78 protein-coding genes, 1 tRNA gene and 2 pseudogenes (2 of these 81 only partly in view) are annotated in these 115,343 nt (G+C 70.6%); 27 read left to right on the top strand and 54 right to left on the bottom strand.

The genetic code is table 11. The features are described from left to right. From PZE19_RS18490 to PZE19_RS18455, 8 genes are all read right to left on the bottom strand, one after another. Positions 1-1,665 carry the 5' portion of a WD40 repeat domain-containing protein gene (locus tag PZE19_RS18490; RefSeq protein WP_277862110.1) on the bottom strand. It extends 2,733 nt beyond the left edge of the window, so only the first 1,665 of its 4,398 coding nucleotides appear in the window; its start codon is at positions 1,663-1,665; the stop codon falls past the left edge of the window. Beyond that, positions 1,662-4,112: a bifunctional serine/threonine-protein kinase/formylglycine-generating enzyme family protein gene (locus PZE19_RS18485; protein WP_277862109.1), complete on the bottom strand. Its 2,451-nt coding sequence runs from the start codon at positions 4,110-4,112 to the stop codon at positions 1,662-1,664. Before PZE19_RS18485 ends, PZE19_RS18490 begins: the two co-directional genes overlap by 4 nt. Before the next feature lie 32 nt (positions 4,113-4,144). Beyond that, positions 4,145-8,032 (bottom strand): hypothetical protein, encoded by a 3,888-nt coding sequence (locus tag PZE19_RS18480; RefSeq protein WP_277862108.1) that lies wholly within the window; start codon positions 8,030-8,032, stop codon positions 4,145-4,147. 231 nt (positions 8,033-8,263) lie between these two features. After that, a complete protein-coding gene (locus PZE19_RS18475) occupies positions 8,264-9,307 on the bottom strand; it encodes a hypothetical protein (protein ID WP_277862107.1) in 1,044 nt (347 codons plus the stop codon). A 272-nt stretch (positions 9,308-9,579) separates the two neighbouring features. After that, complete coding sequence (gene tssA / locus PZE19_RS18470) at positions 9,580-11,484, bottom strand: type VI secretion system protein TssA (RefSeq protein WP_277862106.1); 1,905 nt, start codon at positions 11,482-11,484, stop codon at positions 9,580-9,582. A 114-nt stretch (positions 11,485-11,598) separates the two neighbouring features. Then, positions 11,599-12,054 carry a hypothetical protein gene (locus PZE19_RS18465; protein WP_277862105.1) on the bottom strand — a complete coding sequence of 152 codons (456 nt, stop codon included), beginning with the start codon at positions 12,052-12,054 and terminating at the stop codon, positions 11,599-11,601. 94 nt (positions 12,055-12,148) lie between these two features. Next, positions 12,149-13,003: an ABC transporter ATP-binding protein gene (locus PZE19_RS18460; RefSeq protein ID WP_277862104.1), complete on the bottom strand. Its 855-nt coding sequence runs from the start codon at positions 13,001-13,003 to the stop codon at positions 12,149-12,151. 128 nt (positions 13,004-13,131) lie between these two features. Further along, positions 13,132-14,262 (bottom strand): Gfo/Idh/MocA family protein, encoded by a 1,131-nt coding sequence (locus PZE19_RS18455; protein WP_277862103.1) that lies wholly within the window; start codon positions 14,260-14,262, stop codon positions 13,132-13,134. Between the two features lie 121 nt (positions 14,263-14,383). Here PZE19_RS18455 and PZE19_RS18450 point away from each other — a divergent pair, with 121 nt between their 5' ends. The 7 genes and pseudogenes from PZE19_RS18450 (at position 14,384) to PZE19_RS18420 (ending at position 21,997) form a co-directional block, all read left to right on the top strand. Then, positions 14,384-15,505 carry a Gfo/Idh/MocA family protein gene (locus PZE19_RS18450; protein WP_277862102.1) on the top strand — a complete coding sequence of 374 codons (1,122 nt, stop codon included), beginning with the start codon at positions 14,384-14,386 and terminating at the stop codon, positions 15,503-15,505. Between the two features lie 468 nt (positions 15,506-15,973). Next, the gene (locus PZE19_RS18445) at positions 15,974-16,384 is read left to right on the top strand and encodes a hypothetical protein (RefSeq protein ID WP_277862101.1); all 411 of its coding nucleotides are present in this window, start codon (positions 15,974-15,976) and stop codon (positions 16,382-16,384) included. A 109-nt stretch (positions 16,385-16,493) separates the two neighbouring features. After that, a pseudogene (locus PZE19_RS18440) lies at positions 16,494-16,889 on the top strand (IS5 family transposase); the annotation flags it as partial. After that, the gene (locus PZE19_RS18435; protein ID WP_368411304.1) at positions 16,889-17,317 is read left to right on the top strand and encodes a transposase; all 429 of its coding nucleotides are present in this window, start codon (positions 16,889-16,891) and stop codon (positions 17,315-17,317) included. The pseudogene PZE19_RS18440 and the gene PZE19_RS18435, both read left to right, overlap by 1 nt. Positions 17,318-17,333: 16 nt before the next feature. After that, positions 17,334-18,758 (top strand): sensor histidine kinase, encoded by a 1,425-nt coding sequence (locus PZE19_RS18430; protein ID WP_277862099.1) that lies wholly within the window; start codon positions 17,334-17,336, stop codon positions 18,756-18,758. Next, the gene (locus PZE19_RS18425) at positions 18,733-20,151 is read left to right on the top strand and encodes a sigma-54-dependent transcriptional regulator (RefSeq protein ID WP_277862098.1); all 1,419 of its coding nucleotides are present in this window, start codon (positions 18,733-18,735) and stop codon (positions 20,149-20,151) included. The genes PZE19_RS18430 and PZE19_RS18425 overlap by 26 nt, the downstream gene beginning before the upstream one ends. Positions 20,152-20,176: 25 nt before the next feature. Continuing rightward, a complete protein-coding gene (locus PZE19_RS18420; RefSeq protein ID WP_277862097.1) occupies positions 20,177-21,997 on the top strand; it encodes a hypothetical protein in 1,821 nt (606 codons plus the stop codon). 77 nt (positions 21,998-22,074) lie between these two features. On the opposite strand, the gene PZE19_RS18415 is transcribed toward PZE19_RS18420, so the two are convergent. The 6 genes from PZE19_RS18415 to PZE19_RS18390 all read right to left on the bottom strand — a co-directional run bounded on the left by PZE19_RS18415 (position 22,075) and on the right by PZE19_RS18390 (position 30,560). After that, positions 22,075-22,461 carry a nuclear transport factor 2 family protein gene (locus tag PZE19_RS18415; protein ID WP_277862096.1) on the bottom strand — a complete coding sequence of 129 codons (387 nt, stop codon included), beginning with the start codon at positions 22,459-22,461 and terminating at the stop codon, positions 22,075-22,077. A gap of 337 nt (positions 22,462-22,798) precedes the next feature. Then, the gene (locus tag PZE19_RS18410) at positions 22,799-25,657 is read right to left on the bottom strand and encodes a protein kinase domain-containing protein (RefSeq protein WP_277862095.1); all 2,859 of its coding nucleotides are present in this window, start codon (positions 25,655-25,657) and stop codon (positions 22,799-22,801) included. 94 nt (positions 25,658-25,751) lie between these two features. Then, positions 25,752-26,576 (bottom strand): dimethylarginine dimethylaminohydrolase family protein, encoded by an 825-nt coding sequence (locus PZE19_RS18405; RefSeq protein ID WP_303652770.1) that lies wholly within the window; start codon positions 26,574-26,576, stop codon positions 25,752-25,754. Between the two features lie 50 nt (positions 26,577-26,626). Further along, positions 26,627-27,907, bottom strand: coding sequence for an ornithine cyclodeaminase, nickel-pincer nucleotide-dependent (locus tag PZE19_RS18400; protein ID WP_277862093.1), 1,281 nt, complete (start codon positions 27,905-27,907; stop codon positions 26,627-26,629). Between the two features lie 24 nt (positions 27,908-27,931). After that, a complete protein-coding gene (locus PZE19_RS18395; RefSeq protein WP_277862092.1) occupies positions 27,932-29,107 on the bottom strand; it encodes a cystathionine gamma-synthase in 1,176 nt (391 codons plus the stop codon). A 103-nt stretch (positions 29,108-29,210) separates the two neighbouring features. After that, positions 29,211-30,560 (bottom strand): cystathionine beta-synthase, encoded by a 1,350-nt coding sequence (locus PZE19_RS18390; protein WP_277862091.1) that lies wholly within the window; start codon positions 30,558-30,560, stop codon positions 29,211-29,213. A gap of 203 nt (positions 30,561-30,763) precedes the next feature. Here PZE19_RS18390 and PZE19_RS18385 point away from each other — a divergent pair, with 203 nt between their 5' ends. From PZE19_RS18385 to PZE19_RS18375, 3 genes are all read left to right on the top strand, one after another. After that, positions 30,764-31,324 carry a hypothetical protein gene (locus tag PZE19_RS18385; protein WP_277862090.1) on the top strand — a complete coding sequence of 187 codons (561 nt, stop codon included), beginning with the start codon at positions 30,764-30,766 and terminating at the stop codon, positions 31,322-31,324. Between the two features lie 100 nt (positions 31,325-31,424). After that, the gene (locus PZE19_RS18380; RefSeq protein ID WP_277862089.1) at positions 31,425-31,985 is read left to right on the top strand and encodes a Uma2 family endonuclease; all 561 of its coding nucleotides are present in this window, start codon (positions 31,425-31,427) and stop codon (positions 31,983-31,985) included. An 89-nt stretch (positions 31,986-32,074) separates the two neighbouring features. After that, on the top strand, positions 32,075-32,395 hold the full coding sequence (locus tag PZE19_RS18375; RefSeq protein WP_277862088.1) for a hypothetical protein: 321 nt from the start codon (positions 32,075-32,077) through the stop codon (positions 32,393-32,395). A gap of 166 nt (positions 32,396-32,561) precedes the next feature. Here PZE19_RS18375 and PZE19_RS18370 read toward each other — a convergent pair whose 3' ends face one another. Next, positions 32,562-33,578, bottom strand: a complete 1,017-nt coding sequence (locus tag PZE19_RS18370) for a DUF1573 domain-containing protein (protein WP_277862087.1) — start codon at positions 33,576-33,578, stop codon at positions 32,562-32,564. Between the two features lie 261 nt (positions 33,579-33,839). Between PZE19_RS18370 and PZE19_RS18365 the strand changes: the two genes are divergently transcribed. Beyond that, entirely contained in the window at positions 33,840-34,952 is a 1,113-nt protein-coding gene (locus PZE19_RS18365; RefSeq protein WP_277862086.1) for an aromatic ring-hydroxylating oxygenase subunit alpha, read from the top strand. A gap of 9 nt (positions 34,953-34,961) precedes the next feature. Here the strand turns inward: PZE19_RS18365 and PZE19_RS18360 are convergent, their stop codons facing one another. The 7 genes from PZE19_RS18360 to PZE19_RS18330 form a co-directional block, all read right to left on the bottom strand. Beyond that, on the bottom strand, positions 34,962-35,183 hold the full coding sequence (locus PZE19_RS18360) for a ferredoxin (RefSeq protein ID WP_277862085.1): 222 nt from the start codon (positions 35,181-35,183) through the stop codon (positions 34,962-34,964). Positions 35,184-35,225: 42 nt separating this feature from the next. Beyond that, the gene (locus PZE19_RS18355) at positions 35,226-36,167 is read right to left on the bottom strand and encodes a hypothetical protein (protein WP_277862084.1); all 942 of its coding nucleotides are present in this window, start codon (positions 36,165-36,167) and stop codon (positions 35,226-35,228) included. A gap of 20 nt (positions 36,168-36,187) precedes the next feature. Further along, complete coding sequence (gene ilvC / locus PZE19_RS18350; RefSeq protein WP_277862083.1) at positions 36,188-37,192, bottom strand: ketol-acid reductoisomerase; 1,005 nt, start codon at positions 37,190-37,192, stop codon at positions 36,188-36,190. A 117-nt stretch (positions 37,193-37,309) separates the two neighbouring features. Beyond that, complete coding sequence (ilvN, locus tag PZE19_RS18345; RefSeq protein ID WP_277862082.1) at positions 37,310-37,933, bottom strand: acetolactate synthase small subunit; 624 nt, start codon at positions 37,931-37,933, stop codon at positions 37,310-37,312. A gap of 413 nt (positions 37,934-38,346) precedes the next feature. Next, positions 38,347-39,891: a DUF4340 domain-containing protein gene (locus tag PZE19_RS18340; RefSeq protein WP_277862081.1), complete on the bottom strand. Its 1,545-nt coding sequence runs from the start codon at positions 39,889-39,891 to the stop codon at positions 38,347-38,349. A gap of 64 nt (positions 39,892-39,955) precedes the next feature. Next, positions 39,956-42,718: a Gldg family protein gene (locus tag PZE19_RS18335; RefSeq protein WP_277862080.1), complete on the bottom strand. Its 2,763-nt coding sequence runs from the start codon at positions 42,716-42,718 to the stop codon at positions 39,956-39,958. Between the two features lie 115 nt (positions 42,719-42,833). Next, a complete protein-coding gene (locus tag PZE19_RS18330) occupies positions 42,834-43,562 on the bottom strand; it encodes an ABC transporter ATP-binding protein (RefSeq protein WP_277862079.1) in 729 nt (242 codons plus the stop codon). Positions 43,563-43,971: 409 nt separating this feature from the next. Here PZE19_RS18330 and PZE19_RS18325 point away from each other — a divergent pair, with 409 nt between their 5' ends. The 3 genes from PZE19_RS18325 to PZE19_RS18315 all read left to right on the top strand — a co-directional run bounded on the left by PZE19_RS18325 (position 43,972) and on the right by PZE19_RS18315 (position 48,971). Continuing rightward, positions 43,972-45,753 (top strand): tetratricopeptide repeat protein, encoded by a 1,782-nt coding sequence (locus tag PZE19_RS18325; RefSeq protein ID WP_277862078.1) that lies wholly within the window; start codon positions 43,972-43,974, stop codon positions 45,751-45,753. A 236-nt stretch (positions 45,754-45,989) separates the two neighbouring features. Beyond that, a complete protein-coding gene (locus PZE19_RS18320) occupies positions 45,990-47,651 on the top strand; it encodes a DUF1549 domain-containing protein (RefSeq protein WP_277862077.1) in 1,662 nt (553 codons plus the stop codon). 33 nt (positions 47,652-47,684) lie between these two features. After that, entirely contained in the window at positions 47,685-48,971 is a 1,287-nt protein-coding gene (locus tag PZE19_RS18315) for a DUF1501 domain-containing protein (RefSeq protein WP_277862076.1), read from the top strand. A 9-nt stretch (positions 48,972-48,980) separates the two neighbouring features. On the opposite strand, the gene PZE19_RS18310 is transcribed toward PZE19_RS18315, so the two are convergent. The 5 genes from PZE19_RS18310 to PZE19_RS18290 all read right to left on the bottom strand — a co-directional run bounded on the left by PZE19_RS18310 (position 48,981) and on the right by PZE19_RS18290 (position 64,706). Beyond that, positions 48,981-56,129, bottom strand: a complete 7,149-nt coding sequence (locus tag PZE19_RS18310; RefSeq protein WP_277862075.1) for a hypothetical protein — start codon at positions 56,127-56,129, stop codon at positions 48,981-48,983. Between the two features lie 5 nt (positions 56,130-56,134). Further along, positions 56,135-59,404 carry a hypothetical protein gene (locus PZE19_RS18305; RefSeq protein ID WP_277862074.1) on the bottom strand — a complete coding sequence of 1,090 codons (3,270 nt, stop codon included), beginning with the start codon at positions 59,402-59,404 and terminating at the stop codon, positions 56,135-56,137. Between the two features lie 406 nt (positions 59,405-59,810). Continuing rightward, complete coding sequence (locus tag PZE19_RS18300) at positions 59,811-61,730, bottom strand: hypothetical protein (RefSeq protein WP_277862073.1); 1,920 nt, start codon at positions 61,728-61,730, stop codon at positions 59,811-59,813. A gap of 185 nt (positions 61,731-61,915) precedes the next feature. Then, positions 61,916-62,239 carry a hypothetical protein gene (locus tag PZE19_RS18295; protein ID WP_277862072.1) on the bottom strand — a complete coding sequence of 108 codons (324 nt, stop codon included), beginning with the start codon at positions 62,237-62,239 and terminating at the stop codon, positions 61,916-61,918. A gap of 247 nt (positions 62,240-62,486) precedes the next feature. After that, a complete protein-coding gene (locus PZE19_RS18290; RefSeq protein WP_277862071.1) occupies positions 62,487-64,706 on the bottom strand; it encodes a glycosyltransferase family 39 protein in 2,220 nt (739 codons plus the stop codon). A 152-nt stretch (positions 64,707-64,858) separates the two neighbouring features. Between PZE19_RS18290 and PZE19_RS18285 the strand changes: the two genes are divergently transcribed. Next, positions 64,859-65,479, top strand: a complete 621-nt coding sequence (locus tag PZE19_RS18285) for a D-sedoheptulose-7-phosphate isomerase (protein ID WP_277862070.1) — start codon at positions 64,859-64,861, stop codon at positions 65,477-65,479. Positions 65,480-65,484: 5 nt separating this feature from the next. Further along, a complete protein-coding gene (locus PZE19_RS18280) occupies positions 65,485-66,480 on the top strand; it encodes an ROK family protein (protein ID WP_277862069.1) in 996 nt (331 codons plus the stop codon). An 18-nt stretch (positions 66,481-66,498) separates the two neighbouring features. Here the strand turns inward: PZE19_RS18280 and PZE19_RS18275 are convergent, their stop codons facing one another. From PZE19_RS18275 to PZE19_RS18260, 4 genes are all read right to left on the bottom strand, one after another. Then, positions 66,499-66,906: a response regulator gene (locus PZE19_RS18275; protein WP_277862068.1), complete on the bottom strand. Its 408-nt coding sequence runs from the start codon at positions 66,904-66,906 to the stop codon at positions 66,499-66,501. A 412-nt stretch (positions 66,907-67,318) separates the two neighbouring features. Further along, positions 67,319-69,220 carry a TolC family protein gene (locus tag PZE19_RS18270; RefSeq protein WP_277862067.1) on the bottom strand — a complete coding sequence of 634 codons (1,902 nt, stop codon included), beginning with the start codon at positions 69,218-69,220 and terminating at the stop codon, positions 67,319-67,321. A gap of 466 nt (positions 69,221-69,686) precedes the next feature. Next, complete coding sequence (locus tag PZE19_RS18265; protein ID WP_277862066.1) at positions 69,687-72,848, bottom strand: efflux RND transporter permease subunit; 3,162 nt, start codon at positions 72,846-72,848, stop codon at positions 69,687-69,689. Positions 72,849-72,922: 74 nt separating this feature from the next. Continuing rightward, positions 72,923-74,191 (bottom strand): efflux RND transporter periplasmic adaptor subunit, encoded by a 1,269-nt coding sequence (locus tag PZE19_RS18260; RefSeq protein WP_277862065.1) that lies wholly within the window; start codon positions 74,189-74,191, stop codon positions 72,923-72,925. A gap of 1,212 nt (positions 74,192-75,403) precedes the next feature. Between PZE19_RS18260 and PZE19_RS18255 the strand changes: the two genes are divergently transcribed. Beyond that, positions 75,404-75,595, top strand: coding sequence for a hypothetical protein (locus tag PZE19_RS18255; protein ID WP_277862064.1), 192 nt, complete (start codon positions 75,404-75,406; stop codon positions 75,593-75,595). 143 nt (positions 75,596-75,738) lie between these two features. Here PZE19_RS18255 and PZE19_RS18250 read toward each other — a convergent pair whose 3' ends face one another. The 3 genes from PZE19_RS18250 to tadA all read right to left on the bottom strand — a co-directional run bounded on the left by PZE19_RS18250 (position 75,739) and on the right by tadA (position 77,723). Further along, complete coding sequence (locus PZE19_RS18250; protein WP_277862063.1) at positions 75,739-76,557, bottom strand: FkbM family methyltransferase; 819 nt, start codon at positions 76,555-76,557, stop codon at positions 75,739-75,741. Positions 76,558-77,123: 566 nt separating this feature from the next. Further along, positions 77,124-77,211: transfer RNA gene (locus tag PZE19_RS18245), tRNA-Ser, on the bottom strand. Between the two features lie 14 nt (positions 77,212-77,225). Further along, complete coding sequence (gene tadA / locus PZE19_RS18240; protein ID WP_277862062.1) at positions 77,226-77,723, bottom strand: tRNA adenosine(34) deaminase TadA; 498 nt, start codon at positions 77,721-77,723, stop codon at positions 77,226-77,228. A 107-nt stretch (positions 77,724-77,830) separates the two neighbouring features. Between tadA and PZE19_RS18235 the strand changes: the two genes are divergently transcribed. Further along, the gene (locus tag PZE19_RS18235) at positions 77,831-78,343 is read left to right on the top strand and encodes an opioid growth factor receptor-related protein (protein ID WP_277862061.1); all 513 of its coding nucleotides are present in this window, start codon (positions 77,831-77,833) and stop codon (positions 78,341-78,343) included. A 16-nt stretch (positions 78,344-78,359) separates the two neighbouring features. Here PZE19_RS18235 and PZE19_RS18230 read toward each other — a convergent pair whose 3' ends face one another. Then, complete coding sequence (locus PZE19_RS18230) at positions 78,360-79,025, bottom strand: MIP/aquaporin family protein (protein ID WP_277862060.1); 666 nt, start codon at positions 79,023-79,025, stop codon at positions 78,360-78,362. A gap of 439 nt (positions 79,026-79,464) precedes the next feature. On the opposite strand from PZE19_RS18230, the gene PZE19_RS18225 reads away from it, so the two are divergent. From PZE19_RS18225 to PZE19_RS18210, 4 genes are all read left to right on the top strand, one after another. Beyond that, entirely contained in the window at positions 79,465-79,833 is a 369-nt protein-coding gene (locus tag PZE19_RS18225; protein ID WP_277862059.1) for a DUF2946 family protein, read from the top strand. A gap of 233 nt (positions 79,834-80,066) precedes the next feature. Next, a complete protein-coding gene (locus tag PZE19_RS18220) occupies positions 80,067-81,047 on the top strand; it encodes a DUF1559 family PulG-like putative transporter (protein ID WP_277862058.1) in 981 nt (326 codons plus the stop codon). A gap of 17 nt (positions 81,048-81,064) precedes the next feature. Continuing rightward, positions 81,065-81,502, top strand: coding sequence for a hypothetical protein (locus PZE19_RS18215; protein WP_277862057.1), 438 nt, complete (start codon positions 81,065-81,067; stop codon positions 81,500-81,502). Between the two features lie 19 nt (positions 81,503-81,521). After that, positions 81,522-83,579, top strand: coding sequence for an alpha-galactosidase (locus PZE19_RS18210; protein WP_277862056.1), 2,058 nt, complete (start codon positions 81,522-81,524; stop codon positions 83,577-83,579). Positions 83,580-83,872: 293 nt separating this feature from the next. Here the strand turns inward: PZE19_RS18210 and hslU are convergent, their stop codons facing one another. The 9 genes and pseudogenes from hslU to PZE19_RS18165 form a co-directional block, all read right to left on the bottom strand. Further along, positions 83,873-85,261 (bottom strand): ATP-dependent protease ATPase subunit HslU, encoded by a 1,389-nt coding sequence (gene hslU / locus PZE19_RS18205; protein WP_277862055.1) that lies wholly within the window; start codon positions 85,259-85,261, stop codon positions 83,873-83,875. Continuing rightward, positions 85,243-85,791, bottom strand: a complete 549-nt coding sequence (gene hslV, locus PZE19_RS18200) for an ATP-dependent protease subunit HslV (protein WP_277862054.1) — start codon at positions 85,789-85,791, stop codon at positions 85,243-85,245. The genes hslU and hslV overlap by 19 nt, the downstream gene beginning before the upstream one ends. Positions 85,792-85,938: 147 nt before the next feature. Continuing rightward, positions 85,939-86,352, bottom strand: a pseudogene (locus tag PZE19_RS18195) (transposase); the annotation flags it as partial. A 34-nt stretch (positions 86,353-86,386) separates the two neighbouring features. Next, the gene (locus tag PZE19_RS18190) at positions 86,387-87,082 is read right to left on the bottom strand and encodes an ISAs1 family transposase (RefSeq protein ID WP_277862053.1); all 696 of its coding nucleotides are present in this window, start codon (positions 87,080-87,082) and stop codon (positions 86,387-86,389) included. A gap of 423 nt (positions 87,083-87,505) precedes the next feature. Next, entirely contained in the window at positions 87,506-87,775 is a 270-nt protein-coding gene (locus PZE19_RS18185) for a hypothetical protein (protein ID WP_277862052.1), read from the bottom strand. A 119-nt stretch (positions 87,776-87,894) separates the two neighbouring features. Next, positions 87,895-88,293: a response regulator gene (locus tag PZE19_RS18180; RefSeq protein WP_277862051.1), complete on the bottom strand. Its 399-nt coding sequence runs from the start codon at positions 88,291-88,293 to the stop codon at positions 87,895-87,897. A gap of 381 nt (positions 88,294-88,674) precedes the next feature. Then, on the bottom strand, positions 88,675-89,334 hold the full coding sequence (locus tag PZE19_RS18175; RefSeq protein WP_277862050.1) for a response regulator: 660 nt from the start codon (positions 89,332-89,334) through the stop codon (positions 88,675-88,677). 14 nt (positions 89,335-89,348) lie between these two features. After that, entirely contained in the window at positions 89,349-92,366 is a 3,018-nt protein-coding gene (locus PZE19_RS18170; RefSeq protein ID WP_277862049.1) for a PAS domain S-box protein, read from the bottom strand. Between the two features lie 345 nt (positions 92,367-92,711). Beyond that, positions 92,712-94,430, bottom strand: a complete 1,719-nt coding sequence (locus tag PZE19_RS18165) for an ArnT family glycosyltransferase (RefSeq protein ID WP_277862048.1) — start codon at positions 94,428-94,430, stop codon at positions 92,712-92,714. 703 nt (positions 94,431-95,133) lie between these two features. On the opposite strand from PZE19_RS18165, the gene PZE19_RS18160 reads away from it, so the two are divergent. Further along, a complete protein-coding gene (locus PZE19_RS18160) occupies positions 95,134-95,376 on the top strand; it encodes a hypothetical protein (protein ID WP_277862047.1) in 243 nt (80 codons plus the stop codon). A gap of 272 nt (positions 95,377-95,648) precedes the next feature. On the opposite strand, the gene PZE19_RS18155 is transcribed toward PZE19_RS18160, so the two are convergent. The 3 genes from PZE19_RS18155 to PZE19_RS18145 are packed head-to-tail and all read right to left on the bottom strand — an operon-like array spanning position 95,649 to position 100,892. Then, positions 95,649-98,813: an efflux RND transporter permease subunit gene (locus tag PZE19_RS18155; protein ID WP_277862046.1), complete on the bottom strand. Its 3,165-nt coding sequence runs from the start codon at positions 98,811-98,813 to the stop codon at positions 95,649-95,651. Between the two features lie 58 nt (positions 98,814-98,871). Continuing rightward, positions 98,872-100,269 carry an efflux RND transporter periplasmic adaptor subunit gene (locus PZE19_RS18150; RefSeq protein WP_277862045.1) on the bottom strand — a complete coding sequence of 466 codons (1,398 nt, stop codon included), beginning with the start codon at positions 100,267-100,269 and terminating at the stop codon, positions 98,872-98,874. Further along, the gene (locus PZE19_RS18145; RefSeq protein WP_277862044.1) at positions 100,266-100,892 is read right to left on the bottom strand and encodes a TetR/AcrR family transcriptional regulator; all 627 of its coding nucleotides are present in this window, start codon (positions 100,890-100,892) and stop codon (positions 100,266-100,268) included. The genes PZE19_RS18150 and PZE19_RS18145 overlap by 4 nt, the downstream gene beginning before the upstream one ends. Before the next feature lie 215 nt (positions 100,893-101,107). Here PZE19_RS18145 and PZE19_RS18140 point away from each other — a divergent pair, with 215 nt between their 5' ends. The 3 genes from PZE19_RS18140 (at position 101,108) to PZE19_RS18130 (ending at position 105,504) form a co-directional block, all read left to right on the top strand. Further along, on the top strand, positions 101,108-101,557 hold the full coding sequence (locus PZE19_RS18140; RefSeq protein ID WP_277862043.1) for a protein tyrosine phosphatase family protein: 450 nt from the start codon (positions 101,108-101,110) through the stop codon (positions 101,555-101,557). Between the two features lie 102 nt (positions 101,558-101,659). Next, on the top strand, positions 101,660-104,431 hold the full coding sequence (locus tag PZE19_RS18135) for a tetratricopeptide repeat protein (RefSeq protein ID WP_277862042.1): 2,772 nt from the start codon (positions 101,660-101,662) through the stop codon (positions 104,429-104,431). A gap of 17 nt (positions 104,432-104,448) precedes the next feature. Then, positions 104,449-105,504: a tetratricopeptide repeat protein gene (locus tag PZE19_RS18130; RefSeq protein ID WP_277862041.1), complete on the top strand. Its 1,056-nt coding sequence runs from the start codon at positions 104,449-104,451 to the stop codon at positions 105,502-105,504. A gap of 6 nt (positions 105,505-105,510) precedes the next feature. On the opposite strand, the gene PZE19_RS18125 is transcribed toward PZE19_RS18130, so the two are convergent. Further along, positions 105,511-105,750 carry a hypothetical protein gene (locus PZE19_RS18125; protein WP_277862040.1) on the bottom strand — a complete coding sequence of 80 codons (240 nt, stop codon included), beginning with the start codon at positions 105,748-105,750 and terminating at the stop codon, positions 105,511-105,513. Between the two features lie 92 nt (positions 105,751-105,842). Beyond that, positions 105,843-107,201, bottom strand: a complete 1,359-nt coding sequence (locus tag PZE19_RS18120; RefSeq protein WP_277862039.1) for a Gfo/Idh/MocA family protein — start codon at positions 107,199-107,201, stop codon at positions 105,843-105,845. A 272-nt stretch (positions 107,202-107,473) separates the two neighbouring features. On the opposite strand from PZE19_RS18120, the gene PZE19_RS18115 reads away from it, so the two are divergent. Beyond that, the gene (locus PZE19_RS18115; protein WP_277862038.1) at positions 107,474-108,637 is read left to right on the top strand and encodes an efflux RND transporter periplasmic adaptor subunit; all 1,164 of its coding nucleotides are present in this window, start codon (positions 107,474-107,476) and stop codon (positions 108,635-108,637) included. A gap of 125 nt (positions 108,638-108,762) precedes the next feature. Here the strand turns inward: PZE19_RS18115 and PZE19_RS18110 are convergent, their stop codons facing one another. The 5 genes from PZE19_RS18110 to pheS form a co-directional block, all read right to left on the bottom strand. Further along, positions 108,763-110,373 carry a GTPase family protein gene (locus tag PZE19_RS18110; protein ID WP_277862037.1) on the bottom strand — a complete coding sequence of 537 codons (1,611 nt, stop codon included), beginning with the start codon at positions 110,371-110,373 and terminating at the stop codon, positions 108,763-108,765. Positions 110,374-110,663: 290 nt separating this feature from the next. Next, a complete protein-coding gene (gene pheT / locus PZE19_RS18105; RefSeq protein ID WP_277862036.1) occupies positions 110,664-112,685 on the bottom strand; it encodes a phenylalanine--tRNA ligase subunit beta in 2,022 nt (673 codons plus the stop codon). A gap of 4 nt (positions 112,686-112,689) precedes the next feature. Further along, complete coding sequence (locus tag PZE19_RS18100) at positions 112,690-114,261, bottom strand: APC family permease (protein WP_277862035.1); 1,572 nt, start codon at positions 114,259-114,261, stop codon at positions 112,690-112,692. Between the two features lie 11 nt (positions 114,262-114,272). Further along, the gene (locus PZE19_RS18095) at positions 114,273-114,509 is read right to left on the bottom strand and encodes a hypothetical protein (protein ID WP_277862034.1); all 237 of its coding nucleotides are present in this window, start codon (positions 114,507-114,509) and stop codon (positions 114,273-114,275) included. 70 nt (positions 114,510-114,579) lie between these two features. Continuing rightward, positions 114,580-115,343, bottom strand: the 3' portion of a protein-coding gene (pheS, locus tag PZE19_RS18090; RefSeq protein WP_277862033.1) for a phenylalanine--tRNA ligase subunit alpha. 244 nt of this gene lie beyond the right edge of the window; 764 of the gene's 1,008 nt are visible here — the last part of the coding sequence; its start codon lies off the right edge, out of view — the gene reads right to left on this strand; the stop codon is at positions 114,580-114,582.

Here is a 115,343-nt window from a genome sequence, read left to right as displayed (position 1 = left end):
ACAAGGCTGGATGGCGGTCACCGCGCCATCGAGCTTCGCCCGCGAACGGGTCGCGCCGCCCGGAAGCGCGATCTCGCTCACCGTGCCGTCCTCCCGGCCGAGGTAGGCGATGGCGCCGTCGTCGGCGAGGGCGAGGGCCGTCGGCCGCGGCGATGCGGCCGGCAGCGAGGCGATCAGCTTTCCCGAGGCGTCGAACGCCTGGATCCGCTCGACGCCGTTGCGGTCGGGGACGACGAGGGCGAAGGCGACGGATCCCGGGCGGGCGGCGACGGCCAGCAGCCGCGCCTTCGACTCGGCGACGGCGACCGCCAGCCGCATCCGCCGGCGGGCGAGGTCCCAGACGAGGCAGCCGCCCTTGTTGTCGATCGAGACCAGCCGACGCGAGCCGCGCTCGGCGTCGGCGGGGGTGGGCAGGAAGGCCGTACGTTCGACGGGGCCGCGGTGCAGGGCCGCGCGGCCGGTGGTGACGACCTCCTCGTCGATCAGGTCGTAGGCGAAGACCTCGCCCTTTCCGCCGCCGGCCGCGAGCATCCGGCCGTCGGGGCTCTGGGCCAGGCTCCAGACGCCGTTGAGGGCGTGCGGCAACACCCGGCCGAGACGGGCGTCGGCGACGTCCCAGATCCGGACGGTCGAGTCGAGGCCGGCGGTGAAGAGGCGGCCGCCGTCGCCGCTGAACGCGACGGCCGTCACGCGGTCGGCGTGGCCGCGCTGGAGGATCGGCTCCGCCTTGGGGCGGGGAGGGCGGACGTCCGACGGCCAGAGGCTGAGGTCGGGGCGGAACCCGCCCGAGGCCCGGAACCGCTGGGCCGCCAGCTCGGGCCTGCGCCGCAGCCGGTCGAGGCAGGCGGCCAGGCCGGCGGGGTCGGTCCGGGTCCCCAGCGATTCCAGGAGGCCCTTGGTCAGGAAGCCGCCGCCATCGCGAGGGTCCTGGCCCGACGGCTTGTCGCCGGCCGCGAGCCAGGCCGTCACGCCGGGCCAGCGCACGATGCCGCGCAGCATCCGCTCGCCGGGCTCGAACCGCGCGGGGTTGCCGAGCGGCCGCGGGGACTGGACCCGGCCGGCGGGCGAGGTGTCGAGCAGGCCGACGATCGAGTAGTCGCCCGTCGCCGCCAGGCCCTCGATCGCGTCGCCCAGCCGCCAGCCGGTGGCCTCGACGTCGACGCCGCGCGCGTCCATCGGCAGCAGCAGGTCGCGGTCGGATCGGGTCGCGTGGTCGCCCGCCCGCGCGGGCAGGCCCACGGCCTGGCCGGCGAAGAAGATCAGGATCGTGTCGCCGGGCCGGGCCTTGCCGGCGAGCCACTCGCGGACGCCCCGGTCCAGCTCGGCCCTGGTGGCGGGCCGGCGTTCGGGACGACGCGCCGGCTCGGCGAAGCCCAGGTCCTCGGCCTCGTGGTCGCTGAGCAGCAGGACGTGGTCGGCGGGCCATCCCGCCGCGTCGATCAGCCATCGTCCCAGCGCCGCGGCGTCGGCCGCCGCGCCACGGCAGCGCGGGAAGACGGTCGAGTCTTCGTAGCGCTCGATGCCGACGAGCATCGCCCAGAGCTGGGGCTTGCGAGGCGGCGGATCGGGCGCCTGGGCCCGCGCCGCGGCGACAGCGAGCCATCCGATCAGGAGGGCGAGGATCTTCGTCCGCCGCGCCGGGAGGCGATCCCTGGGCGTCGTCATTTCGCACGTCCTTCGTCGCCCGGCGAAGTCTTCGTCGCGGCGTCGGGCTCCAGCTTCTCGGCGATCACGACTTCGAGGACGAGCCGGACGCCCACGTCGGCGAACTTCTCGCGGTTCTTCGCCCGGTAGGCCTGGCCCGAGGAATCCGAGCGGTAACTCACGCGAGCCGTCTCCGGGAGCGTGGCGTACGAGCCGCCCCGGATGGCGAAATGGGGGTCTTCCGTCGCGCTCGCCGGGTTGACGACCGGGTCGATGGCGGCCGGCTTGTCGAGGTAGCCCGCCCAGACGTCGCGACACCATTCTCGGACGTTGCCGGTCATGTCGAAGACCCCTTCCAGAGTCCGGTCCTCGCTCCACGAGCGGACGGGTTGCAGCCGCTGCGTCAGGCCGCCGATGTTCGCGTATTCCATCGGGTTGGCGGCGTCGTCGGCCCAGACGAAGGGGTCGCGGCGGCCTCGCGAGCGGGCGGCGAACTCCCACTGGGCCTCGGTCGGCAGCCGGGCGCCGAGGCTGCGGGCGAACTCCTCGGCGACCGAGCGGGGCAGCTCGACGGCCGGGTGGTCCTCCGCCCCTTCGATCTTGGGGTACCCCACCTCGCCCGTCGCCGTGACGTACCGGTCGAGCTCGCCCTCGCGTCCCCGGCCCGCGCGCCTGCGGTAATCCTCGAACTGCGCGATCGTCGTCTCGGTCTCCTGGAGGTAGTACGTCGACAGCGCGACTTTGTGAAACGGTTTGTTGTCCTCGTTCTGGAGCTTGGGATCCTTCTCGCCCATCAGGAAGTCGCCCCCCTCGATCAGCCGGAAGGCGATCGGCGCGTGGCCGTTCGCGACCTTGACGGCCCGAGGCAGCCCCAGCGCGCCCTCGTCCCCCTTCGACGGGTCGGGGGCGGCGCCCTCGGGGAGGTAGACGCGGCCCTGGAGCGCCAGCCGTCGGATGTCGCGGCCCTCGCCGATCGTCACGGCCTTCGGCCAGCGGAGGCGGGCGTCAAGCTCGACGACGCCGACGTCCGGGTCGGGCGTATAGGGTCGACCGACGTACTCCTCTTTCAGGAACCGGACCACCTCGGGCGAGACGCCGGTGGCGGTCGGCGTTGGGGGCGGGGCCTGCGATTCCGCCTTCGAACCGTCGCCCCCGCCGCCGGGCCGGCCCCAGACCATGAGGGCGATCGGGATCGCGGCGGCGATCGCCAGCGGGATCGCCGCCAGGCGGGTCAGGCGGAACGGCCGGGCCTGCGGCCTCGAGGCCGAGGGCTCGATCGTGCCGTGGGGGTGGGGTGTGAGCAGCGGCAGGGGGGCCCGTCGGGGCGTGATCGCCGCGGCGTCGGCGGCCGTCTCCTCGTCGACGAGCCCGCGCTCGCCGACGGCCGCGCGGAGCGCGTTGTACAGCTCGGCGGCCGAGTCCGGCCGCAGGTCGGGGGACTTCTCCAGGCAGCGGAGCACCAGCTCCTCGACGGCCGGCGGGATCGCCGCGTCGGGGGCGACCTCGCGGAGCGGCCGGGGGGGCGTCTTGGCGTGCTGGTAGAGGACCTGGGTCCAGTTGCCCTTGAACGGCAGCTCGCCGGTGAGCATCTCGTAGAGCATGACGCCGAGCGAGTAGACGTCGCTGCGATGGTCGATCGCCGTCCGCGTGTTCTCGACGACGTCGACGCCGTTCTGCTCGGGGCTCGAATAGGCGGGGGTGCCCAGCACTCCCTGGGTGTTCATCGTCACCGCCTGCGCCGCGTCGCCGACGGCTTGGATGATCTTGGCGATGCCGAAGTCGAGCACCTTCACGCCTTGCGCGCCCGTCTCGGGGTCGGTCACGACCATGACGTTCTCGGGCTTGAGGTCGCGGTGGACGATCCCCCGGTTGTGCGCGAGGCTGAGGACGTCGCACATCCCCCGCATGACCCAGAGGATGAACGGCAGCCGGCCGGGCTCGCCGCGGTGGATCAGGCGTCGCAGGCCGTCGCCCTGGACGTACTCCATCTCGATGTAGGCGGTGTCGCCGACGATGCCCGTGTCGTGGACGGCCACGGCGCAGGGGTGCTTGAGCTTGGCGAGGATCCGCGCCTCCAGCTCGAACCGGGCGCGGGCGCGGGGGTCGCCGGCGATCCCTTCGCTGATGACCTTGAGGGCCCGGGGCTCGTCGAGGCCCAGGTGGTGGACGAGCCAGACGCTCCCCATCCCCCCTTCGCCCAGCATCCGGACGACCCGATACTTGTTCAGGAGGATCGAGCCCGGCCCGATGACCGGCGGGATGCCGACGACCCCGGTCGACTCGGCCGTGGGGCCGGCCTGCGGCGAGCGGAGGTCGGGCGTGCCGCGCTGGGTCGTGCCGCCGGGAGGGGCCGCGACCGACTCCTCGGCGGGAGGGGCCGGGGGCGGGGCGTCGCCGTCCGGATCGGGCGAGCCGAAGATCGCGACGGTCCGGTTCTTGGTCGGCTCTTCCTCGTCGCCTCGATGCATCGCTCTCCCCCTCGGCGGTCGGATCGGCCCGGTCAGGGGCCGCGGAATTCCTCGGGCTTGATCTGGTCGTTTTCGATCTCGGCCGACCAGGTGAAGGTGGTCGCGCCCGGGGTCCGCGAGTGGGTCATCCGGAACGACTGGCCGGGCAGGATCGCCGCCTTCGGGCCAAGGGACCGCTTGACGCCCTGGATCGTCGCGCTCACCTCGCCGCCGCGGATCGGCTCGCGCACCGGGTCGTCCGGGCTGCGGACGAACTTGACGATGAAGCACTCCTGGTACACGCCCTCGCTCGAATCGAAGCCGATCGACGGCAGGAAGGTCATATAGCTCTTGACGTCGATCTGGCGGAAATGGACCGACAGGGTCCTCGCCGAGTCCTTCTTCTCGCCGATCCGCCAGGCCACCCGCAGGTCCCGGGGCTTGTCCATGGGGACCTGGGCCGACGTGACCTCGCCGACGACGCTGCCGACCGCGCCGGCGGGCAGGGGGAGCGACTTCTCGGCCTCGTCGATCGGGATCTCGGGCTCTCCGCCTCCGGGTGCGACGAGCGTCCGCTTGTAATAGAGGGTCAGGTCGCGGAACGTGACGTTCTTGAAGTTCAGGCGGTAGGTCGCCGACTTGCCCCGGTGCATGTAGCCCGAGCCGGGGTGGACCTTGAACTGGTCCTCGACGAGCGCCGCGAGCTTCTCGCCGTAGGTCGCCTTGAGGGCCTCGGGGTCGAAGGCGACCTGCAGCGTCACCGGCTCGGCGTAGGCCTGGGGGACGACCTCGATCGGGGCCGACGCCCTGGGGTCGACCCGGCCGCGGTAGAAGGCCATCGCCCTCAGCTCGTAGGTCTCGGCGTTGCTCGCCGGGTCGAGCTGGCGGATCGCGAAGGTCTCGAGCTTCCCGGCGGCGGCGAGGCTCACGTCGCGGAGCGCGCCGGGGGGCGAGGCCGCCGGCGCGGCGCCCACGCTGAGCCCGTTCGGCGGGGCGGCGAGGCCGACGAACGCCCGGCCCGGCGGGATCCGGTCGACGTCGTCGTCGTCGCCGGGCCGGGCCAGCCCCAGCCGGATCTCGGCCTTGCCGTCGCCGCCGATCTTGAGCGGGGCGCCGGCCGGGGGCTCGGTCTTCAGCGCCAGCGAGTCTCCCGCCGCGAACGGGTCGCGCGGCTCTTGGACGTCGAGCACCCTGGCCCGGGCGATCACCTCTTGCACGGGCGCGGGGGCGTTCGCGACATAATCCAGGTGCAGGCGCTCGGCCTGGAAGGCCAGGGTTCGGAGCCGCGTCAGGCGGTCCCAGGCTTCGACGAGGCCGTCCTCGCGCGCGGCGTCGGCCTGGGCCTCGGCACGGCCGAGCAGACGGACCGCGCGGTCGTCGACCTGGAGGAGGGCCCGGAGGTCCTCGGGCGTCCGGGTTTCGCCCCCGAAGCGCGCCGATCGGCGGAGCGTCGCCGTCACGCGGAAGCGGTTCGCGGCCTCCTCGTAGCGGCGGAACGCGGCCGCGGCGGCGTCGACCACCTCAGGAGAGCCCGGGGCGTCCTTGGCGGCGGCCCAGGCCTGGTCGACGAACGTGCCGTCGGCGTCGGCGGCCGACGCCCCCCCGGCGATCGCGCGGAGGCGTTCGTCGAGCGCCGCCAGACCGCCGGCGAGCGCCCAGAATCCGGGGTCGGCCGGCCGCGTCGCCGCGAGGTCGAGCGTGGCGTGGTCGGGATCGATCCGGACCGGTTCGGCGTGCCGCACGACGGCTTCGAGCAACGGGCGGCGCGACTCGGCGGGGATCCACGGCGTCCCCAGCGCGGCGTCCATCGCGACCCAGTCGCGGGCGTCGGCGCGGGCGGCGGCGAGCAGTTGCTTCTCCAGCGACTCCAGCGCCGCCTCCGCCTGGTTCGTCGCCTCGTGGAGGGATTCGACGCGGGCCTGCATCGCCTGGCCGAAGTCGCCTTCCGTCGGGACCGGCTGGTCGAGCGCGCGGACGAGGGTCTCGGCGTGTTCCAGCGCCAGGATCACCTCCGGGGGCAGGGGATGCTCGTCGAGGGACCGGGCGTCCGGCCGGCGAGCCCGCGCGCGGACGGCCCACTCCGCGATGTCGGGCAGCTCGGCCGCGATCCGCTCCCAGGTCGTCCGCACCTCGTGGAAGGCCCGGATCGTCCGGATTGCGGGGTCGTAGTGGGCCCGGGCGAAGGTCGGGATCGCTTCCAGCATGACCTTGCCGGCCTCGCCCGTCGTCTGGTCGGGGGCGAAAATCTGGTCCTGGAGCCGCCGGCGCTCGTCGTCGCCCTTCGCGATCTCGGGAAGGATCCAGCCCAGCCCGCGACGATCGACGGCCAGGGCTTCCTCGGCGCGGGCGCGGACCTCGACGAGGCGATGGAGGATCGCGGACCGGCGATCGTCCTTGAAGTAATCCGGGACCTTGAATTCCTGAATGTAGCGCAGCCCCCAGGCCGGGAGCTGGAGTTCCAGGTAACGGTCCGGGAAGCCGCTCGGCAGGGCGTCGGCCAGGACCCGGGGGGGCTCGGGGCGGCCGGGAGCCGCGGGCTTGGCAGCCGCTTCGGGCCTGTCCTTCGTCTCGGCCGGGGGTGGCGCGGCGGCCGGCGGCGAGGTCGCCCGGAGCGTCGGGTCGGCGGGGCCGGAGCCGGTCAGGAAGGTCAGGGCCTCGGTCAGGGCCCGCTTTCCTACTTCATCGCCCGCCACGGGCCGGAACAGGATGCCCTTCGCGGCCTCGTCGGTCCTCTTGAGGGCGGCGACCACGTCTTCGCGCCGCTGGGTCGCCGCCCGCAGCTCTTCGCGAGCGGCGTCGAGCGAGGCGGGGTCGGACCATGCCGAACGCAGGCGGCGCTCGGCACGGAGCAGGGCCGCCTGGTAAGACCGGATCGCGGCCGGATGCGATCGATAGGGGCGAGGAACCTGCGCGACGAGCGCGTCGTGCTTCCTCCACTCGTCCACGACCTCTTTCATCAGGGCGACCCGGGGCTCGACGGCCGGCGGCTCGGGCTTCGCGGCCGCCGCGTCCTTGTTCTCGGTGGGGGCGGACTCTTTCGAAGGCCCGGGGGCGGGCCTGGGCGTCGCCTGGTCCTTGGCCGGGGGGGCCGGGGGTTTGGTCGCGAAGGCCAGGGCGACGGGGCGGCGGGACTCGCCGATCCGCAGCAGCATGGGGGTCTGGACGGAATCGCGGTACTCGCGAGCCCAGCGGGCGACGTGATGGTGGACGTAGCGGTGCAGGCCCTCGACCGTGACCCGCCCGGGGATCTCGGTCGCGTCCCAGCCGCGGGCGTCGCCGGCCAGCCCCTCGCGCAGGAAATGGGCGAAGACGGACCTCCCCAGCGCGTCGGACCCCCAGCTTTTCTGCGCCGGGGCGGCCGAGGTCAACACGAAGACGGCGTGGTCGCCCGGCTTGATCCCCTCGACGATCGCCGCGAGTCCCTGATAGGGGACGTTCCCGAAGACTCCCAGGTCGCGGTCGCTGTCGACCTGGGCCAGGTCGAGCGCCAGCACCACGTCGCACTTCGCCGACCGGACGACCCCCTCGATGAGGTCTCGCAGGCTCCGCGGCTCGAATCCGGCGCCCCCGAAGCGGGTGCCGCCGATGGCGTCGAGCATCGGGGCCGAGACGTAGATGAGGACCGGCCCGCCGGGCCGCGAGCAGGCGGCCCGCGTGGCGTCGAGGAGGCTTTCGGGGCTGGCCGCGCCGGCGACCTCGGGACCGCCCCCGCCGACGACCGCGCGCGCGTCGGCCGCCAGGAACGGGACCTCGGCCGACGTCAGGCGCGCCGGGCGGAAATACCCGGCCTCGACGCGAAGGCCCTGGGCGTGCCGGTGGATGAGCCAGAGCGCAAGCCAGGCCAGGAGCACCAGCGCCGCGGTCAGCACCGCGGCTTCCAGGATCGCCAGGGACTGGCGCGGCTTCGAGAGCTTGAGGCCGTGCCCCGTCGCGGTCGCCATGGCGTTGTGGCCCCTTCCGACCTCGGCTTCGAAATGGAGGACCGCTCGCGGGCGAGCGGTTTCTTCCGTAAACATACCGACGCCACGGCGTTCGGCTCAACGAAAAAAGCCGGGCGACGCGCCGGCGGCGGCGATCCAACCGGGATCGGCCGCCATGGCGCGCGACGACGCCCCGGGGGACGGGCCCGGGGCGTCGCGGATTCTTGCAATCTTCGGCCGGGTCGGCCGCGGTCAGCGAGGGCTCGCCGACCAGTCCTTCGGCCGCGGGATCTTGACCGGGGCCGGGATCTTGACCGGGGCCGGGGCCGCGACGGGTTCGGGGGCGGGAATCGAGGCCGAGGTCCGGGCCACGGCCGAGTCCACCGGTGCGTCGGGGGCGGGGAGCAGGTTCAGCGAGGTGGTCGGCGGGGACGTCGGCGACGGAGTGGGCGGCGTCGGGGGCGGCGTCACCTCGGGATTGACCGCGGGGGGGACCGCGTCGAGCTTGGGCTCGTCGGCCTTCGGCGCGTCGTCGACCTTGATGTCGATGTTCGGGCCTTCCGGCTGGTTCACCTTGATCTCGGTGTTGGGCTTCGGGGCCGGGGCGGGCTCGGGCTTGTCGGGGATGATCTTCACGTACTGCGGGCAGGTCTGGTTGTTGGCGATCTCCTCGACCTGGCGGAAGGTCATCACGCCGTTGAAGAAGACCAGGCCGTAGAGCGGGCCGGGCATCGACGAGCCGGCGGGCGGCGGCGGGCAGCCCGGCGGCAGGCTCGCGGCGGCCTGGGCGCGGGGGTCGACGCCGATCGCGTCGCCGCCGGCGATCGGGCTTAGGCCGATGTAGCGCCAGCCCTTGAGGACCTTCTTGGTCCCGTTCATGTCGAAGACCGACTCGTAATAGCCGATCGGGACGTTGGTCGCCGACACGACGTACTCGGGGATCTTCATCGGGTCGGGCGCGGGGGCGGCGGGCGCGGCGGCGGGGTCGGCCGGCTCGGGCGGCGGGGCCGGGCCGCCGACGGCGACCAGGTTCCAGCCGTCCTTGAGCTGGATCTGCGGGGCCTTCTTGCCGCGCGGCTGGATGGCGTATTCCTCGGAGAAGTCGGGCAGATATTCGAGCTTGATCTTCACCATGCGGCCGGTGGCGTCGGCCGGGGTGACGAGCAAGTAAGGCTTGGGCCGCCAGTAACGGATGCCCGGGTCGCCGGCGACCGGATACTTGATCACCGAGACGCCGGTGCACCCGACGCACAGGCCGAGGGCGAGACAGGCGAAAACCGACCGGGGGGTCATCATGACCGACTCCTTAAAACGCATCCATGCTTGCGGCGTGCGGCCTCCTGAGCGCCGAACTTCCTGGGCGCTTGGCCCCGGGCCCGTGGCTCGCTCGGAGCGAGACGAATCTTCGATTCCGCCGGCCGATTTCGGGGAGCGTCCCGGTTTCGGCCGACGATCCAGCGGACGAGTGCGTCCGCGACGCCGGTATTATCGGCCGGGCAAGAGATAGGGGTTCTTTGAATCCTCGGAATTCTTCCGAATTTCCGCGTCGCCCGTCTTGACGCTGGGATTCACATGTTTTCCAACCGAATCGCCAGGCCGATGTCGAGCTGGCAGAGGCGATGATGGATGATGGCCGCCCGGGCCTCGTCGCGGCCCCGCAGGCAGCGATAGAGCGACGAGAAGACGCGGGCGCAGAGGCCGGCACCCTCCCACTGGTCGAGCTTCTGGTCGTCGATGCGGGCGGCCAGGTTTTCCAGGATCGGCAGCGCCAGCGCGTCGCGGTTCAGGGCGAGGCACAATTCCGCCTGCTGGAGGGCGCGCAGGAACCGCTCGCGGCCGCTCTCGGCCTGCCGCGAGGCCCTGGCCATGACGGCGAGCGCCTCGGCGACCTCGCCGTTGCGCAGGTGATCCTGGGCGACGTCCCAGGCGTCGACCGCCGCGGCCGGCCGCGAGGCCGACGCGCCGTCGTCCTCCGCCGCGGGCTCGACGTAGGCCGGGCCGATGCGCGAGAGGTCGACGACGGGCTCCGACGCCGGCTCGCCGATCAGGCCGGTTTCGGTCAGCCAGGAGCGGGTGGCCGGCGAGGCGCAGGGCGTGCCGTCGCGAAGAGGGGCCTCGACCCATCCCTCGTGGTCCTTCAGGCATGCTTTCAAGAGCGACTTGCAGGCGCGCAGGGGGTCTTCCAGGCCCAGCCCGGCCAGCGCCGTGGATGCATAAGTGTGGAGGTCCAACCAACCGCGGCCTTCGGGACGCCCGAGCGCCTGCTCGGCCTCGTCGAGCATGGCCTTCCAGGAATCCTCGTCGCCTTCGCGCGAGGCCAGGAAGAGCTTCTCGCGGACCTCGCTGGAGGGCGGGGGGAGCCGCGACGGATCGAGGCCGTCGGGCTGGTAGAGGCCGCCCAGGGCCAGGGCGCGGACGACCAGATAGGGGGTCGGGTCGGCGGGGTCCTGGCCGCGGAGGAAGTGGGCGGCCTCGGCGATCTGGTCGCGGGCGTCCTCGGGCGTGGACGGCGCGCCGGCCGCTCGCCGTCGGGCCGGCCTGCGGGAGGGCTTCGGCGCCTCGACCTCGGACTCCGACTCGGACCAGCCGTACTGCGAGACCTCGGCGTCGTGCGATTCGGAGTCGCCCCAGCCGTCGTCGACCGCTTCCGGCTCGGTCTCGGGTTCGGGCGGCGGGCGGTCGTCGGGCTTCCTGGCGAGAATCTGACGGGCGAGCTTCTTACACCCCAGGAGCGCGGTCTCCAGCTTGCTGAGCCGGGGCCGATTCGGCCCCTTCCACCGGCCGGCGATGCCCTGGTTGATCTGCTCGACGACGGCGAGGCATTCCTCGCAGGTTGCGAGATACGTCTCGTAGAACGACCGCTCGGTCGCGTGCACGGCCTCCTCGAAACGCTCGCCCGTCAGGCGGCCTTCGAGGGCGTCGGCGCGGTGTTCTTCGTTCTCGAACTTGCTGTTGGCCAGGATCTCGGTCTTGCGCGAGGCCTCGTAGTCCAGGAACGTATACGTGTAGTCGGGCGCGCTGGGGACGTAGGTCACGGGCACGCCGCGCACCAAGAGGGGCAGGACGCGATCGTGGTCGATGAACTCGTAGACCCCCTCGCGCAGCTCCAGGTCGCCGCGCTCGGGGTGGAGTTCGTCCCAGTAGCGCTCCTGGAGGGCCAGGACCAGCCGCAGGCCGTCGCGGACGCCGACGAGGCCGTGCTGGTGGGAGCACGCCTCGGCGACCCAAGCGGCGATTTGAAGGTCCTTCGACCGCTCGCGGAGCAGGCGGGAGCCCAGGCTCAGGATCGCGCGCCAGTCCGAGGTCTTCTTATCGCGGGACCAGACGCCGTCGGCCCCGGCGTCCTCGTCGGCGCGGCGGGCTTCTTCCAGATCGGCGTACTCGTCCTCCCAGCGGAGGTACTCGCCGACGGCGTCGCTCTCGGAGATCGGCTCGACCAGCTCGTCGACGTCCAGCACGGCGGGTTCGCTCATGGTCGGTCCCCGATCGCGACGGTTCCGCGGGCGTCATCGCCCCCGGCGACGCCATCGAAGTGTATCGCGGCCGGGGGCGAACTCAAGACGCCGACGCGCGGGGGTCCGCCGTCGTCAGATCCCCCCGCCGGCCTGCGGGATGGCGTAGACCGGGGCCGCGACCGCCTGGCCCGAGGCCGAGGGCCCGTACACCGGCGCGGGGGCGACGCAGTTCCCCTGCGGCATCGGGCAGAAGCCCTGCGGGAAGGCGCAGTTCCCCGAGGGGAACGGGCAGTAGCCCTGGGGGTAATAGCAGGCGCAGGGGGCCGGGCCCTGGGCCGAGGCCTGCGGCGAGCCCAGCAAGGGCGGCGACAGTACGGGCGTCGGCGGCGGCAGGGGCGTGATCGCGATCGGCTGGGGCGTGAAGGGCGCGCCCTGATAGAGGACGGTCGGCGCCTGCTGGGGGACGCCGTAGACCGCCTGGGGCGAGGGCTTCGTCGGCGAGAAACCCTGGGCGCGGGCCGACGCGGCCAGGGCCAGGCCGGCGACGGCGAGGCAGGCGATTCGGAACGTCCGGCGGGGGAAGGACATGGACGCCTCCGGTGAGTGCGCGAGCGAGAAAGGGGGACACGTCGGTCGGGTAATTATAACCCATCCTTTCCGGCGAGGCGTCCCGTTCGCGGCGTCAGGCCCGCGCGCCGCCCGAGAGGAGCGACGCCCAGGCCCCGGGGCTGACGCGCGAGTAGTAGCGGCCGTCGGCGCGGACGACTTCGAGCGGGCACTGGTAGACGTCGGAGAGGAGGTCCGACCGCAGCACCGACTCGGGATCGCCCTGGGCGGCGACCCGGCCGTCCTGGAGCACCATCACGTGCGAGACGGCCGGCGGCAGCTCCTCCAGGTGGTGGGTGATGAGCACGACGGTCGGCGGGTCGGCCTCCTGGTGGAGCGACTGGATGGTGGCGAGGACCTGCTCGCGCGCCAGCAGGTCGAGGCCCGAGGTGGGCTCGTCGAGCAGCAGCAGCCGGGGCTTGCGCACCATCGCGCGGGCCATCAGGCAGCGGATCCGCTCGCCGCTGCTCAGGCTCATGTAGGGCGTCCGCAGCGCCGCGTGGAGGCCGACGGTCTCCAGCAGGCGTTCGGCCTCGGCGCGGTCGTGGGGGGTCGTCTCGCGGTAGAGGCCGACGGTCCCGAACGCGCCGGTGGTCGCGACTTCGAGGGCCGTCATCTCGGGGTCCGGCTCGGCCAGCCCCGTCGGCTGGACCAGGCGGAGCGACTCGCGGAGGTCGTGGAGGTTGACCGAGCCGAAGGCCTCGCCCAGGACCGACACCTCGCCGACGGTCGGCCAGAGGTAGCCCGAGATCACCCGCGTCAGCGTGCTCTTGCCGCTTCCGTTGGGTCCCAGCACCGCGACGCACGCGCCCGAGGGGACGGACCAGTCCACGTCCTTGAGGATCCAGCGCCCCTGGCGGTAGACGCCGACGTTCTGCGTACGGATGGCGAGGGAGTCGGGGCGGGAAGGCCGGGCGTCGGCTTGATCCATGGGGGCGGACTCGATGCGCTGGGGCGGGCCGGCTTGCGTCGTCGCCGGGAAAACGAACCCGCGCGCCGGGGGGCCGGCGCGCGGGCTTCTTGGACATTATAGAGGATCGAGCGGCCTGCGGGTTCGGGTCAGAACGTCGGGATGACGATCCGGTCGCCCCCCTTGACGGCCGACTCGTGGGCGCAGAGGCCGACCATGGTCCAGTTGGCCGAGGTCTCGGCGTCGGGCAGGGCGGGGCGGTCGCCCTTCACGGCGCTCAGGAAAGCATGGACCAGGTGGGGGTGCGAGCCGCCGTGCCCGCCGCCTTGCAGGAACGAGAGGTGGTCGGCGTCCTGGATCGCGGCCGGCTGGGTGAAGCGGCGGATCCCCTCGGGGAGCAGGTGGGCGTAGTCGGGCACCTTCACGCGCTTGGGAATCTCGGGCTCGGTGAGCGGGGCGCTTGCGGTGCTCTTGGTGTGGATGACCGGGTCCTCGCCCTCGACCTGCTGCCACTCGAACGACTTGCGGCTGCCGGTGGCGTCGAAGCTCTCGCGGTACTGGCGGGCCGTGTCGAAGAGGCTGCGGGTCACCTCGGCGACGACGTCGCTGTCCTTGATCTTGAACGTGGCGGTCTCGATCGCGTATGGGCTGTTGTACTTGGAGATCAGGTCCTCGGCGATGCGGCCCGAGCCGTGGCAGACGACGCTCTCGGCGTGCTTGCCGAGGAGGGCCAGGCAGGGGCTGACGCAGTGGGTGGCGTACCACATCGGCGGCAGGCCGGGCCAGTACTCGGGCCAGCCTTCCATGTCCTGCTGGTGGCTGCCGCGGAGGAACTGCAGGCGGCCCAGCTCGCCCTTCTCGTACAGCTCGTGCACGAAGAGGTATTCGCGGCTGTAGACCACGGTCTCCATCATCATGTAGACCTTGCCGCTGGACCGCTGGGCGTCGACGACCTTCTTGCAGTCCTCGACGCTGGTCGCCATCGGCACCGTGCAGGCGACGTGCTTGCCGGCCTCGAGCGCCTCGATCGACATCCAGGCGTGGTCGGGGATCGGCGAGTTGATGTGGACGGCGTCGATCTCGGGGTCCTTGAGCAGCTCGCGATAGTCGCTGTAGCGGCCCTTGATCCCGTACTTCTCGCCGACCTCCTCCAGGCCCTTCGGGTCGCGACGGCAGACGGCGGACATCTCGGCGCCGGGGTAGTTCTGATAGATCGGGATGAACTCGGCCCCGAAGCCGAGGCCGATGATCGCCACGCGGATGGGCTTGTCGCTCGCCATCGTCGATGATCCCCTGATTGTCGTCGCCTTCGACCCTGTCGCGAATGGACTCCGTGCGGAGTAACGTGCAGGATAGTGGGGCCCGAAGTCGAAGGCAAGCGCACCGCGAGGATTGATCGCCATGGCCGAGTTCTCCCCTTCCAACCCCGTCCGCGTGGGCTTCATCGGCGTCGGCGCCGTGACCGCGTACCACCACCTGCCGGGCCTCCGCCTCGACCCCAGGGCCAAGCTGACGGCGATCTGCGACGCCGACCCGACGCTGCTGGCGAAGCGTCAGGCCGAGTGGGGGATCGAGCACGCGACGACCGACGCGATCGCTCTCTGCAACGACGACTCGATCGACGCGGTCGTGATCGCCACCCCCAACGACACCCACCGGCCGATCGCCGTCGCCGCCGCCGAGGCCGGCAAGCACGTCATGGCCGAGAAGCCCCTGGGCCTGAACGCGGCCGAGGTCGGCGACATGTACGAGGCCGCGCGCGACGCCAGCGTCGTCCACATGACGGCCTTCACCTATCGCTTCGCGCCGGCCATGCGGTACATCCGCAGCCTGGTCAAGTCGGGCGGCCTCGGCGAGCCCCGCCACTTCCGCTCCCAGCGCTTCCTCGACTGGCCCGAGACGAGCTGGGGATGGCGGCAGTACAAGGACCGCGCCGGCGCCGGCGACCTGTTCGACATGACCATCCACCGCATCGACTTCGCCATCGACCTCATGGGCCCGATCGCGCGGGTCTGCGGCGCCGTGGCCCGCTTCGCCCCCCGCGACAAGACGGCCGACGGCCAGCCCTGCAAGCCCTCCGAGGTCGACGACTGGTCGTCGCTGATCGGCGAATTCCAGTCGGGCGCGACGGGCGTCTGGGAGGGGACCACCCTGGCCAAGGGCTACCACCGCGACGGCTTCGGCCACGAGTGGGCCGAGATCAACGGCTCGGAGGGCTCGGCCGTCTACCGCCTCCACGAGCCCAACGTCGTCCTGCTCGGCAAGCGCGGCCACGACCTGGCCCCCGTCGCCGTCCCGGCCGAGTTCCTCAAGCCCGCCGGCAGCCCCCGCGACGTCGCCGAAGGCGCGCCCGCCACCGTCTTCCGCTACGACCTGATCTGGGAGTTCATCTCGGCGATCGTCGAGGACCGCCCCGCCGTCCCGAGCTTCCACGACGGCCTCAACGCCCAGATCGTCGCCGACTCCGTCCTCGACTCCCATCGCCGCCGCGCCTGGGTCGACACCCCCATCGCGCCCCTCTAAGTTTCTCGACGGCGTCCATAAAATTCTAAATCGAGCAAAGGCATTACGCTCGAATATTTCGTAGGATCGTTATATTCTCGAAGCAACGCGTGCGACTTTAAAAAACCGCAATACGACGGAGTCAGACACGCAATGCAAGACGACGCAGGCCAACCTCAAGTTCAAGATTCGTTTCCATTACTTCAGTTCATCGAACTTTGGCAAAGCCTGGCGAACGAGCTTCTCGACGCTCGCACGAAAGCTCAAACGATACATCGAACCACTAGGGCCTGTTGACTGCCCGGGGGTTGATCCGGTAAAGGTTTAAGACGGGCCGCGTCCCAGGAGCGGCGTCGCCGGACCCGTCGTCGCTCCCGGCGACCGCCGTCGCGGGGAGGGGGACGAGGTCCTGCGGTCGTGGGTGCAGCGTAAAGCCTTCGTCGCTCGGGCTGTCAGGTCGGGGAGAAGGACGGGCGTATGGTGCCGCGAATGTTCTCGACCGCCGAGTGGCTCGCCACGCTGATGCGCCGGTGGGACCGCCAGGGATACACGCCGAACGTCGCGTTGACCGAGAATGGTGGGGTACCGCCCATCCGCCTTGAGGAGGCGGAACGGACGATAGCGCTCGTCCAGACGGCCGACGGCCGCCAGCTCGTCCTGACCAGCGATCGGATCGTCGAGGGCGATCGGACCGTCCTGAGGTACGGCGAGGTGAGCCGTTGTCATTGGATCACCGATCACGCCGACCCGTGGGAAGCCGCACGGCTAAAGCGAACGCATTGGCACCGATTGATCCTTGACCTGAGCGACGGTCGGAAAGTGGCGTTGGATCAGTTGGGGCAGGCGGTTTTCCCCTTGCTCCGGTTCTTCCAATCGATCAGCCGAGTTTCGGCCAAGTGAACTTTCCGACGGCCGTCCATTCAGGTTTCTAGGGCCTGTTGACTGTCCGGAGGCTGTTACGGTAAAGGTTTAAGGCGGATCACGACCCAGGAGGGGGGCCGACGCCGCCATGCGATACTTGATCACCGACGAGACTTGGTCCGTCTTCGGCCCTATGGTCGAGAAGTGCCGCTCGAAGCTGGGCCCCGAGCCGGAGCTGCCCGACCGCATGTTCTTCGAGGCGGTCCTCTACTGGGCGAGGACCGGCATCCCCTGGCGCGACCTGCCGGCCGAGTTCGGGGCGTGGGACGCCGTCTACAACCGCTTGCGCCGCTGGATCCACTCGGGCCGGCTCAAGAGGCTGTTCGAGCTGATGTCCGAGCGGGCCGAGTGCGAGGACGCCCGCCGGCTGATGATCGACTCGACGGTCGTGCGGGCCCATCAGCACGCCGCCGGGGCCGGGCGGAAAAAGGGGGCGGCGAAGCGCAGGCCCTCGGGCGGTCGCGCGGCGGCTTCACGACGAAGGTGATCGCCGTCGCCTGCGACGAGGACGGCGTCGTCGCCCTGGACGTGGCCGAGGGCCAGAGGAACGACGCCCCTTTGGCGAAAGGCGTGCTGATCGAGGCCCGCGACGCGGTCGGCGAGGTCGCCGAGGTGCTCGGCGACAAGGGGTTCGATTCCGACGCCGTCCGCGACGTCGTCCTGGACGACCTCGACGCCCTGCCGGTGATCCCGAACCGGAGCAACCGGAAGGAGCCCTGGCCGTGGGACGACGAGATGCGGGAGGTCTACAAGCAGCGGAACCGCGTCGAACGCGCGTTCGCGAAAGCGAAGCAGTTCCGCCGCTTCGCCACGAGATATGAGAAGCTGAAGGACGTCTACCTCGGCGTGGCCCGCCTCGTCTTCGGCTTCATCCACGTCCGGAGGCTCGCTCAATCCGTCAACACGCCGTAGTCGGCCGCGACGCATCATGAACGGTTCCATCCGTCGCCAGATCCTGATCCCGATCGTCGCCATCCAGACGGCGACGATCGCGGCGATCACGGCGGCGGGGGTGGGGCTGGCGGCCTCGCGGAACGAGCGGCAGAGCGTGGCGCGGCTGGCGACGGTGATCGACGTGCTGGAGCGGTCGACGTTCCCGCTCACGTCGCAGGTCCTGGAGCGGATGCACGGGCTCTCGGAGGCCCATTTCGTCGTCAAGGACGCGGCCGGTCGGACGTTCTCGGCGAGCGACGAGGGGCTCGCCGCGCAGGCGCCCGACGCCCGCGCCGTGCCCGATTTCCGCCCGCCCGACTTCGCGTCGTGGCGGCAGTGGCCGACGTTGAAGGTCGACGGCCGGACGTACTACGCGGCCAAGATCCCCGCGCCCGCGTCGAGCGCCGGGGGCGGGGCGACGCTGCTGGTGCTCTACCCCGAATCGAGCTGGCGGGCCGCCCTGTGGGACGTCGCCGCCGCGCCCGTCGGCCTGGGGCTGGCGGCGATCGCCCTCTCGGCGCAGGCCGCGCGGTGGTTCGCCGACCGGATCGGCCGGCGCGTCCACCGGCTGCGCGGCCAGGTCGCGCGGATCGCCGACGGCGACTTCGCCGAGATCGAGCCCGGCGAGGGCCGCGACGAGATCGCCGACCTGATCCAGTCGGTCAACCAGATGAGCCGGCAGCTCCGGGACATGCGCCGGGCCGCCGCGCAGGCCGAGCGCACCCAGCTCCTCGCCCAGCTCGCGGCCGGCTTCGCGCACCAGCTGCGCAACACCCTCACCGGAGCCCGGCTGGGCGTCCAGCTCCACGCGAAGCGCTGCGGGGCGACCGGGAACGACACCAGCCTGGGCGTGGCCGTGCGTCAGCTCGAACTCGCCGAGGAGCAGGTCCGCGGCCTGCTCACCTTAGGCCGGCTGGAGCAGCGCCCGCACGGCCCCTGCGACGTGGCGGGCCTGGTCCGGGACGTCGCCAGCCTGCTGGAGCCGACGAGCCGGCACGCCCGGGTCGCGCTCGAGGTCGACGCGCCCGACCGGCCGGCCGTGGCCGACGTCGACGAATCGAGCCTCCGCGCCGCGGTGCTGAACCTGGGCTGGAACGCGCTCGATGCGGCCGGCGCCGGGGGCCGGGTGCGCTTCCAGTTGATCGCGGCGGCGGATACGATGGTGATCGAGGTCGCCGACGACGGGCCGGGGCCCCCCGCCGACCTCGCGGCGGCGATCTTCGACCCGTTCGTGACGGGCAAGCCGGAGGGCGTCGGCCTGGGCCTGGCCCTGGCGCGACGAGTCGCCGAGGCGCACCGCGGGACGCTGGGCTGGCGTCGCGACGAGGGCTGGACCCGGTTCCGGCTGACCCTGCCGCGAGAGGCCCCGGACACGCCGCAGGCGGGGAGCGTCGATGAGTCGGGTCCTGATCGTGGATGACGAGGCCAGCATCTGCTGGGCCTTCGGCGAATACCTGGGCGACCTCGGCCACGACGTCGCCGTCGCGTCGACGGCCGAGGAGGGGCTCGACGCCGCCCGCCGCGGCCCGTTCGACGCCGTCGTGCTCGACGTCCGGCTGCCGGGCATGGACGGGCTCTCGGCCATGGGGGCCTTCCGCGACCGCCTGGGCGCGGCGCCGATCATCATCGTCACGGCCTTCGGCAGCCTCGACACGGCCGTCCGCGCGATGGAGGCCGGGGCCTTCGACTACCTCGTCAAGCCGTTCGACCTGGACCAGGCCGGCGCGGTCGTCCAGCGGGCGCTCGAGTCGGGGGCCGGGGTCCGCGAGGAGCCCCGTCCCCGGGGGACCGGCGCGGGGCCGCACATGCGGCTGGTCGGCTCGTCGCCGCCGATGCAGGCGCTCTTCAAGCAGATCGCCCTGGTGGCCGCCACCGACGTCCCGGTCCTCATCACCGGCGAGAGCGGCACGGGCAAGGAGCTGGTGGCCCGCGCGATCCACGAGAACAGCCCGCGACGGCCCCGGACGTTCCTGCCCGTCTGCCTCGCCGCCCTCAGCCCGGGGCTCGTCGAGGGCGAGCTGTTCGGCCACATGCGGGGCTCGTTCACCGGCGCGAGCCAGGACCGCAAGGGGCTGCTGGAGCTGGCCGCCGGGGGGACGGTTTTGCTCGACGAGATCGGCGACGTGCCGCTGGGCATGCAGGTCAAACTGCTGCGGGCCATCGAGCACCGCGAGGTCACGCCCGTGGGCGACGCCCGGCCCCGGCCGATCGACGTCCGGTTCCTGGCCGCCACCAACCGCCCGCTGCCGAAGCTGATGGCCGAGGGCCAGTTCCGCGAGGACCTCTTCTTCCGCCTCAGCGTCTTCCCGATCCACATCCCGCCCCTGCGCGATCGGCTGGAGGACGTCCCCGACCTGGCCCGGCACTTCCTGGCCCAGGTCGACCCGAGGCAGGGGGGGGAGGTCGCGCTCCGCGACGACACGCTCGCCGAGCTGCGGCGGCGGCCCTGGTCGGGGAACGTCCGCGAGCTGCGCAACGCCATCGAACGCGCCGCCATCATCGCCCGCGGCGGGCCGATCCTGCCCGAGCACCTGCCGCCCGAAGTCGCGGGCCACGGCCCCGAAGCCGGGCCCGGCGGCGAGGGCCTGGACGCGATGCTCGCGCGCTGGACCGAGACGCTGTTGAAAACCCTGCCCGACCCCGACGCCGAGGGGGCCGACTCGCTCTACGACCGCTTCCTGGCCCAGGTCGAGCCCCCCATGCTCCGCACCGTCCTGCGGCGGGAGTCGGGCAACAAGGCCCTCGCCGCCCAGCGGATCGGCATCCATCGCTCGACGCTCCGCCAGAAGCTCCGCAAGTACGGCCTGGAATGACACGACCCCGCCCGCCGAGGCCGGAATGGATACGCACCTCCCCGCGTCCGACGACCCCGCCGCCCCCGCGACGCGACGCTCGCTGCGATCGTACGCCCTCCTGACGATCGCCCTCGCCGCGACGGTCTTGATCGGCATCGTGACGACCTTCTTCGTCGTCGACCACACGCCGATCTGGGTCTACTGGGCGATCGGCCTGGGCTTCCTCTGGGTCGTCGACTTCGCCTATGCGATCGCGCTCGTCTCCTCCCTCGCGGCGCTCCCGCTCGTGATCCTCGGCCTGAAACGATCGCCCAGGCGGCGAGCCTGGATGCGCCTCGGCCTGCTCGCCGGCTCGGTGCTGATCGGGGCGGTCGTGCTGGAGGGGGCCTCGGTGCTGATCCTCGCGCGGCAGGGGCGGACTTCGGTGATGCCGGCGGGCGGGACGGAATCGAGCCGGGGCGAGCGGCTGATCCGCGGCAGGATCCCCGACGCCGTCGAGGAGGTCGAGCTGCCGACGACCTTCCCCGACCAGGAGGATCGCGTGAGCATCGCCGTCGTCGGCGAATCGAGCGCGGCGGGCGTGCCGTACGACCGCTGGCTGTCGATCGGCAAGGTAGTCGCCTGGGGCCTCGGGCAGGCGATCCCCGGGCGGAAGTTCCAGCCTGAGGTGCTGGCGCAGTCGGGCGAGACGCTGGAGCTCCAGCACCAGAACCTGGCGAGCCTGAAGCATCGGCCCGACGTCCTGATCGTCTATTGCGGCCACAACGAGTTCTCGGCGCGGATCCCGCACAAGCGAGACCTTGCTTATTACGCCGACGCCGACGAGCCCGGCCCCGTCGCGGCCCTGGCGACGAACGCCCTGGCCTGGTCGTCGTTCCACGCTCTGGTGCGCCGGAACATCGAGAAATGCCGGATCGCCATCCCGCCGCCGGCGAACGGCCATCGGGCCCTCGTCGACGTCCCGGCCTACACGGACGACGAATACGAGAGGCTTTTGGCGGACTTCCGCCGCCGGCTCGAAGCCGTCGCCGCCTACGCCGAGAAGCTGGGCGTGATCCTGGTGCTGATCGCGCCGCCGGGCAACGACTCCGCAAGCGACCCCAACCGGTCGTACCTGCCCCCCGAGACGCCCCGGGCCGAACGCCAGGCGATCGAGCGGGCCTACCTGGCCGCGAAGGCGCTCGAAGCAACCGATCCGTCGGCGGCCATCCAGGGATACCGCGAAGTGCTCAAGCGCGCCCCCGGGTTCGCCGCGGCCCACTGGCGGCTCGCCCGCCTGCTGGCGACGCGCGGCGACGCGGCCGAGGCCTATGAGCACGCCGTCGTGGCGCGCGACCACGACGGCTATCCCCAGCGCATTCTGACGGCCTTCCAGGAGGCCTATCGCGAGACGGCCCGTCGTCACGCCGGCATCTTCATCGACGGCCAGAGCTACTTCCACGCCGTCAGCCCCGACGGCCTGCTCGACGACCGCCTCTTCCACGACGCGATGCACCCGTCCTACCGCGGCCAGCTCGCCCTGGCCCAGGCCGTCCTGCGCGGCCTGCACGCGCGAAGAGCCTTCGGCTGGCCGGCCGACGCGCCCGAGCCGGTCATCGACCCGGCCGCGTGCGCGCAGCACTTCGGGATCGACCCGGGCGTCTGGCGCTACCTCTGCCTCTGGGGCATGATGTCGTACGAGATCACCGGCCCCGCCTCCTACGACCCGACCCTCCGCCGCCTCAAATACGAGGCCTTCGCCCGCGCCGCCGACGCCATCCAGGCCGGGACCGCCCCCGAGGCCGTCGGCCTCGCCAATATCGGCCGCCTGGAGCCGATCCCGATCGTCCCCTACGGCGGACCCGCCACGTCGGCCCGTCCCTGAATTTCTATCCCCCGATCCTGGGGTATGGTCTGGGTGTCGTCGACGAATGATGCAGGCGATGGCTGCGCGGGGGTCGACTAGAACATGGTGTTGTCGTTGGCCGCCTGCTCGGGCACCGTCTGGAGCACATCCCAGTGTTCGACGATCTTCCCGTCCTCGTCCAACCGGAAGATGTCGATGCCGGCCCAGTCCGGGCCGCCCGGCCAGACTTGATGGCAGTGCAGAATGACGTAGGGCCCCTCGGCGACGACCCGTACGAACCGTACGTGCTTGCCGGGGTATTCACGCGCCATCCGGGTGAAGTACGCGATGAAGGCGTCTTTGCCGTCGGCCACCATGGGGTTGTGCTGCGTGTAGGTCGCCCCGACGTACCGCTCGACGGCCTCGAACGGCCGGCACTGGTTGAACATCAGGTCGTAGAATTCCAGGACGCGCCGCTTGTTCTCGTCGAGCCGGTCGGTCATCGGGACGTCCTCTCTTCGACAAGGTGCAACTCCGCCGTCGAGGCGAACGACCTCCCGGATCCGCCCCAAGATGCGGAGGGGCCGAGGTTCTCCACGTCCATCGTCGGCCACACCCGATGGCCTTCTCGGGTGGCGCTGCGCAGTGGGGGCGACGCTCGCAGACCTCCCGAGGGGGGACACGGAGATGAGTTCGCTTTGCGTTTTTTTTTCGACCAACGAAGCCGATTTTATTTTCGCCTAAGTGATTTATAAATAGTAACTTTAGCAAAAATCGGCGCAGTCGGTCGCCCACGAAGGAAGCCGAAGCGAAGCCGGGAGATCGGCTCCGTCCGCGCGGCTAGATCGGGACGACGACCGTGTCGACGATGCGGTCGTGGGGGCCCCGGCCGGGGAAGAGGAGGGCGACGCCGACGTAGGCGGCCAGGAGCAGCAGGCCGGCCATCCAGAGCGCCCAGGCGGTGACCATGTACTCCGGCGTGTAGCGCTGGAGCCATCGCGAGCCGACGAACAGGGTCGCGGGGACGACCCAGACCAGCAGGGAGCGCAGGCCGCAGGCGAACCGGCAGGCGATGCGGCCGTCGTCGCCGACCAGGGTCAGGCCCGCGAGCGTGTAGCCGAATCCGCCCCGCGCCAGGACGGCCCAGACGACCCAGGCGAGCGGGATCCCGGCCAGGATCGGCAGGTCGAAGGGGATCACGTCGGGCCCCAGCTCCGGGCAGCTCAGGCCGACGAGGAAGAGCATCCCGGGCGACAGCAGGAAGCCCTGGATCAGGAGCTGGAGGGCGCGGCGGCCCGCGCCGACCTCGGTGGGCCGTTCCGCCGCGGCGGCCAGGTCGGAGCGCAGGTGGGCGAGGTGGGCGTACGGGGAGCGATGCCCCGAGAGGCGGTCGAGCAGGACCCCCGCCCGTTCGGGGACGGCCCCGCGGATCCGGCCCGAAGGCTCGTCGCGCTGGGCCCAGGCGGTCAGCGACAGGCGGCGGTGGGGGCGATCCCCCTCCAGGGCGAGCCGCGCCACGTCGCGGAGGAAGGCGAAGGCCCGCGTCTCCTCGCCGGCGCCGGGGCCGGTTTCGGGCGACGGCTCGGCCTCGTCGGGGCGGCCCCAGGCCAGGGGGTCGACGAGCTGGACGCGTTCGTCGTCCTGGATCCAGACGTCGTCGACGTCCAGCCGCGCCGGGAACGTGCCGTCGACGCGGGCGGCCTCCAGCTCCTCGGCGAGGTCGGTCAGGATCGGCAGGACGTCGCGCCACGGCAGCCCGCCCGTCTCCACGAGCCCGCGGAGGCGGCGGCCGGTGGGGGCGATGAAGGCGTCCCAGCGGGCGTCGGGCTGGTCGCCGCCGCCGATCCAACGGGGCCGGGTCAGGCGGCTGAGCGATCGCCGCGCGTCGTCGGGGGGGACGGCGCCGGGGTCGCGGAGGAAGAGCCAGGCCTGGCGGTCGAGCGACTCGTCGCGGCCCGCGAGGACCTCGCAGCCCTCGGCCGACGACACGGCCCCCTGGATCCGGTACGGCCCGACCTGGGCCGTCGGGTGGCCCTCGTCGGCCGCGATCGAACGAGTCTGCACCCCCGACGCCAGCCCGCGCCGGCCTCGCAGGCGGCGGTGCCGTCGGGCTCGGACGACCTGGATCACGCGCGTCCCGCTGATCCACTCGTGCACGCCGCGGAAGCCGGAATGCTGACGCATGGGCGCGATCAGGATCAGGAACCCGACCAGGTTCATCGCGGCGAGCAGGACGGCCTGGACCTTGTGGTTCGCGCGCGGGTCGGGGGGATACAGCGCGTCGTAGACCTCGGTCCCCAGCCCGAACAGCAGGACGAACGCCAGCGACCGGGCGAGCGCGCGGGGCAGCCCCGGGGGCTCGCCGTCGCCCGCCTTCGCGACCCGCAGGCCGACGATCCACTTGCCCACCGACGCCCCGAACAGGCCCTCCAGGATCGCGAAGTAGGCGATCCAGACGCCGGCGTCGATCAACTCGATGACCCGCCCATGCCGCTCGTTGAACGCCAGGGTCTCCAGCACCCGGCCGCGGTGCTGGAGGAAGCTGGCCGCGAAGGCCGCCCAGACCGCGATGTAGAACAGGGCCAGGTCCAGGACGTAGGCCCCGATCCGCAGGCCGATCGAGCCGATGTCGACCCGCTCGGGGACGAACGGCAGGAGCGCCTCGTGGAACTCGCGGAGGTCCCGCCAGCGCCGCGAGCGATCGCGTTCGAGGCCCCGGTGGATGACGACCTCGAGCGTCCGCGAGACCCGGGGGGCGAACGTCCGCAGCGGCGGCGCCGGCTCCGAGACGATCCGCGCCAGAGCCTCGGCCGCGTCCTCGGCCTGGACCGGGGCCCGGCCGGTCAGCAGGAAGTACAGGGTCGCCGCGATCGAGTAGACGTCCGTCCGCTCGTCGAGCGGCTCGCGCTTGATCTGCTCGGGCGAGGCGTAGAGCGGCGTCCCCAGGAAGGCCCCGGTCCGCGTCAGGTCGGCCCCCCCTTCCAGCGACTTCGACAGCCCGAAGTCGCCGATCTTGACACGGCCGTCCTCATCCAGGAAGCAGTTGGACGGCTTCACGTCGCGGTGGATCATCCCCAGCTTGTGGAACTCGGCCAGGCCCTCCATGACGTCCAGGATCTTGAGGATCGCCTCGGCCGCCTCCAGCGGGCCGCCGTCGTCGACGAGCGACTGGAGCGTGGTGCCCGGCATCAGCTCCATGGCGAGGTACGGGCGGCCCTGGTCCTCGTCGACGGCCCGCACGAAGACGCACCTGGGATGCGTCACGGCGCTCGCCGACCGGCCCTCCTGGCGGAACCGCTGGAGGGCCTCTTCCGACGAGAGGTTGCGGGGGGCGATCAGCTTGAGGGCGACGTGCAGCCCCTGCCGCTCCTCGACGGCCTCGAAGACGGTCCCCATGCCGCCCGAGCCCAGCCTGCGGATCAGCCGGTAGCCGGCCACCCGCTCGGGGAAGGGGCCGTCGGCGGCGTCGGCCGGCCGCCGCGTCGTGGGGTCGTAGTCGGTGGTCTCGTCGCCTGGGACGATCGTCCGCGTCGGCCCGGAGTCGGTGTCGGCGACCGAATCGGGGCCGAGCGGGGCCCCGCAGTAGCCGCAGAACCGCGGCGGCTCGCCCGAGAAGACGAGCACGCGCAGGCAGTTCGAGCAGGCGGCCCGCCCCTCGGCCTGTCCGGGCTTCTCCAGGGTGGGTTCGCGCTCCGACATGCTGGGCCTTCATCGGGTTGCGTGCGGACGGGGCAAGGGGCGGTCCGCCCGCGCGGGTCGTCTCATGCCATGGTCGCGACGGCCCGGACGGTCGTCAAGGGGACGCGGCCGATCCGGCCGCCTTCCACGCGGCGGCCTCCTCGCCGTCGACCCGCAGGGTCAGGCACTTGGCGCTGCCGCCGGACTTGATGAACTCGGAGAGTTCGAGCGTCCGCGTCGCGTAGCCCAGCCGTTGCAGGTCCGCCGCGAGGGCCGGGGCGCCCTGGTTGAGCACCACCGTCCGGCCGACCACGACGGCGTTGCAGCTGAAGCTCTGCGCCTCCTCGGCCCGGACCTCGATCAGCGTCGGGATCCGGCCCCGGATCACGGCGCGGCCGTAGTCGTCGAAGGCCCCGGGATAGTACACGGCGACGCCGGCTTCGAGCGGGCAGAAGCAGGTGTCGAGGTGGTAGTAGCGAGGGTCGACCAGCTCCATCGGCAGGACCTCGACGCCCAGCCGCTCGCCGACCCAGTGGTGGCTGCGGACGTCGCTGCGGAAGCGGTAGCCGGCGAACAGGGTCTCGCCGCAGAAGAGGGCGTCGCCCGCCCCCTCGAAGTTCATCCCCTCGGGCGGCGTGAGGACCTCGAAGCCCCGGGCCCTTCCCCAGGCCTCGAAGTGCGGCGTCTCCCCCTGGCGGACGCCGAAGCGGAACCGCGAGGCGATGAACGTGTCGCGATAGACCAGGCCGGCGTTGGCCGTGAAGACCAGGTCGGGCAGCCCTTTCTCCGGGGTCATCAGGTCGATCGCGACCCCGAGGTCTTCGAGCGTACGCTCCAGCGCCCGCCACTGGCCGGCGGCGCGTTCGGGGTCGCTCCCCTGCTGGATGCTCATCCAGGGGTTGATCTCGTATTCGATCCCGAAGTGGTCGGGGGGGCACATCAGGATCCGCGGATTCCCGGCGGTCGACACGGCGTAGCCCTCTCGGTGGATCAGGCGCCGGGGCCGGTCTCGGCCCCTCCGGCGGTCAGCTCGGCGGCGAGCGAACGGAGGAAGGGCTCGACGTCGGTGACGATCCCGATCGTCTGGAACGAGCCCCGGTCGGCCAGCTTGGTCACGGTGGCCGGGTTGATGTCGACGCAGACGACCTTCACCCAGGCCGGCAGCAGGTTGCCCGTCGCGATCGAGTGCAGGGCCGTCGCGATGCAGAGCGCGAACCCCACGTCGCGGACCGAGGCCCGCATCCGGTCCTGGGCGACCAGCACGTCGGTCACCACGTCCGGCAGGGGCCCGTCGTCGCGGATCGAGCCCGCGAGCACGAAGTCGACGCCCTGCTTCACGCACTCGTACATGATGCCCGAGGTCACGACGCCCTGGTCGACGGCGGCGCGGATCCCCCCCAGGCGGCGGATCGCGTTGATCGCCCGCAGGTGGTGCTCGTGGCCGTGCTCGATGGCCTCGCCTTTCGCGATCGAGACGCCCAGGCTGGTGCCGTAGAGCGACTGTTCGATGTCGTGCGTCGCCAGCGCGTTGCCGGCGAAGAGGGTCTGGATCCAGCCCTCGCGGATCAGCCGGGCGACGTGCGGGGCCGAGCCGGTGTGGACGATCGCCGGGCCGCCCACGAGCAGCACCTTCTTGCCGTCGGCGCGGGTGGCCCGGATGCTGTCCGCCACGCCCTGCAGGCTGACCGCCTTGGGCTTCTCGCTCGACACGTTGGAGCTCATGAAGCCGAAGAGCGAGGTCTCGCGGGACCGCTCCTCGGGCAGGACCCGGACGCCCGCATGGCCGACGACGATCGGCATGCCCAGCTCGACGTGGACCATCGGGATGCAGCGGGCCCGGCCGGCGGCGGCGTCGAGCGCGACGCCGCAGTCCATCTCCTGGTCCTCGACGTCGATCCAGCGGCCCTTCACCCGCACCTGGGTGCGCTGGTTGGTCGTGCTGTAGAAGTTCTCGGGGAAGGCCGCGGCGACGTCGGCCGGGACGGTCCGGACGTCCTCGGGGTGCACGGGCGAGGCGCCGTGCTCGACGAGGTCGCCGATGATCTCGGCGACGGCCTCGGGCGTGTCGGCCCGGATGCCGATCCGCGCGTAGCTGGGGTCGGACCGCTGCACGCCGATGCGGCACTCGCGGATCTCGAACGTCCCCCCCATCTGGAGGATCCGGTCGAGGATCTTGGGGAGCAGCAGCGAGTCGACGATGTGGCCGCGGACCTCGATCTCCTCGCCGGAACCGGCGGCCCTGGCCTCGGACGACTTCTCACGGCTCGCCATCGCGTCGCCTCCGTTCGGATCGGTTCATTCGGCCAGCCGGCCCAGGGCCTGCTCCAGGTCGGCCCTCAGGTCGCGCACGTCCTCGATGCCGACGCTCAGCCGCACCAGGCCGTCGTCGACCCCCCGCGCGGCGCGGACGTCGGCGGGGATGCTGGCGTGGGTCATGGTCGCCGGGTGCGAGATCAACGACTCGACGCCCCCCAGGCTCTCGGCCAGGCTGAACAGCCGGGTGGACGTCAGGAACCGCCGGGCCGCCGGGCCGCCGCCGCGCAGCCGAACGCTGATCATGCCGCCGTAGCCGTTCATCTGCCGGCCCGCCAGCGCGTGGCCGCGGTGGCTGAACAGTCCGGGGTAGTAGACCCGCTCGATCTCCTCGCGGCGCGACTCCAGCCACGACGCCAGCTCGATGGCGTTGGCGTTGTGCCGCTCCATGCGGATCGCCAGCGTCTTCACGCCCCGGAGCGTCAGCCAGGCGTCGAACGGGCCCGGCACGCCGCCCGCGGCGTTCTGGTAGAACTTGATCGGCTCGATCAGCGCCAGCGGCCCCATCACGGCCCCGCCGACGACGTCGGAATGGCCGCCGATGTACTTGGTCGTGCTGTGCACCACCAGGTCGGCCCCGAACCGGATCGGCTGCTGCACGAACGGCGAGGCGAACGTGTTGTCCACGGCCAGGATCGCCCCGGCGTCGTGGGCCGCCCGCGCGATCCCCTCGATGTCCAGGATCTGGAGCAGGGGGTTGGTGGGGGTCTCGATCCAGACCAGCTTCGTCTTCGCGTTCGTCAGGGCCGCGAACGTCTCGGGCTCGGGATCCTCGGTGTAGCGGGCGACGATCCCCATGGGCCGGAAGACCCGCTCCAGCAGCCGGTAGGTCCCGCCGTAGAGGTCGGCCGAGGCCACGACCTCGTCGCCCGGCCGCAGGGTCGAGAGCACGGCCGTCGACGCCGCCAGGCCCGAGGCGAACGCCAGCGCCTGCTCGGCCCCTTCGAGCGAGGCCAGGCAGGTCTCGAGCGCCGCGCGGGTCGGGTTGCCGCTGCGCGAATATTCGTAGCCCTTGTGCGTGCCCGGCGCCTCCTGCGTGTACGTCGAGGTGGCGTAGATCGGCACGACGGTCGCCCCGGTCGCGGGGTCGGCGTCCTGGCCGGCGTGGATCGCCCGGGTGGCGAAGCCCAGCGGCTCGGGGGTCGGATCCTGGCTCATGAGTCGAAGTCGTCCCGCGTCGAGAGGAGGATGATCGCAGAAGATAACCGTGTTCGGTTCCTGACGGCCTTCTCCCCCCGGGAGAAGGGGAATCCTCGAAGAATCAAAGCTTGCCGTCGCGGTTCCAGTACTGGACCAGGTCGATCCGGGTCACGATGTCGACCACGGCGCCGTCGGCCGTGGCGAGGACGCCGGGGCTGCCGGAGAGGAGGAGGCGGTAGGCCTCGTCGAGGTTCGTCCGGACGTCGAGTTGGGGCAAGGGGCGGGCCATGACCTCGCCGACCTTGATCCGCGCCGGGTCGCGGCGGTCGTGGAGGATCCGGGCGACGGTCACCTCCTGGATGCTGCCCACGGCCACGCCGCGATCGACGACGGGGAGCTGCGAGATGCCCGAGTCCTGCATCGCGTCGACGGCCTCGCGGACGGACGTCTCGGGGGTCAGGGTGGCCAGCGAGCGGGGGCCGCGGTGGCGGAGCAGGTCGCCGATGGAGTCGCGCGGGGCGTCCTCCCAGCTCAGGCCGGCGTCGTGCAGCCACTGGTCGTCGAAGAACTTGCTCAGGTAGTTGCGGCCGGTGTCGGGGCAGAGGACGACCACCAGGTCGTCGGCCGTGAGCCGGCGGGCGTACCGCAGCGCGGCGGCGACGGCCGTGCCGCTGGAGCCGCCGACGAGCATGCCCTCCTTGCGGGCCAGCTCGCGGGCGACGTGGAAGGCCTCGGCGTCGCCGACCCTGACCCACTCGTCGACGACGTGGCTGTTGAGCGTCTTGGGGACGAAGTCCTCGCCGATCCCCTCGACCTTCCAGGGCTTGGGCGAGTCGCCCGAGAGGACCGAGCCCTCGGGATCGGCCCCGACGATCCGGACGTCCGGGTTCTTCTCCTTGAGGTACTTGCCGACCCCCGACAGCGTGCCGCCCGTGCCGGCCCCGGCGACGAACACGGTGACGCGGCCCTCGGCCTGCTCCCAGATCTCGGGCCCGGTCATGCGGTAGTGGACGTCGGGGTTGGCCAGGTTGGCGAACTGGTTGGGCCGCCAGGCGTCGGGGATCTCGCGCGCCAGGCGGTCGGCGACGCCGTTGTAGCTCTCGGGCGAGTCGGGGGGGACGGACGTCGGCGTGACGACGATCTCGGCCCCATACGCGGCCAGCAGGCGGATCTTCTCGGCGCTCATCTTGTCGGGCAGGACGAAGATGCAGCGATAGCCCTTGACCGCGCCCGCCATCGCCAGGCCGACGCCGGTGTTGCCCGCGGTCGCCTCGATGATCGTCCCGCCGGGCCGCAGGTTGCCGCGCCGCTCGGCCTCCTCGATCATCGCCAGGCCGACGCGGTCCTTGATGCTGCCGCCCGGGTTGAGCGATTCCAGTTTCACGGCGATCGTGGGCAGGAGCCCCTCGTTCAGCCGGCGGAGAGGGATCAGCGGCGTCTTCCCGACGTGGTCCAGGATACTTCCCTGCACGATCGACCCCCCTCGTCCTGCCCGATCCGAGTCGAAGTCCGTCCCGACCTCATTCTAGCAAGTCGGGCCAAATGGGGGAGCCCGAGACTCGTCCGCCGACTCCCTTGCCCGTCGCGCCCTCGCGTGCGATGCCGCGCCCGGTCCGCGGGGCCTCAAGGCTCGGTCGTCGTGGCCCTCGCACGTCTTCAACGCGGGATGCGATCGTGAACGAGCTTCAACGACTGCTCGCGCGCGGGGTCGTCCGGCGGGCCGACGGGGCCTGGACCCTGCACTACGCCACGTCCAGCATCCTGAGCTGGTGCGTGGTCGTCGCGATCCCCCTGGCGCTTGCGCCGGCGTGCTGGATGCTCGCCCGACGGGTCGCCTCTCGGAGGACGGCCGCGACGCAACTGGCCGAACCGCTGAGGAACGCCGCGGCGGGCCTCGCCGTGTTCGGCCTCGTGATCGCCGCCGTGCCCATGCCCGGCATCGTCCGCCACGAGGTCCGGATCACCGACGACCGCCTGACCCAGACGTACGGCCTCTGGTACAGGCCGGGCCTCAAGGAGTTCCCGTTCCAGGACATGGCCGGCCTCGTCTGGACGACCCGGCGCAGCGACAGGACCACCGGCTCTCGCTGGCAGATCCACCACCACGACGGTTCCGTGGAACGCTTCAACCCCAGCGACCTCATCACCGGCAACGCCGAGGCGGTCGTCGCCGAGCCGAGGGCCCGCGGGGTGCGCGTCGTCGCCGACTTCTCGCCCGAGGATGAGGAAGAATAAGGGGGCGGCCGGCGGACGTCGCCCGACAGGTGGACAAATGGTATACTCAAGGCGGCCGGCGAACGGCTCGCGACGGCTCCAGTCCCGCGGAGGAGAGTCCATGGCTTCCGTGACCCGGACGTCCGCAACGATCGACGACCTTCGTCGCGAGAAGGGCAAGGCGGAGCTGATCGCCGGCAGGATCGTGCAACTCATGCCCACGGGTCGAAAGCCGAGCAGGGTCGCCTTCCGAATCGCGCGCGGCCTCGACGATTTCGCCCAGGCCGCGGGGCAAGGCGAAGCGTTCGCTGACAACACCGGTTACGCCGTGCCGGAACTCGGCTCGGGACGAAGATCGTTCGCCCCCGCCGCCTCGTATCACCAGGGCCCCCTCGTCGGCGATGACATGCGTTTCGTCGACGGCCCGCCGACCTTCGCGGTGGAAGTCCGGAGCGAAAACGACTACGGCGAGGCCGCCGAGGAGGCGATGGCGGCCAAGCGGGCCGACTACTTGGAGGCCGGGACCTTGGTCGTCTGGGACGTGGATCTGCTCGCGGCCGGCGTCCGGAAGCACCGGTCGGATTCGCCCGACCAGCCTGAAGTCTTCTCCGCCGGCCAGGAGGCCGATGCCGAGCCCGCCGTCCCCGGCTGGCGCATGGCGGTGGACCGGATCTTCGCCTGAGTCTGCCCCGTTGAGGACGCGGTCCTGACGCGGGGAATCCGATAATATTACAGCATCCTGTTCCAGCGGTCCGGCGGGGGAGCTTGGCCATGAATATCGGACCCGCCGGCGATTGCCCGGAGCCGATTCGGCTAGCCTTCCTGGACTTGCTGACCTGGACGCTCATCCAGATCCGGAACGAGCCCGCCGACGCCGCCCTCTGCCGCGCACCCGCCGACCACTCCCACAACGTCCCCGCGCTACTCTCCGCCTACCGCCCGCGTCTGCTTCGGTACTACTGGGAAGTCGAGCGTCCTTGCTTCCTGGAAGCCTTGCGGGCGATCGATCGAAACGTCCCAAACGCTTTCGACCAGCTTTGGAAGGTCGTCGAGAGCGAATATCATCAGCTTGACCAACCACCGAGCCCTTGACGACAACTGCGGCAGACGCGGGATCCTGGCGCGTCCTGAGTGGATGACAACTCGACTGTCCTCGTCAGGGCCCACGGCTCATGTCGGAGTTCGGCCGGTCTGGCCGAAAGCCCGACCGGTGGCCCATGTGGCAGGCCACCGGTCTTCCTGTCACGCCGACCCTCAGTCAGGGGGCGACGTGGAGCGTCGCCGTCAGGTCGAGCGGGGGCTCGCCGGGGATGTCGGTCGAGACGCGGAAGATGCGGCGGAGGTCGCCGCGGGTCGTCCCTTCCTCGGGCTTGTAGGCGACGGTCAGGATGTGCATGGCCTTCTTCGCGCCGTCGGGGGGGACGATCGAGAAGCCGTCGCCGGCCCCCTCGACGCCGGTGATGGCGAAAGGCTGGGAGGCCCGGATGATGAACTTGCCCTGCTTGCCCTCGGCCGAGGCGACCTCGCCCAGGGTCAGCAGCGAGGGCGACGCCGAGAGGTCGCCGCGGACCCAGCCGCTCACCATGACGGGGATGCTGCGGGTCTCGCGGTCGTTGCTCAGCAGCCGGATCTCGTCGCGGATCGGGCCGGCGGGGGCGTCGGGCTTGATGCCGACTTCCAGGCGGTAGGACACCGCGCCCGTCGCGTCGCGCTTGGTCTCGACGAGCTGGGCGGTGATGGCCCGGCTGGCGGAGATCATCCGCTCGAATTTCCAGTTCGCGCCGTTGATCCGGTCGATGGTCAGCGTCTGGGTCGCGGCCTGGCCCTTCACGACGGTGCCGAAGTCGATCGCACCGGGGTTCAGGACGATGTCGGCGAGGATGTGCGAGGTGACGTGCAACCGCACCTCGGCCTCGCGGCCGCTCGCCGTGACCAGGGTCGCGAAGAGGATCGTGGCCTTCTCGCCCAGGAAGTTGCGGGTGTCCATCTGGGCCTCGACGACCGCCGACTCGCCCGGGTTGACCGTCGAGGCGCTCGCCTTGCCGCTGGTGCAGCCGCACGACGGCCGGAGGTTCAGGATCGTGACCGGCTCCGCCAGCTTGTTCACCAGGACGAATTCGTGCTTCACCTTGGCCCCGCGGGGGACCGGGCCGAAGTGGTGCGACCGCTCGGCGAAGAGGGCGTCCGCCCAGTTCGCCGCCCGGGCGGACGTCGTCCCGACCAGCCCCGCCGCCATGCCCACCGCCAGAACCGCGATCATCCTGCGCCGAGTCATCATCGCCTCCTGCGATCCCAACCCCTGGCACCCTGGAAGGCCCTCGCAACCCGGCCTTCCCCACGCCCTGATGTATCGGCGCAGGCCCGCCCGGCGGTCCATCGTGCGGCGTGTCGCCGTCGCACCATTTGCTCCCCACTTCCGCCCTGTATCGGATGAACCGGTTGTAGGGGGTCCTCCGGGAGTCTTACGATGGGAGCCCGCCGCCGTAAAGAGCGACCGGCCGGGGTTCGCCCGCCGGCGGCGAAGGACCAGCCGACCATGAGCGCCCACGAGAAGCCCCGCGCCCCGCTGCCTGCCGAGGCGATGAGCCTCCCCGCGCGGTACTACCTCGACGAGGACCACTACGCGCGCGAGCTGGAGCGGCTGTTCCTGGCCCGCTGGTTCTACATCGGCCGGGCCGATGAAGTCCCGAATCGGGGCGACTACGTCCTCCGCGAGGCGGCCGACGAGAGCCTGATCGTGACCCGCGGCGACGACGGCCGGGTCCGGGCCTTCTTCAACGTCTGCCGGCACCGCGGCACCCGACTCTGCGAGCAGCCCTCCGGCACGTTCACCGGCGCGATCCGATGTCCCTACCACGCCTGGGCCTACGACCTGTCCGGCCGACTCCTGGGCGCTCCGTCGATGGACCAATCGCCGCACTTTCGCGCCGAGGACTACCCCCTCGTCGAGGCCCGCGCCGACGTCTGGGACGGCCACCTCTTCCTGAACTTCGCCGCCGCTCCGCCGCCGCTCGGCGATCAGCTCGGGGCCCTGGTCGCGAAGTTCCGGCCCTGGAAGATGGAGGAGCTGCGACTCGCCCACCGGATCGTCTACGACGTGGCGGCGAACTGGAAGCTCGTCATCCAGAACTATTCCGAGTGCCTGCACTGCCCGGGCGTCCACCCGGCGCTCCAGCGGCTCTCGCACTTCCTGAGCGGCGAGAACTCGGCACCGACCGACGCCTACCTCGGCGGGAGCATGGATTTGCGCGACGGGGTCGAGACCCTGTCGCGAGACGGACGCCTGGTCGGCGCGTGCGTCCCCGGGCTCGCGGGCGACGACCTGCGGCGCGTGCATTATTACGCTGTTCTGCCGAACCTGCTGCTCAGCCTGCACCCGGACTACATGATGACCCACCGGCTCCGGCCCCAGGGCGTGGGGCGGACGGAGATCGTCTGCGAGTGGCATTTCCGGCCCGAAGCGGCGGACGCCCCGGAGTTCGACCCCCAGGGCGCCGTCGAGTTCTGGGACCTGACCAATCGCCAGGATTGGCACGTCTGCGAGCAGATGCAGCTCGGCCTGGCCTCGCGGGCCTACCGCCCGGGGCCGTACTCGCCCCGCGAGGACCTGCTCTTCGCCTTCGATCGGCTGGTCCGCGGGGCGGAGTGAGCGCGGAGGTCAGTCGTCCTCGCGGATGGCCTCGACGGGGCAGGCTTCGGCCGCTTCGCGGTAGAGTTCCAGCTCGGCGTCGTCGGCGGGGGGGCGGACGACGACGCTGCGGCCCTCGTCCTCGTTGCGGGCGAAGAGGCCGGGGGCGGTCTCGTGGCAGAGGTCGCAGTCGATGCAGTTCTCGTCCACGTAGAACGGGCCGGGGGCGTTGACGGGGGCGTTCGAAGGCATGGCGTTGAACCGTCCGTGAAAGGGCGGCCCTCCCTGCGTCCCTCAGGATGGGTGGTCTTCCAGGGCCGGATCGAGGGCGACGTCGCTCTCGCGCTCGGCCCGCGCCTCCCAGTAGAAGAGGAAGAGCAGTATCGAGTAGAAGACGGCGAAGACGTCGAGCAGGCAGTCGCACAGCGCCCGAGTGAGGGGGCCGTCCAGCAGCCCCGCCCGGTCGGCGGTCTCGCCCACGAGCACCGAGACGACCCCGATGATCGCCAGCGCCGCCGCCCCGGCCCCCACGATGCGCCACGCCCTGCCAGATACCAGATCGGCGCTCCGCCGTCGAGAATCCAATATCGCAGTGTGTTCGAGGACGATCACCTCGTCAACCAGGCAGTAGCGCACCGCCAGCACGATCCCGGGGATGAGCAGCACCAGGCGGATGATCGGCGGCAGGTCCCGCAGCAAGATCCCGAGGCTGCCGGCGAGGAAGATGGACAGGCCGGCCAAAAGCCGGGCGGCGAAGACCCGCCCCCAGGCGTCGATCCCGGCGCGGGCCGCCTCCAGGAAGGTCGACGGCCGGCCGGCCATCCGGTCGGCCATGATGGTGAGCACGGCGGCCGCGTAGATGGGGCCGAAGAAGAGGTCGACCACCCCCTTGAGCATCAGGTTCGCGAGGGGGTCGGTGGGGCCGCCCTGGCGCGCGGCGATCAGCTCGACCGCCGCGTTGGACGGCAGCTTGATCATCAGCACCAGGGCCGCGATCAGCGGCAGGTTCTCGAAGAAGAGCCGCAACGACGCCGCCAGCTTCCCCGCCCCGGTCCGGGGGACGGCGATCGGCGCGAGCCGACGCCCCGCCGACTCGGCCGGGGGCGCGTCCGGATCCGCGAATTCGGCGGGGGGGCCGACGCGGGCGTCGCAGTAGGGGCACGCGCCCGCGGTCGATTCCAGTCGCTCCCGGGTCAAGAGGGCCCGGCACGACGGGCACTCCCAGTATCGCGGCATTGCGAGGGGGTCCCGGGGGCTCAGACGGTCTTGGCCTTGATCCAGGGCATGAGCGCCCGCAGCCGCTTGCCCACGACCTCGACCGGATGCTCGCGCTCCAGCTTCTTGCGGGCGTTGAAGTAGGGGCGGTTGGCCTTGTTCTCGAGGATCCACTCGCGGGCGAACTGGCCCGAGCGGATCTCCTTGAGCGCCCGCCGCATCGCCGCGCGGGTCTCCTCGGTGATGATCTGCTCGCCGCGGATGTAGTCGCCGTATTCGGCCGTGTTCGAGATGCTGTACCGCATGTAGTCGAGGCCGCCCTGATAGATCAGGTCGACGATCAGCTTCAGCTCGTGGACGCACTCGAAGTAGGCGCTCTCCTCCTGGTAGCCGGCCTCGACGAGCGTCTCGTAGCCCATCTTGAGCAGGGCGCTGAGGCCGCCGCAGAGGACGACCTGCTCGCCGAACAGGTCGGTCTCGGTCTCCTCGGCGAACGTCGTCTGGAGGACGCCGGCGCGGGCGCCGCCGATCCCCTTGGCGTAGGCCAGCGCGAGGGCCTTGCCCTGGGGCGAGCAGTCGTCGGCCGTGGCGATGAGGCAGGGGACGCCGCCGCCGCGGACGTACTCGCTGCGGACCAGGTGGCCGGGGCCCTTGGGGGCCACCAGGGCGCTGTCGACCCCCTTCGGCGGGACGACCTGGCCGAAGTGGATGTTGAAGCCGTGCGAGCAGAGGAGCAGGTCGCCGGGCTTGAGGTTGGGCTTCACGTCCTTGTTGTAGACGTCGGCCTGGACCTCGTCGGGGAGGAGCATGTTGACCAGGTCGCCCGCCTCGGCCGCCTCGGCCGCCGAGACCGGCTTGAAGCCGTGATCCACCGCCAGGTCGAAGTTGGCCGAACCCGGCCGCTGGCCGACGACCACGGTGCAGCCCGAGTCGCGCAGGTTCTGGGCGTGCGCGTGCCCCTGGCTGCCGTAGCCGATGATCGCCACCGTCTTCCCCTTCAGCAGGGAGAGGTCGGCGTCCTGTTCGTAGTACATCTGGGCGGGCATCGCGGTCTCCTCGGAGGCGTCGTCGGTCGCAGGTGAGGGGGAGGGAAAAAAACCCGGCGCCGGGCGTCCGGCGGCCGGGGTCGTCGCGGGAATCGCGTTCGGGGGGCCGGTCCGGGCTCAGAGTTCCGAGTGGCCGTGGACCATGGGGGCGGCGTCCTCGACGGGCGTGGCCGCGGGCTCGTCGGCGTCGTCGAACCGGGGGACGCCCCGGACCAGGGCGATCCGGCCGGTGCGGGCCAGCTCGAGGATCCCGTACTCGCGGACGGCCTCGATGAAGGCCTCGACCTTGCGCTCCTGGCCGGAGATCTCGATCATCACCGCCTCGGTGGTGACGTCGACGATCCGGCCCCGGAAGATCCCGACCAGCGACTGGATCTCCATCCGGTTCGCCGCGGTCGCGCGGATCTTGATCAGCATCAGGTCGCGCTCGACGTAGTCCTCGCGCGAGATGTCGTGCACCTTGACCACCGTCACGATCTTCTCAAGCTGCTTGCGGACCTGTTCGAGGTAGCGCTCGTCGCCCTTGACGACCACGGTGATCCGCGAGAGCAGCGGGTCCTCGGTCTCGCCCACCGCGAGGCTGTCGATGTTGTAGCCCCGCGAGGCGAACATGCCCGAGACGTGGGCCAGGACGCCCGGCCGGTTCTGGACCAGGGCGGACAGGACGTGGCGGTTGCCTCGCGTCTGGGACGGCTCCTTGCCTGACGATTTCGAAGTGTCGGAGCCGGATTCGTTTGCCATCGCCGCTTCCCCAAAACCGGCGGCGCGACCGCCGGTCCGCGTCGTCCGGACCTCCGGCGACGCTTTCCATGTGTGCAGGTTTCGATACGTCAGGGCTCGCGTGCCAGTGTACCATAGTCGCCCGTCGCCGACACGGAGCCCGAAATCAGAGCCCCCCGGCCGCCGCGAGGTTCGGCGTCGGGGGGGCGTCGATCCGAACGATCAGGGCCTCCGCCACCATAAGGGACCGCCGTCGCAGCGACTCCTCCTCCCCCCGGGAGAAGGCGGCCCGGAGGGCCGGATGAGGGTCGAGGCGCTTCGCAAAAGCCCGCGGATGACGGCGTCGACACCCCATCCGAACCCCGACGACCCTCATCCGCCGCTTCGCGGCGCCTTCTCCCGGGGGGAGAAGGGCGCGCGTCGGCGGCGTGCGTTCACTCGGGGGGCAGCCCGGCGCCGCCGGGGAAGCCGGGCGGGAGGCCGCGGCCGCCGGCGCCGCCGGGGAAGCCCGGCGGCAGGCCGCCGGCCGGGCCTTCGGGCTTGGGCTTGGGGTCGACGACCAGGGCGGCGCGGTCGAGGTTGATCGATCGGAAGCTGGCGCCCGGGGTGACGTAGTACCAGGCGGCGAACCGGTCGGTCAGCTCCTGGGCCCGCTTCTTGCCGTCGGCCAGCTTCTTCTCGTAATCGGCCTTCTCGCGCTCGGCCTTCTCCGCATCGGCCTTGGCCTGGGCGGGGTCGGGGGCGATCACCTGGTCGGGCAGCTCGCCCACGGCGGGGACGGACTTGTCGTCGTCCTTGGGGGGCGGGATCAAGGAGGGGTCGAAGGCGACCGTCACCATGAGGTAGCGGTTGTCGGCGGCGCCTTCGGGCTTCTTCTCGTCCTTCTTAGCGGCCGGATCGGTCGAGGCTTCCTTCTTCGCGGCGTCGTCGGGGAGGCCGGCGGTCAGCTCGTCGCCCACGCCGACGGCGACCTCGCCGAACCGCAGGGTGTAGACCACGCCGTCGTCGGTGAAGACCCGGACGTCCCCCTGGTTGGAGAGGAGCTGGTTGTCGCGGGTCATGTAGAAGCCCTTGCTCTGGAGCGACGCGACGGTCGACGCCGAGAGCGTGATGGCCTTGTCGTCGGCCTTCTTGAGGTCGCGGGTCAGGCCGGGGGGCTTGGTGCGGACGCCGACGATCTTGAGGTCGGCCAGGGCCGTCGTCAGGGCCCGGAGCTTCTCGTCGTCGAGCTGCTTCTTCTCGGGCAGGCCGCCGACGAGCGTCCAGGGGTCGGCCGAGCCCTTGCGCTCGACGTCGAGGACCTCGCCCTTCTGGTAGCCCTGCTCGAGGTTGACCTTGTAGCCGTCGAACTCGACCTTGCGGATCTTGGCGGCCTCGAGCTTGAGCAGGTTGGTCTCGATCCAGTCGGCGAACCGGGTGGAGGGCTCGGCCTTGAGGCTGACGCCGTAGATCCGCTTCTGGCCCGGGACGCGGACGTAGTACTGGCCCGAGCGGTCCTTGATCGGCTCGCCGATGATGAAGTCGGCGAGCGGCTTCTCGGAGGCGTCGCGGAGGGTGATCCGCTTGCCCCGGCCCTTGAGGGCGCTGGGCTTGGCGTCGAGCGGGTCGATGACCCCCATCGCCTCCTGGTCGTCGGGCGAGTCGGAGCGGATCGTGTCCTTGGTCAGGTCCATGAGCGCGGCGGCCGTCTTCGAGAGGCGGTCGCGGGCGTCGGCCGGGTAGTCGTAGTGGGACGGCACGACCCACTTGTTGTTCTTGAACTTGACCTGGAACCGCGAGGCGGTGGCCGTCGAGGGGTCGAATTCGACGACCTCCAAATCGGTGCAGGCCAGGGGGTCCTTGAAGTCGGGGAAGAACGCCTGGCCCTGGTCGTTGAACGCCTCGCTCCGCACCGTGCGGTCGCGGGTGGCGACCATCGCCAGGCTGACCAGCGCCAGCGCGACGGCGGCGAAGATCCCCGTTTTCGAAGTCTCGGTCATCGTCGGTCCTCTCGGGTCGGCTGCGTGTCTTCGTGGAGTCTCGTGGTGGGGCCCGTCGCCGGCGTCAGGCCAGCCGCTTGGGGCTGGCGCCGAGGTTCTCGCGGCGGACGCGGCCCAGGAGGACGAGCAGGCCCAGGATCATCGGCGGCAGCGGGGGGACGCCGGCGGCCAGGTAGCGGACCCGGTTCTCGATGGCGCGGGTCTTGCGTTCGGACTCGGCCCGCCCCTCGCGGATGCTGTTGAGCTTCTCGTCCTCGATCTTCTGCTTCTCGACGTCGAGCCGGCGCTGGGCGACCTCTTGCAGGTTGGCCAGCATGATCTCCTTGGTGCGCTCGTCGAGGTCGGTGCGGGAGCGGACCTGGTCGACCTGCTTGTCGAACGCCTTCTGGGCGTCGTCGAGCTTGCCCTTGGCGGCGTCCTCGGCGACCTTGGTCTGCTTCTGGAGGTCGTCCAGGAAGCTGCTGGTCTGGTTCTCGACGGCCGTCAGCGTGCGGTGCTGGGGCCGCTTCTTCCGCAGGGCCACGAACGACTCGTCGCCGGCCAGGACGTCGACGCAGTTGAGGACGAACGTGACGTTGTCGAAGTCGAGGTTCTCGATCTTGCGGCGGCGGATCTCGAAGAACTGCTCGGAGACCATGTCGAGGTCGGCGATGGCGATGACGTTGATCGTCGCCGGCTTCTCCTCGGCCTTCTTGGCCGCGTCCTTCTCCGCCTCGGGCTTCGCCGCGACGACCGCCGCGCCCTTGATCCGGGCGGCCAGGGTGTACGCGGTGCCGGAGGCGAGGTGGCGGCGGCGGGGGTTGATGCCGCTGGCCCCCATGAAGCCCTGCTGGACGGCCTCGGACCAGGCGATGACGCCCCCCTTGGCGCTCGACCGCAGGAGCGGCGTGAACTCGGGCCCCGCGCCGCCGTTCTTGGCCCGCAGCAGGCCGGGGAAGAGGGCGACGATCTCCTGGAGGCCGGAGGTCGCGGCCTGGTCGGGGTTGAACGCGTCGGCCTCGCCGCTGCCGCGGCCGATGAACACGACCTCGGGCGGCATGTCGGCGAGCTGCGGGTGCGGGTTGTAGCTGTTCCAGACGATCTCGGTCGTCGGCCAGTCGAGGTTGATCAGGTCGAGCAGGGGCGTCAGGTTCCCCTTCGGCTCCGGCGGCGCGCCGCCGCCGAACGGCCCTCCCGGGGGCGCCTTGGGGACCTCGGGGGCGATCTGGGGGTTGTCGACCGGGAACGGGTCCATCAGCAGGAGCGTCGCGCCCCCGCCCTTGACGAACGCGGTCAGGTTGTCGATCTGGGGCTGGGTGAGCGACGACGGCTGCGCCACCAGCAACACGCCCAGGTCGGCCGCGATCGGGGCGTCGGGCGAGACCGAGCTGACCTCGTACTGCTTCTTCAGCTCGGTGACGATCGACCACTCGGGCGTCTGGCCGAAGCTGCGCTGGTCGAAGCCGCCCATGACCTTGGCGTCGGTCGAGAGGATGCCGACCTTCTTGCGGTTGCTCCGCGAGACGACCTGGATCGAACGCGTCAGTTCGTACTCGACCGGCAGGCCGCGGTCGAAGAAGGGGATGACGACCTCTTCGAGGCCCGACGTGAACGCGACCCCCATGAAGATCTCGGAGGAGCTTTGCTTGGCCTGGTCGGCCGAGAAGACCCGCTTGGGCTCGATGCCGAACCGCTTCTCGGCGTCGCGGGCGGCCGTCGAATAGACCTCGGTCGGGATCAGGTTGAGCTGGATTTTGCCGCGGCTGCGGGCCTGGAACTCCTTGAGCAGGCCCAGCAGGTCGGTCCTCGTCTCGACGTACTCGCGGGGGACGTCCGGGCTGTAGAAGGCCTGGATCAGGACCGGTCGGTCGTCGGCGATCTTCGAGACCAGCTCCAGCGACTCGGGCGAGAGCGTGTGCAGGCGCTCGGTGCTGGCGTCGGCCCGGTAGCCCAGCAGGTCGACCAGGATGTTGCCGCTGAAGAGGGCCACAAGGACCGCCAGGAAGCGGACGGCCGCGTGCAGGCCCAGGCCCTTGCTGGCCTCGCCCCCCGCCCAGTGGCGGCGGCCCAGCAGCAGCATGTTCAGGTAGATCATCGCCGCGGTCAGCGAGACGAAGTAGAAGAGGCCCGAGAGCGGGATCACGCCCGCGCCGAAGTCGCGGAACTGGGCCGGCACCGACCAGCCTTCGAGCTGCCGCCGGAGGTTCCCGCCCGTCGGCGAGCCCAGCGACCCGATGAACAGGGGCGCGGCGCAGAAGAGGGCGCCCAGGATGAACGCCACGGTGACGTTCGACGACAGCAGCGACGCCACCATCCCCACCGCGATCAGCATCGCCCCCATCAGCCAGTAGCCGAGGTAGGTCGAGAACATCACCCCCAGGTCGGGCTTGCCCAGGTACGACAGCACCAGCAGGTGGCTCGTCGAGAAGAGCAGGGCGACCGTGTAGATCCCCAGGGCCGCGAAGTACTTGCCCAAAACGACGTCCAGGTCGTGGGCCGGCAGGGTGAACAGCAGCTCGTCGGTCCCCTGCCGGCGCTCGTCGGCCCAGAGGCTCATGGTGATGGCCGGGACGAAGAACAGCAGCAGGTACGGCATGTACTTGTTGAGCTGGTCGAGGTTCGCCAGGTTGTTCGTGAAGAACTCGTCCTGCCAGAAGGCGACGGTCGAGCTGATGAGCACGAACAGCGTGATGAACACGTAGCCGGCCGGGTTGCTGAAGTAGCTCTGGAAGTTGCGCTGGAAGACGGCCCAGATCACGTGGGGCCGGAACGGGCGGATCGCGGACCGGCCCGGTCGGGCGACGGCGGGCGCGGGCTGCTTGCCGGGTTCGGTTTGGAGCGTGGCCACCGCGGGTACCTCTAAGTGGGGCGTCGAACGGTCGAAACGGGCGCGGGGGTCGGGGCGTCGGCGACGTCCTGCCGGGCCCCCCGGGCCCTCCCTTGGGATGATTCAGGCGACGGCGTCAGACGGGCTGCGCGGTCAGCTTGTAGAACGCGTCCTCGAGCGAGCCGTTGCGCTTGGCGAGCTCGGCCGGCGCGCCGTCGAAGACGATCTTGCCGTCGTGGATGAACAGGACGCGGCCGGCGATCGGCTCGACCTCCTGGAGGATGTGGGTCGAGACCAGCACGGTCTTGGTCTTGCCCAGCTCGCGGATGAGCGCCCGGACGCCGCGGATCTGGTTGGGGTCGAGGCCGCTCGTGGGCTCGTCGAGGATCAGGACCTCGGGGTCGTGGAGGATCGCCTGGGCCATCGACACGCGCTGGCGGTAGCCCTTCGAGAGCTTGCCGATCGGCTTGTGGGCGACCGCGGCGAGCGCGCACTGGTCGACGACCGCGTCGAGCCGCCCTCGCAGCCGGGCGGCCGAGAGGCCCCGGGCCGAGCCGAAGAACCGGAGCAGGCCCAGGGGGGTCATATCGGGGTAGAGGGGGCCGTTCTCGGGCAAGTAGCCGAGGCGTTCGGCCGCGGCCAGGCGGTCGGTCTGGACGTCGATCCCGGCGATCCGGGCTTCGCCGTGGGTGGGGGCGGTGAAGCCCGTCAGCAGCCGCATCGTGGTCGTCTTGCCCGCGCCGTTGGGGCCGAGGAAGGCGACGACCTGGCCCTTGGGGATCGAGAACGACACGTCGCGCACCGCCAGGAACGACCCAAACTGCTTGCAAAGCCCATCGGCTTCGATCATGACCGGCGTAGACATGCCGATGCGTTCCTCCCAGGCCCTGGAATTCAGCTTCATCTTCATCACGGCCGGCCCGCGCGGACGCGGGTCCCGCGGACACGGGGGCGGCCGGCGGTCGAATGAGGGAACCGCCCGCCCGCCCCGCACGATCCTCATGCGCGGATGGATCGCGTAGACGCCCGACGTCCAGCATCGTTACGCGGAACCGGCGGAAGAGGTTCATTATGCGCGGGGCGAAGTCCCGACGCAACGGCGTGAAATTCGCCTTCCGGCCCGGACCGCCCCCGGGCCGGCCCGGTTGCCAGGGCCGACCGGCTCGCGGATACTGGCCGGTCGGGGCCGTGGGGGCCGGGCGACCGGCCCCGGTCCGCCGACCTGCCCGAGGCCCCGCATCCGTCCCGCCCCCGACCCGGTATCGAAGCGGCCCATGAACGACCTGGAACGCGCCCCGAGGCCGAACGAGCCCGGCGGCCGGCTGCGGCCGACCTTGATCTTGATGGTCGCGTCGGCGACGGCGTTGTTCCTGCTTTTCCTCGCGTGGGAATTCGGGCCGCCTCGGCTCACCGCTTTTTGGGCCAGCGTCGGCCGGTCGAAGCGGCGCGCGGCGACGGCCGTGTTCCTCAACGGCGTGCTTGCCGGCTACGTCCTCGTCTGGATCGCCCTGCTCGCGGGCGTCCTCGCCCTTCTCGGCTGGATCGTGGCGGCCCGGCCGTCGATCCGGGGCGCCGCCCGCCGCTGGACGCCCCGGCTGCTCCTGCTCGGCCTCTCCACGACGCTGGGACTCGCCGGACTCGAAGCGACCTCGGCGTTGTGGGCGGCCTGGCTCCATCGCAGCCCGACCGCCTCGGCCCCCGCGCTCGCCGTGCCGCCGCGCGCGATTTCGGCGGCCGACTCCGCGTCCCAGGCCGACGTAAGTCCCGTCCGGATCTTGGTGATCGGCGAATCGAGCGCCCGGGGGGAGCCTTACAACCCCTGGCTCTCGGTCGGCCAGATCGTTGGCTGGCAGCTCGAATCGGTGCTGCCGGGGCGCCGCGTAGAGGTGGAAGTCTGGGCGACGGGCGGCGCCACGCTCGAATCGGCGCACCAGCAGCTCGCCGGCCTGACGTACCGGCCTGACCTGCTGATCCTCTTCTCGGGACACAACGAGTTCCAGGCCCGCTACGCCTGGTCGCGCAACCCGCCGTATTACCTGGACGAGTTCGCCGCCCGGCCGGAACGCGACCTGGTGGAACGGCTGCTCCGGAGGTCCCCCTTCTGCGGCCTGGTGCTGGAGACGCTGGACCGCCAGCGCGTCGACCTGGTCCCCGAGGCCGTCGTCACCCGCCAGCTCGTCGATCGGCCGACCTGCACCGCCGACGAGGCTGACTCGCTCCTCGCCGACTTCGAGCGACGGCTGGAGGCCATCGCCTCGTACGCCGAAACCCTGGGCACTCAGGCCGTCTTCGTCGTCCCGGCCTCGAACGACGGCGGCTTCGAGCCCAGCCGGTCGTTCCTCCCCGTCGAGACGCCTCGCGAGGCGCGCGAGGCCTTCGCCGGGCGATTCGGTCGCATCCGCGACCGGGAGACGGCCGACCCGGCCGCGGCCGCCGCCGGCTACCGCGAGCTGATCCGCGAGCAGCCCGGCTTCGCCGAGTCGCACTTCCGTCTGGCCCGTCTGCTGGAGCGCGAAGGCCGTTTCGCCGAAGCCCGCGACCACTTCGTCGCCGCCCGGGAGGCCGACGGGACGCCCCTGCGGTGCCCTCAGGCCTTCCGCATGGCTTACCACGACACGGCCGAACGGCACCCGGGGCTCATCCTGCTGGACGGCCCCCGGATCCTCGAAGCGGCCAGCGCCCATGGGATCCTCGACGACCGCCTCTTCCACGACGCCCAGCATCCGACCTTTCGCGGGTACCTGGCGCTGGCGCAGGGTCTCCTGGAGATGCTGAGGGATCGCCGGGCTCTCGGCTGGCCCGAAGCGGTCCCGACGCCGACGCTCGACCCCGACGCCGCGGCCCGCCACTTCCGTCTCGACGCCGCCCGCTGGGCCGAGGTCTGCCGCCGGTCGGCATTGTTCTACCAGGTGACCGCTTTCATCCGTTTCGACCCTTCTGAGAGGCTGGAGCACCAGCGCCGATACCTGGCCGCCGAGGCGGCCGTCAAGGACGGACGGGCCCCCGAGGAGGCCGGCGTGAGCGGCCTGGGAGTCCATCCGGATCGCACGCCCTGATCCGGGCGGGCCGCGCGGCCGCAGGAACGGACGGAGCGGAGGCCACAATGCATCCATTGACCCAACGTCGGCTCCCCGAATAAAGTCGATGGAGGTCACGTCCCGAATTTGAAGTCGTAACGTAGGAATTGAACGAGACGCCGGGCCGACGCCGGGTCCTCGCATCCGTTCAACCCCGTCCTCGCCTCGCTTTCACCGTCGCATCCAGCCCGGCCTGGTCTCAGGGAGTGCCTTTCATGCCCCAGCGTGATGGAAGGGTCGACGCCCCAGCCATTCGTGCCCCCTGGCGCTCGATCGTCGCGGCCGCGGGCCTCGTGGCCGTCCTGGTCGTCGCGGCGCGCGGCCGCGCGGGCGACGAGCCGGCGGAGAAGTCGCTCGGCGCGAACAAGGCGGCCCCGGCGGCGAACGCCCTCGACCCCCTGCTGCGGCAGGCCTGGAAGGACGCCGGCCTCAAGCCGGCGACGGTCGCCGGCGACGCCGAGTTCCTCCGGCGCGCCTATCTCGACATCCTGGGCCGGATCCCGACCGTCGCCGAGGCCCGCGAGTTTCTGAACGCCAAGGCCGCCGACAAGCGGGCCCGGCTGGTGGACCTGCTCCTGGAGCACGTCGACTACCCCAAGAACTTCGCGACCGAGTGGACGAACCTCCTGATCGGCCGCGGCCGGCAGGAGCGGAACGTCGACCGCGCCGCGCTGACGGCGTGGCTCCGCAAGCAGTTTTCCGCCGACCGGCCCTGGAATGAGGTCGTCTACGACCTGGTGACGGCGAGCGGCTCGAACAAGGAGAACGGCGCGGTCAACTACACGCTCGCCCACCTGGAGACCGAGGCCGTGCCGCTGACCTCGCGCACGACCCGGCTCTTCCTGGGCCAGCAGCTGCAGTGCGTCCAATGCCACGACCATCCCCAGAACGACTGGAAGCAGGCCGACTTCTGGGGGATCAACGCCTTCTTCCGCGGCCTCAAGACTGAGGAGAAGCGGATGGCCGGCGCCGACGGCCTGGAGAAGGTCGACCACGTCGAGCTGACGGACGTCCCGACCGAGGCCTTCGCCCGCTTCGACCGCCGCAACGGCATGATGGGCGTCGCCTTCCCGAAGTTCATCGACGGCCGCAAGGTCGACAAGCCCGGGAAGGCCGTCCGCCGCGTCGAGCTGGCCAAGCTGATCACCGACCCCGAAGGCGACATGCTCCCCCGGGCGATGGTCAACCGGACCTGGGCGCATTTCATGGGCAAGGGTTTCGTCAACCCGGTCGACGACATCGGCCCCCACAACACGCCCGTGCTGCCCGAGGTCTTCGACAAGCTGACCGAGGAGTTCCGCGAGGGGGGCTGCGACGTCAAGCAGCTCATCCGCTGGATCACCTCGTCGGCCGCGTACCAGGCGTCGAGCGTCCGGCCCGGCAAGGCGAAGGCCGAGGACGACCAGTTCAGCGTCATGATGCTCCGGCCGATGTCTCCCGAGCAGCTCTTCGACTCGCTGTTGACGGCGACGGCCGCCCACCGCACCGGGGGCGGGCGCAACGACGACAAGCGCGAGGGCTGGATGCGTCAATTCCTCTTCACGTTCGGCAACGACGAGGGGGACGAGGCGACGAGCTTCCAGGGGACCATTCCCCAGTCGCTCATGATGATGAACGGCGAGCTGATGCGTGACGCCCTCTCCGGCAAGCCGGGCAGCTTTTTGTCCGACGCCGTCGAGCAGGCCGGCCGCCAGCACCGGTCGCCGGCCGGGTTCATGGTCGACCAGCTCTACATGGCCGCGCTGAGCCGGCACCCGTCGAACGCCGAGTCGACGCCGGCCGTCGCCTACCTGGAGTCGTCCCCCGACGCGATGTCGTTCCTCCAGGACCTCTTCTGGGCGCTCCTCAATTCCAACGAGTTCATCCTCATCCACTGATCCGACGCGGACGTCCCGAAGGAGCCCTCGCTCATGACGCCTTCGATCATCACCCCCCGAGGGATGCACCGTCGCCACTTCCTGGGGCACCTGGCCGCCACCACCCTGGGCATCCCGGCGGCCCAGTTCTTCGCGAACCTGCGGGCCAACGCGGCCGTGGCCAGGAAGAATCAGCGGAGCTGCATCGTCCTCTGGATGTCCGGCGGCCCCAGCCACCTCGACATCTGGGACCTCAAGCCCGACAGCGAGAAGAACGGCGGCCCGTTCAAGCCGATCGCGACCTCGGCGCCCGGGGTCTCGATCAGCGAGCACATGCCGAAGACCGCTAAGCAGATGCACCACCTGAACGTGCTCCGCTCGCTCGACTCCAAGGAGGGGAACCACGAGCGCGGGACGTATCTGATGCACACGGGATACGTCCCCAACCCGACCGTCGTCCACCCCGGCTGGGGCTCGACGGCGGCGTTCGAGATCGGCAGCCGGATGGAGGACTTCGACCTCCCGCACTGCGTCTCGATCAACACGCCGGGCCAGGGGGCCGGGTTCCTGGGGATGTCGTACACCCCGTTCATGGTCCAGAACCCCAACGCGCCGATCGCCAACCTCGCGCCCCCGGCGGACGTCGACGACCTGCGGCTGGACCGCCGGCTGCAGTTGCTCGGCCGAGTCGAGACGAATTTCATCAAGCAGCGCGGCGCGGCGCCGGCCGTCGACCACCAGGCCGTCTATCGCAAGACGATCAAGATGATGAACTCGAAGTACAAGGACATCTTCAAGCTCGACTCCGAGTCGCCCGAGGTGCGCGAGGCCTACGGCAAGCACTCGTTCGGCTCGGGCTGCCTGCTGGCCCGGCGGCTCGTCGAGCAGGGGGTGACCTACGTCGAGGTGGCGATGGGCGGCTGGGACACCCACGCCGACAACTTCGACGCTCTCTCCACCCGCCTGCTCCCCGAGCTGGACCAGGGGATGGCCGCCCTGACCGCCGACCTGGCGAGCCGCGGCCTGCTCGACACGACGATGATCGTCTGGATGGGCGAGTTCGGCCGGACGCCGCGCATCAACCAGAACGCCGGCCGCGACCACTGGCCGCGGAGTTGGTCGGTGGTGATGGGGGGCGGCGGCATGAAGTCGGGCCAGGTGGTCGGCTCGACCGACAAGGACGGGGTCGACGTCTCCGACCGGCCGATCGGCGTCATGGACATGATCGCCACGATGACCAAGACCATGGGCATCGGGATCGACACCCAATACACGACCCCGCGGGGCCGGCCGATGAAGGTGGTCGACGGCGGCAAGCCGATCGCCGAACTGGTGGGCTGAGCCCCGACCTCACCAGGACGCCGAAGCCCCCTCGCGCGGGGCCGGCGCCCGGGTGAGCCAGCCCCCGAGCACCGCGAGCGAGCAGGCGATCAGGGCCAGCGGCCCGCCCGCGACGGCGGCCAGCGACAGGCTGGCGGCGGCGATCAAGCTCTGGGCCCCCGCCTGCCGCGCCGAGGTCAGCCCGGCGAGCCCCAGACCGACCAGCAGGGCCAGGAGCAGCAGCGAGCGGGCGCGGCTCTCGCTGACGCCCACGTACTCGGCGGCCCGATCGGCCTCGACCGCCAGCCGCGCCGGCGCGTCGGCCAGGCCCGGAGAGGTCCCGGCGAAGAAGGCGGGGCGGCCGAGTCGGCGCACCCGTTCGCGGTCGGTCTGCTGGGGGACGGCCGCCCCCGCCTCGACGCCGGTCGGGCGTTCGAGCCCCAGGTAGTCGCGGGCCGCGGCGATCGGCTCCTCCAGCCCCGTGGAGCGCAGGGCCTCGACCATCTGGAGGCGCGACGCCTTGACGACCTCCAGGTCCCGCGCCGCGCGATCCCGGCGGGCCCGGTCGGCGCTCCGGGACGCGGCCAGGAGGGCGTGCTCGGCCTCGCGCAGGGCCGACTCGTGGTCGATCAGAAGCGCGACGAGCCGCGCGCGGTCGCGGCCCGACCCGCGATCCATCTCGGCGATCAGGTCGAAGACGCGCTGGGCGACGCGGTCGGCCCGGTCGAGCTGGATCCGCTCGGCCCCGACCGCCTCCAGCCCGCCGATCGACGGCTTGACCGCCATGTCGGTCGGGACGTACACGCTGACGAGCGCGGAAGTCCGGCCGTCGCCGGCGCGGGGGAGGTCGATCGCCCGGGCCGACGCCGCCTTCGAAACGTCCGGCCGGGCCGAAGTCCAGGTCAGGCTGACGAGCCGGGCCGTCTGCTCGCCCAGGGGGATCGTCCAGCGCGCGTCGGCGTCGAGCAGGGGGGCGACGGCCGCGCCGTCGACGGCGGCGCGGATCAGGCGGCCGCCGTCGGGGGGCGCCACGGTCAGGAACCGCCCGGTCCGGGGCTCGGTCCGATACGAGGCCGTGCCCAGCCCCGAGCCGTCGGCCGCCAGCACGTAGGCGACGTCCGCGGATCGCACCCGCGCGGCCGAGTCCTGCGCGCCGGGCCCGGCGTCGTCGCGCGGCGGCGCCTGGATCGCGAGCGTCCAGCCGTCGCGCTCGACGTGGTAGGCGCGGGCGGCCAGCTCGGTCGCCGCGCCGAACTCCTCGTCCAGGAACCGGCCGGCGTACGAGATCTGCCGGAGGCCGGCCGAACCGGACGTGGCCGGCACGGCGGCCGTGGCGAAGACGAGGGCGAGCGACGTGTCGACCACGCCCCGGCCCAGCGGCACGACTTCCGGGAAGAGGACCTCCTGGCCCGAGGCGATCGGGGTCCGCGACCGCAGCACCAGCCGCTGCGAGCCCCAGATAGGGCGTTCGGGGGTGATCGTCCAGAACGTCGACTGATCGCGGGACTCGGTCGTGAGCTGGTGGTCCTGGCCCGCGAGCTGGAGCCGGGCGAGCCCCGCCCAGGCCGAGGGGACCTTGAGATGGATCGCATCGAGCGGGCCGCCCGCCACCTCGTAGCGCAGCACGGCCACCCACTCGGCGGAGTCGGGATGGATCGTCAACTGGCTGCCTACCATCACGTTCATGCGCGGCGGCTGCGGCGACCAGCGCAGTTCGCCGACCTGGGTGGGATCGTCGATCCGGTAGGTCTGGCGGGTCCACGGGCCGCCGGGCGCGGCGGGGTCGCCCGTCGCATCCGAGCCGACGAACGTCGCACCCCCGGGGGCCGTCGCCAGCTCGACCGCGCCGCGCGAGAGGACCTCCAACGTCCCCGCGGCTCCCCGGCCCTCGGCGGCGTCGATCCAAGGCAGGCGGAGGCGGTGCTGGCGCGGCCCCGGGCCCGGGGCGAGCTGCGAGACCGGGATCCACCCCCGGACGACGATCGTGCGCCGCGATTTCAGGTCGATGCGGTCGAACCGGACCCGAAGCGGGCCCCCCGGCGTCCGGCTCCAGTCGGTCATCCCGGCGGATTCGACGTCGAGCACGACGAGTTCGTCGGGCAGGGCCGTCTCGACCCGGTCGAGGAGGCCCGTGATCTCGGACAGTTCGACCTCGTAGCGGCAGTCGACCCGGCCGGCCTCGACCTGGAGCCGGATCGCGGGCCTGCGTCGCCAGCGCGTCGGCGCCGGGCCGGTCCGGAACTCGACCGCGTCCTGGGCGTTGTGGCGGACGGTCCCGGCGAAGGTGAGGGCGTCGTCGGGGAGGGCGCCCCAGGCGCGGACGAAGGTCTCGTCTCCGAGGGGGTCGGCGTCCTTCGCGGGCTCGAGCCGGCCCGTCCAGTGACCCGGCCGGCGGACGGCGAGCAGGCCCGCCTCGCGATCGACCCCCAGGGGCTCGACGCGCGGGAAGCGACGGACCAGCGGGCCGGCGACGTCGGCGCCGCCTTCGCCGCGGAGGGGCCGCCAGAAGTCCAGGAAGATCGTCGTCCGGTCCGGGAGCGGCGGGTCGACCCGGGCGATCCATTCGGGATTCTGCGGCGTCCCCCCCCACGAGGCGTCGACGAGGCCGGGGATCTGCACCGAGCGGGGGACCAGGCCGGGCTCCAGGGCGATTCGGATGGTCGACATCCGCCGCCGCGGCCGGTAGGTCAGGCGGGCGCGGATCCGCTCGCCGGCGGGGTCGAGGTCCCACAGCACCAGGCTCTCGACGGTCGCGGTGGGCTGCTCGACGGCCGGGTCGGGCGAGGTCCAGCAGATCCCGATCCGGTCGACGGGGCCGAGCACGGCCTCGATCGTCTGGTCGCCCTTGGCGACGACCCGCCCCCGCGCGACGAGCTGCTGGACCGGCCGACCGCCCGGGGGCTGTTCGAGCGTCAGGCGAGCGAACGGGGCGCGATCGACCTTCAAGTCGAGCGTCTCCAGGGAACCGTCCCGAGTCGTCGGCACCGCGCGTCGGATCCGCAGTCGGCTGGTCCGGCCGCCGGGGACCATGACGACGGCGGTCACGCCGCCGGGTTCGACGATGACGGCCGCGCGGGCGTCGTCGAGGGTCGCGACGATGTCGTGCGCGTCGCCGACCGGGAATTCGAATCGAGCGGGGGGGCCCCCGTCGGCCCGGATCGAATAGTCGCTCTCGACCTGCAGCTCCTGTTCGGCCGACCGGGTCACTTTATGCTCGGCTGCGACGATCGACGCCCCCGCCTCGTCGGCCGGGGCCGCCGGCCGGGCGCGCTCGCGCAGGCGTTCGTAGTCGGCCTGGCGGAGGATCACGCGCGACGGGGCCGTCGCGGGGTCGAACTCGCCGTCGTAGGGGGACAGCGCGATGATCGGCGCGTCCGGTCCCGGGGCCTGGGATCCCGAGGCCCGCGACAGGCCGATCGCCGCCAGGGCCCACGCGGCGACCCGGACGCCGCGGCGCATCAGGGCCGTCGGCCTCGGCCGTCCCGGCGGCCTCGGGGTGCGGACGCCGAGGGTCTCTCGCAGGAGCCGCCCCAGGCGGACGAGAAGGGTGAAGAAGGCGCCGACGAAGGCCCCGGCGGTGAGCGCCGAGGGGAGCGCCGTGGACCAATCGTGGACGACCACGGCGACGATCATGATGAGCAGGGGTGCGATCAGCCCCCGCCTCGGCGAGACGGCCCGTCGCAGGCCGACGCCGGCGACCACGAGCACGGCCGCCCAGCCCATGACGGCCCGCGAGGTCCCGTCGGCTGTCGCGACGGCGGCGTCGGCTCGCGGCCACGAGGGCGACGAGAGCCGCCAGGCCGACCACCCGGGGGCGCGGGAGCGGCGGGCCGCCTGGCCGCTCGGCGCGGTGTCGCCCGCGGTCGGCTCGCCCCGCCAGCGGGCCGCGGACTGGAATCGGTCGGTCGCGTCGGAACCCCACAACAAGGTCTCGGCGATCGCCGACCGCCAGGCCGACGGGCCTGAGGTCGACCCGGCGGCCCGCCGCGAGGTGATGACCAGGACCTCGTCGACCAGGGCCAGCGTCAGCTCGTGCCGCTGGAGCGCCTGGATCGGCCTCTGGGCCGTCGCGGGATCGCGCGGCGTCGAGACGCAGCGGGTCCGGGGCCCTACGCCCTCGGCGGCCAGGGCCGAACGGTCGATCACGACCGGGGCGGCCCCCGAGTCCCATCGCGTGAAGACCTCGGCGAGCGTCAGGTCGTCGCCGGGGGCGTCGCCCAGCAGGTCGTCGAGCCGGCGAAGGGCGTCCTCGCGGGGAGTCCGCACGGCCGAACGCTCTCCCGGCCAGCGCCAGCGGGCGACGCCGAGCGCGCCGAAGGGCCAGGTCGGCCGCGGCTCCGCCGAGTCGACCACGAATCCGGGGCCCGCGTCGTCGATCACGACGCCGGAAGGGAGGGCCAGCTCCCAGCCGAACGAGAGGCAGGGTAGGCCGAAATCGGGGAGCGCCGGCCGGATCCGACGGGAGTCGACGGGACCCGAGGGCTCGACGCGATAGTCCAGCTCGACGGCCGTCGTCCGCTCGCCGAGCCCCCTGGGCAGCGGGATCGAGGTCACCCCGGCCCCCAGCGTCGGCGTCGCGGCCCGGCCGTCGACCCGCGCCGCGGCGAGGAGGCACCCGGCGGGCTGGCGGAAGGTCAAGGCCTCGGTCTGGTCGGCGGCGACCAGCAGCCGAAGGCGGTTGAGCGACCGCCCGTCCGCGAAGGCCTGGGTCGTCAGGCGGGCGTCCCGGATCAGGCCCGGGAGTGTCGCCGGGTCCAGCCCCTCCGTCGTCAGTTCCAGGCGCGCCCCGGCGGCGGAGTAGGTCAGGGCCTGCGAGGTCCAGCCCGGCCCGGGCGACGGGGCCGATGGGGCGGCCGCCCGAGTCGTCGACGACTCGGCGCCGGGGGCGAGCCGATCCGCCATCGACGCCTCGATCCGGCTCAGGCCCTCGCCCTCGATCCGGGAGCGGACCGCCTCCGGCGTCTCCAGCACCACCACGCCCCGAGGGGCGTGCGAGGCCGGCAGGCCGGGGAGGGGGACGCGGCCCCGGCCCTCCCAGGGGAAGGATGCGCGGAAGTCGACGGTCGCCCGTCCCGCCGCCGTGGGCTCCGCGGCCAGTTCGAGCGCCACGCCCGCGTCCGGGAATCCCAGCCGGCGACGTTCGGGCTCGGCGAGGATCGTGGGGGCGACTTTCTTGCCGGTCGCCGCGTCCGTGAACGACCAGGCCGCCAGGTCGCCCGCCTTGACGTCGAGCCAGACACGCGCCGCGGACGCCCCGCCCTCCGGCGCGGCGACCGTCGCCCAGCCGGCGACCGCCAGCCGACGGCCCCGGTCTTCGAGGCGGGCCTTGACGTGGACCCAGCCGCCGGGGCTGGGCTCGGCGAGCCGGAGGTCCACCGGGGCCTCGGCGTCGGCGGCGGTCCATCGCCAGGCCAGGATCGGCCTGAGATCGGTCGCGGGCGCACCGGCCGGCAAGAGGCCGGGGGCCTGGGCCGGGTCGATCCAGGCGAGCCCCCGCGTCGCCGCCGGCGCGAGCTGGATCCGCCCGACGGCCGTCGCCACCCAGGCCTCGTCGGCGACCCGCCCGCGCGTCGGCCGCAGCCGGGGCAGCGCGAGCCTCCTCGGGAAGTCGCTCGGCCCTGTCGCCGCGGCGCCCACCAGGAGCGTCCGCCCCTCGGGCGCGGCGTCCGAGGGGGGGACCAGGACCTGGAGGGCCGACGCGCCGTCGCCGCGCGTCGACTGGTTCCAGGGCGTCGCCCCGTCCGCCGCGCCGGCGATCTGGACGCGATCGACCGACCAGCCGCGGGGCAGCTCCAGCTCGTACTCCGCGACCGAGCCGACGACGCCCAGGCCCGCGACCTCGCACTCCATCCGGGCGGACGACTCCCTCAGGATGAGCCGACCGCGCACCGTCGAGATCGGTTCGACGCCGACCGGCCGGAACGTCAGCTGGGCCGCCGACCCCGGCGCGGCGGCTTCGAACACGAGGATCGGGGCCGAACCCGCCGGGTCGCCCTGGGGGGGCGGGACGCGGCGGCCGTCGCGCTCGCGGCAGTCGCGGACGACGTGGCGGTCGTCGAGCACGATGGTGGTCGTCCCCCCGGTCCAGGTCAGCGGCGACGTCGGCCTGATCGCCGGGACGTCCCACGCCCCCTCGGCGGGCACCCGCGCGTGGGCCTGGAACCGGACCGGCGTCGGCGCCGGGCCGGCCGCCGCCAGGGACACGACGACGCGGGCCGGAGCCCCCTCCTGGAGGTGGAATTCCCGGACCGACGGGCCCTCGACCGCCAGCAGCTCCAGCCCCGGGTCGAGCTCCACGGCGAACGTCCCGGCCCAGGGCTCGTCGGCCTGGAGCGACCAGTCCATCGTCCAGTTGGCCGGACGGGCCCCGAGTTTGGAGACGGCGTTCAGGTCGATCCGGGTCGCGCCGCCGACCCAGATCCGGGCGGGGTTTCCGGAGTCGCGGGCTTCGGCCAGGTTGGTCATCCGCAGGTCGCGGCCGTCGACGCGGCCGGCGAACCGCCAGGTCTCGCGGTCGGGTTCGTCGCCCGACGCGGGACCGTCGCGGCGACCGGCCGCGCCCGAGGGCTCCCAGCCCTTGGGGACGTCCAGCGTCAGGCTCGTGGTCTCGTCGCCGGGCAGCGAGAGGGCGAAGAGCCGGCCCCGCGAGTCCGGCCGGGCGCGCAGCTCCCACTCCAGGACGAGGGTGGTCTCGCCGGCGGGGGTGGCTTCGGCCTTCGGCTCCAGCCGGACGAAGGCCTTCCCCGAGGCCGACGCGGCGACCGTCGCACCGGTCTCGGGCCCTTTCAGGATCGCCGGGGTCCAGGGCTCGATCGAGACCGAGGACGGGCCGGGGGGCGCCGCCACCACCAGCTCGGATCGGCCGACGAGCAGCCCGGCGTTGAACCGCGCGGAATGGCGGGCGCGGACCAGGCGCGGGCCGCCGCGGGCTCGTTCGCGATCTCGCGCGTCGACCGCTTCGAGCAGGGCGTCGAACGCCGACGGCGTGAGCACGCGCAACGGCGTGTCGGGAGGGAACTGGGCCGCGACCTGTTTCGACGGGATGCGGACCCGGACCACGCCGTTCGACCCGTCGTCGCCTGCCCCGCGGGCCGCGGAGACGGCGGCCCCGAGGATCGCGAGGAACCCCAGAAGGGCCGCCAGCGGCGAGCGTCCGGTCGTCGGTTCGCGAGGGGTCATGGCCGTCACTCCGGCCTCAGCCCGCGTTGCAGACGCGAGCTGAGCGGGGCGTCCGGGACCGCCCCGGGCTGCGGAGAAAGGTAGTCCATGGTCGACGTCGTCCGCACCCGGATCGCCGTGGAGTCGTCGGAGCCGACGCCGGGAGACGAGCGCTGCGAGGATTCCGAGACCACGACGTTCGACCCTGTCGGCGTCCGCGCCGAGACCGCGGCGGCGGCGGCCTCGCGGATGGCGATGCGGCGGCCGGCGTAAACGATCAGGCCCATGAAGAGGCCGAAGCTCGCCGACTGGACGCCCAGCCCCAGCACGTCGGAGGGAAGGAGCATGGCCGCCGGCAGGCCCGCAACGGCCGCGGCCCCGAGGATCCAGGGCGCCGCGGCCGGGAAATAGGTCAGCCCCAGGGCCGCGATCAGCGCCAGCCCGGAGCAGCCGAGGACCGCCCAGGTGCGCGAGACGATCCAGGGGTTCATCGGCGACGGCGGCCCGGCCCGGCTGAACAGGAATCCGCGGGCCGCCTCGTCGGCGTCGAGCGCGTCGTCCAGCGCCACGGGCGGGGGCGAGGGTCCCGCCGCCCAGGCGATCAGGCGGGCCGACGCCGCGACCGGCCGGCGCGTCCAGGCGTAGACGTCCCACACCCAGCGGTTCTCGTCGGCCCATCCGGCCGGCGGGCCCGCCACGGCCTGGGTCCAGGGCACCTGTACCAGCCAGTAGGCCTGCAGGACCTCGGCCCCGTCGAGAAGCGCGGGGGGGGCCCAGGGGCGGCGGGCCGCGGCGGCCGGCGTGCGATATTCCAGCTCGACGAGCACGGCCCGGCCCGCCGATTCGGCCGGCAGGTCGATGCGGCTCGTCGTCCCGTCGGGGCCGACGTCGATCCGCTCGACGGCCCTGCCGTCCACCCGCGCCCGCAGCCAGCTCGCGCCCGCCGGCAACGCGACCGACAGCGACGTCGGGTGCGCCTCGATCGCGTACCAGGCGCTGACGCGGAGGTTCCCCTCGGCGTCGAGCGTGGATCGGATGAAGGCCCGCGAGGCCACCACGGGCGGCAGCGGAACCGTCTCGACCAGGCGGGCCGAGGCCGTCAGCGCCTCGGCGGCGTCGTCGCGGTCGAGGCGGTAGGAGCGGCTCGCGCGGGCGTCGGCGGCGGCCGAATCGACCCTGGTCCAGGCCGGATCGTCGACGGCGACCTCGACGTCCGGATCCGAGGCGAGCTCGACGAGGCAGCCCCCGGTCGACCCGGCCTCGACCGCCAGCCAGGGGATGCGCACGACCGTCGCGCCGCCTGGGTCGAGCGCGCGTCCCAGCGGCACGCGGTAGCGAAAAGTCAGCGTGGCGTCGACGACCGGGCGATCGAACAGCAGCCGGGAACGACGGACGCCGGCCGTGGGGGCCTCCAGATCCTCCTTGCGGATCGGTTGCTTCCCGTCCGAGACCTCCCAGTGCGTGGAGACGCCCTCCGGCGCGAGGACGGTCAGGGACGAGACGGCGCCGTGCCGGACCCGGACCTTCGTCTCCTGGCGGACCTCGACGGTTCGTCGGGAGACCCGCGCCGCCAGCCGCGTGTCGCGACGGATCTCGAGCGGCCGGCGTTCGAGCCGGACGTCGAGCGTCGCCGGGTTGCGGCCGCTGCGCAGCCGCAGGCTGGGCGCCGACGGATCCGCCTCCGACTTGGCCGCGCTCGGCTCGGCGGACGCGTCCTTGACGAGCGAGGCGTCGATCGGCTCCAGGCTCAGCTCTCGGCCGGCGAAGAGGGCGAACGAGGCGTTGGTCGTGACGGCCCCACGGGGGGCGAACAGGCCCAGCCGCACGTCGCCCGGCCCCGGGGCGGGCTGCCGGCCCGAGAGCTTCAGGCTGAAGGTCGGGCGGTCGCGAGCCTGGGGGGTCAGGCGGATTTTGAGGATCCGCGCCGACCCGGCCGGATCGGGACCGCCGGGCGCGGCGGCCTCGGCCTGGGGGGGGGTGGCGGCCTCCACGAGGTCCGGCGGCCCGACGGAGACGACCTTCAGGTCCGGCGGCACGGCGACCTCGATCTCGAAGAGGCTGCCGCGCACCCGCTCCACGTTGAGGGTCGTCTCGTTGCGGACGCCGTCGGGCTCGAAGAAGAGCCGCGCCGAGGCGTCGGCCTGGAAGAGCGGCGGCGAGGACTCCACGCCCAGGACCAGCGCGAAGGGCTGGTCCAGGAACTGCAAGGCGATCGTCGTCCCCGCCAGCCGCGTCTTCAGGGCCGTGGGCAGGTCGCGGGGGTCGATCCGCCGCAATCCCTGGGACTTGAGCACGTTGACGAACAGATTGGAGCCGTGGGCCGCCCCCAGGAACCCGGACTGCTCGCCCGCGTCGGTCAGCGGATATCCCGAAAAATTCAGGACCTTGCCCCCCGACGAGGGCCGACGCGTCTCCAGCACGAGCCGCCGAGACTCGCCCGACCGGATCGGCTCGGCCAGCGGGATCGTCAGCAGGCTGCCCCCGCCGGCGCGCTCGATCCCCGACCCCGGGAACTGGTCGTTGAGCTGCAGCCGCGAGACGACCTCGTCGTCCTCCAGGCGGATCTGCAGGCTGCGGGCGACGCCCCGCGCGCAGGCGATCGCCCACGACGAACGGACCACGACCCCCTCGGCGTCCACCTCGACGGCCATCTCGAGCTGGGCCGAGAGCAGGGGGGCGGCGCGCGGGCCGGCCGCGTCCTGTTCGCTCCAGCTCACCACCAGCGGCGACCGGGGCCGGACGTGCGCGGCGATCCGCACGCCCTCGCCGCCTTCGACGGGCGTCGGTCGGACCGCCGCCTCGCCGGTGCCGAGGTCGACGTCGTAGGCCCGCCGCGGCAGGACCAGGTCGAACGACGTCGCGGGCGCCTCGGGGATGGCCAGCTCCAGAGTCCGGCGCTCGGCGCCGATGCGGACGGGGACGGTCGCCTCGATCCGCAGATGATGCTCGCGAGCCCCTTCGAGACGGGCCTCCCAGAGGTTCCCGGCCCCCTTGCGAAGCTGCAGCTCCCGGTCCCCCTCCCGGGCCGCCAGGACGACCGGGGCGTCGATCCGCAGCGGGGCCCAGACCGGGCCGGGCGCCGTGAGGGCGCAGTCGACGACGAGCGTGATCCGGGCGTCCTCGCCCTCGACGACCCCCTTGACGTGCACCGAGTCGACGATCGCCCCCGAGGCGCCCGCCGGCCCGCTCTCGTCCCCCGCGACGCGTCCGGCGGCGGGCCGCGAGACGATCCAGTCCGGGGCGTCCAGCTTCTTCCAGAACTCGGCCGCGTCGGCGACGCCCTGGAGGATGATCACCTCCCTGGGCCACTTCCGCGGGGGCCGATCGGCCCCCGCCGTCGGGCCTGGTGCGCCGACCGGAGCCGTCGGCGGGGGGGCGGCTCCAGGGTACGTCGCGGGCGGGGCCGGCGTGGCGGGGGTCGGCTGCTGCGCGCGAACTGATCCGAGGCACGCCCAGATTGCGACGAGGAGCCCGACGCGCAAGCCCAGGTTGCCGGCCGATCTCGGTGTGGTCAACGCATCAACACTCGGTGGACGATCCGCCGCGGCGCGTGTCGATACGCCCCGGGTCGGACGCGACGGGGAGGCGACGCGCCGAACGAGTCGCCGCGACTGGAATATACCACGCAACCCGCCCCCGTTCCAGGAAACGCGGGCTCGCACCCCGCCCTCGACGAGGTGCGGGGCCCGGGCCGCTGGGGGCCTACTTCTTGGCGGCCGGCTTCAGCTCGCCGTCGTCAAGGAGTTTACGCCAGTCGGCGTAGCCTTGTTCGGGATGATCGGCGTCGTACGGCGGCGCGTTGCGCCCGGTCAGACGTCGCAGGTTGTCGACGGCCAGCTCGCGGAGGGCCAGCGACTCCTCGCGCGGGGAAAGGTCTTCGACCAGCTCCGTAAGCGTCTCGGGCCGGGCGGCGTCGGCGGGGGGGAACCCCAGCAGCAGCTTGCCGAGGCGGCCGCGGTCGGTCGCCCCGAAGTCGAGCTGGAGCTGGTCCCAGGCCCGGCGCGACGAGGCCTCGCCCGCCGTCAGTTCCTGGCGGATCGCGACGATGGCGGCCTGCCGCGCGGCGGGGTCGTTGGGACGGTCGAGGATCGGCGTCAGGAGCGACAGGTCGCCGAGCCCCCGCAGGGCGGCGATCGCCATGCGCTTGTCGTCGACGTCCTCGCTCTCGGTCGCCGAGACGACGTCGGCCAGGACCGGGCGGTCGTCGGAGAACTCCTTCAAATAGCGTTCCCGCCGGGCCGTGAGGTCGGCCGACGCCGGCGCGTTCGCGAACCAATCGGGCGGCGCGGCGTCCTTCAGCCGCTCGACGGCCCCGGCGGCGTTGAGCCGGATCGAGGCGGGCCCCTTGACCGTCTCCTTGGCCTTGACCGTCTTGAGCGCCAGCTCGCCTCCCGGGCCCACGTGGATCGTGAGCGTGGGCGCGACGGGCTCGGCCTGGCCGTAAGTCCAGCCGCCGGACGCTTCGAAGCCGACCGCCAGGTCCGCCGGCCGCTCCATGTCCACTGTCTGCCCCTGGAAGCCCACGTGCAGGGGCTTCGCGGCCGAGGAGGGTTCGGCGAGCAGGCGACCCCGCACCAGCTCCAGCGTGGGGCCGCCGTCGGGGGCCGCCGGCAGCAGCTTGACTTCCGAGTCTTCCAGCAGGTCGAAGACGCCGGGCGCGGCCAGCCGCGCCGCGAACGGCGGCGGGGTGAAGAGGCGGTCCTGGGCGCGGACGCCGTCGCCCTCGCGGGCCCGCACCCACTCGCGCTTCTCGCCGTCGTAGCGGAGCAGCATGCCCTCGATGCGGGCGATCGCCGCGGCCGCCCCGGCCGGGACCTCGACGGGAGCCGGCGCGGGGGCGGCCTTCGGCGCGGCCTCGGCCGGCGTGTTCTCGGCTACGCTCTTGGGAACCTCGGCCGCCTTCTCGGGCTCGGCGGGCGTGGCCTCGGCCGGCGGGTCGGTCGCATCGGCGACCGGGGCCTCGTCCCTGGTCGCGGGGGCCGGCGCGGGGCGGGGCGCCCTTTCCCCCACCTTGGCCGGGACGTTCGCGGCGACGTGGGCGGCGTCGGGGCCGTCCGACTTCAGACTTTCGTAGGCCGACCACGCGAACAGGGCGAACACGCCGAGGCAGGCCGCGGCCGGGCCGAACCGTTCCAGCCAGTTCCGGGCCGCCGGTCCCTGGACGACCCACGGCACGATCGGCTGCGTCCGCGGGTCGGCCGCGGCCGCCTCGCCCTCGGCCGCGGGGCCGGCGTGGGCCTCGCGTCCCTTGACCAGCAGATACATCCGCGACTTGGCCTCGGGCGGCACCTGCACCCGCTGCCCCAAGAGGCTGAGGATCTGGTGGACGCTGGCCGCCTCGGCCAGGTTGACGTCCGAGGTCAGGCAGCGCTTCTCGTATTCCGCCACCTGCTCGGCGTTGAGGTCGTTGTCCAGGTAGCTCGCCACCAGGTTCGGGTCGGTGGCGTCGGGGCCGTTCTTGCTCGGGACGGTCAGCCGCCGCTGGCGGGTCACGCGGTGGATCCGCTGCACCAGCTCCTGCGCCAGCGGGCTGCTCCCCACCTGCTTGCCGATCTCCCGCACCTGGACCGGCGGCAACGTGTCGTCGAGCCAGGCCAGCAGCGTCCGTAAGGTCAGTCGCATGACACCCATCCCCCGGGATCCGCACGAACGACCCGCCGGAACGGCTCGGCGATCGTCGCGCGGCGTCGTGTTTTCGCCCCTCACACACATGAGTGGCGACCGCCCGAGGGATCCGTGCGGAATTCGGGAGTTTTTTTTCGAGGTCGACCCCGGCCACCGGGCTCCCAGGGAGCCTGCGTCCCGGCTCAGCCGGCGAGACGCGAAGGCCGACGCTCCGAATCGGGCTCGACCTCGACGCAGGGGAGGAATGAGAGCCCTCGCTTGCGGGCGAGCGCGTAGAAGTTCTGCCGGCTGACGACGAGGTACGCCTGGCAGAACGCGTCCCAGCGAACGAAGACGGGAGGGTACGGATCGCGAGGGCCCAGCACGCCCTCCAGCATGTTCAGCTCGACGTCGAAGAATTTGGCCCGCGGCAGGTTCAAGTCCAACCGGACGTCCACGATCGGGATGTCGCGCACGTAGGGCCGAATCTCCCGACCTGACAACCTCTGGGCTTCGATCAACTTCATGGTCACCTCCTCCTTGAGAGACGGCTGTTCCCAGTGCGGGAAACCCGTTCGTCTCCAGGATCCTACCGACGCAGTCAAATCCCTGCGGGCCTTGATGCGTCGCAAAGGATTTCCCCTAATCACTTTGCTGCCCGAACAGAATTATGAAAGAATACAAAGAATCCGACTTTCCGGATCATACGGCGGTCGCGAACGGAGTCCGTTCCCGAACCGGGGAGCCCCACGGAGGGGCGTCGTCCTGGCCGATTCAACGGCCCGCGGCCGCGCCGGGCCGGACGCGGTACAGCCGGAACCAGGGGTCGCCTTCGCGGACGCCGTAGAGGGGTTCGAAGGTCTCGGGGTGGGCGTCGGCCCAGCCTCGCTCGACGGGGAAGCCATCGGCGTCGGCGACGTTGTGCGCGCCCTCGCCGGGGTTGACCCTGGTCACGACGAGGAGTTGGATCCCCTCGGCCGCCATGTTGGCGAGCCAGGCGTCGTAGTCGGGACGTTCGCGGTCCCAGCCTGGCCGTGCGTTGGGCCATGCTCCGCGGCCCTCGGCGCGGGCTCGGCGATGGAAGTCGTGCATCAGCCCATCCCGGGGGCCCTCGACGTTCACGTATCGGACGTCGTTCCGCAACCCGACGCCCATCAGGTAATACGGGATGTTCGTCCCCGCGTAAGCCACCCGCGACCCGGAGGGGCCGGAGCGGCCGTCGAGTTCCATCCAGCCCCGATAGAAGTCGCGGAAAGGCGGGAAGAACAAGAGCCGAGGGTCGCCCGCGAAGGGAGCGTTCTGCAAGACCCCCAGGCCCGTGACCAGCCCGAGCGCGACCAGGCCGATCGCCCAGGTCGCCCCGCCCCGCGAGCCTCGGCTCCATCGCGCCCAGGCCCAGACCGCCAGGCCCGCAACCAGCGCCGCCAGGGGGAGTTCGACCAACGCCAGGGCCTCGATGCGGCCGCCGGACGCCGCGCACCGGACGACTCGCTCCGCGAGCGGGATTATCGCGCCGACGGCGTTCGGGATCCGCGGGTCGAGATCCCAGGGGATGTCGGCGTCGCGCGGGCCGAAGGGCCAGGCCTGGGGCGTGACGACGTGCAGCGCCAGGATCAGCGTCGCCGCGACCGCCAGCCAGCGACCCCGATCGAGCCACCGCGCCAGCGGGACCACCGCCAGCCCGACCCCCTGAAGCATGAACCGTTGCTGGGTCCGGTACGGGATGAACAACCAGTAGAGCGCAATGTTGAGCAAGGCTCCCAGTGCGAAGGCCCAGACCCAGCCGTCGCCCGGCCGCCGCCGCCGCCCGATCGCCCACGCGCCGAAGAGCGCCGCCAGCCAGAGCGGCACCGTTCGATAGTCGAGCACCCCGACCAGGATGTCGCCGAGCGCCCGCCACTCGCCGACGGGGAGGTAATAGATGCTCTCGCGCATCGCGTCGGGCCCGTACCAGCCCGACAGCCAGGTCGTCCCGCCGAGCCCGACGGTCAGCGGATACAGCGGGTTGCCGGTCAGGATCGCATTCCGGGCGTACCAGAAGGCGGAGGGGATCGCCACCCCCGCAAACATCGTCGCGACGCCGGCGACCGTCGCCTTCAACTCCCGATTCCGACGCGCGACGGCCCAGGCCGCGACGAGCACGAGCGGCGGCACGAACAGGTTCCCGACCGACTTGGTCCCGAGGGCCTCGCCGGCCGCCAGGCCTCCCAGCAGCAACGCGGGCCAGCCGTCGCGTTCCAGGGAGTACCGCAGGAAGAAGTAAGCGGCCGTCAGGTAGCCGGCGACGAAGATGGTGTCGACGTTGGGCTCGAACGTGAACAGGATCAGCGGCCCGCCGGTCGCGAACAGCGACGTCGCCACCAGCGAGGCGGTCCGCCCCGCCCCCAATTCGCGGGAGCAGCCATAGCTGGCCAGGCAGGCCATCAGCAAGAAGGGCGCCTGGCCGACCCGCGCCAGGCGGTCGCCCCCCCAGGTCGTCATCAGCCAGGCGAACCAGAGGTCGCCGTTGGCCGGGAAGTAGGTCGCCGCGCTCTCGCCGAACGGCGAGGCGACCAGGAAGAGCCGCCCCGCCTTCCACCACCGCGCCGCGAAGTACAGGTGGTAGATCGGGCCGTCGCTCACGACCTTGACCGGGAGCAGCAGCGACGGCATCCCGAGCACGAGAGTCGTCCAAAGGGCCAGTGCGACCGCGAGCCAGCCCTCGCAGCCGGTGGCCTCGGGCCCCGAGGGCGGGTCGAAGGGCCGCTCGCGTCTCCTCAGGGCGATCCCCAGCCCCAGGCCCGCGGCCAGCAGCGACCAGCCCATCAGGTTGCCGATCGTGAGCAGCCCGATCGTCCCCAGGAGCTGCATCCCCAGGGTGATCCAGGCCCAGCCGAGCAAGGCCGCGGCCAGCATCCGCGCCGTCCCGCGCGGCTGCCTCAGGCCGTAAGTCGCGCCCCACCAGGCTCCCAGGAGCACGAAGGCGTTGCAGACGCCGAAGGACAGCACGTTCATCAACTCGGTCGATCCCGCCTCGGTCGCGAAGTCCCGGCCCCCGCAAGTCTATACTTTACACGTTGCGGAACCGGCTGCTATGATCCCGGCGCGGCGAGGGATCGGTTGCAGGGGCGGGACGGAGTCGCCCCACGCGGGAGGGAGTGGCGCTGATGCTGGGACAGACGCTGTCGGCCGGGGATTACCTGTCACGCGTGCGCGACGAGATCGGGCGGCTCGACGTCCCCTCGATCGAGACCGTAAGCGACGTGATCGAGCGGGCCTACGACGCGAACAAGTTCGTCTTCATCATCGGCAACGGCGGATCGGGAGCCAACGCTTCGCACCTCTGCGAAGACCTGGCCAAGTGCACGCTCTGCGATTTCGAGGACCAGAAGCGCCTCAAGGTGCTGAGCCTGACCGACAACACCGCCGGCATCATGGCCTGGGCCAACGACGAGGGCTACGAGCGGGTCTTCCTCGAACAGCTCAAGAACCTGGCCTCGCCCGGCGACGTCCTGATCGCGATTTCGGGCTCGGGGAACAGCCCCAACATCCTCCGGGCCGTCGAGTGGGCGAACGCCAAGGGGCTGGAGACCGTCGGCTTCACCGGGTTCTCGGGCGGCAAGCTGCAGGCGATCGGCAAGCACAACCTGCACGTCGGACTCGACGACATGGGGATCGTCGAGTCGCTCCACCAGGTCGTCTTCCACTGGCTGATCGACGACCTCCACCGCCGGTTCACCGCCAAGCATCGGTCGACCCCCCGCAACGGCGCCAGGGCGCACGCCTGACCTCCATGAGCACCACCGACGTCGGCTGGCTCCTCGGGATCGAGATCGGCGGGACGAAGCTCCAGCTCGGACTGGGCCGTCGGCCGGGCTCGATCGACCACCTCAAGCGCGCGACCATCGACCCCGCCCGGGGCGCGGAGGGGATCCGCGAGCAGATCCGCAAGGGGTTCCTGACCCTGCGCGACGAGGTGGGCCTCTCCGCCGGCGACGTCCGGGCGGCGGGCGTCGGCTTCGGCGGCCCGCTCGACGCCGAAACGGGGCGGACCGAGACGTCGTTCCAGGTCGAGGGCTGGACCGACTTCCCCCTGGCCGACTGGGCGCGCGAGAACCTGGAGATCCCGGTCGTCTCGGTCCACAACGACGCCGACGTCGCCGGCCTGGCCGAGTCGCGCCTGGGCGCGGGGGTGGGCTGCTCGCCGCTGCTCTACCTGACGATCGGCAGCGGCATCGGCGGGGCCCTGATCCTCGACGGCCGCATCTACCGCGGCGCCGGGCGGGGCGCCGCCGAGATCGGCCATCTGCGCGTGCCGGGCGTCGCCCCGGACGACCCCCTGGACATGCCCGAGCTGGAGGCCGTCGCCTCGGGATGGGGGATCGGCCGGCTCGCCGGCAACGTGGGCAAGGCGACGCAGAAGCGCGGCGATCGCTGGAGCGTGCTCGAAGCCGCCGGCGCCCCCGAGCGGATCACGGCGGTCGACGTCGCCGACGCCGCCTGGAAGGGCGACGAGCGCAGCCTGGCCATCCTCGACCGGGCCCGCGAGGCCCTGACGTTCGCCCTTTGCCAGGCCGTCGCCCTGATCGCGCCGCGGCGGATCATCCTGGGCGGCGGCGTCTCGCTGATCGGCGAGAAGCTCTGGTTCCGACCGATCCGCGAGCGGGTCGACGCCCAGGTCTTCCGGCCGTTCCGGGGCTCGTTCGACATCGTCCCCGCCGCGCTCGGGGAAGAGGTCGTCGTCCACGGGGCGTTGGAGCTGGCCCGCGACGCCCTGGCCGCGTCGTGACCCTCGCCCTCGCCCGGATCAGCGGCGGCAGGCCGCCTGGTCGAGCAGCTGCATGACGTAGGCGTGGTCCGCCGGCTTGACGACGTGGTGGTCGAAACCGGCCTTCTCCGAGCGGGCCTGATGATCCTCGTCGCTGTACCCGGTCATCGCCACCAGCATGGCCTTGTCGAGCGCGGGGATCCGCCGCAATTGCTCGGCGACGCGGTACCCGGTCATGTCGGGGAGGCTGATGTCGAGGAAGACGGCGTCGGGGGTGAAGGCCTGCACCGATTCGATGGCCTGGGCCCCGTTGAACGCCGTCCGCACGTCATGGCCTTCGAACTGGATGAGCATGGCGAACATGTTCGCCGCATCGACGTTGTCGTCGACCACCAGGATCTTGAGCCCCGCGGCCACCGCGGACTTCCCGGCCGAAAACTGATCCACGAGTCGTCTCCGAAGGCTCTCGATACCGTCGATCATCGGCCGCGGCCGGCGAGTCCGCCGTCACCGGGGGGCCGTGGGAGAATTCGCCCGGAAGCCGTCGCGATGGGAGTCGTCCGCCCCGGATGGGCGGGAGTCGTGCGAGAGGAGCTTTCGACGCGCGGACCTCGGTCCGACCGTGTGGAATGTTCGCCCTGAACCGGTTCGGGTGAGGAATTCGAAGTCGACGCCGCGCGTGCCCGGGTGGTCGCGTGACGAGGTACGCCTCGGAACGCAGGACCGCACGTCCCGACGCCCGGTTATCTTACCCGAAATTTGCTTGGCCGGCAACGTCTCGACGTCGCCTCGACTCGGGAGAGGCGAGGCGACGTCGTGCTGAAGGAGTTCGGCGTGACCGGCCGGCAAGGTCCGGCGATCAACCAGGCGGAATCTGGGGGTTGTTGGCGGAGCCGCCTGCGCCCCCAATGGGCTTCGGCAGCGGATCGGGAAGGCCGCCCGTCGAAGCCGACGGACCCGACGTCTCGATCCTGTCCGTGCGCGTCGTCGGGGGAGGGATCGTGACTTTGTCCGGCGACGGCGTCGAAAACGAGTCCTGATCCTCGTCCTTGGCCGCCGAGGGCGTCGGCGGCGGGGCCGGGACCGCGTCCGGAGTGGGCGTCGGAGGCGGGAAGGGGCTCATCTCCGCGGAAGGCGCGGGCGGCGGCAGCGGCCCCCGCGCCACTTCCGCGACGGGATGGGCGTGCTTCCAGAACATCCACTTATGGGGCTGCAGCGGCTGCGGGACGGGGATCGGCAGCAGATAGTTGCCGCCGCCGAGGGCCCGGTACGTCTGGACGACGGCCGACAGCTGCTGTTGCTTGGTCTCGACGATGACCGTCCTGGCGTCCCGGAGGTCCCGCTGGGCGAAGAGCACGTCCACGTAATCGGCGCGGGCGAACTGGAAGAGCTTCATGGCGACCTCGACGGACTCTTCGAGGGCCGCCAACTGCTGCTTCTTGACCTCGATGCTGTTGCGGTAGTTCTCCACCCTGGCCAGGTCGTTGACCACCTGGATGAAGGCCTCCAGGACCACGCGCTGGTAGTTGTAGACGGCCTGCAACTGCCGAGCGTTGGCGCTGAAGTACTCGGCCTTGATCGCCTTCCGGTTGATGAACGGCGTGACCAGGTTGCCGGCGACGTTGACGATCAGGGCCTCGGGGGTGACGAAGAGGTATTTCGGATCGAAAGCCTGGTAGCCGATGCCCGAGCTGATGAACCCCTGGGGGTAGAAGCGTTTGCGGGCGACGAGCACGTCGAGCCCGGCGGACGCCAGCTCGCGCTCCGCCTGGCGGATGTCGTTCCGGTTTTCCAGCAGCTCGGCGGGGAGGCCCACGCTCAGCGAATGCAGCGTCAGGTCGAGGAAGTTGCCCTTCATCCGCTCGACGCGCTGGGGGTTGCGCCCCAGGAGGAAGTTGATGCGGTTCTCGGCCTCGATGATGTCCTGGTTGACGATCAGCTTCTCGCTCTGGTTCCTGCGGACCTCGGCCAGGAAACGCTGGACGGGCAGTTCCGTGCCCCTGGCTCCTTCCTTGATGGTCCTGGCGACCTGGAGGCTCTGCTCCTGGATGGCGATCGTCTGGTCGAGGATCTCGATCCGCTGGTCGAGCGCCATGAGCCGGTAGTAGTTCTCGGCGATCTCGGCGACCAGGCCGGTCACGAAGTAGTTCCGGCCCTCGGCGGCGGCGTAGTAGCGCGCGGCCGCGGCGTCCTTGGCGTTGTGCAACTGCCGCCAGATGTCCGGGGTCCAGAAGAACGCGGGGCCCAGGAGGTAGTTCGGCAGCGGGTTGGGGAGGAACCCCGACCGGCCCAGCCCCGGGCGGAAGGGGTCGTTGAGGATGCCGGCGCCCGGGATCGTGAAGCTGCTGTACCGGTCGATCCCGGCGGCCGCCCCCAGGGTGACGAACGGCAGGTACGCCCCCTGCCTGGCGAGGATCTCGTTGCTGGCGATCTGGACGTTCTCGGACAGGATCCGCAACTCCTGGTTGCCGTCCAGGGCCTGATACATCAGGGCGATGAGCATGGGGTCGCTGAAGAACTCTTCGAGCTGCAGCCGCGCCGAGTTCTCCGCGCTGTCCGCCGCCTCGAAGACCTCCGGCAGGTCGGATTGGGGATCCTCCTTGCGGAGGTCGTAGCTCTCCTTCAGGCCCGGCCCCGGCATGGGGCGACGGAGTCCCGGGATCCAGCAGGACGGGAGGACCAGGAGGCAGCCGCAGGCGACCAGGATCGCCACGGCACGCTTCTTGTGCTTCGTGAATGACAGATTTAACGACTGGTTCATCCGCTTCGTCCTTGAAAGTCCCGCCGAGCCGGTGTCGCCACCGGCTGCGACGGGAGCGGAACCGTTCCCGAAACCTCGGGCGTCCCCACCCTCCTGGCGGGGATCGGGCCTCGTGCAACCGTCACCTGCGTTCGTCTCGCGCGTCGAATCCCCCCGATCGAGGTCCGACGCGTGGACGCGAGCTTTTGCACATGAGAGCGAGCGAAGATGGGATCGAGGCCCGACTCCGGGGCGAGATCCGCCCCGCGGAAGACCTGAGATTTGTTCGTCGTACCTCGTTTAGACGATTCCCGCGACGCCGTCAAGCTCCGTTTCTCAGACCTCGCCGAGCTTCGCGACGGCGGCGAACGGTCGGACCTCCCTCCGCAAGCACGCCCATGTTTCGACCGATCTCGCCGAGGCTCCGAAGGCCCGGCCGGCGATGCGGACGGACGTACGTACGCGCCGGTCGTCAGGCTCCTCGTCATCAATGCTTGACGATCTCGCTCAGCGGCTCGTCCACCTCGTCTTCGAGGAGCTTCTTGCCGTCGGCCATCTTGCCGAACAGGTAATAGAGCCCGGGGATGAACAGCACGCCGATCACGGTGCCCACGAGCATGCCGCCGACCGCGGTGGTGCCGATCGTGCGGTTGCCGATCGCCCCGGGGCCGCTGGCGCGGACCAGCGGGATCAGGCCCGCGATGAAGGCGAAGGACGTCATCAAGATCGGCCGGAAGCGCAGCTTGCCGCCCTCAATCGCCGCCTCCTGGATGCTCAGCCCCTCGCGGTGGCGCTGCACCGCGAACTCGACGATCAAGATCGCGTTCTTGCCCAGCAGGCCGACCAGCATGACCAGGCCGATCTGGGCGTAGACGTCGTTGGACAGCCCCATGGCCTGGAGGAACAGGAACGACCCGAAGATCCCGATCGGCAGCGACAGGATCACCGCCAGCGGCAGGATGAAGCTCTCGTACTGACCGACCAGCACCAGGTACACGAAGATCACGACGATCAGGAAGATGAAGATCGCCAGGTTCCCCTTGTCCGCCTCGTCGTAAGAGAGGGCCTCCCACCCCAGGCCGTATCCGGGGGGCAGCGTCTGGGCGGCGACCTCCTGGATCGCCTTGATCGCCTGGCCGCTGCTGAAGCCGGGCGCCGGAGCCCCCTGGATGGCGGCCGATGGATACAGGTTGTAGCGGTTGATCTCGTTGAGGCCCTGTCGCTTCTTGAGAGTCATGAACGAGGAGTAGGGGACCATCTCCCCCTTGTCGTTCTTCACGAACATGTTCTGGAAATCTTCGGGGAACCGCCGGAACTCCGGCAGCGCCTGCACGAAGACCTTGTAGAACTGGCCGAATCGGATGAAGCCCTGCTCCCAGGTGCTGCCGACGACGATCGACAGGTTGTCCATCGCCTTGGCGATCGACACGCCCTTCTGCATGGCCACGTCGTTGTCGATGACAATCTCATATTGCGGATAGTTGCTGGCGAAGAAGGTGAACAGCCCCTTCACCTCCTTGCGCTTCGACAGGGCGGCCATGAACTTGTCGGTCACCTCGCCCAGCTGCTGGTAGTTCATCGAGTTCGTCTTGTCCAGCACGCGCGTGGAGAACCCGCCGGCCGCGCCGAAGCCGGGCACCGCGGGCGGCTCGAAGAACTCGAGCTTCACGTTGGACATCTTGCTGCATTCCTCTTCGAGCCTCTCGATGATCTGCTTCGAGGTCATCTTGCGGTCGGCCCAGCTCTTCAGGTTGATGAGGCAGGTCCCCGCGTTCGAGCCGCGGCCCTCCGTCAGCACCTCGTAGCCGGCCAGCGAGGAGACGGAGTTGACCCCCTCGATGCTCTTGGCGATCTCCTGCAGCTCGTGCGACTTGGCGTTGGTGTACTCGATCGTCGAGCCCGGCGGCGTCTGGATGATCCCGTAGATCATGCCCTGGTCCTCCAGCGGGATGAAGCCCGACGGGAGGTGCGTGTTCACCAGGAAGATGCCGACGCCGAATCCCGTGATGACCAGCATGGTCAGCATGCGGCGCGTGACCACCGGCCGCAGGAACGCCGCATATCCGCCGGTGACCTTCTCGACGGCGCGGTCGAAGAGATGCAGCAGCATGCCCAGCGGCCCGCGCTTCGTCGGCTGGCCCGTGTGCGGCTTGAGGATCATCGCGCAGAGGACCGGCGTGAGCGTCAAGGCCACGACGCCGGAGAGGACGATCGACGTGGCCATCGTGATGCCGAACTGGCGGTAGAAGGTGCCCACCGGGCCCGTCATGAAGGTCACGGGGACGAACACCGCCGTCATCACGAGCGTGATGGCGATGATCGCGCCGCTGATCTCGTGCACGACCTCCTGCGTCGCTCGATAGGGCGATAGATGTTTCTCGTGCATCTTGGCGTGCACGGCCTCGACCACCACGATCGCGTCGTCGACCACGACGCCGATCGCCAGCACCAGGGCGAAGAGCGTAATGAGATTGATCGACAGGCCGAACAGCTGCAGGAAGAAGAAGGTGCCGATCAACGACACCGGGACCGCCAGCGTCGGGATCAGCGTGGAACGCCAGTCGCCGAGGAACAGGAAGACCACCAGCGACACCAGCACGAAGGCTTCCAGGAGCGTGTGCAGCACCTGCTCGATGGAGGCCTCCAGGAAGCTGGAGACGTCGTAGCTGACCTCGAACGTCATGCCGGGGGGGAAGGACGCCTCCTTGATCTCCTTGAGCTTCTCCTTGACCTCCTCGATGACGACGGCGGCGTTGGTGCCGGGGAGCTGCTTCAGGACGATGGCGGCCGAGGGATGGCCGTCGATGTCCGAGTAGATGTTGTAATACGAGGCGCTCAGGTCGACCTTGGCGACGTCCTTGAGCCGCAGGATCTCGCCGTCGGGATTCGCCTTGAGGATGATGTCCTCATACTGCTTCGGCTCGCTGTAGCGGCCCACCCACGTGAGCACGTATTCGACCGATTGCGACTTCGTGCCGGTCGCCTGCCCGAGTCGCCCGGGCGAGCCGATCATGCTCTGCTCGCCCACGGCCTTCATGACGTCGTCGGCGGAGACGTTGTAGGCCCTCATGCGGTCGAGGTTCAGCCAGACCCGCATCGCGTACTGGCGGCTGCCGAGGATCGTGGCGCTGCCGACGCCCCGGACCCGCTTGATCTCGGGCAGGAGATTGACGAAGGCGTAGTTGTAGAGGAAGTTCTGGTCGTGGCTCTCGTCGGTGCTGAAGATGTTCACATACATGAGCATGCTCGTCATGGCCTGCATGACGATGATGCCTTCCCGCTCCACCAGGGGTGGAAGCCGGTTCTTCACGGTCTGGATCCGGTTCTGCACGTTCAAGACCGCCACGTTCGGGTCCGTCCCGGGCTCGAAGATGATCATGATCGTGGCTTCGCCGGCGCTGGTGGCGGCCGAGGCCATGTAGCGCATGTCCGGCACGCCGTTGATCGCCTGCTCCAGGATGACCAGGACCGAGTCGACCAGCACGTTCGCGCTGGCGCCGGGATAGGCGACCGTGACCACCACGCTGGGGGGCGCGACCGAGGGGAACTGGGAGATCGGCAGCGTCTTGATCGACAGCCCCCCCAGGAAGAGGATGATGATCGAGATCACGATCGCCAGCGCCGGTCGATGCAGGATTTTTGCGAACATGGCACTCGGAGGGTCGGGTTTGGGTCCGTACCGAAAATCGGGTCCGTCCTGGCTCGTCTACCCGGGAAAGGAGGTCATTCCGCCCGGTTCTTGAGGTTAGCCATGACCAGCTCGGGCGGGTTGAATTCGTAGTGGACCTCTTCGCCGTCGTGGACCTGCCGGATCCCCTCGAGGACGATCTTCTCCCCCGCCTTGACGCCCTTGTTGACGACGAAGATGTCGTCCATTTCGTTCTGGATCGAGATCTCGCGCTGGTGCGCCTTGCCGTCCTCGCCGACCACGTAGACGTAGCGCTTCGCCAGGATCTCGAAGGTGGCCCGCTGGGGGATGACGGTGACGTCCTTCGACACGCGGCTGAGCAGGACGGTGCCGGTCTGGCCGTGACGCAGCAGGCGGTCCGGGTTCGGGAAGTCGGCGCGGAAGGCGATGTTCCCGGTCTCGTTGTTGAATTTCGCCTCGATCGCGCCGATCTTGCCGACTTGGGGGAACTTCCGGTCGCCCGCCAGCATCAGCTCGAGCTTCGGATCCTCCCGGTGCTGATTCAGGGCGGCCATGTAGTCGAGGTACTGGGCTTCGGGCACGTTGAAGTACACCCACATCACGCTGTTGTCGGACAGGGTCGTGAGGATGTCGCCCTCCTTGATCAGGCTGCCGAGCTGCTCATGCAGGCGGTCGATGATCCCGTCGAACGGCGCCCGGACGTTGGTGAAGTTCAATTCGGCCCTCGCCAGGCTCGCCTTCGCCTGGGCCTTCGCCAGCTTGGCCTGGAGCAGCAGCACCTCGTTCTGAGAGACCACCTTGGAGTCGGACAACATCTTCGTGTTGTTGTATTCCAGCTGCGCGAGGTCGGCCTCGGCCTTCTCGGCCTCCAGCTTCGCCTGGTAGAGGACGGGCACGATCTTGAACATCAGATCGCCCTTCTTCACCGCCTGACCTTCCTTGACGAAGATCTCCTCCAGGTATCCGCCGTCGAGCGCACAGACGTTGATGTGACGCTGCGAGTGGATCTGGCAGACGTATCCCTCGGTGATGGTGACGTCCCGGGCCTGAGGGCTGGTGACCACGATCTTGTGCTCTTCGTGGTGGACCGCCTCCTCATGCGTCGCAAAGTACTTTTCATACTGAGCGACGAGGTACGTTTTCGCCTTCCTGGATCTCGCGATCAGGTCGTCGGTATGGGTGCGTAGTCTTTCCGAATACGGCGGCGGGAGGACGTCCACACCCTTCTTCGTCAAACCCACGACCGTGCCGCCGATCAGCGCGACCAGCAGGAACAGGGTGGTGATGGGTCGCCGGACGGCGAATCGGAAGGGTCCCAAAACGGTCGAGACGATGCGCTTCATGGCCTTCTCTGCTCCTGGCCGCCTCGCGGCCGATCGACACCCACAGGTCGGGCGAGAATTCCCCAGCGGTCGAGGCTCGTCCCCGAACGATCGGGATGGAACGGGCGACGATGCGTCGGGGAAGCGGAATCACGTGCATCGAACTTCGGTCGGACCTGCGCGCCTTCACATCAACAAGGCGCAGGGCGAGCGTCCGGGGTTTGGGGCCGGTTGAAGACGGACACGGGACCTGGGAGGGGGAGGACCCACGCGCCGGGGCCTTGTGGGAGGGAGGCCGGGGCGCTTTCACACACCGAGCCGCCTTCGACGAGGCCGATCCTGCGAGCAAGAGGCGTCGGTCTGCTCAGATATGACCGAACAGACGCCGACGTCGGGGGGAGGATCTCAGCAGCGGAGCGGTCTTGACGCGAGCGTCATGGCAGGGTTGACCACTGCGGGCTGAGACTTCCGACGGGGAGAGGGGAAGGCGTCGAAAGGCAAGGCGGCCGGCGGAGAGCCTAGCGTCAGCTCATCCTCGATCTCGGCTTCCATCTCGTCCTTGAAGTCGGACGGGACGAAGGCCGCGTCGACGAAGCAGGATCGGGAAGGTGACTCATCCACACCCTTCGACTCATGAGCGAGAGAGCGATCGTGGAGCGGGCGCGGGCTGGGAGCGGATCCGGTCTGGCGGAAACCCAAAGTGTGCCGGATCGGCGAAGAAACCACCGCAAGCAGCAGCATCACGGCCGCCAGGATGGGGATCCCATGATTGAGGAGACGTCCAGTCATTGGCCTTCTGACTCCGACCCAAGTTAATTGGTTTTAATATCATAGGCAGGTGGAGATCGCTCGTCAACTCGACAAAGTGGCGGGCCGTCGACAGGCCTTATAACCGTGAAAAGCAAGGGCTTTTCCGCAGCGGGGAGATGCGGAGACGCCGCCGTTAGGGCCTCGCCATGCCCTTGCGGCCGGTCGAAGATGGGACGTGCGAAATCAATCGCCCACAATAACCTATGATTTCAGAAAACACTGTTAAGACAGACATGACGAGCATAAAAGGCCGCAATGTGTCATTCTCTGTAATAATCGACGGTGGTCGGGGTCGGGGACTTCCCGCGCCAGACCAGGCGACTCCTGCTTGGCTGACTCAATGGGAGCAGAACGCTCCAGGAGGCCGAGGACCGGCGGATCATATCAACTCGACGGTTCAGGGCGAACCGAGAGCGGGACGTCGTGAGCGACGCGATCACGAGCTACGCCGACCGCCGCGACCGGATCGGCGAGATGCCGACGGTCGGCGTGGGCGCGCCCATCGTCGCCCGCTCGGCTATGATCGAGCGAGCCTGTGGGCGTTCCTGCAACCGAACCCGCCGGGACGCCCAGGCGTGGCTGGACGGGGATCGAGAGGAGAGGGCTTTGAAGTGACGGACATCCAAGCGGAAGAAGAAACTTGCAACTTACGAAAGGCTGTGTTCGACCGCTCCGTTGCTCGAGGTCCTATCCAATCGGCTCATCCTTGATCATCGGTCGAATTGAAATCCCATGCATTTTTCCGCCATGCGTCCGATTCAATTCAATCCGAGGATGCGCCTCACTTGATCTCGAACCTCGTCACGTCGCTCCTTCGGCACGGCGAAGTAGTTCGTCGTCCGCCGAGGGTAGAGATGACTTTCGATGAATCCCTCTTGAGTCAATCCGGGATCATTGTGCGCCACCCGATTTGGGACGAGCACGGCGTAGTTTCGATCGGAGAACCATTTCCACATCGCCTCTTTCGTGTAACCCAACCCGTCGTCCTGTTGCGGCCCGCTCTCAAACATAATCACAGGCCTGCTTCGTTCGATCAATTTTTCGCCGCCGATCAAGACTCCCAATTCCGCACCTTCGACGTCGATTTTGATCACCTCGACGTGATCCCCCTGAACGAGGGAATCAAGCGTCTTCAAGGGGACCTTGATCTCCGCCAGGTTGGACTTGCCGGCCTGGGCAGGCTTGCCCAGGGAGCTGAAGCCCGATTTCTCGAGGTTCACGAAGAATGACACTTCGCCCTCGGAATCCCCCAGGGCGCATCCATGGCATTCGACGTGAGGAAACTTGCGCCGAAGATGCTCGACCTTCTCGGGGATGGCCTCGAAAGAAATGACCTTGCTCTTGGGGCAATCGTGGGTAACATGATCGATGACCGACCCGATGTGGGAGCCTACGTCGATGAAGGTCCCCCCCTCCTTGCAAAGCTTGGAAGTAATCGATCCGGCCAGGTGGTCGTTGGCAATCATCCCGGCGTTCTCAGGGCGTGCCAGGACCGTTGCAACCATGTCATAGGACTCTCTGGCGGATAACGCCAGCCTGCCGCACATGGTTCCAACCAAAATCCGCTTGATGCTCATGTTAGTCCACCGACCAAACTCATGCCTCGAACGAGGAGGCTCCCAACGCGAGCCCCTGATATACGGTGAGTTGGTTGCCGGCGATTTTAAACGCGTAGCAGTCGGAGTGCAAGCCAACGAGACCGGGAAACCGGCTCGCCGCGTGGTCGACTCGTCGACCTGGAAAACCGCGAGTCGCCGAGATCCGGCTTGAAGAGCGGGGTGGCCCCCCGACTTCCAGGCCACCTGGGCCCGCGCCGCTCATCGCACGCGACGAGGAACGCCGTGAGACACTCCGGGTCTTCCGGGGGGATCATGGAGAGCCTCGCCGTTCATCGGCAACGAGGCCCGACATGGCGTCGACGAGCCACGCCCCCTCGCTTGCGTGGCTCCCGCGGCGAGCGAAGCAGGTCGAGTAGGGCCCTCGTTCGATCGCACGAGCGGCGACGGAGGCATGGTCCCTCATGCAGGACGCGGTCGTCAGAGATACCGGATGCATCCCCAGGTAGGGAGCTGAGAGAGGCATCACGATCGCCGGGGACGGCAGCGAAGGCTGACGTAAGTTGTTCTGACGGCGTCAGCCGTAGCGGAGGAGGTGGGATTCGAACCCACGGAACCGCGTAGCGGTTCACCGGTTTTCGAGACCGGCCCTTTCAACCACTCAGGCACCCCTCCGGTGTCGTGGCTGGTCATCGCAGTTTAGAGGAATCGCGGCGTTCGTGGAAGAACAGACTCAGGATTTCGCCGCATTCCCTGGCCAGGACCCCGGAACGGGTCGCCACGCGGTGGTTCAGGCGGCGGTCGTCGGTGAGGCGGTACAGGCTGCGGCAGGCCCCGGCCTTGGGGTCGGGGGCGCCGTAGACGAGCGTCGCGACCCGGCTCTGGACGATCGCCCCCGCGCACATGACGCACGGCTCCAGCGTCACGTAGAGGGTGCAGTCGTCGAGCCGCCATCGCCCCAGGGCGCGACCGGCCAGCGTCAGGGCGAGCCGCTCGGCGTGGGCCGTCGGGTCGCGGAGGGTCTCGCGCAGGTTGAACGCCTGGGCGACGATCCGCCCCTCGCGGGCGACGACCGCACCCACGGGGACCTCGCCCAGCTCGGCCGCATGGCGCGCAAGGCCGAGCGCGTGTTCCATCATGCGACGGTCCAGGTCGGCGTCGGCGTCCGGCTCGCGAGGGCTCGACATCCCCACCCCACTGGAAATCGCCGACGGCCGCCGGATCAAATAGGAGGGACGAGGCGGTCCCCAGGTCGGCCGCCGCCATCGACGGCTAACGGGAGGCTCGCGCGGCCATGTCGCAACTCGTCGAATTCTACCGCGGGACGGGCCGGGACGCCGAGGGCCGGACGCTGGCCGACGTCTGGGCCTTCTCCGACGACGAGATGGAGTTCCATCACGACTTCATCCAGTGGCTCTTCCCCCTCGAAGTCCCCAGCCAGTTCAACTTCCGGGCGCCGGTACTCTCCGAGGAGGACGTCGCGGCGTTCCACGAGGAGCCGGCGCTTCGGGAGAACCTGCTGAGGTCGTTCGACCGCTTCCTCGCATTCCTGGGGCTGAAACGGGAGGACGGGCGGGTGGTCCCGGCGGCCGATTTCGAGGCCAAGCGCCAGGTCTTCCTCGCGCCCGACCACAACTGGCTGCGGATCACCCGCGTGTTGACGAGCCTGCGACGGCTCGGGCTGGCCGAGCCGTCGCAGGCCTTCTACGCGGGACTGCTGGAGCTGATGGAATGCGGCCGGGCGCGGATCACCGCCGACACCCGCCGCTACTGGAAGGACGCGACGTTCCCCGAGGAGGCCGACTGAGCGGCCGCCGCTCAGGTCAGGCCGCGATCGTGCGGTCGCCGCCCAGGTCGAGGGCCTTGAAGAGGACCGCCGCGACGGCGCCGCCGGCGAAGTCGGCCGCGAGCGGGATCCAGATGTTCTCCCACTTGGCCAGGTCCATCACCGCCGCGCCGACGGCCACGGCCGGGTTGAACGCGCCGCCGGAGACCGGCCCGACCGCGAAGGCGCCCACGACGACCGTGAATCCGATCGCCAGGCCGTAGAAGGAGTTCCCGTCGGTCCCCTTGGCCGTCGCCACGTTCAGCACGACGTAGACCAAGGCGAAGGTGAACAGGAACTCGACGAGGAGCTTCGCCGGCACGGTGTACTCGGCCGCACCCGGTCCCGCCGGGACCCCGCCGGTCGCGGTCCCCTTGATGAAGTTGACCGCGGCGGCCGCGGCGACGGCCCCGATGATCTGGGCGATCCAGTAGGGGACGGCGTCGGCGAAGCTCAGCTTGCCGCGGAGCGTGACCCCCAGCGTGACGGCCGGGTTGTAGTGGCCGCCCGAGAAGTGCCCGCCGGCGTAGACCATGATCATGAGCGCCGAGCCGATGGCCAGCGGCGCGAGAGCCGCCGCGTCCGGCGACTTGACGGTCATGCCGACGGTGAAGACGAGGAAGAAAGTGCCGATGAATTCGACCACGAGCTTGGCGACCAGCATGGTGTTCTCCTTGGTTTCGAAACGAGGCGTCGAGGCTGCTTGGGATCGTGACGGAGAGGGGCGAGACGATAGGCGCCGCGGACGACGTCGTCCGGCGGACGCATGGGTCCGTCCTGAGATCGAAACGGACGTGAAGACAATGTTTGGCCATCAATGTATAATCCGGAGATGCCCTGTCATACAGGGTGGCCGGTTATTTTTCGGCGCGTCCGCAGCCTATCCGGCCTCGTCGGCGCGAATGGCGCGGCGAGGCCGATGTTTCGGGTTTTCCGGAGAGGGCCGCTTTTTCCGGGGTTGCCGCCCTGTTATAAAGAAGGGTGGGCACGGTGAAGCGGTTTCGTCCGATTTCCTCGCCTTCGATCGAGGCTGAGATTCGGATTCGAAACCTGATCCGTCCGCCGACCTCATTTCGGGCGACTTCCCGACCTCCGGAATCCCCATGCGCCTCCGCCTCCGCACGATACTCCTGATCTCGTTCGTGGCGAGCCACGCGGCCGTGCTGACGGCCGGCCCGTCGCTGCACGCGATCCTCGGGGTCGAGCACGGACTGTCGGGTTCGGCGAACCCCGGCGGCGACGATCGAAGCGGCGGCCCGGCCCATGCGCCGGGGCACGCGTCGCACGACTGCGCGGCGTGCCATCTGCTGTCGCTCACCCCGCACAACCCCGATTCGGTCGTCGCCTTTTCCGCCCATTCAACGGGTCGCGTGCTGCTGCCGCTGCGCGTCACGCCGCCGCCGCTCGAGGCCCGCAGCGACTCCCCCTCGCGCGCCCCGCCCGCATCCCATCCCGACGCCCGCACCGCCTGAGTCCGACGCGCCGCGCCAGGCTCCCGCGCCGCTCGCATGCGAGCCCGAGCGCGTCGACTCCGTCCTCGCGCGAAACGACCGCGCACCGCCCCTCGACGTCCGCGTGCCGCGCCATCGTCGCGGCACGGTCGGCATCGGGGTGCAAAGACCCCAGTCGCGGGGCGTCGCCCCTTCAACATCCCCTCGTTCGAAGATCCTTCATCCCCGTCATCCCCGCTCGGAGTCCCTTCGCGATGCGCATCCCTCGTCGCCGGCCCGCGGCCGGCTTCACGCTCATCGAGCTGCTGGTGGTGATCGCCATCATCGCCGTCCTGATCGCGCTGCTGTTGCCGGCCGTGCAGTCGGCCCGCGAGGCCGCCCGCCGCGCCCAGTGCACCAACAACCTGAAGCAGATGGGCCTGGCGATGCACAACTACCACGACGCCCAGGGGCAGTTCCCCGCCGGCTACCTGACCCTGATCGGGGGGAACACATTCATGGGCGCCCCCGACGCGCTGACGCGCGACACCGGGCCGGGCTGGGCCTGGGGCTCGATGCTCCTGCCGTACATGGAGCAGTCGACGCTCTACGCCGCGTTGAACGTCAACCTGCCTTGCTGGGACGCTTCGAACACGACGGGCGCCCGGGTGTCGGTGGCGACTTATTTGTGCCCTTCGGTCAGCGACGCGTCGCGGGTGTATGACGTGAAGAACCAGGCGGGGACGGTGCTGACGACGTTCAGCCGGTCCCACTACGGGGGGAATTCGGGACGCCAGGAGGCCTGGGCCTTCGCGACCGACGACTGGACTTCGCTGTCGGACGGGCCGATCTACCGCAACGCCAAGGTCCGGATCGCCGGCGTGACCGACGGCCTCTCGAACACCGTCTTCGTCGGCGAGCACTCCGCGGCGCTCAGCGACAAGACCTGGGTCGGCGTGGTCCCCGGCGCGGTCGGCTGCCCCACCCGCAAGTTCGCCTTTGCCGCGTGCGACGTCGCCGCGACCCAGGTGCTCGTTCACAGCGGCCCGAACCCATGGGAGACACCGCCGCTGGTCCATCCGCCCAACTCGCGGCTCGCCAAGATCTGCGGCATGTACGCCGAGCACCCGGGCGGCTGCAACGTCATGATGGGCGACGGCAGCGTCCGATTCGCCAGCGCCAACATCAGTCAGCTCGTCTGGCCGGCCCTGGCGACCTGCGCCGGCGGCGAGATCATCAGTTCCGACCAGTACTGATCCCCGGAGCGTTCGCCATGCACGACCCTTCGAACGGGCGGGGCGCGCCGCCGCGCCGGCCCCTCCGCCGCTCGGCGATCTTGCTCGTCGCCGTCCTGTCCGCCTCCGCCCCGGGCTGCAGCCGGGGGACCCAGCTCTCGGGCGAGAATCGCGAGCTGATCGTCTCGCTCGCCACCGCCGTCTCGACCCGCGAGCCGAAATGGCTCGAAGAGAACGTCGCGCTGATCGAGAAGCGCCGCGCCGAGGGCCATTGCCCCGACGCCGAGTACGCCGCCCTCAAGGACGTCGTCGCCAAGGCCAAAGCCGGCCAATGGGACGCCGCCCAGGAGGCCGCCTACGCCCTCCGCGACGCCCAGGAGCCCACGGCGGAGGACCTCGAAAACCTCGACCAGCGCAAGCTGTCCCACGAGCCGAGGACGCTCGGCCCCCCGAGGAAGACGGCGAAGAAATCCTGAACCCGACCGGAGGCCCTGCGTGAAATCCTTGCGTCGCCGTCTCGCCGCCGTGATCTTCCTGGGGGCGTCCCTCGCCCCGACGCCCGCGACCGCAGAGGAGCCGACGGCCGAGGAGTTCGCGACGGCACGGACCTGGATCGACTCCCGCTTCACCGCGAGAGCCGAGCCTCGACCTCCTTTCTCCTTCACGTATGGCGACGAACGTTCGTCCGAACTGTTGCCGACCTGGCGCAAGGATTACGCCGAGCAACCGATCGACGCGGCCCGGACCGAACGGGCGATGCGATTCACCGACCCCCGCACGGACCTCCGAGTCGAATGCACGGCCACGGTCTACCGCGATTTCCCGGCCGTCGACTGGGTGGTGAAGTTCACCAATGCGGGGACGGACGACACCCCGATCCTCTCGGCCGTCCTGCCGCTCGACGCCATGGTGGTCGCGTGCGGCCAGGGCATGCCGGGGGTGCTCTTCCATTCACGCGGCAGCAAGGCGCGGATCGACGATTTCGAGCCCTTGCGCACGGTGCTCGCGAGCGATGAAATCTGGTCCGGATCATCATTCGGAGGCAGGTCGTCCGACGGTGTGCTGCCGTTCTTCAAGCTGGTGGGGCGGGCCGCCGGGGCGTCGATCGACGTCGGCTGGTCGGGGGACTGGTCGGCCGAGTTCCGGGTCTTCTTCCGGGGGCAGGCCGTGGCCCGCATCGGCCAGCGGACGTTCCATGCGAAGCTTCGGCCGGGCGAGTCGATCCGGACGCCGTCGATCGTCGTCCATTTCTGGGATAAAAAAGACCCGGAGCGCGGCGGCAACCTGCATCGTCGGTTCCTCAGGAAACACTTCACGCCGACGGTGGCCGGCCAACCCGTCGACCCGCCGATCGCGGCGTCGCCGCACGCGACGATCGGCTTCGAGAAGACGACCGAGGCGAACATGCTGCGGCAGATCGCCAACGTGGCTCGCCACGGCGTGGGGTTCGACTACTGGTGGATCGACGCCGGCTGGTACACCTGCGGCGACAACTGGGCGCGTTACGTCGGCAACGTCGATCCCGACCCCGCGCGGTTCCCCTCGGGCCTGAAGCCGGTGGCCGACGCCGCCCACGCGGCGGGGATGCGGTTCCTGCTCTGGAACGAGCCCGAGCGGGTGATGCCCGGAACCTGGCTGCACAAAAATCATCCCGAGTGGCTGATCGCCCCGCCCGAGGGGATGCCCGCCGACCTCCAGTATCAGCGGAACGACGGCTTCCACCTGCTCGACCTGGGGAACCCCGAGGCCCTGGCCTGGTCGATCGAGCACTACTCGAAGATGATCGCCGCGACCGGAATCGAGTGCTTCCGCAACGACTTCAACATGTATCCCGGTTTCTACTGGAACGCCGCCGAGCCCGCCGACCGCGTCGGTTTGCGCGAGGCCCGCTACGTCACGGGCCTCTACCGGCTGTTCGACGCCCTGCGCGGGCGGCACCCCGGCCTGATGATCGACGACTGCGCCAGCGGCGGCCGGCGGATCGACGTCGAGATGCTGCGGCGGGCGCTCGTGCTGACCCGCAGCGACTACCTCTGGGATCCGGTCGGGCAGCAGGCCCACACCTTCGGCCTGGCGCGCTGGATCCCGATCACCGGCATCGGCGCGGCGAGTGTGGACGTCTACAGCCGTCGCAGCGGGCTCGGCAACCATTTCACGCTCGCCGCCGATTACGACTCCCAGGAACCGGTTGCCTGGGACGCCATCAGGGCGACGGTCGCCGAGTATCGGGCCCTGAAGCCCTATTACGAGGGCGACTTCCATCCGCTCGGCGCCTACTCGGTCGCCGAGGACGCCTGGATGGCCTGGCAGTTCGACCGGCCCGAGCAGGGCGACGGCCTCGTCCAGGCCTTCCGTCGCAAGGCCTGCGAGGTCGACGCGAGCATCTACAAACTTCGGGGGCTCGAACCGGACGCCGAGTACGAGGTCGTGAATCGCGACGCGGCCGATCGCACGGTCCGCAGCGGACGATCGCTCCGCGACGAAGGGTTCAAAGTCACCATCGCCGAGAAGCCGGGGGCGGCGGTCTACTCTTATCGGAAGGTCGGCCGCTGAGCGACGGCCGCGGATTTCGGCGGGCCATCATTCCGCAATGCGCCTTTGTGTCCCATGGTTAACGGGGATTTGCATCCAGCGAGGCGGGCTCTTGACGACTTTGAAAAAGACAGTCGGAATCGCGGCGAGAGGGACGAAAATCATGAGGCGACATCGACGACGAAAGCCGACGAAAATCGCTTCAACCGACTGTGATTCCAAGACTTAAACCGATCAAAGAGTTGGCTTCGATCGCAAACGAAGCCGATTCAAAGCCGTTAGGCGAGCGGCGGCCGACCGAGAGGCGGCTCCCGTCAGAGGATGTAGCGGCTCAGGTCCTCGTCCTTGGCGACGTCTTCGAGGCGGGCCCGGACGAGCTGGGCGTCGACGACGGTGCGCTCGCCGGCGCGGTCGGGGGCCTCGAAGCTGAGGTCTTCGAGGACGCGTTCCAGGATCGTGTGGAGGCGGCGGGCGCCGATGTTCTGGGTCGTGCGGTTGACCTGGAAGGCGAGGTCGGCCATGGCCTCGATCGCGTCGTCGGTGAACTCGACGGTCACCCCCTCGGTGGCGAGCAGCGCCTCGTACTGGCGGAGCAGGGAGGCCCGGGGCTCGCGGAGGATCCGGGCGAAGTCGTCGCGGGCGAGGTCGTGCATCTCGACGCGGATCGGGAACCGGCCCTGCAGCTCGGGCATCAGGTCCGAGGGCTTGCTGCGGTGGAAGGCCCCGGCGGCGATGAACAGGACGTGGTCGGTCTTGACCGGGCCGTGCTTGGTCGTAACCGTCGTCCCCTCGACGATCGGCAGCAGGTCGCGCTGGACGCCCTGGCGCGAGACGTCGGGCCCACGCCCGCCCCCCTCGTCGCCGGCGACCTTGTCGATCTCGTCGATGAAGACAATGCCCGACTCCTGGGCCAGCTCGAGGGCCGCCTTGTTGATCTTCTCGGGGTCGAGCAGGGCGTCGACCTCATGCTGGTGCAGGATCGGCCGGGCCTCGCGGACGGTCGTGCGGCGGGTCTGGGTCGACTTGGGCATGAACTTCTCGAACATGCCCTGGACGTCCAGCTCCATCTGTTCGAGGTTGCCGGCCCCCATGATCGAGACCGGGGGGGCCGAGCGGCCGGGGATCGTCACCTCGACCTCGCGGTCCTCCAGCTCGCCGGCGGCGAGGCGGGCGCGTAGCTTCTCGCGCGAGCGGGCCCGGCGCTCGGCGGCCTCGTCGACCGCGCCCGGGGGCGGGGTCGGGTCCCACGGCGAGGGCGAGGGCGACGGCGAGGCCCCCCCGGCGGCCGGCAGCAGCAGGTCGAGCAGGCGGTCCTCGACGCGGGCCTCGGCCTGCTCCTGCACCCGCTTGCGCTCGGTGTTGCGGACCAGCAGGATCGCGGCCTCGACCAAATCGCGGATGATGCTCTCGACGTCGCGGCCGTAGTAGCCGACCTCGGTGTACTTCGAGGCCTCGGTCTTCACGAACGGGGCGCCGACGAGGATGGCGAGGCGGCGGGCGATCTCGGTCTTGCCCACGCCCGTCGGGCCGATGAGCAGGATGTTCTTGGGCGTCACCTGGGCCCTCAGCTCGTCGGTGAGCTGCCGCCGCCGCCAGCGGTTGCGCAGGGCGATCGCCACCGCGCGCTTGGCGTCGGCCTGGCCGACGATGTCGCGGTCCAGCTCGGCGACGATCCGTCGGGGGGTCAGCTCGGGCTCGGGCACGGGAGTTCCTCCACCGTCAGGTTCGTGTTCGTATAGATGTCGATCCCGCCGGCGATCAGGAGCGACTCGCGGACGATCTCGCCCGCCGAGAGGGTCGAGTGGGCGATCAGGGCCCGCGCCGCGGCCAGCGCGTAGCCGCCGCCGGAGCCGGTGGCGAGGATGCCGTCGGTGGGCTGGATCACGTCGCCCGAGCCGGTCAGCAGCAGGCTGTGCCGGGCGTCGACCACCAGCAGCACGGCCTCCAGCCGCCGGAGCATGCGGTCGGTCCGCCAGAGCTTGGCCAGCTCGATGGCGGCGCGGGGGACGTTGTTGGGGTGGTCCTTGAGCTTGGCCTCGAACCGGTCCAGCAGGGCGAAGCCGTCGGCCGCGGAGCCGGCGAAGCCGACGATCACCTGGCCGTCGAGCAGCTTGCGGATCTTCACCGCGTCGGCCTTCATGACCTGGGTGCCGAGCGTCACCTGGCCGTCGCCGCCGATCGCGACCTTGCCCCCCTTGCGGACCGAGAGGATCGTCGTCGCATGCCACTTCAAGGGGGTCGCCTCCTGGTCGCCGATCGCGTCCGGTCCCGCCGCCACCCTTCATCAGACGGCTCGGGACGGCGGGATCGCTCGGCCTCCCCGAAGATACGGGATCGCCCGAGTTCGTGCCAAGCGGCGGCGCCCGGCGCCCAGGGTGAGCTAGTTCTTCAAGCTGCGTAGGTTCACGACCAACTCGTGGACCCTGGCGGCGTTGCGACGGAGGGCCGCGGCGACGTTGGTGACGCCCTGGAGGCGGAGCCAACTCACGGCGAGGTTCCGCAGGACGGCCAGGGCCTGGGGGCCGGAGCCGGTGCGGGTCCGGTTGGCGTCCTCGCCCAGCGTGACGTCGCGGACGTAGTGCAGCCCGTTCTCGATCGCCCAATGGCCCCGCGTCCAGGCCAGGAGCGTCGCGGCGTCGGCCCGGGATCGTGGGACGCTGGTGACGATGCATTGCACCTCGACCGTCGTCCGGCCCGCGGCCGTGATCGTCCGCTCCAGGCGGCCGACCTGGGCGGCGTGGGGCCAGTCGAGGTAGCCTCCCAGCATCGTCGTGACGGTCAGCCGTCGGCGTTCGACCCGGTCGCCGTGCTTGTCGACCGTGGTCGCCTCATCGCGCTCGGCGGCGGCCCGCCGCCGGGCGTAGGGGGGAAACCGGCGGCTCGCAGGCCGCCGCGACGTCCGCCAGGAGGGTCGGCTGGTTGGCGTCGACCTTCCAGAGGAAGTGGCCCCCGGCCTCGACGACCCGGCGGCTGAGGTCGCGTTGGCAGAAGGCGGCGTCGCCGGTGACGACGCGGCCCTCCAGGGCCAGCCCCTTCAGCAGTCGCAGGGCCGTCTTGTGCTCGTTGGTCTCGGCCGGGACGCGGGCCTGGGCGAGGACGCAGCCGGTGGCCTGGTCGAGGGCCGCCAGCAGGTGGACCGCCGGGGCGGCGCCCCGACGGCTCCCTCGCGAGGCCTTGCCGTCGATCGCCACGGCCCGCAGGCCGTCGGGGTCGACGTCGGGCAGGACGTGGTCGACCCAGCGGGCGACGGCCGCCTCGAAGGCGTCGGCGTCGAGCCGGAGGAAGACCTCGCGGACGGCGCCGTAGGAGGGGGGCCGACGCAGATAGCCCAGGCGGTGCATCAGCCCGATGGGCTGGTCGCGGCCCCACTGCGCGATCGCCGCGTAGCCGCGGCAGCCGCAGAGGATCGCGCAGCACGCGTGGGCGAGGATCGCGGCCAGGGGATGCCGCCGCCCCGACCGCTCGCGCGGGTCGGGGACCTCGGCCAGGAAGTCGTGCAGGCGCAGCGGGCGTCGGTCGTCCATCGGCGTCGACTCCAAAAAGTCGACAGCCTACCACAAATTAACGAACCGACTCACCCTGGCCCGGCGCCCGGGCCGGGTTTCCGGGCGGATCGGGCTTTCGGAAGCCTGACGGCGTCCCGTTGGAGGGTGCCGCAGGCAAGGCGCGTGGCGGACGCAGGGCCGTTCGCCGGCGCAGGCCCGCGCAGGCGGTCGACGATGTGGAGGGGCTGCGGGCGCCTGGGGCTGCCGCGGCGGGCGGCGAGGGCCGCGCCGTCCTTTGCGGCGGCTCCCGGGACGCCGGGCGGATCCGGCGCGCCCTCGAACTGGAGAGGGGGAAGGCGCGGGTCCGCCCGGTCGTTCAGGCGTTCGAAGGGCCGCAGGAGTGATCGGAGGCGGGTAGGCCGAGATCCGAAGGCGGCTCGGGGTCGAAAGCCGGACCTGACCTCACTTCATCAAGCGGATGAAAGCCTTGCCGTCGTGGACGTTGATGTCGGCCTCGAGTTCGGCGTCCTCGGGCAGATCGATGTCGATGTAGTCGTAGTCGGCGTCGTGCCACCGCGTAATCGACCGGTCGAACCGCTCGACGGACTCCAATCCATCGCCCTGGCCGGCGAGCTTCTCGAGCAGTTGGAACATGAGCTGGATCAGGAGCGGCTGGTCGTCGAGGGTCATACGGCGAAGCCCGCAATCGTCGATCGTGATATTCTTGGACATGAAGGCTCTCCCTGCGAGATGGGCCCGGCGGCCGTCGATCTACGGACGAGGTACGATGAAACCGGTAAACGCGATGGACATCTAAACTAAGGGCCGGCGCCGGCGGACCGCTTCGAGCATCAACTCCACTCCTCGCCGGCGCCGGGCCCGGGCGAGAGGTCTGCGATCACCCGTCGAAGTTGATCGGCGAGTAGCGATTTGCTGAGGAAAACGCGAGCGCCCGCGGCCAGCGCGGCGTCGCGGTATCGGGGCATGTCGTGGACGGTCATGATCACGACCGCCGGGGCGTTCGGACGGGCCACGATCCTCCGCGTCGCCTCCAGGCCGTCCATGTCCGGCATGGTCATATCCATCAGAACGAGGTCGGGTCGCAGTCGGTCCACCGCCTCGACGGCCTCCCGGCCCGAGACGGCCTCCCCGACGACCTCGACGCCCGGGATGGTGGCCAGCAGCCGCTTGACGATCTCCAGGAGTTTCGGATGGTCGTCGACGACGACCGCACGCCAGGTCCGGGACACGCGATCCCGACCTTTCCGGCCCATCGGCCCGTCAGCGAGGGCTCCGAACAGGGGAAAAGCGGGAGGTGGACGGGGCGGTTGCGGGAGCGTCGGGAGGTGGAGCGGGATCGGCCGCCTCGTCGCGGTCGTATATCCCGAACCGGGGCCGGCCGCGTCGCCGACCCATCGCCTCTCCGACCTGGGACGAGCGTCGTCGCCGCCCCATGTTCCCGTTCCCCGCATCGCCGACCTCCCGCCGACTCGCCTTCCCGGTCGCGGCCAGCGACATCGGTCGCCGCGTCCGAGTTCCCAACCTCTATCACGATTGTGCGTCGAGGACGGGTCCTCGACCATCGGGAGTTCACCCTAGGGAAGACTCGGCAATCACCCCACGGCGGCCGCTCAGGCCTCGTGATCGACCAGTCCGGTGCGGATGGCGTAACGGACGAGCCCCGCGATTTCATGGATACCCAGCCGCTCCATCAGCTGGACGCGATGCGTGTCCGCCGTCTTGACGCTGATGTCCAGCCGGTGGGCGATCGCCTTGGTGGTGAGCCCCGCGGCGATCAGCTTCAGGACGTCGCGCTGCCGCGGCGTCAGGGGGCCGGGGTCGTTCGCCTCGGCCTCCGCCATGCGGGCGTATCCGGCCACGACGTGTTTGGTGACCGCCGGGCTGAGATAGGATTCGCCGCGGGCGACCGCGCGGATCGCCAGCTCGATCTCGGCGGTGCCCGAGTCCTTGACCAGATAGCCCGCCGCGCCGGCCCTCATCGCCTTATCGGCGTAGGCCCGCTCGGTGTGCATCGAAAGGATGAGGACCTTGGTGGGGGCGGGACCGCGAGCCACGGCCGCCGTCAGCTCCAGGCCGTCGATCCCGGGCATGGAGATGTCGGTCATCATGACGTCGGGCCGCAGCGATTCGACCAGCTCCAGCGCCTGGCGGCCGTCGACCGCCTCGCCGATCACCTGGACTTCCGGCAGCGCGGCCAGCAGCCCGCGGAGGCCGGCGCGGATGAGGGCGTGATCGTCGACGATCAAGACGCGGATCGGATCCCTTTCCATCCCGTCCTCCTCCCTCATCCGACCCGGTCGACCCTGTGCGACGCGAGCGGGGCGGCCGGCAAATCAACCTGGATCTCGGTGCCTGTCGAAGCCGCCGAGGTGAACTCGATCTGGCCGCCGACCAGCTCGACCCGCTCCTGCATCCCCGAGAGTCCGAGGCTGGCCCCGCGCGACGCGGCCCGGAGGGCGGCCGCCGGGTCGAACCCGATCCCGTCGTCGCGGACGACGAGCCGCAAGCCCGCGGCCCCCCCGCGCAGCTCGACGCTGAAACGGGAGGCGTGCGCGTGCCTCGCCACGTTGGTCAACGCCTCCTGGGCGACGCGGAAGCAGACGGTCTCGATCTCGGGATCTGCGCGGACGTCTTCCGGCTCGGCGACGAATCGGCCCTTCAGGCCGGTGCGCTGGACCTTCCGCTCGACGTACCACTCGAGCGCCGCGACCAGCCCGAGGTCGTCGAGGATGGAAGGTCGCAAGTCGAGCGCCATGCTGCGGACCTGCTGGAGGGCCTCGCCCACGATGGCGATGCTGTCGTCAAGCCGTGCGGGCCCGTCGGCGCGGCCCTCCCTCGCCTCCTGGAGGTTAATCTTCAGGGCGGTCAGGGCCTGGCCGATCTCGTCGTGCAGTTCGCGGGCGATGCGGCGACGTTCGTCCTCCTGGGCCCGGAGGACCTGTCGCGACAGCGTCTCCAGCCGTTCCGCCCAACCTTTCAAGGTCGCTTCCACCTGCCGCTGCTCGGTCACGTCCTGGCAGGTGCCCACCACCCGGGACGAGAGACCGTCGGGGTCGGCCAGGATCTCGGCCCATTCGTGGACGATCCGCTCCGATCCGTCCGGCAGCGTGATCCGATGCTCGATCTCGTACGGGTCGCCCGTCGCGATCATGGCCCTCATCGCGGCCGCGATCGGATCGCGGTCGTCGGGATGGACGGACTTCAGGAACAGGTCGTTGTCGACCCGGACCTGGCCCGGTTCATATCCGAAAATGCGGCAGCACTCGTCGGACCACCGCAGCGCGTTGCGGGCGAGGTCTTCGCGATCGTCGAGGTCCAGCTCCCAGCTGCCGACGTGGGCCATCGCCTGCGACTGGGCCAGCATCCGCTCGCGGTAGCGGAGCCGCTCCTCGGCGACCTTCATCGCGGTGACGTCCTCGTGCGAGACGACGACGCGCCGCGGCCCCCCCCCGACGAAGGGGGAGACCCGCCCGAGGAACCAACGCCGCCGCGACGGCGAGTGGCAGGGATACTCGAACTCGAACGCGCCCCGACGCGCGGCGAGCACGTCCCGGATGCCCGCGGCGACGGCCCTCGCCGAGGGACGAACCTCCCCAGTGGCCGCGTTGCAGACCTCGAAATAGTCGGCCCCCTCGTCGACCCGCCCGACGGCCCCGTTCTCCTCCGCGAACCGACGCCACGCCCGGTTGACGACGAGGATGCGACCCGCCTCGTCCACGACCGCGATGTTGTTCGGGAGCGATTCCAGGACCGATAGGGCCAGCCTCTCGAAATCCCGCTTCGCCGACTCCGTCGCCACCAGGTCGGTGACGTCCATGAGGAACCCGTGCCAGAGGACGCTCCCATCCGGCTCCGCCTGCAAGGCGGCGCGACCTTCGATCCAGCGCTCGCCCTTCACGGGGTGGCGGTAGCGGAACCTTGAGTACCAGGGCGTGGACCGCCGGAAGGACTCGTCGACGTCTTCGCGCAAGACCCGGGCGTCGTCGGGATGGACGTTCGCATAGACGGGGCTGAAATCCTCGGCCAGCACGCTCGCGGGGATCCCGTAGAGGTCCTCGACGGCCGCCGTCGCGAACGGCATGCAGGAACTGCCGTCCGGCCGCATCCGGAAGGAGTAGACGACCCCCGGTACGCAGGCGGCGACGCCGGCGAATCGAGACTGAAGCTCGAGCTTCTCGATCTGCTGCTTTTCGGCCCTGCGGCGCTCCGATATGTCGCGGGCGATCTTCGAGGCCCCGACGACCCGCCCCACAGCGTCGCGGATCGGCGAGATGGTCAGGGAGACCTCGATCAGGCTCCCGTCCTTGCGGCGGCGGACCGTCTCGAAGTGGTCCACCGCGACGCCGCGACGCAGCCGCCCGAGGATCTCCGACTCCTCGTCCAGGCGGTCGGGCGGGATGATCAGCAGGACCTCCCGGCCGACGATCTCCCCGGCCGCGTAGCCGAAGAGCCTCTCGGCCGACGCGTTCCAGGAGGTGACGACGCCGTCGAGATTCTTGCCGACGATGGCGTCCTCGGACGACTCGACGATGGCCGCCAGGCGGGCGTTGAGCTCCTCGGCGCGTCGGCTCTCGGTGACGTCGGTGTTGGTCCCGAACCATCGAACGACGCGGCCCTCGGCGTCCTTGACCGCGTTGACGCGGGTGAGGAAAGGCCGGAACACCCCGTCCGCCCCCCTTAGGGGGAGCACCATGTCGAACGGCTCGCCGGACGCGAGCGACTTCGACCACCGTTCCATCACCAGCGGCAACGTCGCCTGGTCGTGTACCGATCGCCAGCCCCCGCCCCGCATGTCCTCGAACGTCTTCCCGGTGTACTCATACCATTTCTTGTTGTACCAGAAAGTGTTTCCGTCCGGATCCGCGGTCCAGACCAGTTGCGGGACGGCGTCGGCCAGGGTCCGGAACTCTTCCTCGCTCTTACGCAGCCGGTCGCGACGGGCCTCGGCCCGTCGCGAGACCTCCTCCACCCGTCGCCGGGCGGCGTGCAGGCTCTCCATGAACAGGCTGACCGCGACCCCCTGCAGGCAGAAGAGGACGAGCTGGAACTGGTCGCTCGGGCTATCGACCCGGACGGATCGGTACGGCGGAAAGTAGAAATAGAAGCAGATCAGGGCGCTCAGCGCCGCGCCAAGGAGCCCCGGCCCCAGGCCGCCGATCCAGGCCGCGATCGTCACGGCCGGCACGAAGAAGATGAGAGGCTGTCCCGGCCCGACCAACCGCTCGACCGGGCCGATGATCGAGACGACGGCGGCGACGACCGCTGCGGCGGCGACGTAATTTCCAACGGGCGATCGCTTCATGGGATCACCGAGCAGATTTGTCCATCGAGCACGACTTCAGACCTGGGTAGACGACCTCGAGAGGCGGCCGAACACCAGGCTGTTGATTTGCAGGGACCTTGCAGGCACGACTACACCATCCCTACCATATCATCACCAATTCGACATCAATGGTCTGTCCTATAAATGACATACCTTCACAATTTAGCAAGGGACGAACCCCGATCGCCAACGGAATCGCGGAAGCGATTAGCATCAGAGGACTTGGGAGGATCAATTTTAGGCTGTCATCAAGGCGCGACCTCTCGCCGCTCCATCCCGGGAATCGGAGTCCACGTCGAAACTGCCCGATCCGACCGGGCGCTTCTAGTCGCGCCGTACGGAGTGGCGTTTCGAGCCCACCTCGGGCGGCGGCGAGTAAGTCACGGCCTGGCCCTGGAGCCGCTCCCGGAGCCGGAGTCGCTCGTCCGCCTGCTCCTTCGTGTACTGGAACGGCAGGGCGATCCGCTGTTCGTTCAGGCGGAAGATGCGGACCCGTCGCACGGGCTCGCCGCGGCGCGTCACCTCGAAGTCGTCGAGGGCCTCGCAGCTCCGGAACCAGCGCTCGTAGAAGCTGAACGGGGTGTAGTCGTCGTTGATCATGACGAAGACGCCGTCGCGGCCGAGCCAGTCGGCGGGGGCGCTCCAGAAGGCGAAGCCGCGGGCGTCTTCCAGGTTGTAGCAGACCACCGGCCGCCGCATCCCGATCGCGTGGGCGACCTGGGCCGACTGATACCAGTTCTTGGTGAAGACGAACGTCCGGGGGTCGTCGAGGAGCCCGAGGCGGTCCAGCCGCGCGGCCACCTGGTCCCAGCCGTACAGGTCGGCCGTGGGGTCGGTCTTCGCGGTCAATAGGCCGAGCCCGCCGGCCGGGCCGCGTTGGAGCCATCCCCAGCGATACTCGGCGACCGTCGCCGCCAGCAGGGCGGCCGAGAAGGCCGTCGCGAACGCGATCCGGCGTCGCGTCAGCCGCGGGTCGGCCTGGGCCCTTCCTGCCAGGGCCCGCCCGAGCGCCGGGAAGAGGGGCAGGACCCCCACCAGGCCCCAGTGCGGCAAAACCGGCCGCAGGCAGGCGACCGCCGTGAACGTCGCCAGAGGCGCGACGCAGAGACACAAGGCCAGCCGCTCGTGCTCGTCGTCGCGATCCCTCCAGCCCGCGATCAGCCGCCAGCCCACGACCATCAGGGGGATCCAGATCCAGGGGAACAGGTAGGCCGCCTGCGACCCGATCGCCGCGAGCAGCGCGTCGGGGCGGAGCGACAGCCCGCCGACGGCCCGCCCCCCCTGGAAGGCGAACGACGCCCAGCCGTTGCGGGCGTTCCAGGCGATCACCGGGCTGAAGATCAGCAGGCCCAGGCCGATCGCCAGGTACGGTCCGGGCGATTTCAGCAACCGTCGCCGACCGGGCCGCAAGAGGAGGTACAGGACCGTCCCGACGGGCAGGAAGACCGCATGATACTTGCTCAACATCGCCAGACCCCACGCCAGCCCGACGGCCGCCCAGGGCCGCAGCCGCGCCGGCTCTTCGAGCGCCAGGTCGATCCGGTCGAGGGTGAGCAGCCAGAAGAAGAGCAGGGGGCCGTCGGGCAGGGCGAAGGAGCCGACGGCCAGGCCGTAGTAGCCCGACAGGTTCAGGGCGAGCGCGGCGAAGAACCCCGGCCACTCGCCGTACCATCGCCGGGCGATCCGGGCCATGAGCCAGGTCGAGCCGGCGAAGAGGGCGATGAATCCCAGCCTCAGCCCCAGCGGCGAGAAGGGGTCGCCGACGATCGCGAGCCCGACCGTCTCGACGGCGGCGACCATCGGCGGGTGGTCGAAATAGCTCGGAGCCGGGTGCATGGCGTAGAGGAAGTGGTAGGCTTCGTCGTTGCCCAGCCCCAGGTTCCAGGCGGCCAGCAGCCGCAGCGACGCCGTCGTCGCGATCAGCGTCAGCAGGGCGAGCTTGGGAGTCATGAGCGTCCTCGCTCCAGCAGGATCGATGCGGATGCCGGCGAGGATCGTCTTACCCGGCGAGAGCTTCTCGGGCGAGGTCAAATGCCCCGCCACGCCCACCCCGGTCCGGGAGTTTACTTCCTGGGCAGGGGTTGCCCGTAGAAAGTGCAGAAGTTGACAGAAATTTCTGAAGGCGCGGCACTTTCTGCCATCTCCCACCTCCGGCCGTCGATGCGGAGGCCGGCGAACCTCCATCTCCAGGACGGTTGTCAGGTCTGTCTTCTGATCTGGACCGAAGCCCCTGGGGCCGCCGCCTCCGCAGCCCCAAGTGCTTTCCCGATGAGGATCTAAGGAGATCGACGCGACCTGGTGAAGGCTCTCGAACGCCGTTGCCGGCCGAGACCCGGCGGCGTTCCGAAGCGGAGGGGAGAGTGCCGAAACGACGTCTTCGTGAACTCCTGATGAACTCGGCCCTGGTTTTGCTCTAGGCAAAAACGTGGGCCCTCGGAATCCTGAAGAATCGTGGGGACCGGCCTTGGCTCGGGAGGGATGTAGGTTACATTTCTTTGGGGGCGCGGCCCTTAATGGAATGGGAGGTCTCGCGGGTCGCCGCGAACATCTCCGGCCTTTCGGACGTCTGGATATCAGGGGATTTGTAACGAGGAGAGGAAAGAAGCCGTCGCATCGTCGCCGATCGAGCGAATGGATCCAGGATCCTGATAGAAGGCTCGGACGCGACGAGTGGAGGATCGAAAGACGCCCGACGGCTGCGTCATGACCGTGGTCGACTATCCAAAAATCGGAAACGAGGAACGCCATGACCGCGAAACTGGCTGAAACCCAGCTCTGGCAGCACAACCTGGTCTCCCTGATCCGCTCGGGACTTTTCCTCCGAGCTGAGGCCCGGCAGTGTAACGGCCTGTACACGGTCGTCGGCGTCTATACGGACGAGACCACGTCCGCCCCCCTGGCGAAATATTCCGACCCTCGACGCGCCGACGACGCCGCGTACATCGTCAACCGCCTCGCCACCGTATCGCCGCTCGTCGAGGCCAACTGAGCCGACCGGCCTCCGCGCGACCCGATCGAATCGAGACGCATTCCAACCGCCGCTCCGATCCCCCCAGGGTCGAGCGGCGGTTCGCGTTTCCCGGCTCCGACGACCCCTCTCCAGCCGGGAGAGGGTGGCCCGCAGGGTCGGGCGAGGGTCGTCGGGTCTACCGAGACAGCCCGGGTGCCGGATTTCACAGATCCGTCGTGATCTTTGTGTCCCGGCGACCCTCACCCGCCGAAGCGGCGGCCCTCTCCCGGGGGAGAGGGACGAATCCAGCCTCAGCGGACGCTCTCGACGGCCTCCCAGCTGGGCTGGGGGGCGGGGATCGCGGGGGCGCGGGCCGCGGTGGGCTCGACGGAGAAGCGGATGCCCAGCCGGCGGGTGAGGTTCACGAGCTGGTCGAGCAGGGCGTAGAAGACCGGCGTGACGAGCAGGGCCAGGATCAGCGAGAGCATCTGGCCGCCGATGATGACCTTGGCCATGCTCGCCCGCGCCCCCGCGCCCGGGCCCCTGCCCAGGGCCATCGGGACCATCGCGGCCACCAGCATGACCGTGGTCATCAGGATCGGCCGCAGGCGGGTGTTGTTGGCCTCCAGGATCGCCTCCGTCCGCGGCATCCCCGCGGCGCGCAGCTGGTTGGTCGCGTCGACCTGGAGGATGCCGTTCTTCTTGACGATGCCCACCAGCATGAAGAGCCCGAACATGGCGTACAGGTCGAGCGGGGTCCGGAAGAAGTAGAGCGAGAGCAGGCCGAAGGGGACCGTGACCGGCAGGGCCATCAAGATCGCGATCGGCTGCGTCCAACTCTCGAACTGGGCGGCGAGGATCAGGAACATGAAGACCACCGACAGCCCGAAGGCGATCGCGAAGTAGTAGCCCGTCTCGGCCAGGGTCTTGGCCTGCCCGGAGAGCACGACCGAATAGCCCGGCGCCATGTCGACGCTCTTGATGATGTCCTGCGCGAGCGCGACGGCGTCGCCCAGGGCGAGGTTCTCCGGGTTGCCCAGCACGGTCACGATCCGCTCGCGGTTGAGCCGCTCGATCTCCGTCGGGCCGCGTTCGTCGACGAGCCGGGCGAGGCTGGAGAGCTTCACCAGGCCGGCCGTGGGCGAGGGGAGCGTGAGCTGGTAGATGTCCTCGATCGACCCCCGCAGGGCGGCGCCGGCCCGCAGCCAGACGTCGTACTGCTCCTCGCCGTCGCGGAAGCGGGTGACGGGGAGGCCGCCGACGAGGACGCGGAGGCTGTCGGCGATCGTGCCGACCGGCACGCCCAGGTCGCTGGCGGCCTCGCGGTCGACGATCACCTGGACCTCGGGCTTGCGGAGCGAGAGCGTCGTGTCCAGGTCGAGGATCCGGCCGTCCTTCTTCAGGCCGGCGACGAGCTGGTCGGCGTACCGCGAGAGCTGGCTCAGGTCCGGCCCGCCGAGATTGAGCTGCAAGGTCTGCGGCCGACGGCCCCCCTGGAAGGCCGAGACGTCGTTGACGCTGGCCCGCAGGTCGGGGTAGTCCTCCAGGAACTTGCGGGCCTCCTGCTGGACGACGAACTGGGTGTAGTCGCGCTCCTCCAGGTCCTCCATCTGGACGTAGATCGTCGCCCGGGTGACGTCGCCGGCGCCCTTGACCGCCCGGGCCCCGCCGGTCGAGCCGATCGAGGTGAAGATGTGCCGCGTCCCCTTGAGCTTCCGGACCCGCGCCTCCAGGTCCTTCATGAGCGTCGAGGTTCGTTCGAGGCTGTAGCCCTCGGGGGTGGTGACGCTCACCTCGTACTCGCTCTGGTCGTCGCGGGGGATCAGCGAGAAGCCCACGGCCTTGCCGATCGGGATCGTCGAGCCGATGGTCAGGACCGCCAGGATGATGATCACGAACTTGAACCGGAGCGCCCCCCGCAGCAGCGCGCCGTAGCCGCCGTCGATGACCCGCCAGACCGGGCCCGACTTCGACTTGGCCTCGTGGCCGTGCTCGGCCGGCTCCAGCTTGAGGAACCGCGAGCAGAGCATCGGCGTGAGGGTGAACGAGACGAAGAGGCTCATCGCCACGGCGAAGGCCACCGTCCCGCCGAAGCTGGAGAAGAAGCGGCCGACGATCCCCCCCATGAAGGCGATCGGCAGGAAGATGACGATCAATGAGAGGCTCGTCGCCATGACCGCCAGGGCGATCTCGCGGGTCCCCTTGCGCGAGGCCGTCATCGCGTCGAGGCCGTCCTCCTCCATGTGGCGGAAGATGTTCTCGTGGACCACGACCGCGTCGTCGATCACGATGCCGATCGCCAGGATCAGGGCCAGCATCGTGATGTTGTTGAGCGTGAACCCCATGTACCGCATGAACATGAACGTCGGGATGATCGACGTCGGGATGGCCAGCGTGGCGATCAGGGTCGTCCGCCAGTCGCGGATGAACAGCAGGATCGTCAGCGAGACGAGGACCGCCGCCAGCATGAGGTGGAACTTCACCTCCTCGATCGACTTCTCGATGAACCGCGACTGGTCGCGGATGATCTCGGTGGCGACGTCCGGCGGCAGCGTCTCGCGCAGCGTCGCCAGCCGCTCCTTCACGTCGTGGACGAGCTGGACGGTGTTGACCCCCGACTGCTTCTGGACGACGAGGCTCACCGCGATGTCGCCGTCGAGCCGCGCGAGCGAGCGCGGCTCCTCGATCGAGTCCTCGGCCCGCCCCACGTCGCGGACGCGGATCGGATAGCCGTTGCGGTTGGCGATGATCAGGTCGTTGAACTCGGTCTGGGTCTTGAGCCGGCCCAGGGTCCGCAGGACCAGCTCGCGAGGCCCCTGGTCGACACGGCCGCCGGGGACTTCCAGGTTCTGCCGCAGGAGCGCCATGCGCACGTCCTCGACGGAGAGGTTGAAGCCGGCGAGGCGGTCGGTGTCGACGACGACGTTCATGGCCCGGGTCCGGCCGCCGACGAGGTTGATCGAGCCCACGCCGGGGACCGTCTCCAGCCGCTCCTTGATCTGCTTCCGCGCCAGCTCGGTCACCTCGCGGAAGTCGCGGCGGCCCGAGATGGCGATCGTCATCACGGGCATCGAGCCGGTGTCGAACTTGTCGATGATCGGCGGGTCGGTCCCCTCGGGGAGGTCGCCGAGGATCGTGTTGACCTTGTCGCGGACCTCCTGCGTCCCCACGTCGCCGTTCTTCGCGAGCTGGAACTGCACCGTGACGATCGACACGCCCTCCTGGGTGGTCGACCGCAGCTCGTCGATTCCCGAGACCGTGTTGATGATGTCCTCGATCGGCTTGGTGACCGTCGACTCCATCTCCTCGACGCTCGCCCCCTGGAGCACGGTGGTCACCGTGCAGACCGGGAAGTCGACGTCCGGGAACAGGTCGACCCCCAGCTCGGAGTACGAGACCGCGCCCAGCACGAGGGGGACGATCACCAGCACCCAGGTGAAGACCGGGCGGTTGATGCAGACGTCGGACAGCGTCATGTTTCGGGTCCAGTCACGAGGGGGATCGGTTCCGACGCGAGACGGGGAAGCGGCGCGGTCACTTGACGGCCGGCGGGGGCTCGGCGGCCGGCTTGGGCGCCGAGGTGGGCGCCGCGGCCGGGGCCGGCTTCTTCGCGGCCTCGGGCTCGGGCTCGCGGACGACCACCTTGGTGCCGCCCGCGAGCTTGGACTGGCCGGTCGTCACGACCATGCCCGACCGGGGCAGGGACTTGCTCTCGACCTCCACCCAGCCCGAGCCCTCGTTGAGCAGGACGACGTCGTCGACGGAGCGGACGACGTCCCCTTCGAGGACGAACAGCTTGGTGACGCCGGCGTACTGGACGATGGATTCGATGGGGACGACGGACGCGTCGGCCGCGGAGTCGGTGACGATCACGGCCTTGGCGAAGCCGCCGGGCCGCAGCAGGCGCTCCTCGTTGGGGGCCACGGTCTCCACCTGGAACGTCCGGCTGGCGGGGTCCACCGACGGGTTGATCCGCGAGACCTTGCCGTCGAACGTCCGGTCGGGGTGCGAGGCGACCGAGATCCGCACGGCCTGCCCCTCGTGGATCCGGTCGCTATAGCGCTCGGGGACGTTGGCCCAGAGCCGCAGCGGGTTCTCGACGACCAGGTCGAACACGGCCTCCCCCTCCTTGATCATCTGGCCTTCCGAGACCGACCGCGCGGCGATCGCGTAGACCACCTCGTCGGTCCGCGTCTTGGTCGGCGGCGGCTGCTGGGGGTGGGGCGCCAGGATCGTCAGGTCCTTGAGCATCTGCTCGGACTGGTCGCGCGACACCCGATTGGCCAGCGCCACCGCGATCGCGTTCCGCGCCGTGGACTTGGCGTTGTCGTAGGCGGCGACCGACGAGCGGTAGTCGCTCTCCTGGTCCTCGAGCTCCTGCGCCGTCCCGGCCCCCTTGCGGCTGAGGTTGCGCTGGCGGGCGAGGTTCTGGGCGGCCTTTTCCATCGTGACGCGGTACTGCACCACGGCGGGGACCTTCTCGATGACCTCCTCGGTCTGGGGGCCGGTGACGAGGGTCTCGCTGATGCCGTAGCGCTTGACGAAGTCGTCCGCCGCATCGGAGCTGATCCCGAGCCGGACCAGCTCGGCCAGGTAGCGCGACTCGGCGACGCTGTAGGCGAGCCGGGCGTCGACCGGGTCGATCTGGATGAGCGGCTCGTCGGGGCGGACGCGATCGCCCATGTCGTGGAAGACCTTCAGGACCCGGCCCGGCCGCTTCGTGCCGGCCGTGACCTGCTCCCAGCCCCGCAGCGAGCCGACGGCCTCGATCGTCCGCTCGATCGCCCGCCGTTCGATGGGCGCGACGGTGACGGTGACCGGCGCGGGGACGTCGGACTTGGCCTCGGCCTGCCTGGCCGCGGGGGCGCATCCCCCCTGGCCGGCGGCGAGGCATCCCAGGCCCAGTATCGACGCGAACATCCGACGGTTCATGGGCGACCCTCCGGGCCCGCGGGGGGGCGACGGCCCTCGAATCCCCGGAGGAGCGCCGCGACGAGCACGCGCGCACGGTCCCCCCCGAGCGGTTTGTCGTGATAGAGGAAATCGATGATCGAGACGATCAGCACGCCCCGGAACATCGTCGCGAACGCGTCGACGCTCTCGGGGTCGAGGAGGCCGGCCTCCACGCAGCGGCCGAACGCGGCGGCCGTCCAGTCGTGGAGGTCGCCCTTGCGGCATTCCATCATCAGGGCCAGGCCCGCCTCGGGCGGGCCGAACCCGACCGCGAAGAAGAGCCGCGAGCGGTCGGGCTCCTCGCGGCAGAAGGCGAAGTGGGCCTCCAGGACCTGCTCCAGCACCCGGACCGGGTCGGCCTCGTTGCGGATCACGTCGCCGAGGCGCTCCGCCAGCGCGTTCAGGGGGTCGGCCAGGAGGGCCTTCGCGAGCCCCTCCTTGCTGCCGTAGTAGTAGTAGAGCGTGGGCTTCGCGACCCCCGCCTCCTCGACGATCTCGCGGATGGACGTCGCCTCGTACCCGCGGCGGGCGAACAGCCGGGCCGCCGCCCGCGCGATGTGCCGCGCCACCTCGCTCTCCTCGGCTTTCGCGGCCGTCGTCATCCGCTCTCCTCGCCCCGACTCCGGGGCCCTTGCGTCCCTGCCTACCTACCGGTCGGTATTCTGCCGACTCCGGTCTCCTACGTCAATCGCAGATAGGCGGAAATCGACCGACTCTTGCCGGGGCGGATCAGGCCGTACAATGGCATTGCGGGGCCGAGAGCGCGGGCACCGTCGCCGAACACCTCTCCGGAAATCAGCACCTTGAGGACGTCGTCATGAACCTGGAACGGCCGATCACGGACCGGATCACGATCGCGGACCAGCCCGAGGAGGCGGACCTGGCCCGGTTCCGGGACGACGGCTACGGAGCCGTGGTGAACCTGCGGCAGGACGGCGAGCCCGAGCAGCCGATGGATATCGCCGCGGAGGGTCGCGAGGCGGCCGGCCTGGGGATGGCCTATCACCACTACGCCGTCGGTCAGCCGCCCCTGGCCGACCCGGGCGTGGCCGAGGCCTGCGACTTCATCGATCGGGAGTCGGCGAAGGGCAAGGTCCTGGTGCACTGCCGCAAGGGGGCCCGGGCCGCCGCGATCGTCCTCATCCAGCAGGCCCGCGCCCACGGCTGGAAGCCCGACGAGGCCGTCGCGAAAGGACGCGCGATCGGCATCGAGCTGGAGCCGCCGCTGCGGGCCAAGGTCGAGCAGTACCTGAACGCGCAGGCTTAAGCCCCGTCCGCTTGACGCGGCGAAAGTCCGCGTCCTAGAGTGGACTCCGGTGCCGGCGCGTCCCGCGCAACGACCTCTCCGACGCAGTGGGGGAGCCTTCTCATGCCCCGTCTCGGTCCCGGATCCGTCGGCTCGTTCATCGCGTGCTTGGGCGTCGGACTTCTCGGTTCGTCCCCCGCGCTCGCCGCCGGCGAGGACGCCCGGACGGCCGAGACGTTCCTGCTCGGGCTCCGCGAGCGGGGCTATTACGACCTGGCCTCCGAGTACATCGACCGCCTCCGATCCGACCCCGGGCTCGGCGAGCCCCTCAAGGGCCTGCTCGACTACCACGAGGGCCGCGCCCTGATCGACGAGGCGTCGCGGACCGTCGACCTGGCGCGTCGTCGCGAGCTGCTCGACCGCGCGGGCGGCCGGCTGGAGGCGTTCGTCAAGGGTCGCCCCGAGGACCAGACGACGATGGAGGCCGTCCTCGAGATCGCCCGCAGCCTCTCGGAACGCGGCCACCTGGCGCGACTCGTCGGCGAGGACGCCCCGGAGGCCGAGAAGAAGCGGGCCAAGGTCGACGAGGCCCGCGCCATGTTCCGGCAGGCGGCCGACGCCTACGGCCGGGCCGCCGATCAGCTCGCCGCGGCCTACAAGGCCAAGGCCGGATTCCTCCCCAAGGGCGACGCCCGCCAGGAGGACCGCGGCCGCATCTTCGCCTCGATGCTCGACGCCGCCCTCAAGCGTGGAATCGCCCTTTACGAGGAGGCTCAGACCTTCCCCGCCGACGCCAAGGAGCGGGGCGAGATCCTCAACCAGGCCATCGCGCGATTCGACGACCTCTACAAGAACTACCGGACCCAGCTCGCCGGCCTGACGGCCCAGATGTTCCAGGCCAAGTGCTACGAGGAGCAGGGGAAGATCGGCGAGGCGATCGGCATCTACAACCAGGTCCTCAGCCAGCCCGACCCCCGGCTCCGCGACCTCAAGCGGAACGTCCACTACTTCTACATCGTCGCCCTGACCAAGCGCAAGCAGTTCGCCCTGGCCGCCGACGAGGCCGTGAAGTGGCTGCAGACCTACGACCGCCGCGACGAGCGACGCTCGATGGAGGGCCTGGGCGTCTACTTCGAGCTGGCCCGCAGCCTCGACGCCCAGATCACCCCCGAGACCCCCAAGGCGGACCGTGACCAGGCGGCGAAGAAGATCGTCGAGGCCCTCTCGCCGGTCGTCCGCACGCCGACCCCGTTCAAGAACGACGCCCTGGCGATGCTCAGGAAGTACAAGCCCAACGCCGCGATCCAGGGCCGCGAGATCGCCCGCCTGGGCTTCGACGAGGCGCTCGGCCAGGGCGACGAGGCGCTCGCCGGCCGCGAATGGGACCGCGCGATCGCCCTGCTCCGGGCCGCCGTCTCGAAGGCCGGCCCGCGCCAGGCCGACCGGGTCGACCTCGCGCGCTACAACCTGGCCTACGCCTGCTACATGAACAGGTGGTACCCCGAGGCCGAGGTCCTGGCCGGCCACCTCGCGCGCCGCCACTCGCGCTGGGAGCACGCCCCGCCGGCCGCGGCGCTCGCCATGCAGGCGATCCTCGACGAGTACAACACACCCCAGCACGCCGACCGGGCGGCCGACCTGGAGCGGTACATCGACCTGGCGAAGTTCACGGCCGAGACCTGGCCCGAGCGCGAGGAGGCCGACGACGCCCGCATCAACCTGGGCCAGATCCACCAGGGGCGCGGCGAGTACGACCTGGCCGTCGCCGACTTCGCCTCGGTCCGCGAGCGCTCGCCCCGGCGGCTGGAGGCGCAGACCCGCCTCGGCGGCGCGCACTGGGCCAAGAGCCGCAACCTCGCCCGCGCCGGCGACGAGAAGAAGGCCGAGGCCGACGCCGAGGCCGCGCAGGCCGTCACGGTCCTCCGCAAGGCGCTCGACGACCGCAAGGCCGCCGGCGCCCCGGCGGGGGACGCCGGCTTCCTCGGCAACGCGGCCGACCTGGCCGCGGCGCTGACCGAGTCCGGCAAGGTCGACGAGGCCCTCGCCACCCTGAAGCCGATCGTCGACGCCCAGTCCGCGAAAACCGGCCCGGCGTACGGCCGGCTGATGGAGGCGTACCTCCTCGCCCAGATCAACTCCGGCCAGGTCGAGCCGGCCATCGCGTCGATGCGGGCCGTCGAGCAGAGCGGCGACGGCGCGAACCGTACGCAGCTTTATTACAAGCTCGGCCGGCTCCTGGAAGGCGAGCTCGACCGCCTCCGCAAGGCCAACCAGCCCCAGAAGCTGGCCCAGACGAAGGAGGCCTTCCGCACCTTTCTGCTCGCCCTGGCCGAGAGTAAGAAGGGGCAGACCTTCGAGTCCCTGCGCTGGGCCGCCGAGGGCCTGCTCTCGCTCGACGCCGGCGCCGAGGCCGAGGCCGTCCTCCGCAAGCTCGTCGACGAATCGGCCGCCGACCCCGAGTTCCTGAAGCAGAAGGGGGCCGCCGACCGGCTGCTCCGCGCCAAGGTCAAGCTCGCCGCCGCGCTCCGCGTCCAGAAGAAGTACGACCAGGCCGCCTCCCTCCTCGACGAGCTGACCGCCGACAAGGAATACCGCCGCTACCTCGACCCGCTCCTGGAGAAGGGCGAGTTGCTCGACGTCCAGGCCGAGGTCGGCCTGGGGACCTGGGCCGCTTCCTGCGCCCACTGGCAGGACGTCGCGAAGCGGCTCGACCGCGCCCGACCCCGGCCCGAGACCTACTTCGACGCCTGGTATCGCGCCGCGATCGCCTACTCCAAGCAGCAGCAGCCCGCCAAGGCCCGCCAGACGCTCACCGCCGTCATGCGTCTCAACCCGGGGGTCGGCGGCCCGACGATGAAGCAGAAGTACGAAGCCCTGCTCGCGACCCTGAAATAGAACGGGAGTCCGCCCCCATGTCGCCGCTGACCCGCAGTCGAAACGGACTCGCGCTCGCCCTCGGCCTCACGCTCGCCGCCGCAACGGCCCGCGGCGACGTCGTGCAGCTCATCGCCGGGTCGGCGTTCAAGCCGTCCCAGGGAGGCGCGGTGCGAGGCCAGGTGACCGCGGAGTCGCCGACGGAGGTGGCCGTCTCGCTGGGGGCCTCGACGGTCAACGTCCCGACCGACCAGATCGAATCGATCGAGTACCAGGGCCAGCCGGCGGCCTTGCAGCTCGGCGAGACCAACGCCGCCGCCGGCCGCGCGGCCGAGGCGATCGCCCAGTTCCAGAAGGCGGCGACCGAGGCCGCGGGCAAGCCGTTCGTCATCGAGGCCGCCAAGTTCGGCGAGGCCACGCTTTTGGGCGAGCTGGCCCTGACCGAGCCCGACCGCGTCAAGGAGGCCCTGACCAGGCTGACCGGGTTCCTCCAGGCCTATCCCAAGGGCCGCCACGTCGTGGCGACGCGCGAGTCGCTGGCGCGGCTCCAGCTCCACGCCCAGGACTACAAGGGGGCCGAGGCGAACATCGCCGAGCTGGCCAAGCTCGCCCCGGGCGCGGGCCGGGCGGCCGTGCTCAAGGCCCGACTGCTCCTCAAGGAGGGCGACTTCCAGGGCGCGGCGGCCGACCTCGACCGCCTGATCGCCGCCGCGCCCGAGAACTCCGCGCAGCAGGTCGAGCTGAAGCTCGTCAAGGCCGAGACCCTGATCGCCGCCAGCAAGTACGACGAGGCCGAGTCGCTCGTCCGCCAGGTGATCGCCGCCGCCCCCGCCGAGGACGCCGCCGTCCAGTCGAAGGCGTACAACACCCTGGGCGACTGCCAGAACGCCGCCGCCCGCCCCAAGGACGCCTTGCTCGCCTACCTCCACGTCGACCTGCTCTACAGCAAGGACAAGGAGGAGCACCCCCGCGCCCTGCGGCGGATCGAGCAGCTCTTCCGCAAGATGGGCCAGCTCCCCCGCGCCGACGAGTACGGCCAGCGGCTCAAGCAGGATTACCCCAACAGCCCCTGGGCCAAGCAGCCGCCGGGCTGAACGGCGTCAGGACGGATCCTCTTCGCCGCCGTCGCGTTCCTGGCGCTGCAGGGCCGCGTTGAAGTTGAGGACCGTGCCGGTCAGCCAGAAGACGAAGCCGACGGCGACGATCGACCAGACCTGGTTCGACGTCATGCCGAGCCAGTGGCCCGTCCCGTCGCGCGAGGCGAGCGCGACGGAGGAGAGGCCGAACATCTCCATGAGCAGGCCGAGGATGCGCAGGATCTGGCCGGCGTGGGCGGGCATGGCGGGGGTCTCAAATCGGGTCGAGGCGACGCCGGGCGGGTCCGACGTCGTCGGCCCGCCCGGCTTCGCGACTCATGCGACGCGTCCGATCGTCAGATCTGGGGAAGCTCGTAGCCCTTGCGGGCCTCGCGGCCGAGCAGGGCGTCGGCCTCGGGGTCGTTCTTGAAGCGCTCGGCCTCGACGTCCCAGTTCAGCTTGCGGCCGACCTTGTAGGCGATGTTCCCCAGGTGGCAGGTGTTCGTCGACCGGTGGGCGATCTCGATGTCGGCCGTCGGCTTGGCCCGCGAGGCCAGGCAGTCGAGGAAGTTGCGGACGTGCGGCGGCTGGCCGTCGTCCCCCTTCTCCTTCGAGGATTCGAGCGTGATCTTGCGAGTCTCGCGGTCGCCGTGGACGAGCTTGATGCCGTACGGCAGCGAGACCTGGTCGGGGAAGACCTCGTAGCCCGAGCGGTCCAGCAGCAGGCTGCCGTCGGTGCCGCAGAAGAGGATCCCGTAGTCGTGGCCGTTGAACTTCAGGCCGTTCCCCTTGCGCATCGAGTACGTCAGGGTGGCGGTGGGGAACTCGTAGACGACCTGCAGCGTGTCGGGCGTGTCGCGGTCGTCGTCGGTGGTCTCGACGCCGCCGGTCGCGTACACGCTGTTCGGCCCCTTGGCGTCGAGCGCCCAGAGCACGATGTCGTTCAGGTGGACGCCCCAGTCGCTCATCATGCCGCCGGCGTAGTCGAAGTACCAGCGGAAGAGCAGGTGGAAGCGGTTGAGGTTGAACGGCCGCGCCGGCGCGGGGCCCAGCCACTTGTCGTAGTCGACGTACGGCGGCGTCTCGACGTCGGCGACGCGGCCCATGCCGACCGGGCTGATGTTCTCGTAGTTCCAGGTCTGGACCCAGAAGACCTTGCCGAGTTTGCCGGACTGGACGATCTCGACGGCCTTGCGGAAGTGGTTCGACGACCGCTGCTGGGTGCCCACGGCGATGATCTTGCCGGTCTTCTTGCCGGCCTCGATCATGGCCCGGCCCTCGGCCACGTTGTGCGCGACGGGCTTCTCGACGTAGACGTCCTTGCCGGCCAGCACGGCGTGGATCGTGGGCAGGGCGTGCCAGTGGTCGGGGGTGGCGATGATGACGGCGTCGAGGTCCTTGCGGTCGAGCATCGCGCGGTAGTCGCGACTGACGTCGGGCCGCTCGCCCTCCTTCTCCTTCTTGATCCGGTCGGCCGTCTCGTTCGCGTGGCGGTCGTCGACGTCGGCCACGGCGACCAGGTCGACGTCCTTCTCTTTCAGGAAGGTGTCCAGGAGCTGATTCCCCCGGCTCCCCGCGCCGATGATCCCCAGCCGCTTCCGCTCGCTGGGCGCCGCGGCGCGGCCGACGGCCGGGGCCGCGAACGCCGAAGCCGCCCCCACGGCGACGCCCGCCGTCCCCACGAAACCTCGCCTCGTGACATGCTCGTTCTTCATGCTCGTTCGCCTCGCCTGGACGTGGAGGGATGGCGCCCGTGCGGCGGAGATTCGCCGAAGGCCCAGGAAGCCGATCGTACTGCGCGCGGGGGGCGAATGATAGGGTCGGGGCATGCGACGTGCGAGCCTCCGTAGCCCGAGGCCCGACGCCGCCGTACAATGCGCGGAGCCGCGAGGGCGGGGGTGCGCCGCGACGCTCCTCGCACGCCTCGCACCCGTCTCCCGGCCGTCCGGTCCCTTTCGAGGCTTCCTCCCCGAGTGCGAGGGCTCCCATGAATCCACGCTTCCGACCGCTCGCCGTCGCGTGCGCCCTGGCCGCGCTCGAAACGATCGCCCGGGCGCAGAGCCTTCCGACCTCGGCGACGATCGACGCCGAGCCGTTGACGCTCACGGCCCCCGAGCGGTTCCAGGTCGTCTCCACGCTGGAGCCGATCCGCCGGATCTCGATCGTGGCCCCGGCCGACGGGACGGTGCGGAGCGTCGACGCGACGATGGGCTCGCCCGTCACGGCCAACCAGCAGGTCGCCGAGCTGGACCGCGGCGAGGCCGCGGCCCGGCTCAAGATCGCCGAGGCCGAGCTGCGCGAGAAGCAGGCCCAGATCGCCATCCAGCAAGGGCCCGCGGCCGTCGCCAAGGCGCAGGTCGAGGCCGCCGAGGCGCGGGTCGAGCTGGCCCGACTGGAGCTGGACCGCTTGACGCTGCGTGCCCCGTTCGGCGGCCGGATCCTGGCCACGCCCGTCTCCTCGGGACAGTTCGTTTTGAAGGGGACGGTGATCGCCGAGCTTGCGGACGTCACGACCCTCAAGGCGCTGGCCCCCGTCGACCGCCGCGCCGCGAAGGCGGGCGGCGAGGTCGCGATCTTCATCGAGGAGCAGGCGCAATCCGCCAAGATCCAGTCGATGGGGCCGCTCCCCACGTCCGAGGATTACGGGCCCCTCCGCGAGCTGGCCGCCCCGTTCGCCGCCGCGTGGATCCAGGTCCCCAACGTCAAGGGCGAGCTGGAGCCCGGGCTCCGGGTCCGCAGCGCGAGCCTGCCGTCGTCGCCGGTTGTCGTGGTGCCGCGCGCGGCGATCAAGCCCCCCGCCGCCGGCTCGCCCGACGCGACCGTCCAGGTCATCCGCGCCGAGCACGTCGTCGACGTCCGGATCAAGACGCTGGGGGCCGTCGGCCCCGAGCGGGTGCAGGTGTCGGGCGCGTTTCGCGGGAGCGACGCCCTGATCGTCGCGTCGTCGGTCTCGCTCCTGCCGGGGACGTTCGTGCGCTTCGGCGCCGAGGGCAAGGTCGAAGGCGCGCCCCCCGACCGCAATCAGCCCGGCCAGGCCGCCTCGGTGGCCCCGGCCCCTGCGGCCGAGCCCGCAACCCGGCCAGCCGCCAAGGCCACGCGGCGGCCGACCGCGCCGCCGCCGGCCAATTCCGCCGGCGCGACGCCGTTCTGAATGGGCATCCCCGCCGACCAACGACGGCCTCCCCCCTCGCGAGGGAAGGCGTCGAGTCCAACGGCCGCGTTCGTGATGGACGTCAAGTTGCCGCACCGAGGGCTCGCCGCAGCCGCGAGCCCGCGTCAGGAGGCCGGCTTCGAAGCCTTCCGCCGGTTCTTGAGGTGGGTCCAGACGTTCCGCCCCTGCTGGCCGATCTGGCTGACCACGCGACCGACCTTCGAGCGGTTCGCGGCGGCCTGGAGGCGGCGCAGCAGGGCGGCCCGCTCGGCGCGGTGGATCTGCGCGGCCAGGGCCGGCAGGACGTGCTCGACGATCCCGAACGGCGAGGCGTCCGGGAGTCCGGCGGCGGCGAACTCGGCGAAGGTCGGCGGCAGCGAGGCGCGGAGCGAGTCGAACAGGCCGCGTACGGCCGTCTCGCGCACGCCCTGGCCGGCGGTCCAGTCGTAGGGCGGCTGCCACGACGGGCCGAACTCGGGTCGATCGACGCCCGTCACCACGACCATGGCCGGGGGCGCCTCGCGGTGGGGATGCTGGAGGAAGTAGCCGTCCCAGGCCTTCGCGAAGGCCACGTCCGACGGCTGGAGGCTCTTGCGGCCGTCGACGATCAGGACCAGCATGTCGGCGTCGAGCGACGCCTCGACCGCCGCCTCGCGCGACTGCCGATCCGCCCGCGACTCGCGCTCGGCCGTCCCCTTCGACGTGTAGCCGGCGACCTCCGTGTACTTGACGTTCTTCAGGCGGTCGACGAGCGACGGGTCGAGACCCATGCCTTCCAGACGGGCGCGGATCGGCCGATCGTCGCCCTGGAAGACCTCGCGGACGGACTCGATCAGCCGCGATTTGCCCGACTCGCGCGCGCCGACGACGCAGATCGAGAGCGGCTCGTCGGGGTCGGTCTTGAGCGACGACATCGGCCGCCGGCGGGTGAGGCGGCGATATTCGTCGACGCCGATCGCCAGCCGGCCGCTGAACAGCTCGATGAGGTGGACGCCCATCCGGTTGACGTACGCCTGGAAGAACCAGCGCAGGACGTTCTGCTGCATGTTCTTCCAGGCCGGCTTGACGATCAGCTCGCGGGTGCCGATCCGCGTCAGGCCGCTGAGCGGGTTGAGGAACGGCGAGACCAGGGCGTACAGGTCGTTGGCCTTGGAGATGTAGTTCGCCATCTGCAGGGCCTTGCGCCAGTGCGAGAGCGTGATCATGTCGCCGCCGGGGACCTGGCGGGTCAGCTTGGCGAGGTCCTCCGCCGCCAGCTCCAGCGCGCTCAGCAGCTCGACGACCGGGACCTCGTCGAGCGGGTGCTTCGACTCGGGGTGGTAATGCTCGGCGAGGTGCTTGATCAAAACGCGCCCGGTCTCGATGTAGCGGTCGCCGTCGATGAGGGCCTCCATCGCCAGCGCCTCGGACGCCTGCGCCTCGTCCTCGACGATCTGCCAGGCCGCGCGGTCGTGCGGCGAGAAGGTCCGGGGGGCATCCCAGTCGAGGGGCGGCAGGACCGTCCGGACGCTCGTCGTCCACCGCGCGGCGAGGATCGCGAACAGGCCGCCGGCCGCGATCCAGGCCAGGACCCCGACGATGATCCATCCGTGCTCGTACAGCCAGAGCGTCCCCAGCAGGATGTAGACCCCGAACGGCCCGAGGAACAGCAGCAGCAAGACCCCGGAACGCCACTCCCGGAGGAGCAGCATCAGGTTCGCCCGCCACAGGCTGAGGGTCTCTCCTACGGCCGCCATCAGGTCCCTCTCGCGCTGAGAACCGAATTCCCTTCTCCCCTGGTGGGAGGAGGTGGCCCGAAGGGCCGGAAGAGGGGGACCATCAGGGCTCGTTCACCCTCGACGGCTCCCGGTGCGTCGCCCATTCATCCGCCGCTGCGCGGCGCCTTCTCCCACGAGGGGAGAAGGACGACTCGCGGCGGCTCGAACGACGACTTTCGCAAGCTGCGCCGGCTCCGACGACCCTCATCCTCCGTCTCAATACGGACGCTCGTCGGCCCCGGCTTCGCATTTGTCGCGAATCCCGTGCCTCACGCCCGCAGGGTCGCGCCGAGCTTCCGGGCGCAGGCGTCGACGACATCCTTGACGGCGAGTTCGACCTCCTCGCCGGTCAGGGTGCGGTCGTCGCGGCGGAAGGTCAGGCCGAAGTGGACGCTCTGCTTGTCGTCGCCGAGGTTGCCGCCCCGGAAGGTGTCGAGGTAGTCGGCCTCGCGGAACGACCCGCCGGCGGCCTCGCGGACGACGCCCGCCAGCTCGGCCCACGAGACGTTGCGGTCGAGGACCAGCGACAGGTCTCGGACGACGGCCGGGAATGTCGGCAGCGGCTTGTGCTGGGCGACCGTCCGGGCCTTGTCGAGCAGCACGCCCAGCTCCAGCTCGGCGGCCGCGCAGGCGGTGCGCAGGTCGAACTCCTGGATGCGGGCCGCGTCGACCTCGCCGATCCAGCCCAGCCGGGCCTCGCCGACCGACAGCTCGGCGGCGCGGCCCTCGGCGAACAGCGGCGACGAGACGGGCTTCGCCTCCAGGGGCTCGGCGATCAGCAGCCGTCGCAGGAGGGTCTCGACGACCCCCTTGAGGCCCCGGAAATCCAGGCCCGCGACGATCGCCAGGCGGGGGGGCTCCTCGGGCAGGCCGCCCGCTTCGCCCGGGAGGTAGACGTCGGCGATCTCGAACACCCGCGCGTCGGCGACGCCGTGGGCCTCGTTGTGGCGGCGGACGGCGAGCAGGCTGGGGATCAGGCTGCGCCGCAGGGCGTTCTCGCGGCGGCGGCTGGAATGCGAGACCCGGAGCGGGGCGAGGTCGGCCCCCGCGGCCGTCACCGGCGCGGCCAGGGCGTCCTCGACCAGGCTGAACGTCACGGCCTCGTCCAGGCCGAGGGCCGTCAGCGTGTCGCGGATCGCGGACTCGACCCGCTCGCGACGCCCGCGCGGGGCGCTCGTGACCGGGATCGGCCGGTTCTCGACGATCTTCTCGTAGCCGTGGATCCGGGCGACCTCCTCGATCAGGTCGATCTCGCGTTCGAGATCCGCCCGCCAGGTCGGGGGCGCGACCTGGATCGCAAGATCGGTCTGGTCGACGACCCGCAGCCCGAGCGCCTCCAGGATGCGGCGGACCTCGACCGGGTCGACCGAGATCCCCAAAACGCGGGGGATCTGCATCAGCCGCAAAACGATCGGCTCGCGCGGCGGCGTCGGGCCGGCGACGTCGATCACCCCCGGGTGCAGCACGCTGCCGGGGCAGAGTTCCAGGATCAGCTCGGCGCAGCGGCGGCTGGCCCAGTCGGCGACCTCGGGGTCGAGGGGCCGCTCGAAGCGGAAGCTGGACGGGCTGAACAGGCCCAGGGCCCGCGAGGTCTTCCGCACTGACATCGCGTCGAACCGGGCGGCCTCGATCAGGATGTTCGTCGTCCCCGGGCCGATCTCGGTCTCCAGCCCCCCCATCACCCCGGCCAGGCCCACGGGCCGCGCCGCGTCGGCGATGACGAGCATCTCGGGTTCGAGGGCGTAGTCGCGGCCGTTGATCGCCTTGAGCGACTCTCCCTTGCGGGCCCCGCGGACGATCAAGCGGCGGCCTTCGAGCTTGTCGAGGTCGTACGCGTGCAAAGGCTGGCCGCACTCGAACATCACGTAGTTGGTGACGTCGACGATGTTGCTGACCGGCCGGACGCCCAGGGTTTCGAGCCGGCGCTTGAGCCACCAGGGGCTCTCGCCGACCTTCACGCCCGTCATCACCCGCGCGGTGAAGCGGGGGCAGAGGTCGGCGGCCTCGACCGTCACCCCGGCGAGCGACTCGACGGCCGCGCCCGAGGTCTTCGGCGCGGCGGCCGGGATCCGCAGGGGCTTGTCGAACAGGACCGAGATCTCCCGCGCGACGCCCAGGTGGCCCAGGCAGTCGGAGCGGTTGCTGGTGACTTCCAGGTCGATCGCCAGGTCGCCGCCGACGTCGTCGGTGGACTCGTGGTTGAGCCCGGTCAGGGCCAGGCGTTCGGTCAGGGCCTCCACGGGCATGTCGAGGCGGACGTAGTCGGTGAGCTGGTTCCAGCTGACGATCATCGGGCTATTCGCTCGCGGGCTCGGGGCTCGGCGTGGGCTTCGAGGACCTGGCCGTCGTGGCGTCGGGTCGGGCCCGGTCCCACCAATAGTAGACCGGCAACCCCGCCAGCACGATCAGGAAGCCGACGCCCGAGGTCATGGGCTTCAGGTACAGGAAGTCGACCACCAGCAGCGTCGCCAGGACGATGTAAACGGCCGGCGGCACGGGATACGCGAACGTCTTGTAGGGCCGGTTCAGGAACGGGGCCTTCCGCCGCAGCACGATCACCGCCGCCACCATCACGATGCAGAAGAGCAGGTCGACCGGGATGATGTACTCCAGCAGCTCGCTGTAGAGGTTCCCGTACTTCGGGACGCCGGTCTCCTTGTGGACCGTGACCGTCGCGGGGAGCGTCAGCAGGCAGGCCCAGATCCCCTGGGAGTAGAGCGCCACGGCCGGCGCGTGGTGGGCGTTGGTCTTCGCCGCGGCCTGGAAGAAGAGGCGGTCGCGGGCCATCGCGTAGAAGACCCGGGCGCCGGCCAGGATCAGGCCGTTCACGCAGCCGAACGTCGAGATCAGGATCGCCCCGGCCATCAGGTAGCGCCCGCTCGGGCCGACCGCCGCCTCCATCGCGGCCGTCCCCACGCGCTCCTGGGGGGCGTCCTGGATCGACGCCAGCGGGAGCGAGACGAGATAGGCGACGTTGGCCAGCAGGTAGAGGGAGATGACCACGGCCGTCCCCCAGAACATCGCCCGGGGGAGCGTCCGGCCCGGGTCGCGGGCCTCCTCGCTCACGAACGTGACGTTGTTCCAGGCCGACGACGAGAACAGGGGGCCGACCATCGCCAGGCCGAGCAACAGCAGCACGGCCCCGTAGCCGTCGAAGGGCAGGGCGGGCGCGTAGTGGGAGTTGGGGGTCCAGCCGTTGGCCCAGGGGTCCCACCACGAGGAGGTCCAGGCCGCGGCCTGCTCGCTCCGCCCCAGCAGGATTCCGGCCAGGATCAGGCCGATGAGCGCCGCGGTCTTGGCGAAGGTGAACGTGTTCTGGATGAGCGAGCCGAGCTTCAGGCCCCGCGTGTTGGCGACCGTCAGCGCGACGATCACGGCGACGGCGACGAGCTGCTGGGTGGAGACCCGCAGGGCGTAGCCGCCCAGCCCGACCGCCGGCAGGGCGTTCTCGGCCGAGATCGCCGGGACGAACACGCCCAGGAATTTCGCGAACGCCACGGCGACGGCCGCGATGGTCCCCGTCTGGACGACGAGGAACATCGACCAGCCGAACAGGAAGCCGACCAGCGGCCCGTAGGCCGTGCGGAGGAAGTAGTACTGGCCGCCCGCCTTGGGCATCATCGCGGCCAGTTCGGCGGCGGAGATCGCGCCGGCGACGGTCATCAGGCCGGCGAGCGCCCAGGCGGCCATGAGCCAGCCCGGCGCGCCGACCAGGCGGGAGGACTCGGCCGACGTGATGAACACGCCCGAGCCGATCATCGCCCCCATGACGAGCATGGCGGCGTCGAGGGCGCCGAGGTCCCGCACGAGGGCCGGCGCCCGGCGGGGCTTGGAGGGCTTCGCGGGGACGGCGTCCTCGGTCGTCATGGCGGGTGCGCTCAGCCTTCCCGCTTGCAGTATTCGCTGACGTCGGTGATCGCCTTGGTGAGCGACTGCCGCCGCCAATCGGTGAGCGCGGTGTCCATGGCCGCCGCCAGCCGGTTCCCCAGGAGCGCCGCGGCCTCCTTGGTGGACTGGCCCTCGGCGCGGACCTCGGGGAAGTCGTGATGGTGCACGCAGACGCCGTGCGCCGTCGCCCCCGCGGTCACGATCACGGTGTCCTTGACGTCGTTCATGAGAGAGGCCCCTTGCTCGTTCGTTCGGTGTGCGATGCGACGGGACTCGGGGGATCGGGGCGGTCGGGCCCTAGAACTGGTCGAGGAAGCGGACGTCGTTCTGGTAGAGAAGCCGGATGTCGTCGATGCCGTGACGCCGCATGCAGAGCCGTTCGATGCCCAGGCCGAACGCGAAGCCGGTCACCCGCTCGGGGTCGTAGCCGACGGCCTTGAAGACGTTCGGGTCGACCATCCCCGCCCCACCCATTTCAACCCATCGGCGGCCGCCGTGCCAGAGCATATCGACCTCGACGCTCGGTTCCGTGAACGGGAAGAACGAGGGCCGGAAGCGGATCTGCACGTCCTCGCCCAGGTAGCTCCTGGCGAAGAGGCGGAGGACCGTCTTGAGGTCGCCCATCGTCACCCCCTCGTCGACCATCAGGCCCTCGACCTGGTGGAACATGAACGAGTGGGTCGCGTCGACGGTGTCGGGCCGGTAGACCCGGCCGATGGCGATCACGCGGACCGGCGGCGGCTGCGACTCCATGACCCGGATCTGGATCGTGCTGGTCTGGCTCCGCAGCATCGTCCCTTCGGACAGGTAGAAGTTGTCCAGGGGGTCGCGGGCCGGGTGCACCGGGGGGATGTTGAGGGCGTCGAAGTTGTGGCGGACGTCCTCGACCTCAGGGCCGCGGGCGACGGCGAAGCCGAACCGGCCGAAGATGTCGATCAGCTCGTCGGCGGTCTGCGCCAGCGGGTGGCGATGCCCCAGCCGGGGGGCCGTGCCGGGCAGGGTGACGTCGATCGCGTCGTCGGCGACGGCGCGGCGCTCGACGCGCGAGCGGGCGGCGTCGA

It is taken from the genome of Paludisphaera mucosa (assembly GCF_029589435.1).
In the GTDB taxonomy this organism is placed as follows: domain Bacteria; phylum Planctomycetota; class Planctomycetia; order Isosphaerales; family Isosphaeraceae; genus Paludisphaera; species Paludisphaera mucosa.
The sequence above is the reverse complement of the archived record's forward strand: the minus strand, read 5'-3'. Positions and strand labels throughout refer to the sequence as shown.

What these genes read in the sequence shown, in the direction of transcription:
- PZE19_RS18260 (WP_277862065.1), bottom strand. Translation starts at nt 74,191, where the DNA reads ATGAAGCGCATCGTCTCGACCGTTTTGGGACCCTTCCGATTCGCCGTC.
- PZE19_RS18330 (WP_277862079.1), bottom strand. Translation starts at nt 43,562, where the DNA reads ATGTCTACGCCGGTCATGATCGAAGCCGATGGGCTTTGCAAGCAGTTT.
- PZE19_RS18425 (WP_277862098.1), top strand. Translation starts at nt 18,733, where the DNA reads ATGAGTCGGGTCCTGATCGTGGATGACGAGGCCAGCATCTGCTGGGCC.
- PZE19_RS18370 (WP_277862087.1), bottom strand. Translation starts at nt 33,578, where the DNA reads ATGACTCGGCGCAGGATGATCGCGGTTCTGGCGGTGGGCATGGCGGCG.
- PZE19_RS18420 (WP_277862097.1), top strand. Translation starts at nt 20,177, where the DNA reads ATGGATACGCACCTCCCCGCGTCCGACGACCCCGCCGCCCCCGCGACG.
- PZE19_RS18265 (WP_277862066.1), bottom strand. Translation starts at nt 72,848, where the DNA reads ATGTTCGCAAAAATCCTGCATCGACCGGCGCTGGCGATCGTGATCTCG.
- PZE19_RS18405 (WP_303652770.1), bottom strand. Translation starts at nt 26,576, where the DNA reads ATGTGCCCCCCCGACCACTTCGGGATCGAATACGAGATCAACCCCTGG.
- PZE19_RS18475 (WP_277862107.1), bottom strand. Translation starts at nt 9,307, where the DNA reads ATGATGACCCCCCGGTCGGTTTTCGCCTGTCTCGCCCTCGGCCTGTGC.
- PZE19_RS18410 (WP_277862095.1), bottom strand. Translation starts at nt 25,657, where the DNA reads ATGTCGGAGCGCGAACCCACCCTGGAGAAGCCCGGACAGGCCGAGGGG.
- PZE19_RS18135 (WP_277862042.1), top strand. Translation starts at nt 101,660, where the DNA reads ATGCCCCGTCTCGGTCCCGGATCCGTCGGCTCGTTCATCGCGTGCTTG.
- PZE19_RS18215 (WP_277862057.1), top strand. Translation starts at nt 81,065, where the DNA reads ATGCACGACCCTTCGAACGGGCGGGGCGCGCCGCCGCGCCGGCCCCTC.
- PZE19_RS18150 (WP_277862045.1), bottom strand. Translation starts at nt 100,269, where the DNA reads ATGAACCGTCGGATGTTCGCGTCGATACTGGGCCTGGGATGCCTCGCC.
- PZE19_RS18400 (WP_277862093.1), bottom strand. Translation starts at nt 27,907, where the DNA reads ATGGCGAGCCGTGAGAAGTCGTCCGAGGCCAGGGCCGCCGGTTCCGGC.
- PZE19_RS18325 (WP_277862078.1), top strand. Translation starts at nt 43,972, where the DNA reads ATGAACGACCTGGAACGCGCCCCGAGGCCGAACGAGCCCGGCGGCCGG.
- PZE19_RS18145 (WP_277862044.1), bottom strand. Translation starts at nt 100,892, where the DNA reads ATGACGACGGCCGCGAAAGCCGAGGAGAGCGAGGTGGCGCGGCACATC.
- PZE19_RS18290 (WP_277862071.1), bottom strand. Translation starts at nt 64,706, where the DNA reads ATGAACGTGCTGTCCTTCGGCGTCTGCAACGCCTTCGTGCTCCTGGGA.
- PZE19_RS18270 (WP_277862067.1), bottom strand. Translation starts at nt 69,220, where the DNA reads ATGAACCAGTCGTTAAATCTGTCATTCACGAAGCACAAGAAGCGTGCC.
- PZE19_RS18130 (WP_277862041.1), top strand. Translation starts at nt 104,449, where the DNA reads ATGTCGCCGCTGACCCGCAGTCGAAACGGACTCGCGCTCGCCCTCGGC.
- PZE19_RS18355 (WP_277862084.1), bottom strand. Translation starts at nt 36,167, where the DNA reads ATGCCGCGATACTGGGAGTGCCCGTCGTGCCGGGCCCTCTTGACCCGG.
- pheT (WP_277862036.1), bottom strand. Translation starts at nt 112,685, where the DNA reads ATGATCGTCAGCTGGAACCAGCTCACCGACTACGTCCGCCTCGACATG.
- PZE19_RS18375 (WP_277862088.1), top strand. Translation starts at nt 32,075, where the DNA reads ATGAATATCGGACCCGCCGGCGATTGCCCGGAGCCGATTCGGCTAGCC.
- PZE19_RS18480 (WP_277862108.1), bottom strand. Translation starts at nt 8,032, where the DNA reads ATGGCGACCGCGACGGGGCACGGCCTCAAGCTCTCGAAGCCGCGCCAG.
- PZE19_RS18220 (WP_277862058.1), top strand. Translation starts at nt 80,067, where the DNA reads ATGCGCATCCCTCGTCGCCGGCCCGCGGCCGGCTTCACGCTCATCGAG.
- PZE19_RS18295 (WP_277862072.1), bottom strand. Translation starts at nt 62,239, where the DNA reads ATGAAGTTGATCGAAGCCCAGAGGTTGTCAGGTCGGGAGATTCGGCCC.
- PZE19_RS18415 (WP_277862096.1), bottom strand. Translation starts at nt 22,461, where the DNA reads ATGACCGACCGGCTCGACGAGAACAAGCGGCGCGTCCTGGAATTCTAC.
- PZE19_RS18485 (WP_277862109.1), bottom strand. Translation starts at nt 4,112, where the DNA reads ATGCATCGAGGCGACGAGGAAGAGCCGACCAAGAACCGGACCGTCGCG.
- PZE19_RS18460 (WP_277862104.1), bottom strand. Translation starts at nt 13,003, where the DNA reads ATGGATCAAGCCGACGCCCGGCCTTCCCGCCCCGACTCCCTCGCCATC.
- PZE19_RS18445 (WP_277862101.1), top strand. Translation starts at nt 15,974, where the DNA reads ATGTTCTCGACCGCCGAGTGGCTCGCCACGCTGATGCGCCGGTGGGAC.
- tssA (WP_277862106.1), bottom strand. Translation starts at nt 11,484, where the DNA reads ATGAGCGAACCCGCCGTGCTGGACGTCGACGAGCTGGTCGAGCCGATC.
- PZE19_RS18455 (WP_277862103.1), bottom strand. Translation starts at nt 14,262, where the DNA reads ATGGCGAGCGACAAGCCCATCCGCGTGGCGATCATCGGCCTCGGCTTC.
- ilvC (WP_277862083.1), bottom strand. Translation starts at nt 37,192, where the DNA reads ATGCCCGCCCAGATGTACTACGAACAGGACGCCGACCTCTCCCTGCTG.
- PZE19_RS18110 (WP_277862037.1), bottom strand. Translation starts at nt 110,373, where the DNA reads ATGGCGGCCGTAGGAGAGACCCTCAGCCTGTGGCGGGCGAACCTGATG.
- PZE19_RS18430 (WP_277862099.1), top strand. Translation starts at nt 17,334, where the DNA reads ATGAACGGTTCCATCCGTCGCCAGATCCTGATCCCGATCGTCGCCATC.
- PZE19_RS18185 (WP_277862052.1), bottom strand. Translation starts at nt 87,775, where the DNA reads ATGTCCAAGAATATCACGATCGACGATTGCGGGCTTCGCCGTATGACC.
- PZE19_RS18155 (WP_277862046.1), bottom strand. Translation starts at nt 98,813, where the DNA reads ATGACGCTGTCCGACGTCTGCATCAACCGCCCGGTCTTCACCTGGGTG.
- PZE19_RS18190 (WP_277862053.1), bottom strand. Translation starts at nt 87,082, where the DNA reads ATGGACGACCGACGCCCGCTGCGCCTGCACGACTTCCTGGCCGAGGTC.
- PZE19_RS18235 (WP_277862061.1), top strand. Translation starts at nt 77,831, where the DNA reads ATGTCGCAACTCGTCGAATTCTACCGCGGGACGGGCCGGGACGCCGAG.
- PZE19_RS18100 (WP_277862035.1), bottom strand. Translation starts at nt 114,261, where the DNA reads ATGACGACCGAGGACGCCGTCCCCGCGAAGCCCTCCAAGCCCCGCCGG.
- PZE19_RS18225 (WP_277862059.1), top strand. Translation starts at nt 79,465, where the DNA reads ATGCGCCTCCGCCTCCGCACGATACTCCTGATCTCGTTCGTGGCGAGC.
- PZE19_RS18285 (WP_277862070.1), top strand. Translation starts at nt 64,859, where the DNA reads ATGCTGGGACAGACGCTGTCGGCCGGGGATTACCTGTCACGCGTGCGC.
- PZE19_RS18365 (WP_277862086.1), top strand. Translation starts at nt 33,840, where the DNA reads ATGAGCGCCCACGAGAAGCCCCGCGCCCCGCTGCCTGCCGAGGCGATG.
- PZE19_RS18465 (WP_277862105.1), bottom strand. Translation starts at nt 12,054, where the DNA reads ATGTCCTTCCCCCGCCGGACGTTCCGAATCGCCTGCCTCGCCGTCGCC.
- PZE19_RS18175 (WP_277862050.1), bottom strand. Translation starts at nt 89,334, where the DNA reads ATGGAAAGGGATCCGATCCGCGTCTTGATCGTCGACGATCACGCCCTC.
- ilvN (WP_277862082.1), bottom strand. Translation starts at nt 37,933, where the DNA reads ATGGCAAACGAATCCGGCTCCGACACTTCGAAATCGTCAGGCAAGGAG.
- PZE19_RS18395 (WP_277862092.1), bottom strand. Translation starts at nt 29,107, where the DNA reads ATGAGCCAGGATCCGACCCCCGAGCCGCTGGGCTTCGCCACCCGGGCG.
- PZE19_RS18115 (WP_277862038.1), top strand. Translation starts at nt 107,474, where the DNA reads ATGAATCCACGCTTCCGACCGCTCGCCGTCGCGTGCGCCCTGGCCGCG.
- PZE19_RS18320 (WP_277862077.1), top strand. Translation starts at nt 45,990, where the DNA reads ATGCCCCAGCGTGATGGAAGGGTCGACGCCCCAGCCATTCGTGCCCCC.
- tadA (WP_277862062.1), bottom strand. Translation starts at nt 77,723, where the DNA reads ATGTCGAGCCCTCGCGAGCCGGACGCCGACGCCGACCTGGACCGTCGC.
- PZE19_RS18230 (WP_277862060.1), bottom strand. Translation starts at nt 79,025, where the DNA reads ATGCTGGTCGCCAAGCTCGTGGTCGAATTCATCGGCACTTTCTTCCTC.
- PZE19_RS18315 (WP_277862076.1), top strand. Translation starts at nt 47,685, where the DNA reads ATGACGCCTTCGATCATCACCCCCCGAGGGATGCACCGTCGCCACTTC.
- PZE19_RS18170 (WP_277862049.1), bottom strand. Translation starts at nt 92,366, where the DNA reads ATGAAGCGATCGCCCGTTGGAAATTACGTCGCCGCCGCAGCGGTCGTC.
- PZE19_RS18280 (WP_277862069.1), top strand. Translation starts at nt 65,485, where the DNA reads ATGAGCACCACCGACGTCGGCTGGCTCCTCGGGATCGAGATCGGCGGG.
- PZE19_RS18380 (WP_277862089.1), top strand. Translation starts at nt 31,425, where the DNA reads ATGGCTTCCGTGACCCGGACGTCCGCAACGATCGACGACCTTCGTCGC.
- PZE19_RS18310 (WP_277862075.1), bottom strand. Translation starts at nt 56,129, where the DNA reads ATGACCCCTCGCGAACCGACGACCGGACGCTCGCCGCTGGCGGCCCTT.
- PZE19_RS18300 (WP_277862073.1), bottom strand. Translation starts at nt 61,730, where the DNA reads ATGCGACTGACCTTACGGACGCTGCTGGCCTGGCTCGACGACACGTTG.
- PZE19_RS18160 (WP_277862047.1), top strand. Translation starts at nt 95,134, where the DNA reads ATGACCGCGAAACTGGCTGAAACCCAGCTCTGGCAGCACAACCTGGTC.
- PZE19_RS18250 (WP_277862063.1), bottom strand. Translation starts at nt 76,557, where the DNA reads ATGAGCATCAAGCGGATTTTGGTTGGAACCATGTGCGGCAGGCTGGCG.
- PZE19_RS18450 (WP_277862102.1), top strand. Translation starts at nt 14,384, where the DNA reads ATGGCCGAGTTCTCCCCTTCCAACCCCGTCCGCGTGGGCTTCATCGGC.
- PZE19_RS18095 (WP_277862034.1), bottom strand. Translation starts at nt 114,509, where the DNA reads ATGAACGACGTCAAGGACACCGTGATCGTGACCGCGGGGGCGACGGCG.
- PZE19_RS18340 (WP_277862081.1), bottom strand. Translation starts at nt 39,891, where the DNA reads ATGACCGAGACTTCGAAAACGGGGATCTTCGCCGCCGTCGCGCTGGCG.
- PZE19_RS18140 (WP_277862043.1), top strand. Translation starts at nt 101,108, where the DNA reads ATGAACCTGGAACGGCCGATCACGGACCGGATCACGATCGCGGACCAG.
- PZE19_RS18120 (WP_277862039.1), bottom strand. Translation starts at nt 107,201, where the DNA reads ATGAAGAACGAGCATGTCACGAGGCGAGGTTTCGTGGGGACGGCGGGC.
- PZE19_RS18125 (WP_277862040.1), bottom strand. Translation starts at nt 105,750, where the DNA reads ATGCCCGCCCACGCCGGCCAGATCCTGCGCATCCTCGGCCTGCTCATG.
- PZE19_RS18360 (WP_277862085.1), bottom strand. Translation starts at nt 35,183, where the DNA reads ATGCCTTCGAACGCCCCCGTCAACGCCCCCGGCCCGTTCTACGTGGAC.